Source organism: Pedobacter sp. CFBP9032, assembly GCF_034045265.1.
Classification (GTDB): domain Bacteria; phylum Bacteroidota; class Bacteroidia; order Sphingobacteriales; family Sphingobacteriaceae; genus Pedobacter.
Genome location: NZ_JAXCWE010000003.1, coordinates 57672 through 173014 on the forward strand (window position 1 = coordinate 57672; position 115343 = coordinate 173014).

Genomic DNA, 115343 nt, shown 5'->3' on the forward strand with positions numbered 1-115343 from the left:
TCCGCTTTGGTAAGGAGCTCAGGTTGACCAGGCAGGGTGAACAGGGAACATATATCTTAAAGCCAATTCCCAGGGACATTAAAATGCCTGAACAGGTGCCTGCGAATGAGCATTTGACCATGCAGATTGCAAAACAGGTCTATGGTATTGCCACCGCGGAGAACGCCCTTGTTTTCTTCAAAGGTGGTGAGCCGGCATACATTACCCTGCGGTTTGATGTAAGGCCGGATGGAACTAAATGGCGAATGGAGGATTTTGCAAGCCTTGCGGGAAAGGTGGGTAATGATGGAAATGCTGATTATAAGTATGACTATAATTATGAATCTTTAGCCGCGCTTATCCGTCAATTCGTTCCGGCATGGCGAGTAGAGATCGAAAAGTTCTTCCGGTTAGTAGTATTCAATTATCTTTTCTCCAACGGCGATGCCCATCTCAAGAATTTTTCGATTATTGAGACCCGTCAGGGTGATTTCATCTTGAGTCCTGCTTACGATCTGCTGAATACCAAAATCCATGTCAACGATTCGGATTTTGGCCTCAATGGCGGCCTGTTTGCTGACGGTTACAAATCAGCCTATCAAATGACACAAGGCCATGTGGCTGGGTCCGACTTTATTGAATTTGGAAGACGGATCGGTATTCAGGAAAAGCGTATTGAGAAATTACTAGCTCCTTTCAGGGAACGCAGTGAGCTAGTAGAAAGCCTGACTGATCGTTCTTTCCTTGAGAGCAGCCAGAAAAAAACGTATCTTTTTGATTATAATCGCAAGCGAAAGCTTTTGAACAAGTAAAAACAATTTAAGTGTATCCCGTTTTCCTAACCATTAAACAAACCATATAAGATGGATACTTATGGTGAAAGTCTCCTTTCAGCTGTCATCTTTGATATGGGGCATAAAATCCCTCAATAGTTCCCAAATTTACAGACCTGGATGGGATGCCTACGTTACTTTCGCTACCATACCGAAGTCTCTAGCTGACGCTGCAGTCTTTTTTTTAAGAATTCATTTCTATGTGAATTGTGGCCACAAAAACAGATTTTTGGCTAATTATCGAGATAAAAATTAAACAAAAATCTAGGGTGAAAAGCAGTAAAAAAAAGGTTTTCCAAATCGTAACCATAAAAAATATAATGCTTAAAGTCTTTCATATACAAGTGATTAGGAATGTGTTTCGCTTCCTGCCATCCCGACGATTAGCCCTCTAAAAGTCATCAAAACCCCCTAATTCGTATGATTTAAGAGGTTTTTGCTTTATTTCAATCCAATTTATTCAGACTACATCGAGGAAAAATCAATCGAGAGCATTTCACAGATGTTGGGGCATTCCGGTATCCGAACGACAAGATCTTTAAACCAACATTTACTGTTAGTTATTTATATTTCATGGAATACTTTTTTGGGTTAAGACCAACATGCTTTTTAAAAGCCCTACCGAAATAACTCATATTTGTATAGTTCAAACTGTACCCTACCTCGGATATTGACATCTTTTCATCTCTAATCAGCCTAGCTGCCTCTCTTATGCGTAGAGACTGATGATAATTATGTATTGTAGTTCCGAATACCTGTTTGAACAACCTTTGCATTTTTGATTCACTTATAAGAAAATACTTGGTGAGCTGATGTATACTAGGACTTGATTTGAGATCGGCAGAAATTTTTTCCCGGATCTGATAAATAGTTTTTACATCCGTTTTATTAATAGGATAAGTAGGAATATTACCCCTTTTTAAAAATAAGGCTAAAAAAAGGAAAATAAGTTCCTCTGCCATAACTCTGTAATGGAATGAAGCCAATTCAACTAATGGTCTGACATCACATAATAAAATTGCCTTACTTTGGATTTCGCTGGATATGATCTCTTCATATACAAAAGGTCTGTCACCTATAATAATGCTATTTAGCGGGTTGCCTTTGTCTTTGATATTTAAAAGATCGTTTAGAAGGCTTGAATGTATAGTTATGATTAAATTACTGGTAAATGAATTTGCCGGAGTAAAGATTTCAAGATCCATGTCAATTGAACTTACTATTACAGCAGGCGACTTTCTAAAGTTGCGAAAAGTGAAAGTGACATAATTTTCTCCCTCGGGTACATAATCCTTTGGCCTACTTAGTACAGTGTCATTTTTTAACTCATATTCAGAAATCATAATCTGCATTAACGAGCCAAGAACTATTCTCCGAATATTTCCAGTACCTATTTCTTCTTTCAATAAAAAATTTTGTCCATAACAATCATTTTCGGTTGGAACGGCAAGCAATTCAATTCTATTTAATAACTTTTCATCGCTATTCATGTATTGTTTAGGACTATTAATTAACGTAATATAGGTATTTTATACTTTTTCATGTAGCTAATTTTGTCGTTCAGAATTTATAAAAATATATGAATAAGAAAAAAGTATTGATTACCGGGGCAAGCATTGCTGGCAATACGGTAGCATTTTGGCTTTCACGTCAAAATTTTGATGTTACAGTTGTAGAGCGTGCTGAAAGTTTCCGTACTGGTGGACAGAACGTTGATATTCGTGGTGCTGGCCGAATAGTGTTACAAAGAATGGGACTCGAAAAGAAAGCAATTGAATTGACCACAGGAGAGCTTGGAACAGATTGGGTTGATGAAAAGGATAATGTTATTGCCAGATTTGCTGTGGACGATATCGGTGACGGTCCAACAGCAGAATTAGAAATCATGAGAGGCGACATTTCAGAAATCATCTTCGAGGAATCTAGAAAATATGCGAAATATCGTTTTGGAGAGCATATTATCGCAGTTAGTCAACATGCCGATGGTTCTTCAGTAACGTTTAATAACCACCAAAGCGAATACTATGATATTATTGTAGTTGCTGAAGGTGTTGGATCTTCCACGCGAAATCTATTATTTACTAATGAATATAGAATGCGCTACATGGATTTAACTATTGCTTACTTTGCAATACCTGGCAAAGAAAGCGATGGTAAGTTTTCACGTCAATACAATACTGTAGGTGGAAGAGGAGCGACATTAAAGCCAGGCAGTGATGGGAAATTAAGAGTCTATATGGGCATCCACAAGGTTTCAGAAAGTGAACAGAAATGGAGCGTTGAAAAACAAAAAGAATTCTTGAAAGAAAAATTTGCTAAAGACGGGTGGGAATTCCCACGTATTTTAACAGAACTTGACGGCATAGATGATTTTTATTTTGACGTTATGAGACAAGTTAAAATGGATAAATGGTCAAAGAAAAATTTGGTTCTTGCTGGCGATGCTGCATGGTGTGCAACCCCTTTATCTGGCATTGGAACAACGCTGGCAATTGTTGGAGGATATGTACTCGCAGGAGAAATAGCCAAAAATGATGATCCTGAAAAAGCTTTTCAAGCTTACGAGCAAATAATGCGCCCATTCGTTGATGAAGGTCAAGGGCTACCAAAAATTGTACCTCGTCTACTTTGGCCACATAGCCGCATGGGATTGTTGTTTTTGCGTTTTGTAATGCGAATAGCTGGAACGAAGCCAGTGAGAAAGGTTTTTTCAAAATTATACCTTCGAAATTCAGAAAAAATTGAATTACCATTATATAAGCTAGAAATATAGAAATGTAATCAAAGAGCGCTGGCAGAGTATTATGGGAAGTATAGAAAGAAATCCGATGCCGAAATGGCCGTTGTTTGCAAGCCTTAGATCAACCTGAATACATTCCAATCTATTTGGGGTAAGCGTGGTGCGCCTTTTGCCATCAGGATAGCTGATTTATCATTAACAGTGACTGGTGGAAAACTCATCAGGATATTACTTATGTCGTCCATGATTTTTGTATAGTTTAGTCAGATGATGAAACGCATCTCGACAAAAAAGAAATAAGTAAGGCAGAGCTTTTAAATCTTGATACAACAGTCTCAATGTTGACGTTCATGAAAAAACATAAAAATTTACAAACCAGTTTAATTAAAAGATCTTCTGAACGCTACTGGTGAACGCTTTGTTTTATTTTTAAATAGTTTACTAAATGATTGAACATGTTCGAAGCCTAACCCATATGCAATTTCACTGATAGTCATGTTAGTGGTTGATAATTTCTCCTTTGCCTTTTCAATGAGCTTATCATGAATATGTTGCTGAGCATTCTGTCCGGTTAAAATTTTTAGCGTACTACTTAGATATTTTGGAGATCTATTAACTACCCCTGCGAGATATTCGACAGAGGGTAGTCCCTTTGAAATTAAATTATGATCATCGAAATAACTTGATAGGCACTATTCTACCTGCTCTAGTATTAAATGATTTGCTTTTTCCCGTGTAATGAATTGACGATTATAAAAACGATTTCCATAATTAAGCAATGTCTCAATTTGTGAGATAATTATTAATTTACTGTATTTATCAATATTAGAATGGTATTCGCTGTTAATATTTTTAATGATTTCCTCAATTTGCATCTCCTCCTTTTCCGATAAAAATAGATTTTCGTGTAAAGAATAATCCCAATAGTCGTATTGCTTAATTGATTTGGCCAATGGCGTATTCCATATGAAATCTGGATGAATATAAATCACCCATCCAGATTTTTCAATTTTTTGATTTTTGTCATTCACTCCAATACTAAATACCTGATTAGGGGCCATGAAAGACATTGTGCCTTCATTAAAATCGAATGGATATTGTCCGTATTTGACCGTGACGTTTTTCATTTTCTTTACAGAAATCGAAAAGAAATCAAATATCATATTGATAGGTTCGTCATCGTAAGAATGTGAAATTGTCCCAACATCTAGGATGCTGATCAGGGGATGTAGCGGTTTAGGAAGATTTAGATATTGATGAAACTCACTTATTGTTTTAAAATGCTTCATGTGCTTTTATTGCGCTTAAAAATAGTCCTCATCACTTACCTTTTACCAAACAGAACAGTCGTTTCTTCGTCGACTTCATAAACAGCAATATAGCGCATTGGTTTTTATCGTACAGCGCTTATTGAATTTTCCCTTGTGATTGAATTCAGGTGGTCTGGATAGGTTTGAATGATGTACAAGCTTATAATCTCTTGCGTTAGTAAACTTATTTAGATAAAAGTTCTTCTTTTCGTATTTCCAATACGAGTTTTCCGCGAACATGCCAGCTCTCACTTTCCAGATGTGCTTGTGCAACATGTGTTAACGGAAATACTTTGTTAATGTAGGTGTTCACCTGTTTGCTGTCGATCAAATTGGCTATCTGAGTTAACCAATCCTGGCGTGGTTGGTTTGGTGACAATTCTGCTGTTAATTTTCTTTCACGAATTTCATTCAAGAATTCATCATCAAAGGCATAGTCTGTATTTACACTTACAAATATTCCATTATCTTTCAGCGTGTTCAAAGATTTTATTCTTTCTTTATTGTTTCGAATAGGTGAGGCTTCCAAGAAAAGATCCGCATGGCGTACTAAGTCCTGAAATTTTTGAGTGGTGTAATCAATCACCTCATCTGCACCAAGGTCTAACAGGTATTGAAGATTAGCAGTGGAGGCAATTCCGATTACGTATGCACCTTTCGCCTTCGCAAGCTGGACAGCAAAACCACCAACACCACCTGATGCGCCTTGAACAACTACACATTGTCCGGATTGTAATTTTCCATATTCAAATAATCCGGTCCATGCGGTGAGCGCTGCCAATGGTACACTTGCAGACTCATTATAATTAAGGCTTTTAGGTTTGAACGCAAATTGTGATGCCTTTGCAACACAGTATTCGGCGTAACTTCCATTACCAGGAAAGTTAGGTATGCCGTAAACTTCATCTCCTTTTTTTAACGAAGTGACCTCGCTTCCAGTTGATTCTACAATTCCTGCAGCGTCCCAACCTAAAGTTAAAGGCACAGTTAAGTAAGTTCTTAAATGCTCATCAACCCCGTTACGAATCACCCAATCTACAGGGTTTACACCGCTGGCATATATTTTTACTAATATTTCGTCAGGCGCGGGTACCGGGCATGCTATTTCTTCTATTTTGAGCACTTCAGGTCCACCAAATTCATTAATTATTACTGCTTTCATATGTTTCTTTTTGTATAAGACAAAAATGGCAATATGCTATTGAAGTAATTTAGCCATACTTCGTTCTTCGTTAGCCAAAATGCTGGTTTACAATGTTAATTTTCTTCTTTTTAGGTTGAGTGGTACAGCTGATGGGGGGAATTTCAGCAAAAAGAAAATGCGCAGTTAAACTCCATGAATGCAATTGTTTTTTGGTTATAGCTTCGTTTTTGAGACATGTTTTCTCTTTGCCGTAATTGGAGCATATAAACCGAAAGCTGAAAGAAAAATATAGAGTAGTGGATGGATCTTCGTTTTGTGAGACTGTAACTAAAAAAGAGATTCTAGTCCTATTGAAAATCCATCGTTTTTGGATAGCAAATTAGCATAGATTATAGTAAGTAGATATTTGATTGTAAATTGATTTCTGCTTAATTCATTGATAAATTTAGATTCCTATACTCATTCGGTGTCATACCTGTTTTTTGCTTAAAGATCCTGGTAAAATGCTGCTGATATTTAAAGCCGAGATCGCTAGCAATTTCATTGAAGGTTTTTGAGCGATCGAAAATATACGTTTTTGCCTGGTCTATCATTTTTGTCTGAATGTAATCCAGTGCGGTACTGCCGGTTTCCTTCTTGATCAGATCGCCAAAATAGTTCGGGGAAAGGTGCAACTGATCTGCACAATAGGCCACACTTGGCAGACCTAAAACCGAAGCCTTGCCAGAGTGGAAATAATCGATCAACAAGTTTTCGAAGCGAACTAAGATATCCTTGTTTGCATGGCTACGGGTGATGAACTGGCGATCATAGAAGCGCATACAATAGTTCAGGAACAGTTCGATGTTCGATACAATCAGTGTCTTGCTGTGCTTATCAATATTCTGTTCTATTTCTGCAGAAATCTTGTCCAGGGACTCCATTATCGTCATTTTCTCCTTTTTAGAGAGGTGAAGTGCCTCATTAACTTCATAAGAAAAAAAGCTATAGTCTCCTATGGTCTTCCCAAGATGTGTTCCCTTTAGCAGATCAGGATGAAATACCAGCCCATAACCTGACGGAATCACTGCTTCGCCATTGCTGTCTATTCCGTAGACCTGTCCGGGTTGAACAAATACCATGGTCCCATCCTCATAATCATAGGTTTGGCAGCCATAGGTCATGTTTCCACATTTAATATTCTTGAAAAATATGGCATAGATACCCATGTAATGCCGATAGTGGATAATGGTAGGCGTTTCATTGAAATTAACCACACTAACTAAGGGATGCAGTGTGTCTACCCCTACATAATCATTATACTGGCGGACAGTGTCCAATCTTTTTACCTCTTCCATAACATTGTTTACAGATCAAATTTAGCGAAAATGAACCTTCGTTGATCAAGTGTATTGGAGAATCCGTAAAAGTGGTAAACAAAACAGTATTCTGTATAAAACGTAAGCCAGGCCTGCTGCCGATATTTGTATTATAGATTTTGGGAAAGTCAATCACACCCAGAGCGGTATATGAAACTAATTAACAATGATGACTGTAGACGTTGAACAAGTAAATATTTTAGGCAGGTTAAGGAGTGGTGAACTCATTCGGTTAAAAGATCCTGAATATAATGAGATAAATGAAGTGGTGGAAAGAACCATCAAACTGTCTAGGCAGCTCAACACGGCGACCGACATCAATTCTATACGCGATCTCCTGAGCGAGATTATTGGTTGCAGAATCGATGAAAGCACGACAATTTTTGTCCCTTTTTATACCAACTTCGGAAAGTTTATCACTATAGGCAAGAACGTGTTTATCAACCACGCATGCTCATTTCTCGATATGGGCGGTATCACCATCGAAGATGATGTACTGATCGGGCCAAGGGTTAACCTTGTAACCGAGAACCATCCATTAGATCCGGTAGATAGAAGAGCTTTGCTTACAAGGCCAATTGTGATCAAAAGAAATGCTTGGATTGGTGCAGGCGCAACTGTACTTCCAGGGGTTACCGTAGGAGAAAATGCTGTCGTTGCCGCCGGAGCCGTTGTTTCAAAGGATGTGGCTCCAAACACTGTTGTCGGAGGGGTTCCGGCTAAATTTATTAAAAACATTTAAACATGAAAAAATCAATTCTTATTGCGCTCACTATGGTACTTTGTTATGGAATCGCAAGGGCACAATCAACATCAAGTTCAGTACAGATGAAAGAAATATCAGCAAAAAACTACACCACATTTAAAGTAAGTGATAAGGTAACCATTTATGCGGTGGCCTTGAAGAATCAATATCATCTAGAAGTTGCCGGGCATCTTTTTATCCCCAACAACATGGATAGAAAAACCAGGAACCCTGCAATTATCGTGGGTCACCCGATGGGAGCGGTAAAGGAACAAAGTGCCGATGTATATGCCTCGAATATGGCAGAGAGAGGGTTTATCACTTTGGCAATCGACCTATCTTTTTGGGGCGAAAGTGGGGGCAAACCCCGCAATGCGGTTTTGCCGGATATGTATGCGGAGGATTTTAGTGCGGCTGTCGACTTTTTGGGCACAAGATCGTTTGTAGACAGGAATAATATCGGGGTTATTGGCGTTTGCGGAAGTGGGAGTTTTGTGATCAGTGCTGCCAAAATTGATCCGAGGATGAAAGCAATAGCAACAGTAAGTATGTATGATATGGGTTCTGCCAGCCGCAATGCCTTGAACCATTCGCAGACCCTTGAACAACGCAAGAAAAATCAGTCAGAAGCTGCCGAGCAACGATATGTTGAATTTTCTGGTGGCGAGACCAAATATACAGGTGGAACCACTCACACACTAAATGAAAACACTGATCCGATACAGCGTGAATTCTATGAATTCTATCGTACCCCAAGGGGGGAATATACCCCTAAAGGCGGCTCATCAAAAACGACCACACACCCAACTTTGAGCAGTAACACAAAGTTCAACAACTTCTACCCGTTTAATGATATTGAAACCATTTCCCCCCGTCCGATGCTGTTCATCACAGGAGACAGGGCACACTCACGCGAATTTAGTGAAGATGCCTATAAACGTGCGGGCCAGCCAAAAGAACTGGTCATCATTCCGAATGCCGGACACGTAGATCTATATGATAAAACCGACCTGATCCCCTTTGATAAGCTAGAAACCTTCTTTGTAAAACATTTGAAAGAAAAAAGATAGTCATAACCTAAAACCTAAAAACATATGAAAACATTATCGATAAGCGCAATTGCTTTCTTAATGCTCTTGAGTATTAATAGTAGCGCACAGATCAGCAGCAAGACAGATCAGAACAATCGGAATTTTATATTTCCGAAAGGTGAACCTGGACCCGCTGATAATTTTACAGGAAAGGCCTGGAACATCGGTCTGGTAGAGAATGACTCGGTCTATAATACGGTTGTGGGAAACGTCTATTTTGAGCCTGGTGCGAGAAGCAATTGGCACACACATCCCTCGGGACAGATACTAATCATCACCGATGGTGTGGGTTACCACCAGATAAAAGGTCAGCCAAAACAGCCCCTGAAGAAAGGCGACATAGTGAAATGCCCGCCAAACGTAGAACATTGGCATGGTGCAAGCCGCCAAACCGGAATGCTACAAATGTACATCTTGCCAAAAACGGAAAAGGGCATTGTAACCTGGTTGCAGAAGGTAACAGACGAACAATATTTCAGTAAATAAATCATATTAATATGGAACGTAAAGGTCACTCCTCAAGGCGGAAATTTATTCAGCAATCGGCCGTCGTTGGTGCAGGATTAATGTTTGCAGGTCCAATAAAAAGTTTAGCACAAACAGATAATAAAGAAATTATGAGCAAAAATATAGCATAAAAGGGTTACCTGTGGCGGGCTTGATTTAAGAACAAGAGAATTGTTGACACTCAGCATGGTAAGCAGTCCCGGCGGCTCCGATGGCCAGGTGAAAGCACATGTTCAGGCAAATAAGAATGTTGGAAATGATAAAGCCACATTGATTGGCGTAATCACCCAATGTCTACCCTATATAGGATTTCCCAGAACACTTAATGCGCTGGGCCTTGTAAATGAAATATTTATCGAAAAACAATATACAATTAAATTTACCGCAATGGCAAAACATGAAGAAGTACAAAATGGAATTATTTTCCCAATAGGCGAAAAAAATAGTGCGTACGCTCAATATTTTATTGGACAGAGTTATTATAATGCTTTAGTATCTGATCCTGAAATTAGCATCATAGTAGGCAATGTTTCCTTTGAACCAGGCTGCAGAAATAACTGGCATTGCCATAATGGAGGATTTCAAATCTTGATGGTAACTGGTGGTGAAGGATGGTATCAGGAATTTGGAAAACCTGCACAACCACTCAGAGTTGGAGATGTGGTGGTTATCAACGATGGGGTAAAACACTGGCACGGTGCAACCAAAGACAGTTGGTTTGAGCATATTGCAATCACGGCGGGAACGCCTGAATGGTTGGAATCAGTAAATGATGACCATTACAACAATGTCTAACATTTACAGGCTTTGGTAAAATCAAGTTGTTGAATGATTACACCACTATTGTACAGACATCCGCTAAGCTGAAGTATACCAGACTCATATCATTATGAATAAATTTGCAGGGTTTTAAATAATGGGTTTTTGATTATTCGCCCCAAATAAAAACGAAATTATTCGTGTAACTCATCATAATTATTCCACCCTTTAATGATAAATATGTCTAAGCATCAGCTCTGATCCTTAATAAGGATTGCGATGTCTTTACCGATTAAGACGTCTTTTATACCTATAATTTCTCTTCCAAACCTTATACCAATGTTTGTTATTTGGGTATCGTCGATTTGGAGTTGCATTGTTAAATACAATCGCGACCAGAAGCAGAATCAATACCCCAGTTAATACGGGGCTAACCACATACATGAATCCAAGGGCATGAATCTTTTCAGAGCCAGTATTTGCAATCAACGCAGTGGCGCCACCTGGAGGGTGTAACGTTTTAGACATTTGCATCGCTACAATTGACAAAGAAACAGATAACGCGGAACTTAACCACAGTTCATCTGGTATAAGTTTATAAATACACACGCCCACAAATGCACTAACAAGGTGACCACCTATGATATTCCTGGGCTGTGCTAACGGGCTGTTTATTATGCCATATAGGAGTACTGAGCTCGCGCCAAATGAACCTATAATAAATAGGTTATCATAGGCTGTGAAATACTCACTATGCAGTAAGCCTATAAGTGCAATGCCTACAAAAGAGCCTAGGAAAGTAGAAAAATGCTCTCGAAAATCGATTAGTGTTTCTTTGTAAAGAATGTATTTGACAGTTCGATAACGGCGTCGAAATCGTTTTTGCATGAAAAGATTGTGCTTGAAAATAAGTTGAAAATTTATAGCGGTAATGATAAGCTAACTTGAGTCCTGCCAGTGTACGTCTAGCTGATTAAACTCAAGTATTTTTCATTTAAGATTAATTACCCCTATATGTGCTATAACCATATGGAGATAAGGTGATTGGAACATGATAGTGCTTGTTATCTTTGATTTGAAATACCACTTCGATGAACGGATAAAAACTTTCCGTTTTCTTGTTTTTAAAATAATCTGCTATCAAAAAAGTTAACCTGTAGATGCCTTTTTCGGTTTTAGTTTCTTCTAAAAAATTACCAATCCTGCCATTTTGGTCTGTCTCCTGCTGGTCTATTGATGTCCACATTTTATTGGTTTCATTTAATTTTTCCAGTTTAACTTTCACATTTTGTGCCGGAAGTCCGGTAGAAATATCCAGTATGTGGCTTGATAGACGATATTTGGGCGCCTGCGAATAAGCTAAGCTCACAGATAAGCTAAGTAACAAGCCTAAAATTAATTTTTTCATATGTTTATTTTATTAGTTGGTGATTCATCGATTTTACAATTATTATCTGGCAATAATGTCAGCTTGTGGAATACTGGCGGATCTCCCGATAAGATCGTCATTTTCCGGGCTTCCTCCGCCCGCAATACCGATGGCGCCAATCACTTTGCCATTATGATAAAGTGGAACTCCGCCGCCCAGCAGCAGGAGTTCTGGTAGACTAGCCAGGTTTTCTGTATCTGGATTAGACTTTGCATTTCTAGCTAAAGTTAGCGTTGCAGTTTTTGTTGATGCTGCTGTAAATGCTTTGCGTCTTGCAGCTTCGGTATTGTGGATTCCTACTCCGTCGCCACGGCTGAGAACAAGGGTTTGTCCGCCTGCATCCAATACAGCAACCGAAACATCTTTACCTAATACAGAAGCTTTTGTTCTGGCCAGATGAGTAAGCAGGAGTGCTGTCTGCAATGTTATTTGCTCAGTTTTTATAAGAGAGGACGAACCATCGCCTATCCTAATATGTTTTTCCGTTTGATGAGTCTGCCCATAGGAATTAAACACTATAAAGGAAAGGAAAACGATATACATACTTGATCTCATGCGATTTTTTTTACAAAGATAGCCTGATGTTGATCTTTAAAATGTTGATCCAAGTCAACGTTTTTAAAGCTTGGCCTTCATCCTGCTCAAAGTAGAAGGTGACATACCAAGATATGAAGCCGCCATTTTATTAGAAATTCTAAGTAGAAAGTTAGGTTGGTGGGTTTTTATCCAAATTACTTTTTCCATCGCACTAAACCCTTGAAAGCCATATATTCGTTTCTGTGCTATGATAAATCCCTTTTCCAGTATTTTTCGATATACCAAAGCAAATTCCGGAATTTGATCGACCAGGAAATAAAAGTCTGTTCTGCTGATTGTCAACAGTTCCGATTTTTCAATGGTTCTCAAATATTCAAATGCAGGTTTTTGGTCAATTAAGCTCGGCAAGGCAGTACCGAATTCACCCTCAAATGCAAAATAACGGATACTATCTAACCCCTCACTATTTATAGTATAAACCCTGATCCCTCCCTTGTTTACAAAGTAATGGTTTTTGCAAACTTCATCGTAATCTACCAGTATCTGGTTGCGACTGGTTTTAACCAAGCTGAACTTGCTAAAGATAATATTCAAGGTCAGCTGATCAATCTCCGTTATGCTTTTAATGTAGTGTTCTAAAAGTTTAAACATTTGGATGGTATAAAAAATTCAGATTAAATGTAAGGAAATATCTGTACACATCTTTTTGAAGATAGATAGGTTTTCCAGAACAGTTTAGCATCAGACTATTTATAAGTATAAAGTTTTCCTACTTAAGTAGGAGATTACCTACGTGGTAGGAAGTAACAAACCTGTTGCTGAAATAAGCTTAACGATGGCTTAATAATCGATTGGCTAGTTTTGCCGCAGTTATTATTATGGGCAACAAATCTGATATTGAACTTTTACAGGCCATCCGGTCTGGGGATGAGGGGGCATTTAAACATGTTTTCGATTCGTATTGGAAACGGCTTTACTCGGTAGTGATACACCTTGTTGGCGACGAGGATCAAACAAAAGATATTCTTCAGAATACGTTCATCATTTTTTGGAACAACCGGAACACAATCATCATCTCCGATTCGCTGTGGCCCTACCTCATCAAAATTGCACGCAACGACGTCATCGATCTGTTCAGGAAAAATAAGGTGCGGCTAGAAGGAGCGGAGAACCTAATCAACGACCTGCAGGCCTATCACACCGTAGAAGAAACAATCATCACACGCGAACTGCAGACCCTTATCGATGCTGAGGTTATAGAAATGCCCCGCAACATGAAATTATGTTTCGAGCTGAGCCGCAGGGAAGAAAAAACCATCCGCGAAATTGCCACAGAACTCCGTTTATCCGAGCAGACCGTGAAGAATAACATTTCAGAGGCGCTCAGGCGATTGCGTCATCGCATAAACTTAACATAAGTTTAATATCTTCTTAAAGTACTTTTGGAGCTTTCGAACGCTTTATGGGTGAATGAAATCCAAACAGCGAAAATTCCTTTCCAGACATTTATCCGAATATCAGTCTGATCGGCCCGGTACAGCGCGCAATACAATTATCGAAGACTGGTTTGCCGCTAAAGAAAGCGAAGCAGCAGAACAGGGGAGCCGTGTAAACACGGAATTGGGTGATGAAATATTTTCGCAGATAAAAGCAAAAGTTTCTAATCCGGTGCAGAAACAGCATTCAGCAAATGCACGTTTGGCCATCGCGGCTTCGATTGTGTTTTTGCTCGCTTTCGGTACCTTCTTGATACGGAAAAACCGAAGTCTTGTAAATTCTGCACCAGAAATGGTGTACGATTCCTTTACTACGGGTAATGGCGAAATCAAAAAAATCATGCTTCAGGATGGTACAGCCATTTACCTTAATGCAGCCACTACCGTTCGTGTACCCCGTAATTTTAAGTCGGCGGCTTTTCGCAGGGTGATGCTCGATGGTGGAGAGGCCTTTTTTGAAGTGAAACGTGATACTTTACGTCCATTTAGCATTGCAACTGGTACCTACCTCACTACCGTACTCGGAACCTCTTTCAATATCAATGCCTATCCCGAGCGTAAAGGCTATCAGGTGGCGGTACGGACCGGCAAGGTGAGGGTTGAGAAAATAGTGGGTAAACAAATCTTGCTATTAGCCGAAAAACTGGTCAAAAATCAGGTGCTTAGTGATAGAGTAGATGCTCAGGAACCGCAGTTGACCAATGAACCGACCGGGAAATTTGCCGATTGGAGAACAGATCATTCCAGCTATCTCGACCAGATGGATCTGGTGCAGATAGGTGAGGTGCTCTCCAGGCAGTACAGTATCAAGGTAGAAGTAAAAGCGAAAGGCCTATCACTGCCAAAATATAGCTTTTCGTTAAAATATACATCACTTCCGCAAGCCCTGGCATTCTTGGCCATAAAAACAGGAATGAACTATCAGTTAACAGATCATTCACTTATTATAAATCCAGCAAAATGATATAACCATATAAATAAAAAAAACCGGACTCCTACGGCCATAGGAACCCGGGTTAGATATTGCTGAAGCAGCACTATCCAGTTTTAATCAATTCTGAAAAATCAATTAAGCAAATAAATATGCGACATTATTACCATTTTATTAACATTTCGACAAGAAAAATTTTGTTTTTGGCACAATTGCCAATCTTCTGCCTGTTATTTTTATTTATCGGTGGCAAAGCTGCTGCCCAATCAACCGATGCCACCATCAGCGGTAAGGTAACCGATGAAAAAGGGATTGCGATCCCTGGCGCTTCAGTAGTGGTGCGTAACGAATCAACCGGTTTCAGGACAGTAACATCTACCAATAAGGAGGGTGGTTACGCCCTTATTCAACTGCCTTTGGGCAAGCCCTATACCATTACGGTAAGTTACATTGGCTATCCTAAACAGCTCAAATCAAACCTTGCTTTGAACCAGGGAGATAACATTGTGGCCGATTTCCGCATGACCGAATCGAATACCCAGTTGAGCGAGGTAAATGTAAGTGCAAATTCGCTTACCAAACGGATTGACAGGCTTGGATCGAGCACGGCGATTACGGCACAGAACATCCAGCAGCTACCCACACAGAACAGGAACTTTAACAACCTTTCTGCACTTGCACCAACCACCAACGGAACCAATATTTCGGGCCAAAGGGCATCTTCAACCAATTACCTGATTGATGGGGCCAGCGCAAGGAACAATTTAACCTCTGGTGCAATAGGCAGCGGACCTTATTCATTATCGCTTGAGGCGATCAGAGAATTTGAGGTGGCAGCCAATGTGTACGATGTAAGCCGTGGACGTGAAGGTGGCGGTACCGTTTCGGCGGTTACCAAATCCGGAACAAATACCCTTACCGGATCGGTATTCGATTATTACCGTTCTGATTTTTTGGCCAGTCCGTACGATATCCGTGGAAATAAACGCGTGCAAAAATTTACAACCAACCAGTACGGATTTAGCCTGGGTGGCGCCATTGTAAAAGATAAACTTCATTTTTTTACCGCACTCGATCGGCAGGACGAAACCATGCCATTTTTTATTGCCGATATCAGGGAAGATGCTGATGCGGTGAGCCTGGGTATCAGTAAAGGTGCTTTGGATAGTGTAGTCAATATCGGTAGGGCAAAATACGGTTTGGGCAGCGGTCCGCAGGTAGGTGAGTTTAAGCGTAAAACATTGGCCAATACTTTTTTTGCCAGGTTAGATTGGCAGATCAATGACAAGCACCGGTTAACCATCAGGAACAATTACAGCGATTGGTTAAATCCGATAAGTAACAGCGATAACTCGAATATCAGTCTTTTTGAGGTATGGGGCGATTTCAAATCAAAAGAAAACAGCACACTTGCTTCATTGCGTTCGCAGTTCAGTCCGTCCTTTCTGAATGAATTTAAAGTTCAGTTTCAAACGGCAAGCCGTAATTACGTACCCAATAGCGAACTTCCAGCGGCGAATATCCCGAGGGCAATTGTAACCGTACGTTCTACCTTGCCAAACGGTACCCTCGGCAATAGAACCGTACAGCTTGGTGGTCAGCGGTTCTTCCCAGAAAACAACCTTGAAAACCAGTTCCAGTTGATCAATACTTCGTATTATAACCTTGATAAGTACAAATTTACCTTCGGTACGGATAATACCCTTACTTATATGGATACCTATATTTCGAGCGAGCAAAACGGTAGGTTTATCTTCAACAGTCTTTCTGATTTTAATAACCTCAGCGCTTCAAGATATGCAAGGGAAGCTCCAATTAACGGCATTCCATCGGTACAACAGTATATTTTAAACCTGTCGCTTTTCGGACAGGTAGAATTCGACCTGGCAAAGGATATCAATGCCATGTTCGGTGTGCGTTATGATGTAACCAGTTTCCTCACCCAGGCCGATTACAACCCCGTGGTAGAAAAAACACTTGGCCTGCGCACCGATAGTAAAATTACCGATGCCGGTAAAATACAGCCCCGTTTTCAGTTAACCTGGGATATCAACAACGAGAAAAAAGACATTATCCGTTTGGGTGGTGGTTTATTCTCTTCGTACCCGGTAAACTATGCGCAGGTAAACAACATCCAGAACAGTGGTACAAAAGTAGCTTCTATTGATGTTTCCCGTCCGGCTTCTGGTACAAGTTTGGTGCCCACCCCTGATTTTCCTTTGTACCGCAGAGATCCTTCGGCAGCACCGGGCATTATTCCAGGCGTACCTTATGTATCAACAATCAACCTGAACGATCCAAACCTTAAAATGCCTTCGATATTCAAGGCCAACCTAAGTTATAACAAAATTATCGGCGACCGTTTAAGATTGGGCGTTAACCTATTGTACTCTTACACCAAAAACAACTATGTGTACCTGGATAAAAACCTGGCTGATAACCCCTATTTTACTCTGGCCAATGAAGAAAACAGGGGCGTATTTGTTCCTGCAGCCTCTATTACCGCTTCTGGGATTACCAATAACGTTTTGGGTAGAAAAACCAGCGAAGTGGGCAGGGTATTAATGTTAACCAACGGTGCGACATTGGAACAGAAAGCCATGATTTTGGATGCCAGTTTCCGTTACCTTAAAGATGGTTATATCAACGTAAGTTATACCTTGAATGATGCAAAAGACAATTCTTCATATAATGGTAACGTAGCCAATACGTCAACATTCAGACCAGTAAAATCAGATCCACGCGACCTTTCGCAGGTTTTTTATTCTGATAACCAGTTCCGCAATAAACTGGTGGTTTACGGAAGTACCCCAACGTGGAAAGGATTTTCGATGGCTGCAACTTTTAGGGGCATAGGCGGTACACGTTATTCACTAAGCGTTGATGCCGATATCAACGGCGATTTTGTGGGCGGTCCGGGTAACGATAATGATCTTGCCTTTGTTTTCGATCCCAGCAGTCCACTTACCAGTGCAGCCAATAAAGCTTCGATGGAAAAAATACTCAACAATCCCGATAACAGGGCAAAAGAATATATCCTGAAAAGCCTGGGCAAAATTGCCGATAGAAACGGCGGTATAAATCCATTTTCGGGCACTTTTGATATCCGTATGCAAAAGGATTTTAAAACCTACAAAACCCAAAAGCTGACCTTGAGTTTCGATGTTTTCAACTTTGCTAACCTCTTGAACAAGAAATGGGGCGTAAACTATAACCTTGGCGACCAAACCTTGCTCACGGTAACCAAATTCGATCAGGTAAAAAAACAATATGAGTACCGGGTGAACGAAAACGTAGGAGTAACCCAGGCGGCAGGTACACCTTACCAGATACAGCTTGGTGCCAGATATTCATTTTAACAAATTGTAGCTATAAATCAATGGATTCACGTAGAAATTTTATTAAAAAGGCAGCCCTCCTCTCCGGAGGCGCTGCCTTAACAGGCATGTTGCCACCGGCAATACAGAAGGCCCTGGCCATTAACCCTGCCCTGGGCAGTACATTTTACGATGCAGAACATGTGGTTTTCCTGATGCAGGAAAACCGTTCTTTTGATCATGTTTTTGGTTTAATGCAAGGCGTAAGGGGTTTCAACGATCCCCGGGCAATCGATCTGCCCAACAAGAATAAGGTATGGCTGCAGTCGAATAAAGAAGGCGAAACCTATGCGCCCTGGCACCTCAATATTAAGGATACGAAAATTGCCTGGATGGGTTCTACGCCACATAACTGGACCGACCAGACCGATGCGAGAAACGGAGGGAAGTACGATAAATGGCTGGATGTAAAAAAGGCCTACAAAGTTACTTATGCGCACATGCCATTAACCGTTGGTTACTGTAAAAGAGAAGACTTTCCTTTTTACTACTCGCTGGCCGATGCCTTTACCGTATGCGACCAGAATTTCTGCTCGGTTATTGCCGGTACACACCCCAACCGATATTACTGGATGACGGGAACAGTGAGGGAGAACAATACACCCGATGGTAGGGCAAATTTATGGAACATCAGCAATTACGATAAACCCACACTGAACTGGAAAACTTATCCCGAACGACTGGAAGAAAACGGGGTGTCGTGGAAAATTTACCAGAACGAACTCACCATGGGCTTTGGCCTGAATGGCGAATCCAGTGCCTGGTTGAGTAATTTCGGCACCAACGTAATCGAATATTTTGAGCAGTTCAACGTGCGTTTAAGTCCGGGTGCCATTGCCAATCTGAAAGAAAAAAAGGAATTTTTGCTCAAACAGATTGCCGATTCGACAAAAGAAAACCTAAGTGATGAGGAAAAAACCAAAGTAGAAGCATTGCGCAAACTGTTGCTCAAAACAGACAATGAAATGCAGCAGTACACCATGGAAAACCATGCTAAACTCTCAGAAACAGCAAAAAAACTTAACGCAAAGGCCTTTAGTATAAATACCAGCGACCCGGATTTTCACGAACTCACTGCGATGAAATATGATGAAAAAGGTACAGAACGCGAACTGAATATTCCAAAAGGGGATATTTTGCATCAGTTTAGAAAAGACGTGGATACCGGGCAGCTGCCAACGGTTTCGTGGTTGATGACACCTGCCAATTTCTCCGACCATCCTGGCGTGCCCTGGTTTGGTTCTTGGTTTGTAAGCGAGGTAATGGATATCCTTACTAAAAACCCTGAACAGTGGAAAAAAACTATTTTCATCATGACTTATGATGAAAATGACGGTTATTTCGACCACGTGCCGCCATTTGTACCGCCGCATCCATTTAAAGAAAATGCCGGAAAGGTATCAGAAGGATTAGATACACTGCTTGATTATGCTGCCAAAAACCAGCAAACTAACCCTTCAGCTAAAGAAAGCAATATTAGGGAGAGTCAGATTGGTTTAGGATATCGCGTACCGATGGTAATTGTATCACCTTGGACAAGAGGTGGATACGTGTGTTCGGAAGTGTTCGATCATACCTCTTCCTTACAGTTTTTGGAAACTTTTATTGAAAAGAAATACGGCAAAAAAGTAACTGAAGAAAATATATCGCCCTGGAGAAGAACGGTTTGTGGTGACCTTACTTCTGTTTTTAGACCTTACAATGGTGAAAATATTTCTTATCCAAAAGGCTTGGAGAAAAAGCCTTTTATGGAACAGATTTATTCGGCCAAATTTAAAGATCTGCCCGATAATTACCGGAAATTAAGTGCCGAAGAAATTCAAACCATCAACCAAGATCACAGTGCATCTCCATATTTCCCGCAACAGGAAAAAGGGATCAGGTCGTCATGTGCGCTTCCGTACGAACTTTATGTGGATGGAAAACTCGCAGACGGTAAATTCCACATCAGTTTTGCTGCGGGAAATACGGTTTTTGGCAAAAAAGCAAGTGGATCTCCATTTACGGTTTATGGTATCAATCCCTTTAAAAACGAAGCCCTTAGGGTGTGGGATTATACCGTTAAGGCGGGAGATACGATACAGGATGAATGGGCAATTGGTGATTTTGAAGGTGGTGAATATCATTTACGTGCCTATGGACCCAACGGCTTTTTCAGGGAGTTTAAAGGGAACAAAGATAACCCGGCCATAACCGTTAAATGTGCTTACGAAAATGGTTTCACCAAAGCATCACTAAAAGGAAATGTAGCCCTGCAATTGCGAAACGAAGGCAGTCAGCCCCTCGAAGTAAGCATCGACGATATGGCCTATAAAACCGGCAAACGTTTGTTAACAGTTGCTCCAAAAGGTAATGCATCTTTAATCCTTAATTTGGATAAAAGCCATAACTGGTACGATTTTCAGGTTAGTGTTAAGGGAAACAGCAGCTATTTTGAGCGTTTTGCCGGAAGGGTAGAAACAGGGAAAGAGACCAAAACAGATCCATTGATGGGGAAAATGGTTTAATATTTTGGATATGCGTACCCTCACCATCCTGTTTGTGCTATTATCGTCTACTGTTTTTGGGCAAAGTACCAGAACGGCGCTGTACGGTACGATAAAAGATGGGCAGAGTATGGCATTTTCTGGTGCAACCATTACCTTGACGCAAAAGGCCACCGCTGCGGTTTATGGCTGTGCCAGCAATGCTGCCGGTGGCTACCTGATTCCATCGGTACTGCCCGGCGGACCATACGAACTGGAAATAAGGGGCATCGGGCTCGAAAAATACCGCCGTTCCGATCTTTATTTCAAACTCGATGAACCGATGCTGATTGATGTCACATTGAAAGAAGAAATACTGCTCTTGAACGAGATTAAGGTAAAGGCTGTTGCAGTTGATACACTTCGTCTCCATACCAATAATTCTGTCGGTTTTAACATCAACTACCGCAAAATGAAACTGCTGCCCACCGTAAAACGGGGCATTGCCGATTACATCAGGTTAAGTCCGAATGCTTTTGGTGCAGCTATAGCCGGGGGTAATTTCCGACAGAATTTTATTACCATCGATGGATCAGAGTTCAACAATAATTTTGGTGTAGGTGATAATCTTCCCGGCAATGGCGCACAACCGGTTTCGCTTGAAGCCATTGCCGAAATTTCGCTCAACAATGCACCTTACAATGCCATTTGGGAATCGGGTTTTATCGGTAGTGCAGTAAATATTGTAAGCCGTTCGGGCGCTAACAGTACCGAAGGCGCTTTATACGCCTATTTTCGAGGCAGTAGTAGTTTTGGAAACAGGGTGGGCGGGCAGTTTATCGCAAGAAGGCCGAACCAATATCAGTTACAGGGTGCGAGGATAGGAGGTGCGGTAGTTAAAAACCGATTGTTCTATTTCCTCAGTTTTGAGAAGGAACGCGAGGTTTATCAGCCCCAGACCTTTAGGGCAGCAACACCAACTGCGCCTTATGGAAGTGCTACAGATGTTGCCCGGCCAACTGTTGCGGAGCTTGATGAGATCAGTGCCTACCTCAACAACCGTTATGGCTATAAAACAGGACCTTACCAGGATTACGATTTCCAGGCTGAAAGTTACCGGCTATTGATCCGTTTTGATTGGAACATTGCCAAAAACAATACGATCAGCCTGCGTTATAACCAATTAAACAGCAATAAACCCGAACTGGTAAACGGATCACGCAGTCCGCTTACACCCTTTGCAGCAGGGTCCGGACGCAGGGGCATTAATGCGCTTACTTTCGCCAATTCTAATTTTGATACCCGTTCTAACTTTTATTCGCTTGCTGCCGAATGGGATTGCCGCTTTTCTAATGTGCTTAGCCATACGTTAAGGGCATCATATACCAGGCAGTACGAATATCGCAATTCGAATAGTGTGCCTTTTCCTTTCGTAGATATTTTAAAGGATGGACAGCCTTTTGCCGCTTTTGGTTACGAACCTTTTTCGCTCAATAATAAAAGAGGGGTAAGACTGGCCGCTATAACCGAACTTTTCCATTGGAAATCCGGTAAAAACAGCTGGGATTTTGGTGTTCAGGCCGATTATATGGCTACTGATAACACCTATATGCCTTTTGGTACGGGTTATTATACCTTTGCCTCATGGGACGATTTTAAAAACGGAAAAAAACCGCTCGATTATGCCCTAACCTATACCGTTGATGGTGGCGATAAGGCGGTACATTATGCTTTCGATTACCTTAATTTTTCTGCTTTTCTACAACATTCCATCCGAATAACAAGTCATACAGAGCTGAATTTTGGCCTTCGGGGTGACGTGACGGTATATCCTAAAAAACTGCCCGATAACCAATTGCTTGGCCAGTTGAGTTTTGCTGAGGGTGAAAAAGTAAATACGGCCTTCCTGCCAAAACCGGCTTTGTTATTTTCGCCCAGGTTATCGTTCAAATATGATCTTTTTGGCAATGGCAACTATTTGCTTAAAGTAGGTACCGGCATTTTTACCGGACGCATCCCTTTTGTTTGGGTCATCAGTCAGGCCAGATATTCTGGGGTAGAGCAGATCAGTCAGACCTGGAAGGGTCCATCCAATACACCCATTATATTCGATCCCGATCCGCAACAGTCATCTGTGGCCAAAAATGCCAATGTACTTCCTTCCGTAAGCAGTGTTTTGGCGAAGGATTTTAAAATGCCGCAAAGTTGGAAATCGAGCATCTCTTTTGATATGCCATTACCGTTGGAGATTAAAGGTAAAGTTGAACTCCTTTACAACAAAGATATTAGGGGGATATCTTTTCGCGACCTGAATTTAGTAAATCCGGTTCAGTTGAATATTCCCGGTTATCCAGATCACCGTTTGGTTTATCCGAGGGAGAACAGAGAGAAATTTATCAATCCATTAAATAGCTCCGGACAGCGTGATCCGATGGGAAATACAGCGATGAATGTGGTTTCTATTTTCAATTCTTCGGGTGGTTATTATTTTTCCGCCATGGGCAATCTGACCAAAAAATTCGCCAATGGCCTCGATTTATCATTTTCGTACATCCGCAGTGCAACCAAAACCTACAATGATGGCGATGGCGATCAAACACTTTCCGCACTCAATGCCACAGCTTCGGTAAACGGGATCAACAATCAAACTTTGGGTTATGCAGGTTATGTGCCTCCCGGCCGTATCGTTGCTTCGATAGCTTTTCCTTTAAGGCTTTTCAAAACGGCTACACTAAACTTGGGTTTGGTTTATCAGGGCAGTTCGGAGGGAAGGTTTTCATATACCTATGGAAGCGATTTTATCGGTGATGGCACCAACAGATCCCTGATTTATATTCCCAGGGATCCTTCCGAAATTACTTTTTCGCCATTTAGCATTTCAACAGCAAACGGACGGATTGTTTATAGCGCAGAAGAGCAGAACAACGCTTTTTTCGCGTATATCGAGCAGGATCAATATTTAAAAACAAGGCGTGGCACCTATGCTGAACGCAACGGCGGAATTCTACCCTGGAGAAACCAGGTAGATTTGCGGCTAAGCACGGAACTAGGTTTGTATCAAAAGCATAAAAAACATGTACTCGAGCTGAGTGTAGATATTCTTAATTTGTGCAATTTGATTAATAGCAAATGGGGATTGCGTAAACTCCCCAATGCAAATGCCATACTTATGCCCACTAACCTGGATAAAGTACGGCCTGGTGGAACAACTATACCCTTGTTTCAGTTGGCCACTACCGGCGACAAGCTAATTACAGAAACCTATAAAAATGACAACAGTATCAATTCTACCTATTTAGTACAGATTGGCATACGGTATTCGTTTTTGTAAACACTTCAGCGTCCAGCGTATCGCAGTTGTTTGAGGTTTGGATTTCGGACCGCTTCGGTAACTAAAAAACAGTTTAACTTTCAGTTCAATAAGAGTAATTAGTTAAAATTTCATTCTTTTTATAACCTGTTTAAATAGCTATTTAATTATCCCAATTCAGCTAATTTCTGTATCAGTTTTTTGGCGTGTTGTTTCGCATTGGCTTTTATTTCTTCTTCAGTATAACCCGCAGCTAATGAAGTACCATAAAAATAAATCGGGTCAATGTAATTCATTTGCGTATGGTAAGCCGTCTGCTCTAATTGCTTACAAAATTCATATACCCGAAAATGCTGAAAGCCTAATGCTGTATAACTGCTTTGCGATGAACCCACCGTAAAACTCGGCACAAAATTTCTGCCTTTTAGTTTGTCCCCTTGTGAGCCATATGCAAATTGATGTTCAAAGACTACATCAAACCAATGCTTTAAAATTGCCGGCATGTTGTACCAATAAAACGGATATTGGAAAACGATTGTTTTGTGCCGCAACAAGGCTTCTTGTTCAGCTTTTTCATCAATTTTGTAATCAGGATATAACTCGTGGATATTCCTTAACTCCATATCAGTATTACTGTTCTTCAATTCTTCGATAATTGTTCTGCTCGCGATAGATTTATCAAAGGTGGGGTGTGCTAATATTATCAATGCCATACTATAAATATTTTAGTAGCAAAACTATTTATAGTATATTGCATATGCAATAACTATCAAAATGGATAGGCCTAAAAAAGTGTAAGATGAAAACAGAATGTCTTAGCGATTATGTGAAACTTAATGGAAAGACCTACCCTTGTACGGTAAGCCTTACCATGGATTTAATGGGCGGAAAATGGAAAGCAGTTATTCTTTATCATTTAAAGGACGAGCCAAAGAGATACAGCGAGCTTCGCAAAGAAATGCCAGCCATTACAGAAATGACGTTGAGCCTGCAGTTAAAGCAACTGGAGAAAGATGGCCTTGTAATGAGAAAAGTATTTGGTAAAAAACCTCCTGTTAAGGTTATTTATAGCTTATCAGATTTCGGAAAAAGTCTTATTCCGGTTTTGGAAGTTATTACTAAATGGGGAAATAAGACGGTGAGTGAAAACGGTGAGTTTATAAAAGCCACATAGCAAATTACTGTAAAGCAAAAGCATATTTATATTATTTCCATTAATCATGGGTATAATTATTCCACCATTAAAGGATAGAAAATGAAATGAGTATTTGATAAATGGAGTGTCTATGACGATGATACTGGTTCTTCTTCATCTTTGGTGAAACATATAAATTTTAATGACCCAAGATATGTTTTTACAGTTTTATGAGGCCTTTTTTTAAAAATTACATCAATTTAAACGACGAAATATTAATTCTGCACTAAAATAAAGCCATATTAGGAATAAAATAGGCGTTCTGTGCTAAAATAGTGGGGTCTTTCGTGCGGTAGAGAATAAATATACAAAACAACGCAACATTAGTTAAGGTTAATTTAGTAATATTGGATAATATTATTGTGTAATTTAATTGTGGCAAAGATACCCAACACTAATGCCTCTAAATCTTCAGATCAGGAATTGTCCATTTCTTTAGGAGCGGGCAGCAGAACTGCATTTGCTGAGATTTATGAGCGGTACTGGTCACTTCTTTTGTCTCATGCTATTAAGATGCTTAAAGATGAAGAGAAGGCACAAGACGCTGTTCAGGATGTGTTTCAAATGCTATGGGAAAAGAGCCCGACCTTAAACATCCATACCTCCCTATCGTCATTTCTATATACTTCATTAAGATACCGAATTCTAGACAAATTAAAACGTGATAAAATTGAAGATCGTTTTTTAACCACACTACAAACTGAGATTGAAAGTGGAGTTTCCAGCACAGACGATGCAATGGCAGAAAAGGAATTCGCAAGAAAAATTGAAGAAGGGTTAAACATGCTCCCCCCAAAAATGCGAACCGTCTTTGAATTGAGCAGAATGAATGATTATTCCTATCGCGAAATATCTAAAGAACTGAATTTATCAGAAAATACCGTAAAAAAACAGATCAGTAATTCTCTCAAAATCTTGCGTAAAAGCATACAAAAAGGATACTTGTTAATTTTTTAACAAATATTTCATCATTACATAACACAAAATCAGTTATCGATCTTCATAACTATATAGTTTACCTATAGTTTCAATTAGTTATGAATAACAAGCAAGCCAAACAATTATTTGATAAGTACTTAGCTGGTAATTGTACGCCCGAAGAATTGATGTTAATTAAGCGGGCCTATAATAAGGAGATCCCGGCTGATATGAAGGAGATCTCTGAGAAGCGCTACGATGAAATGAAACTAAACATTTGGCGTAAACTGAAGCAAACAGATAGCTCCAATGCCAAAAAATATAGTGTTTGGTCTAAGGTCGCCATAGCGGCTGTTTTGCTGATCGTGAGCGGAGTTGGGTTCCACTTTTTCGTCTTGAAAAAGCAGATAATTGATAAAAATAATATATCAGCTGATGTCAATAACGTGTCCGCTGAAAAAAATGCAGTTGTGCTCACACTGGCCAATGGCAAAAAGATCAACTTAAGTGATTCGAAATTCGGCGTAGTTATCAAAACATCAGAATTAACTTATAATGATGGCACAGTTATAGAAAATGTTAATTCAAAAGGGCATGAGATTACTGCCATAAGTACACCGCGAGGCAGTCAATATAACGTCGAATTGCCCGACGGCACAAAAGTAGTATTGAACGCAGCCAGTACGCTTAAATTTCCATTAAAATTTGTAGGATTAGAAAACAGAACTGTTGAGCTCAGCGGTGAAGGTTATTTTGAGGTTGCTAAGGATAAAAAGCATCCATTTATAGTTAAAAGCAATAATCAGGAAGTGAAAGTCCTTGGTACGCACTTCAATATCAATTCCTATACAGATGAATCCAGCATCAAAACTACACTGGTAGAAGGCAGTGTAGAGATTAGAACCTTGTCCGGTAAAATCAGTAGTAAAAAGCTGGAGCCGGGACAGCAGGCTGAATCGGGTAAAAGTGGTATCGAAGTATCCATGGTCGATACCGAATCTGCGCTGGCCTGGAAAGACGGGGATTTTATTTTCAACGATGATATCACCACCATCATGCGACAAATTTCCCGCTGGTACGATGTCGAAGTCATTTATAAAGGTCAGGTTTCTGCAAAGGAATTTGTTGGGACTTTTTCCAGATCAAAAAACATCAATGAAATTCTTAGTGCTCTTGAATTAACCAACCGCGTCCACTTTAAAATTGAAGGAAGGAGGGTAACAGTAATGCCTTAGTTTTTACAAAATGAAGCTTTTCTGAGAAAGAACCGGAGGCGTTGGAAGCGCCCCCGATAACATCTGGTTAAGCTAATACTTATGCGACTAAACACAACTTTTCAACTATTAACCACTAAACAAATGTATAAATTTTACTATACAATAGGGCATTTCCTAACAAGCTGTGTCCGGCGAACCATGCGAGGTAATTTTACCTGTCTGTTATTAATGCTTGCTTTGCTGCAATTGGGATTTACTGTCCATGCACAAGATATAAGCATGTCAAAAAAGAATGCGAAGCTTACAGAAGTTTTTAAAGAGATACGAAAACAAACCGGATATGATTTTGTCTTCCCAAAAGACTTACTAAAAGAAGCTAAAAACGTATCAATACAGGTCAAAAATGCCGACCTCACGGAGGTGCTTGAAATATGCTTTAAATCACAGCCATTTACTTATAAGATTAGTAATAAAGTGATCGTTGTTTTCAGTGAAAACCTAGTCGAAAGTCCTGTGAAAGGCATCCGAAAGCCGGAGCTGATCAACCTTCGCGGGCGGGTGGTGAATGATGAAGGAGAACCGCTGGAAAATGCAACAGTGAGGGCAAAGGGGAATCTCCGGGCAGCAACCACGAATCAGGAAGGGTTTTTTTATATTGAAGATATAGAAACAGGTACAGAACTGAGCATTTCATATGTTGGTTACCGGACAACTACCGTGAGCGTTGCGGTTGGACTTAAAGAGATCAGACTAAGCGCTAATAAATCTTCACTTGATGAGGTAAAAGTAATTGCCTATGGAACAACAACATCTCGTAAAAGTACAGGTGATGTGTCGACCATAACCGCCGAGGACATCGCACGGCAGCCGGTTTCGGATGCCCTACAGGCTTTACAAGGAAAGGTTCCGGGACTTGTAGTGAAATCTACAGGCGGCTTTTTTTCTGGAAATTACAATGTCAAAATAAGGGGTAATAATAGTCTTCCGCTTGATGGGCTGACGATAAGCGATCCACTTTATGTAATTGATGGCGTACCACTTACGGCAGGAAGTGGTGACGGGTCTGGCCGTGGTTTAAATCAAAATTTGATAGCAGGGCCTGCCGGAGGGCAAAATCCGCTACTTTATTTGAATCCATCAGATATTGAAAGCATTTCAGTGTTGAAGGATGCGGATGCTACCGCACTCTATGGTTCGAGAGGCGCAAACGGTGTTATTTTGATTACAACCAAAAAAGCTAAACCAGGTAAAACACAGGTAGACGTTAACGTATTTACCGGATACAGTCAGCAAAGTAAAAAGCTAAATCTGATGAATACGCAGCAATATTTGACCATGCGGCGCGAAGCTTTGAAAAATGACGGCCTTACAGCAGACCCGGGACTGGATTACGACTTGTCAGTTTGGGATAGCACACGAAACGTAAACTGGCAAAAGCAATTATTATCAACCGCCAAAACTACCGACGGACAGATCAGTTTCTCAGGAGGAGACGAAAAAACCACGTTCAGATTGAATACCGGTTATCACCGGGAAACGCCACCTTTTCCTAGCGATTTTTCTGAACAGCGGATTAGTACCCTTTTAAATATCGGGCATTCAGAATTTAATCAAAAACTTAAAACCAACCTGGTTTTGAATTATGCCAATACCTTAAGCAATTTACCATCATCAGATATTACCAGCGCTGTGCTTCTAGCACCAAATGCACCTGATATCTACAACGCTGCCGGTAGACTAAATTATGATGGATGGGCCCCTGCACAATACTTACGTACTTTCAGTTCACTGGCTAAACCATACAAAGCTGGCACAAATAATTTTTCGACTAGCCTGGTTGTTGATTACAGCATTCTGACAAATCTTCATTTCAGTGTGTCGGGCGGTTATAATTATATTGATCAGCATCAGACGCTGCTCAATCCAGGTTCAGCACAAGATCCAAGCGGAATTATAAGGCGGGAATCAACTTTTGGGCAGAATAAATTCAGTACATGGCTGCTGGAACCGACCCTGCGCTGGACAGTGCCTTTGAGAAACAGCAAACGTGAAACTTTGCTGGGTGCCACCTACCAGGAAAGTATAACAGATGGCAACAAGATTTCTTTAGGCGGATTTATTAACGACAGTCAGTTGGAAGACCGTGCAGCCGCATCAGAGTTCTTTCTCCCGGGAAGTAATTACAGTCAGACCAAAATCCAGTCACTTTACGCAAGAATTAATTATACTATAGCAGATAAATATATTGTCAATATTAATTTACGCCGTGACGGCTCAAGTCGTTTTGGTCCAGGTAACCAATTCGGTAATTTCGGTTCAATCGCAGCTGCCTACATTTTTAGTGAAGAAAAGGTTGTAAAAAACGCGCTTCCTTTTTTGAGCTTCGGTAAGTTAACAGCGTCATATGGCACAACAGGTAGTGATCAGATTGGCGATTACGCCTACTTGTCTACTTATTTACCTGGTTTCAACTCCTATAATGGCAACCCGGTATTGACGTTAAATAATGCTGATAACCCTGATTATAAATGGACGGTTAACAAAAAATTGAATCTCTCCCTTAACCTGGGTTTCTTTCAAGATCGTTTATTGTTGAGTTCAACCTATTACACGAATCGAACCGGCAACCAACTGGTTAATTACAGGTTGCCTAATTTAACGGGATTCCCTTACGTGATATTAAATTTGCCTGCCTTGGTGCAAAACAGAGGGCTTGAGTTTCAATTGACAACTAGAAATGTTCAGACAGCAAAATTCAACTGGAATACCTCCGCAAACTTGAGTTTAAACAGAAATAAGCTGCTTGCGTTCCCAGGCCTGGAGGGTTCTACGTATGCAAGTTATTATACCATCGGGCAGTCTATTTCCCGCACTGGTCTTTACCATTATACCGGTTTGGATAAACAAACAGGTGAATATACTTTCGAAGACAAAAATAAAAACGGCACATTAGATCCGGTTGACGACCAGTCTTTTTATAGTGATGATCCTTCTTTTACCGGAGGGATTGATAATAATCTTCAGTTTGGTAATTTCTCGTTTGGCTTCTTCTTTATTTTCACTAAGCAAAAAGGATTTGAAAATATTTATAACGATATCCCAGGAGCTGCCGGCGCCAACCAGTCAACTGCCCTGATCGATAATCATTGGCAAAAACCAGGGGATGATAAAAAATATGCCCGCTACACCAATTATGGTGTGGATATACTCAACTATGGTCAGTCAGACGCACTTTGGGTTGATGCTTCATACATCAGGTTGCAGAATGTTACCTTTTCTTATAACATCCCTTCGTCCTTCTGGAGAAATTCACACATGCCGAATATGCGGATTTCTTTTCAGGGGCAAAATCTGCTTACCATCACCGGGTATAAGGGTACAGACCCCGCTAGCCCGGGCTTACAGTTGAACCTTCCATCCAGGCGCTTTTTAACCGCCAGGGTACAGTTTACTTTTTAACTTCTAACGTAACTGACATGAACGCAAAATACGTAATAAACATCCTCGCTTTAACGCTGATCATACATTGCTTTGGCTGCACCAAGTTTGTTGATGTAGACCCACCCAAAACTTTACTGCTGACTTCTGAAGCATTTAAAACAAACGAAAGCGCCACCGCGGTGGTTACCGGTATTTATAGCCAGATGCTGTCACTTGACGCTTCTCCTGCTGGTTTCGGTGCCACACTTTACCCCGGATTATCAGCTGACGAGTTGGCAAATTTCAATTCTAGTGCAGATGTTAATCAATTTACTACCAATCAATTAAGTCCGCTTAATGCCGTAGTTTCCACCATCTGGATCAGTAGTTATAAAATGATCGGACAAGCAAATAGCGCAATAGCCGGGTTAACGAAATCGACCACCCTCAGCCCGGCAATTAAAGCCCAATTGCTTGGAGAAGCAAAGATATCCCGTGCACTAATTTATTTTTACCTGGTAAATTTATATGGTGATGTACCACTGGTATTAACTACGGACTGGACTGCAAATCAGGCCCTTGCCCGTACGCCTAAAGCGCAGGTCTACGCACAGATGATTCAGGATCTGAGAGAGGCTGCCACAGAAACCAATGAGACTTATCCAACAGGTGAAAAGGTGAGGCCTAATAAATATGCAGCGCTGGCATTACTTTCCCGGGTTTATCTCTATACAAATGATTATTCGAATGCAGAAACAACAGCGAGCCAAGTGATCGAATCGGGTAAGTATGGCCCTCTGCCGGATGTGGATGATGTTTTTTTACCAAACAGCGACGAAGCGATATGGCAACTGTCTCCAACCCCGGGTTTAGGTTATGTAACTTATGAAGGCTATACCTTTATACCATCTAGTACAACACGTCCGCCGGCTTATTACTTTACCGATAGTTTGCTTAATGCATTCGAGCCAGGTGATAAACGTAAAGATCAATGGATTGCAAACCGCGAATATCTCGGTACTACTTATTCTTACCCTTTTAAATACAAACTCGCCAATTCATCAGGCGGCTTAAATGAATATTATACCATATTACGCCTTTCGGAAACCTATTTGATACGTGCGGAAGCGAGGGCGCAGAATAATGATCTAACGGGTGCATTAGCAGATTTAAATATCATTCGCGACCGCTCCCGGGCTGATGTTACTGTGGACGTTCCAAATCCTTTACCTGCCTTATCATCTCTGTCAAAAGCCGATGTTCTTACTGCCATTGACCACGAGCGCAGAACAGAATTATTTGCCGAGTGGGGACATCGCTGGTTTGATTTAAAAAGAACTGCTAAAGCTGACGCTATTCTAGGTCCGCAAAAGTCAAACTGGAATGTCAATTCGCAACTATATCCTATTCCGCAAGCTGAAATACTATCGGATAACAAACTTACCCAAAACCCTGGTTATTAATACACCAGTTACATAAAAACAAAATATGAAAAATATACTTAAATATTCATTGCTAATATTATTATACATTACGTTTAGTTTATCCTCCGCCAACCTGCTCGCCCAAAATAAAAAAGGTGCTGGTGCTGACCGCAAAAAAGCTGAACAAGCTAAAATAACGCTGTTTGAAAAGACATTCAAAACAAAGAAACTGGATTCAATAGAAATCTATTTAAATCAATTTCTCAAACGTTATCCAGCAGAACCAGTTGGATCAAGATTCGGTTCCGACGTACTTTACGGCGATATCGGTCAGCGGATGGCTGAAGAAAAAAGGTGGGATAAATATGAATTTTACCTGTCTAAACTTAGTAATGCTGCAAGTACAGAGTTGGATTATGGTATTGCTGTAGATCTAACAAAAACCGGGAGTGACCTGAATGTGGCCGAACATCTTGCGTTAAGGGCTATTATGGGATATGAAAAAGATAATGCGGCCGACCTTCCTAAAGATGGTAAGCCGGACAGTACCTTTATTAAAAATGAAGAAGAACAGGCGAGAGGAATCTTTAGGAGAGTTTATATCAACGGTAAACCTGACAGTACGCTTTTAAATAACGAAAAGATCAGAAAGTATGGAAGTATGGCTGGTTTATATGCAGAAATAGCCTATCATAATAAACATTATACTTTAGGATTGCCTTATGCATTAAAAGCCAAAGACATTTTAGGTGATAAGGCTGAGGAATTATACCTCAAGTTACTGGCCCAGACAGCAGAACCAGCTGTTGCACTATCTGCAATTGCAGTGCGTTACAACAATGGACGTATAAATGATGATGAGTTTCCTCAAATTGTAGCTGAACTTTATAAAAAAGCTTATCCAGAAAGAAACGATTTCAAAGCCTATTATGAAGGATTGCGTAGTCAATTGATCGCTGCAAATAAAGCAAGGATAAGTAAAGAACGGTTATCTCTTCCTGCTTCAGACTTTAGTCTCTTGAACTTAAAGGGTGAAACAGTTAAACTCTCTGATCTAAAAGGTAAAACAGTAGTTATCGACTTCTGGGCGACCTGGTGCGTTTTTTGTAAAAAGGGTTTTCCTGCTATGCAAAAGGTTATTAATAGTTATAGTGATAATGACAAAGTAGTCTTCCTTTTTATTAATACCCAGGAATCACTTTCAGAAGAAGCCCGCAAAAAGCAAATCGCCGATTACATTGTGAATAGCAAGTTTAACTTCAACGTATTATTTGATACCAGGAAATCCCCGGAATACGATGTCGTAACGGCATATAAAGTGGACGGCCTGCCGACTAAATTTGTGATTAGCCCCGACGGTAAAGTTGCATTTAAGGATGTCGGCTATGCCGGAAGTGACGAAAAACTGATCAATGACCTTACGGCGATGATAGAACTAACACGTTAACCTACCTAACACTTATTTTTCATTACACTTCATTGGCATAACTGTGGCTTTGAAGTGCTTACCCTTGCATTTAATGATTACATATTCGAAATTACTTGTAGCAACAGTAATAGTTCTGCTGCTACAAAATGGTTTGGCGCACAGTCAGACAGGAAATTCCAAAAAAACTACAAGTACTACGCTGCTACCGCTTGATCCCGCTGTCCGCAAAGGAACATTAACTAACGGCTTTACTTATTACATCCGTCGGAATACGGAACCTAAAAACCGGGTTGTTTTTTACCTCGCCAACAAGGTTGGCTCTATCCTGGAAAATGATGACCAACGGGGCCTGGCACATTTTATGGAACATATGAGTTTTAACGGAACAAAACATTATCCAAAAAATGAATTGGTCAACTACCTGCAAAAGTCTGGTGTAAGGTTCGGTGCAGACTTAAATGCTTATACTAGTTTCGACGAAACCGTCTACCAACTGCCCTTACCATCTGATAATCCTGAATTACTTAAAAACGGTATCCAGATACTTAGGGACTGGGCGCAGGATGCTTTGTTGGAGCAAAAGGAAATTGACCAGGAACGAGGTATCGTTCTGGAGGAAAAGAGGCTGAGCAAGGGTGCTGGGGAACGTATGCAACAGCTGTCGCTACCTGTGCTTTACAACCAGTCTAGATATGCGAACCGATCACCGATAGGCACGGAGGAAGTGCTGAAAACTTTTGATCAGGAAACTTTAAAAAGATTTTATAAAGACTGGTATAGACCGAATTTGCAGGCACTAATTGTGGTAGGCGATGTCGATGTAAATGAAATGGAAAAGACCATTAAAAGCAAATTTTCAGACCTTAAAAATCCGAAAAATGAGAAAATTAGGCCGGATTACAAGATAAACCTGAACGGCAAGAATCAATACATTGCCATAACGGATCCAGAAATGACCGGTACCGTTGCACAAGTGATGATCAAACGTAAAAGCATCACTGTACATTCAGCCTCTGATTATCGTGAGTCGATGGTCCAGGATCTTTTCAATGCGATGCTGGCTGAGCGTTATGAAGAACTTGTTAAAGATGCTGAGCCGCCATTTATTCAGGGTAGTGCTGGCGTAAGGGGAATCATCAATGGTGTAGATGCCTTTAATGCTTCGGTAGTGGCTAAGCCCGGCGACCTCGAAAATGGGTTCAAAGCAGTTTGGCGTGAGGTTGAAAGGCTGAAACTTTATGGCTTTACAAAAACGGAACTTGAACGCGCGAAGGTAAATTTTAAAAGTAAGACAGATATAGCTTACCGACAAAGAAACCAAACCCGGTCCGATCGGTATGTTCAGGATTACCTGGATAATTTCCTTAATGGCACCGCTTCTCCAGGAGTTGTAAAAGAATATCAATTGATTAATTCCGTCTTACCAGCCATTACGCTCAAAGACGTAAATAGCCTGGCTGGCAATTTTACGAAGGATGTAAACCGTGATATTATCATTAAAGCTCCTGAGAAGGATAAAAACCAGTTACCGGGTGAAGCAATATTTTTAACCTGGATGGAAGCGGTAAGACAGGAGCAGTTGAAACCTTATGTCGATGATGCGCTGTCTCAGCCATTATTGGTGCACACACCTGTTGCTGGTAAAATTGTAAAACAATCCCCTCTGAATTCGTTGGGCGCAACTGAATTGACTTTGAGCAATGGAGTCAGGGTAATACTCAAGCCTACAACATTCAAAGAAAATGATATCAGGTTTACAGCTTATGCACCAGGTGGTACTTCATTATACAGTGATGCTGATTTTGAGTCGGCAGATAATGCCAGTAGCGTTGTTTCAGCAGGAGGGATAGGTCAGTTCAACATGAACCAGTTACAAAAGGTACTGGCCGGTAAACAGGTTAATGTCGCGCCTTTTATAGGTGAACTGAGCCAAGGCATGTATGGCTCGACGACGACTCAAGATCTGGAAACGGAAATGAAATTGATTTACCTTTATTTTACACAACCGCGTAAAGACGAAAAAGTATTTCAAAGTGAAATTGCCCGTGCAAAGGCAGGTCTGGCTTACCAAGGAAACGATCCAAACAGTATTTTCAACGATACAGTCAGCGCCGTAATAGGCAACTATAATATCCGAAAAACAGGGCCAAGCATTGAGAAACTGGATGCTGTTGATCTTGAAAAATGTTTACGAATTTATAAAGAACGCTTTGCCGATGCAGGGAATTTTACGTTCACCTTTGTGGGCAGCCTTGATATTGAAAAAATAAAGCCATTGCTGGAGACTTATCTTGGGGCTTTACCATCAACAAATATTCATGAAGAAGCTAGAAATCTGAATATTTTACCTCCATCAGGGAAGATATATAAGACGGTTTATAAAGGGAAGGAAGAGAAAGCTTCAGTTACTTTACTGCTGACCGGGCCATATGAATTTGAGGAGAAAAACAATAAAGTTGTGCAAGCCCTGGCAGAGGTACTGGAGATCAGGTTACTGGAAAGGCTAAGAGAAACGGAAGGTGGGGTATATGCACCATCCTGCAATGCGTCTTATGTAAAATACCCGACAGGGAGATGTGGATTGGAAATTTCTTTTGGCTGTAGTCCGGAAAACACGGAGAAATTGATCGCATCAGCTTTAGACGAACTAAATAAATTAAGGGAGCAGGGTCCAGATGAAGTAAATATTCTGAAGTTTAAGGCCGAAAATAAGCGGGCCATGGAGCCTTTGCTCAGAAGTAATGGGTTTTGGTTAAATTATATAAGCGGTCAGTTACAAAATAAGATGGATTTGAATGAAATCAATCGCTATGATGAGACCCTTGACGCAGTAACCAGGCAAAGTATACAATTGGCCGCCAGAAAATATTTTTCCGGAGATAACCTCTTGCAGTTCGTTTTAATGCCAGAAAAAAACTAATCTTTAATTAGCGTCACCGGTTATATTATTGACCGTAGAAATGTTCTATGTTTTTACGTTGGAGTTAATAGTTTAATTAAGGCCTCCCAAAATATTGGGAGGCCTTTTTTGGATCAACAACTAAAATATGATTTGACAACAAGTTCATCGGTGCTAACGATAGAACTTACGAGGCTGTTTATTTCAGGCCGTTCAATTTCAGGCCAGCCGATACATTGGGAAAATCACACGCTGTTCAGTACATGCCAATCCGAAATATGACTGGCCAGTATTGCGCGAGCGCTTTCCAGGAATGTATGAAAAGGCAATGCCGTCCGATATAGAACCAGATGAATGGTTCAATGTTAAGCTTGTGATAACAGCTGAGTCAGTAAGTGTATATCTTAATAGAAGTAAAGTTCCGGTTCTTAAGACCAAACTATTGGGTGAAACTCAGGGGAAAATGAGCGGATATTGGGTAGGGAATGGTTCCGGCGGGGAATGGAAAAATCTTGATATTAAAAGGTGGAAATAATACACTAGTTGTCCCCTCTTTCTGCACACAATTATACAATTCTTATTTGCCGTATTCGTTATCCACTTTCTCTTCGCTAAAGTCTTACAAAAAAGCCTTTTTTTTGATAAAATATCACGACTAAGTTGGATTTATCTTACGCTATCAATAACCGTGGTCTATTGTACATATAATTAGTTGTTAGTTAAAATATCAATAGCTTTCTCCAGTAATTCGTCTTTTCTTTCAATCATCCCTTTAATTGTTGGTTTTACAATAAAATCAATTTTCACTCCGGCACCCTGTGTAGGCGAATTATCCGGGTAAAATACGCCCTTACTTGATATCCTGGTGTAAATGCCACCTGGAAGGACAATAGTGGTTACCTCACCATCTGCGCCTGCTGTCTGGCTTCCAATTACGCTAACGTTTGGTGAACTCTGGAGTGCCATTGTTGTGAACTCTCCCTGGCTCTGCGTGTCGGAATTGACAATCACAACTACCTTCCCGTTATATGATTTGCCATTTTTTGCTGGTCCGTTATACTCAGAATCAGTGATGACGAATGTGCCTGGATTTGAATAGTCTACCGTAGACAACTTTAAAAACATACTTTTGAATGGTTTTATATAGCTTGCAAAGGTGTTAGGCATAAAGTCAGACGGATACTCCCTAAGGTCTACAATCATCCCCTTTGTTTTAGCAAACATTTTTTCTATCTGAGGCAACTCCGAATTTCGGTATTTACCTGCATTAACATAGCCAATCTGATCGTTTATTAAATAATAAGCTTCTTTTTCTTTTTGTTCGGGCGCCCTGTAATTTGATTTGCCCTTGAGCGTTTTGATGTTTAATTTGATTAGCCTTCCATTTCGCTTAACCACAAACTGCATTTCTTCCTCGTTAGTTCTCATTAGAAAGTTCCATGGCAAATCTCTCAATTGAGTGTCATAATTGGAAGCTGGTGTGATGGGCAAGTATTTCTTGACAAGTTTTTCAATTCGCTCACCATTGATCGAGATCATAATATCTCCGATTTTAACCTTCTCCTGAATATCTAAAGTATCGGTACGGTATCCGCTTACCACCAACTTTTTTTCGACAAAATCTGCTCTAAATGGAACGCGATATTTCCCTTTTATTGATTCTAGAGTTTGATAATTATTGAAGATGTTGGCATGAGTGTCCTTAATTGTTGCAATTAGTCTTAATGTTGCAAGTGTATACTCCTCTGCACTCTTGGCAACTAAAAATTGTGGAATGAAGTCCCTCAAAACTTGGTTCCAATGGTATTCTGTAATGTTTCTGTAGGGAGAATAGTAATTTATGATAGACCAATATCGAAATAACGAGAGTAGCCTGTACCCTGCATCTGGAAAGACCATCTCATCATAGCTTTTTTCATTGACGAATAGAGGGAAACCCAGGCCGGGTTCTTTTTTAACCCAATAATTCTGCTTTCCCGACCTGTTTTGCTGAATGTAACTAAGTTTGTTTGTTAAGCTTGCTGATAGCATTTTTCCTGTAAAAAGATCTCCATAATCCGGAGCCATTAACACTTCAGATGCAGATGGCATTTTACAGTTATCACACTTTTTTACTTTAGGAAGGGAATCTATATAAGCCTCAAGAGAATAACTTAAATCGCGAAGATTATTACACTTGAGTGTCTTGCCTAAGAGTTTAAATAATTCGCCATCCCAGTTCACATCGCCGCTACCAGCATATGGGTGGTGATACTTCAGAAATCCCCATACCTGTCCAACAATAGCCAGTTTAGTAATGTCATTGGCATTTGTCTGTACATGGGTTATACCTGAACCATGCAGATAAGAAGTATTTCCCTGAGCTTTTTTTGGAGGGATTCGCCTTAAGTTTTGCATCGGCTTCCCATCCTTAAAAAGCTGAAACTTATCGAACCAGACTTTGCCAACCCCATTTAGAAATCCTCCGTAAGCTATTTCCTTTACTTTTTTGGTATATGGGAGTTTGATACTATATTCTGCCCAATTATGGGTACCTGCCTGCTTTGTATCAATAAATGCTAATTGGCCATTTTCTCCTTCCAGCTTCAACCATAATCCAGCATAGTGATTTCCAACTTCGTCCATTTTCACAAAGCCTTTCAACTCGATCAAACCTTCTTCCTTGCCCGACGTATCATCTGCCTCTATTTGGAAATAATTCCCGACTTCTTGTGGAGTATTGAAATCAATGGTATTTTCAATAGATAAGCTGTATTTTCCCTCATACTTTGTAATGGAATCCAATTTGATAGTATTGTAATTTGGTGCCTGAAATGACCATCCGATAGGAAGCGAGTTAGCTCCGTCTATAGACTCGAATCCGTTGTTATGGTCCGTTGCTTTATTAAATCCGAACCATAAAATAAGGAAAGAAAGTAAATAATATTTTGCCATCTAATACTAATCTTGACTGAACCAATACGATTATTGCCGAACCTAATAATTATATTCCTTAATACAAAGTATCGGTTCCTAACAGCTTGCTACAAAAACAAATTATACGCGATTATATAGAAAAAACAGATTTGAAAAGTTAATAGACTTCTAACCATGATATTTACCTTATTAATACTAAGTTCTAATGATCGTCTAATAAACATTCCGCGGAATGTTTAAGTCGCTAACAATTTTAAAATACTTATTCTTTTATCTTCTTCAAAACTCTTTCTTTTTTTACTTATCCATGTATTGCAGCAAATTATATTTTAATAAATAGCGATAAGTTAAGAAGAAAAACACCTTCAGCACTACTCGTCATTATTTACTAGATTTTAAAGGAAGTTGGCAGATCACTTTTCGGGTTTAAATAGGCAATTATACTTTCAAGACCAGATTAGAAATAGTTGTTAGCACGTCTTTCAGTTTTGGTCTCATATTTTTTTTCATGATGTTTATTTGTTAGTTTTGATTTAAGGAAACCACTACGCTTCTCAGACCTGTCTACCCTGAATATCGGGATATAGCTATGACGTTATGATACCTAATCAAGTGGCGGTAATTTTCCAATGCCTGCTTACAAAACAAACAGACAGACAAAAGAATAAAGTGACAACAACATCAAGCTTAGACATTCATAAGAAATTATACGGACTTGACCATTTAAGAGCATTAGCGATTATAGTAGTTTTCTTTTATCATTATTTTATAGTTACCCATGGCCAACCGAAATGGTTGCCAGATGTAGCTTCGTTCGGTTGGACAGGCGTTGACTTGTTTTTTGTGTTGTGTGGATTTTTAATCTCTTCTCAAATCTTCTATCAAATTAAACAGGAACAACCCATTTCATTTAAAATTTTTTTTATTAAACGATTCTTTAGGATAGTTCCCGCGTTTTTGGTAACAGTTGGACTTTATTTTTGCTTTCCATTTTTCAGAGAAAGAGAAGCATTGCCACCACTCTGGAAGGTTTTAACTTTTACTCAAAATCTTGGGCTTGATGTAAAGGATTTTGGAACCTTTTCTCACGCCTGGTCTCTATGTGTAGAAGAACATTTTTATTTGTTGTTTCCTATAGTTCTAATTTTCTTACAAAGATCCAAGCTATTTGCTAAATCATATTGGCTATTAATAGTGCTGTTTTTATTTGGTTTTGGAATTAGACTTTATTGTTATCACTATTTGTATCTGCCTAAAATTGAAGATGATTACAGTTGGATGTATTGGCACAAATATATTTATTACCCGACGTATAGTCGTCTAGACGGACTTTTAGTTGGCGTTTCCCTTGCGGGCATTTATGTTTTCTTGCCAAAATTTTATGCTAAGATTTCACAATATGGAAACCATTTTATTCTACTGAGTTTATGTATTTTGACAAGTGCCTATCTCTTTTGTGAAGACCAACAAACCTTTAACGCTTCAATTTTTGGTTTTCCATTCATCGCACTTGGTTTTGGATTTATAGTTTTAGGCGCTATTAGTCCGACAAGCCTTTTGTATAAGTGGAATTCAAAAACTACTACGTTTATTGCAAATCTTTCGTTTGCAATCTATTTGACACATAAAGGTATAATTCACGTAACACACAAATTATTAGATCAATTTAAAATAGAAAGTAATATAATGCTCATGATTTGTATAATAACCTGCATACTAGCCGCATATTTACTACACTTGATAATAGAGAAACCATTTATGAAATTACGAAGTATAATTATAAAAGGGAAACTAAAGCCTACCGCCGACATTGGTACTGCTCATATACAAACCGTTAATTGAGCTATCGCTCCACATTATCATAATTCCTTGGTTAGTTAAGATATTTCGAAGGGCCTCCTGAATAAATTTGTTAGGTTATTAACTTATCTGCTACAAATTAAATTCATTTGTTCGATAGTGTTACATATATAGGTATAAAGCATTCACGAAAATGATCATCATAGATAAAGAAGTAAAAGCTGCTTATTTTCATATCTTATCATAGTATTCATCTGTCTGATTGAAGTCTAAATCTAATGTTTTAGTTATGTCTTTATCGAAGGTGGTCAAACCATTCTTGGGCAACAACCATGAACGGCCTTTTTTCCGATGTAAAGGGAAGGAATCAGATCCTGAAAAATGTTTTTGGAAGAGTTTTTTCGACTGTATGAAAGTGATTGGTTCTGTCAAGGAGTAAGTTGAGGTAAAGGCTGGTTGAATCGGATGATATGACAATCCCTTTAATGTAATCCATGAGCGAATTAGGATGTTCCCAGGACGCCGCGGATAAATTATTGCTGTAGGCCAGCCACTGTTTTTCAATGATGTTCAACTTCATGTCTCCAAGAAGATAAAACTCCTTGTCGATGGGAAAGGTATCATCATCATAAAATTTGAAATATTGCGTGTAATTTTAAGCTTGTCTAGCATGGCGTAAAATTTTGTTTGTTTTGTGAAGAGCTATTTGCTGGTAACGGTTATTCTGGCTTTGGTATTAATGTATGAAGATGGAGCTTAGTTATAGGCACTAGTTGATCGTCCGGTTTCCGACTTCCTCCCAGTCGGTCGATTGGATGGAAGTGACCTGTGATTTGCTGAGTAGTTTGATAGACCCATCCATGTATTGAACTTTAATGGCATCGAGCGAGAGGTATTGTGCTGAACTGGAAAAAAAGGTGTTCTCGAAATTGTAGCTTCCGGAATCATTAGGTTTAATGGGGCCTATAGCTCTCACCGTTTTTGTTCCAATTCTGTCGTGCACCGGGTTGGTTGCGGTAACCGTGATATAAAAGTACTTAATGGTCTTTTTGCTCATGTTCAAAAAGGAGATATCAAAGCCAATCGAGTAGCTTTCCCCAGTGATCGAATAGTCAAATATAGCAAGTTGATGTAGATCGTAAGCCCGATAGTTGATCACATCGGCTTTTTTCGGGGAATCATTTTCAAATTCTACCCGTAAATTGTGACGCTTAAAGATCCAGTAGGGTATGCCATCTTCATCGCTAGTAGCTTCGATACTCGGCTGACCGAACGCCTCTAATAGGTAGGCTTTCGTCAACGTACTATCTTCTATCATTGATTTAAGGTCGTAATAGTAGTCATAGGAATATAGGTATTTGTTATAGTTATAATGTTTGAGCATTATGGGAATCTTGCTTAGATCTTCTTTTTTAGAAAAGATGAGGAAAACTGGCTTATTGGTTAGTTTTTTATAATAGACTTCGCCATAAGGGGTGAAGGTCCCTTCGAGTATTCCAAGTTTTAACGAATCTCGAAGAGAATTTATGCTGAAATGTTTATAAGGTAGTTTTTTGCCAGACGGTAGATAGGCGCTGTACTGGCAAATCGCAGCGGTTGGAATAAGTGTTAGAAAGGCAATGATGAACTGTCTCATAAGCGTTGGATAGTTTGTGGTGAAAAAAGGTTTTTGAGACTGGGGGATAATTCGGATTTATTTCCAGCCTTTCCCGTCCAGCTCATTGGCAAGCCATTTAGAATCGAATGATTTTGGGAATTTTTCGATATGCTGTTTTAGGATAAAATGTCTTGGTCCCATGATACCGTAGCTTGATTTCTTTTCAAAGTAAGTGTGATGGAGCTCGTCGAAAAGGTGAAACTTGACCTCACTCTTATTTCCCCAGCCCTGTTCAAGGAAAAATCGTTCCAGTCTTTCCTGGAGTACAGGGGTGAGGGTTCCCTTTAGAACGTTATAGTCCACCAATCCATGGCTGTTGGTCTGAGCTATGACAATGCACTTTGTCTCTCCGATGTACCTTATGGCTTTGTTCTTGTATAGGCCAATGAACCTGTGCGGGGTTTCATTGGTATAGGTTCGGTTATAGTAAAGGTTGTATTTTAGGTTATCGGATTCCGAATTAGTGATTGCTGGGACGTGCATCCTGAAATCCGTATCGTCTAATAGGCCTGCATTGCTGATAAATCCCTGATAATCATTTATCAGGTCTTCGATCTCCAGTTTGTGGCGTGTATTGGTGTCAATGATTACTTCACTTGCCTTTTCTATTAGGCTATGAAAAGAAAGGTCAGCATGAAGTGTGCGCCCAGGCGCTTTTACTTCTGCATCGTACTGTGCAAGTTTTATTGCGAATTCCTGTTTTCGCTGGGCTTTGATTCCGTTTCTTGAAAGGGTTAGCAATATCCTGATCTGTTCATTCTGAAAATGGCTAACATAATCTTCCTTACCCCAAAAGTTGCCGTCCCATAGTTTTGTTTCGATAACGATCTTGAAACTTTGCTGCTGGATCATTCCATCAGGAATGCCCTTACCGCCGCTTGCGCGCTGTTGTGAAAAGGATGGGCCGACAAAAAAGTCGGTTGATCCAGTTAGGTGGTTAAGCAGGGTTTCGAAAAAGCGCCTGTCGATTAAATTGATTCGGCTGAGGAGCAACAAGGTGTTGTTGGTGGCAAAGTTCTCCTGAGAAGAATATCTGGAGAAAAAGTGTATGTTTTCCATTTTTGAGAGGTTAAAGCGATAAAGTTAGAAAATTTTAGCGGTTCGAAGTTATCCCTGAAAGGAAAATCTCAAATTGATCAATATTTAGCTTTGGTTCGGTCTAGAATTCTACTTTTAAATGGTCTAAATTTGGGAAGTGCACAATGGTAGTTTTATGAAAAATAACAAAAGTATGAAACATAAACCTAAACTAATCAAGAGAACAGCTTTTTCTCCAAGTCAATCTTGGATCGTCGGCATTCTCTGTCTGCTCCGACATCATCCAGTCTCACCATCATCGCTACTGAAACGGTTCGAACAAAAACAAGTGATCACTGATCAAGATATCCGGATGGGTCTTAAAAGTCTAACTGTAGCATAATCCAAGATTTTTGCTTTATAATCTTCACCCATAGGCATAATATGATTTCCTCTGAGGTTGATTACATTTTCTATAACCACGTTAATCTTATCTAGCTTGATAATGTAGTTACGATGCACACGTTAAAAAGAATTTTTACGTTGGTATATATATCATTATAAGTTACGCCCTTTCTAAAATACGGGTTTGATCATTTACTCTGCCTAGTGCCGAAGGTTTCATAATAACTTTATTAACCTGAAAATATAAGGACTTGTACTCGTCAAAAAATCTTCGTTTTCCAAACTGGTTAATGAAAATTCTATACTTTGGAGGAAATTTAAGGGTTAATTTTGTAGAATTTTAAACTTTTTTGATGGATACTCCTTAAAGTTTAGCAAATACCTGGGTATAGAAAGTCAATTTCGCGAAATTCATGCGCTTAATTTGTAGCTTTGCAAAAATGCCACCTGATAATCTGATTGATAGCGAAGAATTAAGACACCTTGAAGACCTAAGAGGCGGAAGGAGGGAAGCTTTTGACTTCATATACGCTAAATATAGTAAAATGCTTCTTCCTAAGATGCATAGGATGATCAAAATTCCTGAAATTGTTGAAGAGTTATTGCAGGATGTTTTTTTAAAGGTTTGGCTCAATAGAGCAGAGATCGATCTCAACAAATCATTTAAAAGCTGGATTTTTACCATTGCACAGAATACCATCTATGCCTACTACCGCAAACTGGCACTTGATGTGAAAATGCAAAAGCATCTGCTGGAAACCTTTGCTGAGTTCTACGAGCAAACCGAAGATTATATTTTTAGTAAAGAACGCCTGTCATTGCTAAATGAAGCTATAGAAAAGCTTCCCGCACAACGTAAAGAAATTTTTAGACTTTGTAGAATAGAGGGAAAGAGCTATCAGGAAGCTGCAGAAATTCTGTCGCTGAGTCCATCAACGGTGAGTAATCAGCTGGTAAGTGCAACAAAATACATCAGGCGATACGTCTTTTTCCACGCTCAGGAATTTATTCTTCTTTGTATCGCGGCTTACCTGAAAAGATAAAAATAAAAAAAAAGTTTAAGCATGAATAGTGTGTTCCTCCAGCTCGTGCATATTAGATAGTGACAACGATGGAAAAAAACACTTTAAAACCAGAATTATTCGAACAATTTATTGCAGGAAAAAGCAATGCTGCCGAACTGAAGCAACTTTTTGAATATTTCGGGAATGCTGATCAGCTAGAACTGGAAAGTCTAATTGATGCTGAATTTGAAAAGGAGGCCGGAGCTTTTAGTTCAAGTGATCAGCCTAGACTGGATGCCATTCATTCAAAACTTACTAAACAGCTATTCACCAAGCCAGAAAGTAAAGTGATTAGAATGATCCGGTCAACTGGTGTTATAAAAATTGCTGCTACTGTTTTAGTGGTTTTTTCAATTGGCTTGATGCTGTTCAGGTTTTTAAATCCACCTCATGCTGTGATTCCAGGTTCTGCTATTGCAACATTAAGTTTGTATGGAAAAAAAGCTAAACTTGGATCAACGAAAAAGGGAGTGATTTATGCCCAACATGGCATTCAGATCATTAGCAAGGCAGATGGTTCAATTGTTTACATGGCTGTAAACGCTGATTCTGCAACGGCTGCCCAGCTGAACACGCTGGAAACACCAAAAGGTGGTGAGTATAAAATTACATTGGGCGACGGCTCTATTGTGATGTTAAATGCTGGCTCAAAGTTAACTTTCCCGATGGATTTTCGCGGCCCGGAGCGGAAAGTTTTTGTAGAAGGAGAGGCCTTCTTTAATGTGGTAAAAAATCCTGAGAAACCATTTATTGTTGCCGTTGGTGGCAGTGAAATTAAAGTTTTAGGTACACAGTTTAATGTGAACAGCTATCCTGAAACAAAAGGAATAGAAGCAACATTATTGGAGGGCAGTATTCAGTTCTCCAATACAAGTGGCAAAGTTGTACTAAAGCCCAATCAACAGGTTTTGGCAGGCTTCAGCAAATTTGATTTAAGAAACGTTGCAGCTGAAGATTTTAACGCATGGACCAAAGGTGAGTTTTTGTTTAACGATACGCCTTTGGCGGTGGTGATGCAGAAATTAGCCAGATGGTATAATGTTGAAGTAGATTTGGCAGCTTTGCCGAACAAAAATCTCTACCTTAAATTATCTCGGAAGTCGGATATTGATAAAGTTTTGGAACACATTTCAAAAGCCACCGGCCACAAATTTGATTTAAAAGCGAATAAAATTGTATTAGAAGAGTAAGATTTCCCGTCCTCGTCAACTAACAACCAACCAAACTAAATTTTATGACAAACTACTACCTTCGCTTCGTCCGATCGGGATGGGGTTATTTATTAAACTGTTCGGCATTTCTATGGATATTGATGTTTATATCCTTTGATGCAATTGCACAAAACAACCAGTATAAGTTTACTCAGGCTCCGCTAAACTCGGTTATATCGCAAATTTCGCAGCGAACATCTTTTGAATTTGTTTATGATGCTGAATTGGTGAAAAGAGCAAAGCCAATTAATTTAACCATTACAACTTCGGACATTAAAGTGCTAATGGATGCAGTGGTTAAGGGACAGGATTTTACATACGAAATTAGCAGCAACCGAACAATTGTTTTAAAGACTGGTTTTGAAAACCCGGAACAATATATTGTACATGGTATGGTCACAGACAGTGTAGGTGGACCGCTTCCGGGAGCTATGGTTAAAATTAAAGGAACCAACAAGTATGTAAGCACTGATGGAAACGGGCACTTTAATCTAAATTTAACTGATAATGAAAATACTTTAGAGATCAATTATATCGGATATCTTTCAATCACTCAAAAGTTTGATAGAAATACTGCTTTAAAAGTAGTAACAGTAAGATTGAAAGCCAATTCATCATTATTGGCAGATGTTGTCGTGAATGGTTTTCAATCTATCAGCAGAGAACGCTCAACCGGATCAGCAACTATATTAGATAATAAAAAGCTAAACGAAAATATCAATATCGACATACTCACTGCACTGGAAGGAAGGGTTGCGGGATTAGTTTACAATAAGAATCCAAACGGAATTGGTGCTGATCAGCCAGTGTTAAGAGGTAAGGCCACGTTTTCTACAGTGCCTGGAACAAGCGCTCCATTGGTTGTAATTGATGGTTTGCCAACTGAAACGGCGCTGGAAGATATAAATCCTTATGATATAGAATCCATTACTGTATTAAAAGATGGAGCAGCAGCATCTATTTATGGTTCACGATCTGCGAATGGCGTGATCGTGTTGACCACTAAAAAAGGGAATACGCCTTTAACAATATCATTAAATACTGATTTCTTTATTGATACTAAGCCAACCTTCGAAAGCATGCACTATGCTTCCTCCGCTGATGTAGTTGATTTTGAAACTGATGTGTATAATAGAGAACGTGCCCGCTATGCCAATACCGAAACCATGTTTGCTGCTTACGGAACTGTGGCAAACGGCAGCATAAAATATTACAGCCCGCTTTACCAGTTGTTTCGCGATCGGGATGCGGGTAAAGTGACCACTGAACAACTCAATGACCAACTGAATAATTTCAAGAATACAGATTATTACGAACAGTACCGTGATCATGTTTGGCAAAATGCCTTTCGCCAGCGGTACAATTTGTCGTTAAGTTCAGCAAGCTCAAAATCAAATACTTTTACCTCCATTAATTACGACCGTTCCGCTGATCGGGTAATTGGGAATAATAGTCAAAGGATTGCACTATATTTCAAAAATTCCTACAATATTAAGAAATGGTTAACCACCAACATCGGTTTCAATGGTGCTTATTCTTCCGCTACATCAACCGATGTAAGTTATGATTCTTACAATACTATCTCTCCTCGGTATGCTTCTATAGTGAATCCTGATGGAAGTTTGGCTTACGCTAATTATGTAAATCTTCCCGACGGAATTGCGGGTTCGCCCATTAATGGTGCGGTTGCAGGCGGATTAGTAAATGTGCCCCAATATAAATCATATCGGTTTAATATTTTAGAATCATTAAACGAGGGACTAACTGATGCAAATACAGTTTCTTTAAGAGCGTTTGCTGATATCCAGGCTAAAATTATGGATGGCTTAAATTTCTCCAGTCAAATACAATATGAATTAGGTACAACAAAAACGGAACAAATTTATGATGTAAATTCCTATAAAATGAGGGCAGCATACAATGCTTTAATAAGTTATACCCCAGCTACAAATGCATATAGCTATGGATTACCGACTGGTGGTAGAATCAGTCAGAATATGCAACAGAAAAATTCATATACCTTCAGAAATCAGCTAAGTTACGACAAGTCGTTCGGTGGTGGTAAACATGCTGTTGCAGCTATTCTGGGAACAGAGATGCGTCAGACTTTTTTGCCTATTGGAATGAGTGATATCAGGTATGGATATGATCCGGTAACGTTAACAACAACCATCATCAATAATCAAACAGTGAGTCAAACAGGTTTGCCGAGTTATATCTTCGGGCGTAACCTTACTCTAGGAATTGCTGGCCGCTCGTTTCAAGAAATAAAACACAGAAACCTTTCGTATTTCTCAAATGCCAGTTACACCTATCTAAATCGATATAACGTAACCGGAAGTTTCAGGATAGATCAGGCCGACTTTTTTGGAGCGGACCCTGAGTATAAAAACAAACCATTATGGTCTGTCGGTTTAGGATGGAACGCCAGTAACGAGCAATTCTTGGAGTCGCTTGGATGGATCAATTTATTGAAAGTTCGTGCAACTTACGGAGTTAATGGGAACCAAAATACAGAAACTACAAAGTTCTTGACTGCCAGAAGAGTAAATGATAACCTAATTACATCACTGCAATATTTAAATATCCTTGGTCTGCCAAATCCTAAACTAAGATGGGAAAAAACAGAGACTTATAACCTTGGTTTAGATATGGCTTTCCTGGGTAATCGATTACGGGGTACAATTGATTTTTACGATAGAAAAAGCACTGATCTGATGGTTACTACCGATTTAGATCCAACTGTAGGAGCGGCTTCGTTAGTGATCAATAACGGTATTTTAAGAAATAGAGGAATAGAATTTACGGTAAATGGCAACTGGTTTGAATCTGGAGATTTGAAATTAAGCTCGACATTTGTGATAGGATTTAACAGAAGTAAAATAGGAAAAGTGAACAGGGCCCTTGCTACTGCAGCTTCTTATGTGAGTTCACCGCAAAATTATTATACTGAAGGAACAGATTACAATACTTTATATGCTTACCGCTATGGCGGGATGACAAATGGTTATCCTTATTTTCTAGATGAAAACGGAAGATCAACCCTGGACTTCGATGCAAGTGGAAACCCGGTTGTAGCAAGCAGTCGTGATATTAATAATTATGCTGCACTGAAAAGTATGGGCTCCTTAATACCAACCTATAATGGTTCATTTTCTCAACGTATTTCTTACAGGAATTTTGATTTGAGCGCATTATTGGTTTTTTCCGGCGGTAACGTGATGAGGAAGGATGTGACGCCATTAGGCGCTAACGATATCTCGGATTTGGATATTACACAACGATATAAAAACGGGATTGTACCAGAACTACCAAGGCTGTATGTAGATTATTCAGAGGCAATGTTACAGCGGGCATCTTCGATATCAACCATGTGGCAGAAGGCTGATGTAAATGTGGTAGATGCTGATTATGTTAAGCTCAGAAGCATTTCTTTGGGGTATCATTTACCCAAACAATTTGTTAAAAAATTTAATATTCCTTCCGCCAAATTTACCGCGCAAGTTAACAATTTATGGTATGCGAGTGCTGCTGGCGATGATATAGATCCAGAATCATATTCGCTTAATAGTGGCACCAGAACATTACAAAATCCTAAATCTTTTGTATTAGGAATCAACTTAACTTTTTAACATCATGAAAATAAATATAGTATTCATAGCATCATTATTAATCGTTTTGACGATTTCTGGATGTAAAAAATATACCGATATCACTCCTCGTGGCATTCAAGTGGTAGAAACCGCCCAGGATTATTACGAACTGGTTTCTTTTCCAAACAGAGCCTACCTGATTGGCAACTTTCAATATCTGGTAGATGATATGTGGCTGAAGGAATCTAATTTTATTGGGATCACACCAAACATCAATACCGTACACTTTAGTTTTAATGAAAATATTGATCGGGTATCGATGATTAATTCATCTAACTTTTACGACCGTGCCTATTTATATATCAATCGATGGAATACCATTATTTCTTCGGTAGATGCCAGTAAGGGGGAGCAAAATGTTAAAGATTTAGCCAAAGCGGAAGCTAAAGCCTTTAGGGCTTTTGATCATTTTCTGCTGGTGAATGTTTATGCAAAAGCATATAACCCGGCAACTGCTGCTACAGATGGTGGTATCTGCATCATGGATAAATACGATCTGGAAGCACAACCTACCAAGTCTACTGTAGCCCAGGTTTATGATTTTATCCAAAAAGACATTGATGACGCGATTCCCTATTTGCAGGCACAGCCAAGTGATCCCTATCATCCATCCTTAGCTTTTGCCTGGGCATTGAAGGCAAAAATCCATTTATTTAAAAGAGAGTTAACCCAGGCCAAAGCGGCTTGCGAAAAGTCCCTTTCTTACAATAACCAGGTTATTGATTTGGTTAAATACACTACGCAAGGCGGACCAACAGCAACACCAATTATCGCACCCAATAATCCTGAAGTATTAAGCTACCAATACATTCAGGGATACAATGAGACTAATTTTGGTTACACTTGGTTAATCAGCCCTGAGTTGAGAGCGTTATTTGGAACTAATGATGCCCGTTTCAATACGTTTTTCAACACCACTAACGCAACTTTTCTGGATATTGGATCAGGTGCTGCATATTACAACGTAGCTTACACCCGCTTTTTTTATCCAACGGTTGGATTAAAAACTACTGAAGTTTATTTAATGCAGGCAGAATGTTTGGCTCGTGAGAATGATTTAGCAGGAGCAATGGCAATCGTTAATAAGTTTCGTGAAAAGCGTATTCTTTCCGGAACAATTAAGCTACCTGTTCCGGCTACGAGGAAAGAAACAATGGAAATCATCATTAATGAACGCCGTAAAGAAATGGTACTTGGCTTTAACAGATTTTTTGATTTAAAGAGATTAAATACCGAAGCAGAATATGCCAAAACACTTGTTCGAACTTATCCTTTGGTAAATAAGACTGTTCCGCAACAAACTTATACGCTGTTGCCATCTTCAAGGTTATATGTGATTCCATTCCCGCTTAGCATTTTGAAGAAAAATCCAAACCTTACTTTAAATACCGACGAAAAACTTCCTTTTTAAAATGAATTTTAGACAAATTTTATTTCCGATTTCATTTGCGCTCTCCCTTACCGCATTTGGTCAGAAACCAGTCGCAAAACCTGATAGTGCTGCTAAAAAAGCACCAATGGACTATTCCAAGGTAATTCCTGCAACGGCAATTGGACAAGATGGACTTTTTAACGTCCGTCAGGTAGATCAAAAATGGTTTTTTGAGGTGCCTGATAGTTTGTTGGGACGTTATCTGTTAGCGGTTACCCGTTATATTACCACACCACAGGGTTTTGGTAGTTTTGGAGGTGAAAAAGTAAATGAACAGACACTTTACTTTCAAAAAGGAAATAATAACAACCTCTTTTTAAAAGGGGTTGTTTACCGCCAGGAAACGAAAAATACTGATGGTCCGATTTATCAGGCCGTGATGCAATCACAGGAGAATCCTATTGTAGCGAGTTTTGACGTCAAAGCAAAAAATCCAATCACGGGAAATTATGTAATTGATGTTACTGACTTTTTTAAAAAGGATGTTCCAGTTGTTTCGATCCCGGCGGATGAAAAATCATCCAAGAAGTTGAACGGTTTAGCTGATGATCGCTCATTTATTGAACGTATCGCTTGTTATCCCATCAATACAGAAATTAAAACAACAAAAACCTACGCCAGTGCTGGTCTTGGTATTCCGGCAGGTGCATTAACCGGAGCTGTTACGCTAAGATTGAACACTTCCATCATTTTATTGCCTAAGGTGCCAATGCGAAAAAGAATTTCTGATGAGCGCGTTGGCTATTTTAACAATAAATATATTCTCTTTGATGAGGATTATCAGCGTACACAAACCAAATACCTGATTCAGCGTTATCGCCTTGAACCTAAAAAAGAAGACTTAGCGAAATATAAGCGGGGAATATTAGTAGAACCAAAAAAGCAAATCGTTTATTACATCGACCCGGCTACACCAAAAAAATGGCGACCTTATTTGATTCAGGGAATAAATGACTGGCAGAAAGCTTTTGAACAGGCTGGTTTTAAAAACGCAATAGTTGGAAAAGAGTGGCCGGTAGCAGACACCACGATGAGTTTGGAAGATGCCCGTTTTTCGGTGATTAGATATTATGCTTCTGAAACACCTAATGCTTACGGACCCAGAATAAGCGATCCACGCAGCGGAGAAATTATGGAAAGCCACGTGGGTTGGTACCACAATGTGATGAAACTGGTGCACAACTGGTATATGGTTCAGGCGGGGCCATTGGATAAAAGAGCTCAAAAAATGCAATTTGATGATGAGCTGATGGGGCAGTTGATTCGCTTCGTTTCCTCTCATGAAGTCGGGCATACGCTCGGTTTAAGGCATAATATGGGCGCAAGTAGCCAAACACCTGTGGAGAAACTTCGCGATAAAGCCTGGGTTGAAAAAAACGGCCATACGGTTTCTATTATGGATTATGCTCGATTTAACTACGTGGCGCAACCAGAAGATAACATCTCCCCTAAAGGCATTTATGCCAGAATCGGTGCTTATGATAAATGGGCTATTAACTGGGGTTACCGGTATTTTGATGGTGAGAAAGATGAATATGCTGAAGAGCAGCTATTGAGTAAGATCACAACCGATACGCTGACCAAAAATCCGAAATTGTGGTTTGGTGGCGAGGGTAAGGATGAAGATCCGAGAAGTCAATCAGAAGATTTAGGCGACGATGCAGTTGCTGCAAGTGACTATGGAATCAAAAACCTGAAAAGGGTAGTGGCTAATTTAGCTCAGTGGACTTATGAGCCTGGAGATCAATATAATAATCTGGAAGAATTGCATAAGGAAGTTGTGAAACAATATAGCCGCTATCTGTATCATGTGATGAAAAATATCGGTAGTCGTTATGTTACCAAAAGAAGTGTAGATGAGAAGGGTGTCGTCTATGCCGAAGTTCCAAAAAAGAAAGTAAAAAGTGTAGTGAATTATGTGGGGCGTCAGGTTTTCGAAGCACCACTTTGGATGTATCCGGCAAAAATTGCAAACTACATCGATTTGAAACCGATGGAACAGATTTCTGATCAGCAATCGCAGATGCTGAACATTTTCCTGAGTGCTGGTATGCTTTATAATTTAAGTCAAAAAGCATTAACATCCGCTGATCCATATCCCGTTAGTGAGTTCCTGGACGATCTACTACCTATGGTTTGGAAAAAACCTTCTCTTGATATACAGCAGAATACTTATCTGAGAAGTTTACAGCGGTCTTATCTGGAGAAAGTAGGCATGTTGATCAATCCAAAAGATGTTGCGGAGGGAAAGATGATGAGTAATGCCCAGCGTAGTGATGTAAGGTTGGAAGCCATTGCCCATATCAAAGCCATTAGAAAAAAGATAGAGGAGCTAATTCCACTAACCTCAGGAATAGATCAACTACATCTGAATGATCTCCGCACAGAAATTGATAAAATTTTAAAGAAAACAACCTTAAATTCTTAAAAATGAAGAATTATATAATCGCTACAATATTTTCAATAGCAGCTTTTAGTATTAATACACGTGCTCAGGTTAAAATAGCTGTGCCAGAGGTGGCTACACCAGAATTGGCTCAACTAAGGGAGGAGCAAAAGAAGACTATAATTGCTGGTTATTTAGCAATGAAAAATAGTCTCGTTATTTCTGATTCAAAAAAAACAGCCACATCTGCATCAGAATTTTCTGCCGCCATTGGTAAGTTTAAATTTAAAAAGTTGACTTTAGATAACATGAATGCTGCTACGGCTGCCCGTAAAAGCATTAAGGAGTTGGCAGACAGTATTGCAGTTGCCCCATCAATTAATGTGCAAAGGAAGTTAATGGAAAAGTTATCTGTTCAATTTTGGTTGATTATCGATAAAGTAAAACCTGCAGATATGAGGCTTTATCAGCAAAAGTGTCCAATGATGGGGGTCACTTGGATTAGTAATGATAAGAAAATTGAAAATCCATATTATCCAAAAAACATGCTTTCCTGTGGGGAAGTAATTGAGGAAAAATAGAATTTAAATAAAAGTTAATGATTGACGGCTGCGGAATAACGGATGTTTTTCGCAGCTTTTTTTGTTTGGGCAATAGTTAAATCTTGAGCTAATATTCCTGTTTTTTCCAAGCGCATCAACCTGGTTTTCCATTCGCTCTTTTCTTGCCACTGTAATGATTGGAAGATGGTCCTCCTACTGGAAATAGTCAGGGAAATGGATCAGGAATTGCAGAAATAGCTAAGCTTTGGTCATGCTGATACTTCTAGCAATTCTTGCCTGGTCTCAGCAGTCGGTGTTTCTGTCTGAAGGCCATCAAGTGCGTTTTATAAGATAGAGCGCGGGTAATTAAGCCTTGTTGATGCTGATGAGAGAAAGGTGTTGCCATATTGGGGTCGATCTGGCGAACTGTATTTTTTAGATCTTGCATAATCCGCAGGGATTCCAGTATGAATTCACTTTCCAATTCTGCAAGTCTTGTTTCCTCGTTCATTCTTTTAGTCAGAATGGCTTCAAACATAATTGAACAGGATGATTACAAGTTATTCTCGTCGGCTTTCAACTGTGTAAATAAAGCTGTCCGCTTTATAATAACCTAAATTATACTCGATGGGTCGTTCGTTATTGTCGTAAACAAATCTTTTACGAAAAAGAATAGGCGCACCAACTGGTGTTTCTAGTTTTTCGGCAATAAATTCATCTGCCAGTAAGGCACTAATTTCTTCTTTCGAAACCATGGCAATGATGCCGTGAGCTTTTTCCAGCATTTCATATAAGGGGGCCTTATAGTCTTCCTCTCCAGTGAGGCCAACCAAAGGATGAAAATAAGATTCGAAATAAACGAAAGGGCCTTCTGGTCGCCCTCTTAGTCGTACCAGCTTCAGTATTTTTTTGTCTTCTTTTATTCCAAAAAAGCTGGCGATTCGCTTGTTTGGCAGGACCCAGCTAACATGTAATTCAAAATTTTTGATGGGGATTCCCCTGGCGCTCATTTCCTGCGAAAAGCTCATCCAGTTTTTAGATTTGGAACTTAAAGATTTAGATTCTACTACTCTGGTGCCAACACCTTTTTTTCGCGTAAGCAAACCATCATAAACCAATTTATTGATAGACTGGCGAAGCGTGGTGCGGGAGATGCTGAGAATTTTGGAAAGTTCTACTTCATTGGGTAATAATTTTCCATCAATATACTCAGGAGATTCTATCAACCTCCTCAGCAGTTCTTCTGCCTGAATGTGTAAAGGAATTTGACTTTTATGATCGATTTTAAGTTTCATAATCATCACAATGATAAAAAAAAAATAGCTTATAAGCGCATGTCTGTACATAATACTTATCTGTAAGTAAAGCAGGCGAAGGCCTAATATCAAAAGTAATAGCCATTTAAAATTAACCTATAAAATATTTGTAAACTAATTTATAAATAATACATTTGTATATACATACTATTGAATGTGTGTTCTAGCCAAATTTATAATTTCAAATTTAACTGAAAGATGATCATCCCTAATTTTATACTTATAGAAGCCTTTATTTTATCCATGAGCAATAATATGGTTTTTCAGAGGCTAGGTTTGGAAATAAAGCTTATCCATTACTTGCCTTTATCTTTTAGCAAATAAAAAACATAACGTTGAACGTAGCTTTTATGTACATACAAAATTTCGCATGAAAGACAATCTAATTAATTCATACCACATTTCCAATCTAGTGATGTCTGTAGAAGAACCAATAAGAAAAACAGGGCAGAAGATTATGCCCCGCCACATCAGCAAAATCAATCAGCCGCAGGGTTATAATATTTATCCCTATTATTCACTTGGCGATCAAAAAATATTCGATGGCTATTCATCGCTTTGCGATTACATTATTGAACAAAAAACGGTTGTGATTGATGGTTATGTGGGTGTATTATGGAATCGCCTGATCACATCATTGACTGAGGAACTCACCTCGAGACAACTTTCTGTAAACATTATAGATACGTCTTCATTTTTTAAAAGCGAAGTAGCTTTAGATGCCATGATAGCTCCTTTTCTTGGCGCAGCAGATTCGGTTTGGGGCAGGAAAACAACATTAACGCTTTCCGATTATTTTGATACTGCGGCTTTAAATGAAGTAAAAAAGGATTCAACTGCTGATATTAATATGGTGATCGGCTGTGGTGCTTCGTTAGCAAATTGGAATGCCAGTTTAATCTATGTAGATCTGCCAAAAAATGAACTTCAGCATAGAATGAGCGCAGGTTCCATCTGTAATTTGGGCATGAGTCAGCCTGGCGGGCAAATGGAAATGTACAAACGTTTTTATTTTGTGGATTGGGAGGTGTTAAATCAGCATAAAAAGGAATTGATCAATACCATTGATGTTTTTGTAGATGCACAGTGGGAAGAGGAAGTGAATTGGGCTTACGGAAAAGATATTCGTGATGGACTGACTAAAATGTCATCGGGTGTTTTTCGGACCCGTCCGTGGTTTGCGCCAGGTGCCTGGGGTGGGCAATGGATGAAAGACCACATGCCTCAGCTTGATCGGAATGAGGTGAATTACGCCTGGTCGTTTGAGCTGATTGTGCCAGAAAATGGAATTGTTTTTGAAAGTGATGGCTGGCTTTTAGAAGTTTCTTTTGATGTACTGATGTTTACGCATTTTGAAAATGTTTTAGGCAGGCATGCAGTACAGTTTGGCCATGAGTTTCCAATACGATTCGACTTCCTTGATACTTTTAATGGTGGAAATCTTTCCATTCAATGCCATCCAAACCTAAAATATATCCAACAAGAATTCGGTGAGCGCCTCACGCAGGATGAAACCTATTACATTTTGGATTGCAAAGAGAATGCTACGGTTTACCTGGGTTTCCAGGAAGATATTGATGCGACTGAATTCAGAGAAGCGCTAGAAAACAGCAATCTGAATAATGAAGAAATTGATATCGAAAAGTATGTTCAGGTTCACCAAGCCAAAAAGCATGATTTGTTTTTAATTCCCAATGAAACTGTTCATAGTGCCGGAGCACAAAATTTAGTGCTCGAAATCAGTGCTACACCTTACATTTTTACCTTTAAGATGTATGATTGGGTGAGGCTGGATTTAAATAGAAAACCTCGTCCGATTAACATTGATCACGCTTTTAAAAATCTAAATTTCGATAGAAAAGGAGACAAGGTACAGCAAGAATTAATATCAAAACCTTCGGTGCTTTTCCAACAGGAGGATCTGGTTTGTTATCATTTGCCAACCCATCAGGATCATTTTTATGATGTTCACCGATTAGAATTTGACAAAGAAATTGAAGTCCAAACAGAAAATGTTTGCCATGTATTGATGCTGGTAGAAGGAACGGCCATTACCGTTGAATCTGCTGATGGTACCCTAATAACCTTTCCTTTTGCGGAAACATTCGTGATTCCGGCGGGCGCAGGAAGTTATAAAATGATCAACCAGGGCACAGAAAGGGCAAAAGTGATTAAAGCATTCTTAAAATAAGCCTCATGAACAACACTAACCAACATATTGCTGTTAAAAACAGCAAAACTTATTTATACCTCGTTTGCCTGGTTGCCGCCCTTGGTGGGTTTCTCTTCGGTTTTGATACCGCGGTAATTTCGGGAACCATCAGTTTGGTGAAGGGTGATTTTGGACTCAACGCCGTAAGCGAAGGATGGTTTGTGAGTTGTGCCCTTTTGGGTTGCATCATTGGCGTAAGTATCTCAGGGAAACTCAGTGATCACTACGGCAGAAAAATCGTATTGATTTTATCTGCATTTCTATTCCTCGTCTCAGCCCTGGGCTGTATGTATGCCGGCAGTTTTTCTATGCTGATTATTTTCAGGCTCGTTGGTGGGGTAGGGATTGGTGTGGCCTCGATGGTTTCTCCGCTTTACATCTCGGAATTTGCACCATCCCGACTTCGTGGAACCATGGTTTCGCTCTATCAGCTCGCCCTAACCATTGGGATAGTGGCTGCATATTTCAGCAACGCATTTCTGGCCAGTCATACAGGTGATCATTTTACAGGAGAACAAGCTGAAAAAATATTTTCTGCAGAAGTATGGCGAGCCATGTTAGGCTTAGGAGGCGTACCAGCCTTAATATTCTTATTATCGTTGTTTTTGGTTCCAGAGTCGCCAAGATGGTTACTCACCAAAGGCCAAACGGTACGGGCTAAAAGTATTCTCATCAAAATAGATGGCGAACAAGCCGCGAATAGAGAAGTAGATGCCTTTTTATCTCAAAATGAAACGGAAGAAGATGCCTCGCTCAAAACACTCTTTAAACCGGTATACCGCAAAGCCTTATGGATCGGACTTTTATTACCTTTTCTATCACAGGTTTGTGGAATTAATGCCGTGATTTATTATGGTCCGAGGATTTTAGAACAGGCTGGATTTACCTTAAACAATGCCTTGGGCGGACAGGTCACCATTGGTCTGATCAACGTGATCTTTACTTTCGTGGCCATTTTCACCGTTGACAAGTGGGGGAGAAAACCCTTGCTTTACGTTGGCATTGGTGGCGCAGTTTTATCACTGGTCATTATTGGTATTCTTTTTCAGGCAGGAATAATTTCAGGTCCATGGATCTTGATTTTCATCTTGGCTTTCATTGCCTGTTTTGCCTTTTCTTTTGGCCCGGTTTGCTGGGTGGTGATTGGGGAGATCTTTCCGAACGGCATCAGGGGCAAGGCGATGTCTCTGGCAACACTTACCCTCTGGATCGGAAATTTCTTTGTGGGACAGCTCACGCCTTTAATGTTGGAAGGGCTCGGCTCTGCCTGGACCTTCTGGATTTTCGCCATCTGTTGTTCTCCGGCACTATACCTCACCTGGAAACTGATCCCTGAAACCAAAGGCCGATCGCTCGAAGAAATAGATGCGCATTGGCAGGCCGATCATGCAAAAACCTTAAACTGACCAATACCCATCCATAAAAAACTAACCAAATTATCCTGATGCATAAAAGCATCTTAACCTATCCAAATGTTATGAGACTTAAACTTTACCAACTTAAAAACCATAAACGATTGAGGCTTTGGCGACTTATACCAGCAGCAGTTGTTATAATGGCATCTTTCCCTCATTTACTGCTAGCGGTAACAACACCTGTTTCCACCCATCGCCTGGTGATGGTTAATATTACCGTGAAAGGGAAAGTTGTTGATGAAAAGGGAATCGGCCTTCCTGGTGTAAGTGTGCAAATTAAAGGAACTACAGTAGGCGCCGTAACCGATGGCAACGGGCTTTACAGCCTTTCCGTTCCAGATAACCTGACCAACAGCAATCTTACCTTTTCTTATTTAGGCTATGTAAGTCAGGATGTTGCGATTGGTGGGCGTACCACGATCAATGTTCAACTTAAAGCCGATGCAAACAATTCATTAGATGATGTAGTAGTTGTGGGTTATGGCGTTCAGAAAAGGGTTTCAGTAACTGGAGCGATCAATACAATTGATGCTAAAAATATTGAAAATAAACCTGTTCTGAATGTTTACCAGGCCCTTCAGGGAGAGTCGCCAAATTTAATTATTCAGCAAAGTTCCTTAAATCCGGGAAGTAACGTAACGGTAAATATCCGTGGTGTAGGTACTTTGGGTGATAATACCCCGCTGGTAGTGGTGGATGGAATTGTAGGTGGTAATTTAAATACCCTTAATCCAAATGACATTGCCAGTGTAACCGTGTTAAAAGATGCCGGTTCAGCAGCTATTTATGGGTCAAGAGCGGCAAATGGTGTAATCTTGGTGACGACAAAAGGTGGAAAACTTAATCAAAAAACAGCTGTTTCCTACAATGGAAGTTATGGAATCCAGGATGCGAATGTGCTGGTAAAGAAAGTTCCGGCGTGGGAAAACGCTTACTATAAAAATGAATCCCTGGTTAATTCAGGCTTAAGCCCGGCTTATACACCAGATCAGATTCAGCAGCTGAAAGACCAGGGAAATGGTACCTGGGATATTGATCACCTTTTACGCACCGCACCACAACAATCCCATAATTTCAGTATTGTTGGCGGTGGCGAGAAAAGTTCCTTTTATGTTTCTGCAGGCTACCAGGATCAGGGAAGTAATTTTATTGGAAATGGTGGAGATGGTCCTGATTTTGGTTATCAGAAGTATAATTTACGCCTGAACCAAAGCAATGTGATAGGGAAATTTAAAACCAATTTTATTCTTCTTTATACCAAAACCCGGAACAAAACCAATAGCGTGGGTGACAATAATATTTTTGCCGATGCCAACCGCGTTCCATTAAATTATAACTGGCAGGATGAAAACGGTAATTATTTAACCAACCCGGTAGCTTCTCAATATAATGAATATGGCGTATTAGAAAGGGGCGGTTATAACCAGGCAGATAATGATGAGATTTTTGGTGCATTTAATGGCCAGTTCAGCATTACCAATGACCTGAAACTTACAGGCGAATTTGGCGGAACCCTACAGAATAACGGAACATTTTTCCGCCGCACACAGGTAAGTTTCTTACCTTCAGGTGTATATGGCGATGACCGCGCCGTATTAGATGGAAATAGCAAATCGCAGCTTTTTAATACGAAGTTATACCTGGAGTATGGTAAAAAAATAGCCGCACATGATTTTAAAGTGCAATTGGGCGCATCCAGTGAAAACTTCTCTCAACGTGGCTTCCAATTACAAAAAACATTAACCGATCAGTTGCTGGGTACACCAACCACCGGAACACTGGTTGATCCGATCAATTCAAGCAACAGTCTGGCCATCAACTCCAACAGTTTACTCTCTTTATTTGGAAGATTAAATTATGCCTACCAGGATAAATACCTGTTCGAAGCTACAGCGAGGTATGATGCTTCTTCAAAATTTGCTAAAGGCAACCGAGGTAGTTTCTTCCCATCGATGAGTGCAGGCTGGATCATCACGCAGGAATCCTTTATGGAGTCTCTTAAAAATACCGTGAGTAACCTGAAACTTCGTGCATCATACGGGGTGTTGGGGAACCAGAATGTGGGTAATTTCCAATATCAGACTACCTATTTCAATTACGCCAGTGCTTATGGATTTAATAATGTGCCCGTTGGTGGTGCAGGTACGTTGCTCTCGAATAGAGATTTAACCTGGGAAAAAGCTTCAACCTTAAATATTGGTATAGATGCAGGCTTTTTTGATAATCGCCTAACTGCGTCTTTTGATTATTTCAATAAGGTGACTAGGGATATTTTACAACCCAGACAGGATATTCCGGCCATTTTCGGTGCAGCAACACCAGATTTTAACGTGGCCAAAGTAAGAAGTAAAGGATGGGAAGCTTCCTTAACCTATAACCTCCGTGGCGAAAAAGTAACACAAAGTTTTAGCCTGAATGTTGCAGATAACCAGAATAAATTACTTCAGTTATCAGGTGGAGCAACTGAGCAAATCATCAATCAGGATGTATTTCAATTATTGAGAAGAATTGGGCAGCCCATCACCCAGTATTACGGATACGAAACCAATGGTTTTTTTCAAAATCAAACAGACATTAACAACTCCCCAAAAATTGCGGGGAACCCGGTTGTGCCTGGCGATGTTAAATTCAAAGACCTGAATAACGATGGCATTATAGATGCCAATGATAAAACCGTTCTAGGCAATCCTTTTCCAAGATATACTTTCGGGTTTACTTATAGATTGGCTGTTAAAGGATTTGATTTTCAGTTGTTTATACAAGGTGTGGGTAAACGCGAAACCTTCTTGAGGGGTGAATTGGTTGAGCCTTTTCATTATGGATACGGCGCAACGGTATATGAACACATGACCGATCATTGGACACCCAGCAATCCGGATGCCCGTTACCCGATTTTCGCCAATATTGGTTCGCCCTCCAATACCAATAACTGGCGTACAGGATCAGATCTGTATAAATATGATGCCGCTTATGCCCGCTTAAAAAATGTAAATATTGGTTATACCTTACCTCAAACGGTAACCAAGAAATTTGGTATCGAACGCTTCAGGGTTTCGCTGATCGGACAAAATTTATTCACGCTCAGCAAACTAAAATTCATCGACCCGGAAACATCCGAATTTGGAAACAATGTAAGTCTGGGTTCTGGCTCCAATAGTGCCCGCTCATATCCGCTTCCGATCTTTTATGGTGCCGGATTGGATATAACTTTTTAATGATCATGGTTAGCATAATTAAAATGAAACACGTAAATAAAATCTTCCTTATAGCCATCGCAGTCTTTGCATTTGCGGGTTGTAAAAAACTGGATATAGCGCCAACCGACCGGTTTTCAGATTTAACCTTCTGGACGGTTGATGTAAATGTCAATAACGCCTTAAACAATAATTATAGTCTGCTTTATAATAGTTCATTGTTCTTTGAGCCAGAAGCACTTTCCGATAATGCGTATTCACCCTCTGGAGACCTGAATTTAATTGCCAGCGGTAATGCCACATCGCTTACCGGGAAATTCCAGGGCGATTGGGCCAGTTATTACCGCACGATTAAATCAGTCAATATTTTTCTTGAAAATGTAGATCAGAATAAAACACTTCCGGCAGCTACCATTGCCAGGATGAAAGCAGAAAACCAGTTTATGAGGGCCTTCGCATTGTTTAACTTAACCAAATGGTATGGCGATGTGCCGCTTCCGGATCATGACCTGAGCCCTGAAGAAGCACAGGTGATTCCGCGTACATCAAAAGCTGCGGTAAATGCTTTTATCATTAGTCAGTTAGAAAGTGCGATACCTAATCTTCCAAGTAAAGACCAGCTCCCAGAAAGTGAAAATGGCAGAATTACCAAAGGGGCTGCACTAGCTTTGCAAATGAGAACTTTATTATATGAAGGGAATAAAACGGCAGAAGTAATCGCGGTCTGTGAGAAATTAATCAACAACCAGGCAACTTATGGAAGCTATTCGCTCACACCAAGCTATAGTGCACTGTTTAGCGATCCGGTTACAAATAAAACAAATAATGAAAGTATATTATCATTGCAATATGTGCCCACCATCAGAACATGGCAGAATTTCTGGGATTTTGCGCCGAGATCAGTAGGCGGCCGGGTGAGCAACATGGCACCAACACAAGAGTTGGTAGACGACTATGTGATGCTTAACGGAAAAGGTATTAAGGAAGCAGGATCTGGCTATGTGGAAAGTAACCCCTACATCAACCGTGATCCCCGACTTACGGCAACTGTTGTTTATGATCGATATAATTGGGTAAATCCGAATAACAGCACCAAAACCATTTACATCAAACCTGGTACCGATCCTGTTCAGCCAGGGCTAGATGAATATTCGCCGGGTTCGCAAAGTGCATCCGCAACCGCATATTACTGGAGAAAATATTTTGATCCAAGTGCCTTATCAAGTTTCGTTTCGGGCAATAACCTGCATTTATTCAGATATGCTGAAGTGTTGCTTACCTATGCAGAAGCCAAAAATAGCTTAGGACAGATGGATGCCGCCATTTGGGCAAAAACAATTGGTGCGCTCCGCTCTAGAGCAGGCTTTACGGATGCTGCCGCATTGAATTATCCTGGTGGCGATTTAACCAATGTGATCCGCAGGGAACGCCGGGCAGAAATGGCCATGGAAGGATTAAGGGTAGATGATTTAAGGCGATGGAAACTGGCTGAAACCACGATGAATGGTTTTGCTCACGGTGCCAAATTTGCTGCCGATCAAAACATCGACAATGGCTATATCCGCACACAGCAGCGCAAGTTTAATCCACAGAGAGATTACTTATGGGCAATTCCTTCGAGCGAGATTGGCCTGAACAGAAACTTAACTCAAAATCCTGGTTATTAAAATACTAAGCAATATGAAAAATCTAAAAACAACATTCGTTTTGCTGGCGCTATCGTTTATCGCCCTCAGCTCCTGCAAAAAGGAGGAGAAGGATTTAAATGAAAATCTGAGTCCTATCGGGAGTTTAACCTTGCCTCAAAATCAACAAAGCATCAAATTAACGCCTGCCAATACCCAGGCTACCCAGCAATTTAAATGGACAGTGGCCAGCGCTGAAGATGGTGGACTCATTTTATACGAAGTAGCTTTCGATAAGGAAAGTGGCGATTTCTCCAAACCGGTGTATAAGGTGCTGTCGGATGCTGCAGGGGTGCAACCTCAGGTAACCATTACGCATAAAGACCTGACCAAAATTGCCGCCTTATGCGGAATCAATTCTTCCAGTACCGGAAATATTAAATGGACGGTAATTGCATCCAAAGCTACCAATAAAATGCCCGGGCAGGAAAGTAGAATGCTGCAAGTGGAGCGCCCGGCCGGCTTCGCCGAGGTACCCGCAAATCTGTATCTCACAGGTTCTGCAACTGAAGCAGGCGACGACCTGAGCAAGGCTATTAAAATGAAAAAGCTGGACGAGGGGATTTTTGAAATTTATACCACGCTTAAACCAGGTACTTATCAATTGGTTGATCAAACCACCTCATCAGCCAGGAAATTCTTCACCGAAGGCACTTTAGTAAAGGAAGGTACAAATACCATTACTGTTACCGGAGCTGCTAAAGTATATTATTTAAAATACGATTTTAATGTGGCTACCGTAGCTGATGCTGTTGAGGTACAGGGTTTGGGCTTATACATGTCGGCTTACGGCAATGAAATAGGTCAGCTTTCTTATATCTCAAACGGTACCTGGCAGTCTGGAAATATTCCTGTAGCGTTTTATCAGTTTTCCTGGGGAAAAGATGAACGCTATAAATTTGCCATGCACACTTCAGCAGGTATTCGTTATCTGGGCAGCAGTAATGTTAATAATGTAAGTCCGGTGGGGCAGGGTGCTGCTTATTTTTACCTCAATGCAGTAAGCAATGATCAGTGGAATAATACCTATAAGTTTAATCCATCGGCTGACAATAAGAATGTTAAGGTAGTGCTAAGCCTTAATGCCGACGGACCTTATACCCATACGGTGACCACGCAATAACCTACATTAAATCTCCATCGGTTTAGGCCGGTGGATTAAAAATCTACTTATGAAAAAGATATTTTTAAATACCCTGCTGATTCTGTCCATCTTTTTTTGGACCGCCTGTAAAAAGGATTCGGTAGTTGGCCCGGTAACACCACCGCCGGTTGTACCACCCACAACAGGCCCTGGTGCATCGGTTGATTACCTGAAACTGGCGCAGGAAACACATACTTTTACCACGAATAATTTATTGACGGCCAGTTACGGCTACCGTGCAAATACCACTACCCATGCCAATAATTGTTATGAATGGTATAATGTTTGCCAGATTTATGCCGATGCCGCAATGGTGGCGATTGGCCAGACCAAACACCTGGCCTACATGAATAATACTTTCAAATTCATGGAGAACATGTGGGATAAAAAAGATTTGCGGGGTGGTTATTTTGCTTCTGTTAATCTGGATGGTAGCGGGGCTGGTGGCGATAAATATGTAGATGATAATGCCCTGAGCGGAATGGTTTACCTGGAAGCTTATGAGGTAACGACAGGCACAGATAAACAGGCTTATCTAGCCAAAGCCAAAGCCTGCGGTGATTGGTTAATCAGTTCTGGCTTGTGGGATAATGTGTATGGTGGCGGATTTTACTGGAATACTTTAAGGCCAGAGAAACCTACCCAAACCAATGGGCTAACACTGCAGTTATTTTTAAAACTTTATAGTTTAACAGGCGAAAGCATTTACCGCGATTGGGCAATAAAGGTAAATGAATGGCTGAATGCGAAAATGTATGATCCGATCAGCGGTTTATACATCTGGAAAATTGATGGTGCCGGGGAAGGCAAAAGACACACGGATAAGTTCACTTATGACAATGCCATCATGGTAGAGGCCTTTATTTTGTATAGCAAAATCATGAATGATCCGGCTTATCTTACCCGGGCACAAAACATAGGGAAAGCCATGAACATTACCTTATGGAATGCTGCCTGGAAAGGTTATATTTTCAATACCAATGAAACCCGAATCAACCCGGCATGGTGTGCCTGGGGATCGCAGGCCATGATTCGCCTGTATGAAGCCGATAAAAATGAAAGCTGGCTGGTGTATGCAAAAGAAAATATCAACAGGTTAAACATCGCCAACCGGAATCAAACTACCTTCGGATATTATTTTTTCGCAGGCTTTGACGGGCAAAACCGTTCGCCTGAAATTGAAACCGTAGATCAGGCCTGGATGCAGCGGATTCAGGCACTCCTTTCTAAATATTAATTCATTATATGCTAGTTAACCTTATGAAAACGGCCAATAAAACATTTCTTATTTTGATGCTCTCGCTCTTCGTGGTGCCGTGTGCTTTTGCGCAGGATCTCTTAAAGTTTGTCAACCCGAATATAGGCACTGCGCACAGCAGGTGGTTTTTTTATACCCCTGCCGCCGTGCCTTACGGGATGGCTAAACTGGCACCATCCACCAATGGAAGTTACGGAAACCGGCAGGGCTGGGAAGCAGTAGGTTACGATACAAGGCATAACTCTATTGAAGGTTTTGTGCATTTCCACGAATGGCAGGTAGGCGGCGTAAGTTTTATGCCAACAGCAGGTGACCTCAAAACAGTACCAGGTTTGCTAGACAAAGCTGGAAGTGGTTATCGGTCTGCTTTCGATCGTAAAAATGAAATTGCCCAGCCCGGCTATTATGCGGTATTGCTAGATGATTATAACATAAAGGCAGAACTTACCGCCACCAAAAGGGTAGGTTTCCACAGGTACACTTTTCCTAAAAATGATCACTCCAGAATTATGCTGTCCATTGGAAATGTTCAGGGAGAAAGCGGCCCGGTAACAGATGCCTCCATCAAAATGACAGATGATACGCATTTTGAAGGCTTTGTGATCACCTATCCAAAATATGTAAAAACTTATGATGAAGGCGGACGGGTAGCCATGTATTTTTATGGTGAGCTTAATAAAAAGCCAGCCAGCGTAGGTGCTTTCAATCGGGAAAAAACGAATGGCAATACGAAAGTAGCTTCAGGTATTGGAGCGGGATTATTCTTGGGTTATCAAACCAAAGAAAATGAAAGTGTAGAGATAAAAATAGGCTTATCCTATACTTCTGCGCAAAATGCCAAACTCAATTTACAGGCCGAAGCTACTGATTTAGATTTTGATGGTGCTAAAAAAGCTGCCCAACTGGAATGGCAGAACGAGCTGGGTAAAATGAAAGTTTCGGGTAAAAATCAGGCCGATCTGGTGAAATTTTACACCGGATTGTATCATGCCTTATTGGGTCGTGGAATTGCCAGCGACATCAATGGAAACTTTCCCAGGCATGATGGCACTATCGGACAACTGCCCAAAGATCAACATGGTAAATTCAGCTATAATTTTATGAATACCGATGCCATTTGGGGTGGTTTCTGGAACCTTACGCAACTATGGGCCTTGTCTTATCCTTCGCACTATAATGATTTCGTACACACACAACTGGAGATTTATAAAGAACGCGGTTGGTTTGGAGACGGAATAGCCAATAGCAATTTCGTGTCGGGAGTAGGAACCAATTTTGTAGGTCTTGCTATTGCCGGTGCCTATCAGGCTGGAATCAGGGATTATGATTTAAATTTAGCCTACAAAGCGGTACTGGGCAATGAATTGAATTATAAAAACAGGTTGGTAGGATCAGGAAAAACCGATACCAAAAGTTTTGTGCAGTACGGTTTTGTACCTTATTTGGATGTTGATAAAACGGATTCCACTGGTTCGCATTTTTCTGGCTCGCATACCATGGAATACAGTTACAGTGCTTTTGCAGCCGCTCAGCTCGCTAAACAAATGGGTAAAGCAGCAGATTATAAAAGGCTGATGGGTTTATCGAACGGTTGGCGGTCATTATTTGATGAGGAACTAAAACTGATCAGACCAAAAAACCAGAATGGAAAGTTTATCGAAAATTTTAACCCATTAGAAGCCTGGAGAGGTTTTCAGGAAGGCAATGCCACACAATATACCTTTTATGTTCCTCAGAATCCAAAAGGTTTAATTGCTGAAATAGGAACAAAAACTTTCAATGAACGGCTAAATAATATTTTCGAAACCTCGCAGAAAAATGCTTTCGGCGGAGGCAAAACGATCGATGCTTTTGCAGGGATTCAATCGCTTTACAACCATGGAAATCAGCCCAATCTGCACATCAGTTGGCTTTTTAACTATTCCTCTTCCCCGTGGTTAACACAAAAATGGACCAGGGCGATCTGTGATGAGTTTTATGGAACCGAAAGCATTCATGGTTACGGCTACGGTCAGGATGAAGACCAGGGCCAGTTAGGTTCCTGGTATGTAATGGCTTCCGTTGGCTTGTTTGATGTGAAAGGATTAACGGATGCCCGTCCAACTCTTCAAATTGGAAGTCCGGTTTTTGATCAGTCAGAAATTCGCCTGGGCAATGGGAAGAAACTCCTGATCAAAACCAGCAACAATTCAAAGCAAAACGTTTATGTACAATCTGCAACGTGGAACGGTAAGGTGCTGAATAATGCGTGGCTTTATCGGGATGAGTTGATGAAGGGTGGAACATTGACCTTAAAAATGGGTAATCAACCCAACCAAAACTGGGGCGTAAAATTGCCGCCGCCATCAGCACAATAAATAGATTCATTATGAAATATTTCTTTTTTATCATCTGCTTACTCTTCTGTTTTAATGGGCTCTGCCAGGAAGTAAAGTACAATGAACTGTATAAAGATAGGGCCGGTGCCATGTTCCAAAAAATATGGCTGCATTACCAGGTGCAAAAATACCCTGGCCTGTTTAGTGAGAATTATCCTTCGGGAAATAAGGTCTCACTGGATTACTTTCAGGGTGTTAATGTAGATGCCAAAGCGGTTAGTTTTCTGTGGCCGTTTTCGGGGATGTTCTCCGCGGCGAATGTATTGGTGCGATTTCCGGATTTAAAGGCTAAGTACAATCAATACCTCGATACACTAACCACCGGCGTTTGGGCATACCGCGACACAACCCGGACACCAGTTGGTTACCAGGCTTATCCGGCAATGCTAGAGAAATCAGACCGTTATTATGATGATAACGCGCTGGTTTGCATTGATTATCTGGAAGCTTATTTAAATACGAAAGATCAAAAATATATCAGCAAAGCAAAGGAGGTTTTTGATTTTATATTAAGTGGTTGGGATGAGCAGTTGGGCGGTGGGGTATATTGGCTGGAAGGTCACAAAGACCAAAAGCCAGCATGCAGCAATGGAATGTCTACGCTGGCTGCATTGAAACTGTATCAATGTACAAAGGATACCCTTTACCTTGACTGGGGCAAAAAGTTCTATAACTGGATGCACAATACGCTTCGAAATCCTGATGGAATCTATTACAATGACGTTAAAATGAATGGGAAGCCCAATGAGGTTTATTATACTTACAATACAGGGTCGATGCTGGAAGCTTCCGTACTGCTTTATCAATTCACTAAAGAATCAAAGTATTTAAAGGAAGCCGAACTCGTGGCTGCAAATTCATATCGTTTCTTCTCCAATAAAAATAAAAGCCAGGACAGGTACCTCAATATTGATCTTCCCTGGTTTGTTACGGTTTTATTCCGAGGTTATGAGGCACTTTATCACCTTAATCAAAATCCTGTTTACATCAATGCCGTAGCAGCAGATTTAGATAAGGCATGGGGAAAATCAGCTGATCAGTATGGCTTTTTAACTGCAAAATGGGCAACCGATGAAGCGTCAAAAAAGAAACCCAAATGGCTGCTCGATCAGGCTTGTATCGCAGAGCTGTACGCCAGAATGAGTTTGTTAAATATCAAGAGTAAATAGTATACTTTTAGCAGTTTATATTGAAATATTATAAGGGAACTATTGAAGAAGGGGTATGGTTATAAGACATAAGTGATTTTCAAGGAAATGTGAATGAAGCTGTTGAAGCATGAAGCAGTGTCATGAAAAATGCCTTCAATTTACTACTTCGTTGAAAAAAGTAGCTGTTGCTTTCTCAGAAGCATTTGGTTGTAGGAGAGGTGTAAGTTTCATATCACTATACACTGCTAAATGCGTAGGAATGCTATTGAAAATATCCAATAGAAAATCTCCTTCGTGGTATTATGATTAGCTTAACAATCGCCTCTTAAATAGTTGGTAAAGCGCTAATAAGCTTTTAATTTAAAAATTGGTCTCTGAAATAATGGGGCGAAACTCCGGCTTCCTTTTTAAATAGCCTGGAAAAATAACTTGGATGCTCGAATCCCAGTGAATGAGATATCTCCGAAATATTCATGTGCCCCTCTTTTAATAAGTGTTTTGCCTCATTCACAATATAGAGGTGTATCAATTCCAGAGCCGTTTTTCCTGTTTCCTGTTTAAGTACATCACTCAAGTAGCGGGACGAAAAATTAAATTTTTCTGCCATAAAAGTTACTGTAGGAAGACCGGATTCCTGGGCCTTTTTCGTCTTGAAATAAGATTGGAGCAGCTCATTAAACTTAGTCGCGGAAGAACCTGTTAGTTCTATACGGTTATTAAATTGCCGTCGGTAAAAACGTTGTGCATACTTAAGTAGCGTATCCAAATGACTAATCAAAATCGTTCTTGTTAAATCATCAGTATTATTGCGGTATTCCTTATTCATTACCGTAACCAGGTTCCAGATCATCTCTTCCTCACTGGGTGATAAGTGTAAGGCCTCATTGGTCTCGTAGTCGAAATAACCATACTTTTTAATTTCATGATGTAGCGCAGCACCCGCCAGGAAATCTTCATGGATTAATATTAGAAAGCATTCATCCTTTAACTTGATATTTTTGAAAGTAATGGTCTGCCGTGGTTTAATGAACAATAACTTACCCTGATCATGGTCAAACTTTGTTTTCCCATGCTTAATATTTCCTGATTCCAGATTCTGGAAAGAAACAATATAAAAGTTAGACGAGAATTCTATGTCGTCACCTCCGCACTCTTCTTTGTTACCAAAAGAAATGCTGAACAGCGGGTGTTCCGGTGCTTTGATACTGATGGCCTTGCAGAAATCGCTTATTTTATCGAAGTGGATCATACTTTGAGTTAAAAAAACAGTATCCGTATAAACAGATACTGCTAATATACAATCTTAATTCCCTTGGGCAGCAACAGAAACCTCTTGCCATTCTTCCCAGGTTTTCATGCGCTGGTCATAAACATTTTTGATCCAATGGATACCAACTCTGCCCAGGATAAGCCTTAACGGCGGATTTTCGGCATCTACCAGTTTCAGTACGGCCTGCGCAGTTGCCTCGGGCACTCCCCAGTCTTCTGCTTTATTACCAGCAGCAAGTTGATCTCTTACGTTATCATAAAAAGCTAAAGGTTTGCTTTGCATTCCAGAGTTTGTAGCAAATTCAGTCATGAAACCATTGGGTTCCAAAATACTAACCTTAATACCAAAGCCCCCAACTTCTGCGGCCAAGGCTTCGCTAATACCTTCAACAGCAAACTTAGAAGCACTGTATAACCCCAAAGTAGGGAAGGCCAGTAAGCCTAATGCGCTCGACACCTGAATGATATGCCCTGATTTCTGCAAGCGCATCAATGGGATAACTGCCTGGGTTATCCATAATAGACCATAAACATTGGTTTCAAATTGTGTACGTATTTCCTGCTCATCTAACTCTTCTATTGCACCAGTATGCCCATAGCCTGCATTATTAATTAATACATCGATAGCACCAAAATGCTCATTAGCTTTTGCAACAGCCTCAAAGCAGGCAGCCTTATCGGTAACATCTAGTTTTAAGGCTAGCAGTGTTGAGGCGTATTGATTTGAAAGTTCTTTTAAAGCATCCGGGTTTCTTACTGCAACCACTACCTGGTCGCCACGCTTAAGAAATGCTTCTGCCCATATACGGCCTAAACCGCGGGATGCCCCTGTAATAAAAATTGTTTTTGCCATTGTTATCTGTTTATATGATGTGAAAACTTAGGTCAAATTTCAGCTAATAAACTGGTCACAAGTAATACAAAAGTGGGGAATGATAGAACGATTTTACGGATCTTGAAGCAAATCTTCAACTTATTAAATTGTCCATGATAATTGTTTAATAATCAAAAAAGCGCCATTGCCGTATAAAGAATCACAATTTGGCCATCATCTTCCAGTTCATCAAGCAAAGCTTTTGTAAACAGCATGGTTCCGGTTGTATTTGTTGCAAGCGTAGCCTTCAGCAAACTTGCTTCTGGAATTTGAAGCTTAAAGCTATAGCCAATTGAATGTTGAACAGCAAAACAGGAATAAAGAAAAGGGGCGACGATCACTTCGCCCCAGTCCTAGACACAATAAACAATTACCCTCCAACTGACCGGTAAAGTCCGATCAGGCTATTGTAGGAGGATTTCTTCAAGTCGACCTGTTCCATTTCGGCCTGCAGTACGCTGGCCTGGGCAATGATGACTTCGAGATAGCTGGCGTAACCGGCCAGATAAAGTTCGTTTGCGGTGGATACTGCATTTTGCAATTCCGCTACCTCGGTAGATTTTACCTGATAGGCTTTTTTGAAATTCTCAATCGCCATTAATTGGCCTGATACTTCCTGGTAGCCTTTGATGATTGCTTTTTGATACTGATTAAAGGAAGTAAGTTGTGCAGCATTTGCAACCTTATTGGATGTTTTTAATGCAGCCCTGTTCAATACTGGTGCGGTTAGTCCGCCCAGAAAACCTGCTGCCAGAGATCCCGGAGAGAAAATCAGTGGCAGTTTGAACGCGTTGTATCCAGCATAGGCATCCAGGGTAAGCGATGGAAGGAAAGCGCGACGGGCGGCTGATACATCTGCCTTTGCTGCAATGAGTTCCAGTTCTGCTTGTCTGATATCAGGTCGGGCCAAAATCACAGTGGATGGGATTCCGGCGTAAATGCTATCTGGAAGCGATTTGACGATCAACGTACTGTCTCTGTTAATTTTGCCCCGAAACCGGCCAAGCAGCATGTTAAGCTGGTTCTCGATATCATAAATGGATTGTTTAATCTGGTACTGGCTGCCTTTGGTAGCCAGTAACTGCGCTTTGAATTGACTCACTGCCAGGGCAGTGGCTCTTCCGCCTGCCATTTGTGCCTCCACTACTTCCAGCCCCTTATTTTGCAGGGAGATGTTGCGCTTCAATATTTCTGACTTCTTATCTAAAGCGGCAAGTTCATAATAGAGTGATGCTACTTGAGAAACCAGCTGCGTCTGGTACCATTTCAGTCCTTCGCTGCTGGCCAGGTATCGGTTATAAGCTGCGGCTTTTCTTTTTGATAGTTTTCCCCAGATGTCAATTTCCCAGGAACTGCGAAAGCCAGCAAAATAATCCGGAGTTGGGCTGGGTATCAATTGATCTTTATCCAGGTTTCCAGAAAAATTGGTATCATAGTTTCCAACGCCATTCATCGTATACTTCCCGAACCGATCCAGACCTGCTGACACGTTTGCATTAAGAGTAGGCAACAGTCTGGCTTTAGCGAGCTTGAGATTTGCCCCGGCCACAATGACCCGTTGTACGCCTGAGCGCAGGTCATAGTTATTTTTTAATGCAGAATCGATTAACGCCGATAAATCTTTTCCTGTAAATATCGCTTTCCAGCTGAGTGCTTCCACTGGCGTTGTGGTTACGCTGTTAAAAGTGTCTGGAATTTTCTTTAATGGATTTACGCTGCTTTCCTTCATAGAACGGCATGAACTTACGGAAAGCAGAAAAATACAAACGCCTGTTAGCAGATATATGGTTTTGATTTTTTTCATGATTTTAAGTCTTGCTGATATTGATTACTTTTCTTTTATTTTTACCCATGCTGGCGAATATGGCGTATAGGCCTGGAATGAGGATGACACCAAATAGCGTCCCGATGAGCATGCCGCCAACTGCAGTCATTCCGATGGACCGGTTACCTATCGCGCCTGCCCCGGATGCAATGCACAGCGGAATCAGTCCGGCTACGAAGGCAAACGAGGTCATTAGTATAGGTCTTAACCTGGAGATAGCGCCAGCTTTTGCTGCCCTTCTAACCGTCAAGCCGGATTTTCTTTTCTGCTCTGCGAATTCGATGATGAGGATGGCATTTTTTCCCAGTAAGCCGATGAGCATAACCAGGGCTACCTGAGCGTAAATGTTATTTTCCAAACCTGCAAACTTCAACGTGAAAAATGCACCGGCAATTCCGGCGGGTAGCGACAGCAATACAGGTAGGGGCAGTAAAAAACTTTCATACTGCGCTGCAAGCAGCAGGTATACAAATACCAGACAGATGGCGAAGATATATAAGGCCTGATTACCCGAAAGAATCTGTTCTCTGGTCATACCTGACCATTCGATGCTGAAGCCTCTGGGTAACTTTTCTTTAGCCGTCTGCTCTACCGCTGCGATGGCATCGCTGCTGCTAAATGCTTTGGATGCATCGCCATTAATCATTGCCGACGGGTACATATTGTATCGATTGATTTGTTCGGGGCCATAAACACGTTCCAGGGACACAAAAGCCGAATAGGGAATCATCTCTCCGCGGTTGTTTTTAACGTAGAGTTTTAGCAAGTCGTCCGGTTTTCCCCTGTATTCGGGGTAGGCCTGCAACATCACCTTATACATCTGCCCGAACCTGATGAAATTGGTTGCATAATAACTTCCAATTAAAGTTTGCAGGTTGCTCAAGGCATTATCAATTGTAATTCCCTTCTGGGCAGCAATATCCTGGTCCACATGGATGAGGTATTGCGGGAAGTTAGGGTCGAAACTGGTAAACGCACCAGCAATGGTTTCATTTCTCCTGAGTTCAGATAGGAACTCATTGGTCACATTGGCCGTTTTTTGCAAATCTTCACTTTTGTTTTTGTCGAGCAGACGCAATTCAAAACCACTCGCATTTCCAAACCCTGGAACGGTAGGTGGGGAGAAAAATTCGATGGAAGCATCACTTATGCCTCTGGTTTGCGCCTTCAACTGCTGAATAATTTCATCTACACTTTGCTCCCGGTTATCCCACGAAGCCAGATTAATCATGCCCATTCCATAGGATGCGCCGGTGATATCACTCATCAAGCTATAACCTGCCAGCATGCTGACGTTTTCTACAGATTTGAAATTTCGGGTTACCTGCTCCACGGCATCGAGTACTTTTTCAGTCCTTTCTACTGTTGATCCTGGTGGGGTGGTAACGTTAACGTAAATCATTCCCTGGTCTTCCGTTGGAATAAATCCCGAAGGCAATACTACACTTCCCATCCAGGTGAGTAGAATAAAGCCGAGTAATATTGCCAGGGTTACTGGCTTGCGCCGGATGACGAAACCAGCAATCTTTCCGAATTTTCTTTCTGTTGCATCATAGCGCTTATTGAATCCTCCAAAAAATCTGTTCAATAACCCTGTCTTCTTCGTGTCGGAATGTTTTAACATCAGCGCACAAAGTGCCGGGGTGAGCGTTAGCGCATTAATTCCTGAGATGACAATTGATATTGCTAAAGTAAGAGAGAATTGCCTGTAGAATACACCCACGGGCCCGGAAAGGAAGGCAACAGGAACAAATACTGCAGACATTACCAGTGTAATGGCGATGATTGCGCCGCTGATTTCTTTCATGGCCGCAATGGTAGCTTCCATTGGGGGCAAATGGGTTTCCGCCATTTTTACGTGAACGGCTTCCACTACAACGATCGCATTATCAACCACTATCCCAATCGCCAGAACTAAGGCGAAAAGGGTGAGGATATTGATGGAAAAACCCATAATCAGTAAAAATGCGAGCGTGCTGATCAAGGCAACGGGCACCGCCAGTGCGGGGATAAGTGTACTTCTGAAATCCTGAAGAAATAGAAACACGACAATAAAAACCAGGATAAAGGCCTCAACAAGGGTTCGCAATACTTCGTGGATACTCGCATCCAGGAAACGGGAAACATCGTATGCATAATTGTAGTCCATTCCTGGGGGAAAGGAGGAGGCCTTTAGTTCCTTCATTTTTGATTTGATGTTGTCAATAACATCACTCGCATTTGATCCCGGGCGTTGCTTGATCATGATGGAAGCAGAGGGTTTACCGTCTGTCTTGGAAACCATATCGTAGCTTACGGTGCCAAATTCAATATCAGCAATGTCTTTCAGCCTGATGAGTGCACCGTTTCGATCGGCTTTCAATACCAGGTTTTCGTATTCAGACTTGCTGTTAAACTTGCCGGTATATTTTAAAACATACTGCTTAACCTCATTTCCTTTTCCTGAATTTTCTCCTGCCACACCTGGGGCAGCTTCTATATTTTGTTTCCTCATGGCTTCGATCAGCTCTTCTGTCGAGATATCATAAGACAACATCCTGTCTGGCTTTAGCCAGACCCGCATGGAATAGTCTCTAGCGCCCATGATTTCCACAAATCCAACGCCGTCGATGCGCTTAAGTTCCTGAAGCACATTGATGTCGGCAAAATTATAGATGAATTCTTCATTCATCTCTTTATCTGTGCTGGTAACATTGAGATAAAGCAACATGCTGTTCACTTCTTTCTCGGTAGTAACGCCGGCTTTGATCACCTCTTCGGGAAGTTCATCCAATACCGTTGTTACCCTGTTTTGCACATTAACTGCAGCCTGGTCGGGGTCGGTTCCAACATTGAAGAATACCTGTACAAGCGTAACGCCATTGTTGCTGCTCACCGAGTTCATGTAAGTCATTCCGGGTACGCCATTAATTGCCCGCTCTAAAGGGGTGGCTACTGCCTTTGCGCAGACTTCTGCATTGGCACCATTGTAACTCGCGGTAACCACTACCGAAGGAGGTACGATATCAGGAAACTGGGTTATCGGGAGCCGGAAAAGTGCGAGCACCCCAAGTAAGATCAATATAAGGGAGATAACCAGTGATAGCACTGGCCTTCTGATAAATGTTTCTACCATTATTAAAAAATGCGATAGCACACCTGTTCGTAAACACGCGGCTTCTGGTAAACGAATAAGATTTATTTTTTAGCCAATTGTGCTTTTTGGGTGTAGACTGGTTTGATCACCACGCCATCCCGGATGTTCTGAATGCCTTCGTATACGATGGTCTCTCCACTTGACAATCCAGCGCCTAAAACATAGTAAGTATTTAAGGACATGGTCGGCGTAAAGCTTTTCATCCTGACGGTATTATTTTGATTAACCACAAATACATAGCTTTTATCCTGAATTTCGAATACTGCCTTCTGTGGGATTAATATGCTGTTCAGGAGTTCAGAACGCAGCCTTACTTTGCCTGAAGCGCCATGTTTCAAAATTTGGTTACTATTTGGGAAAATGGCCCTGAATGCAATAGATCCTGTATTGTCTGAAAATGCACTTTCGTGCGTTTCGATTTTTCCTGCAGCAGGATAGATGGTGCCGTCGGATAAGATCAGTTTGACCTGTGCATTCTGTTCGAATTTGCCTTTTTTACTGCGGGCAAACTGCAGGTACTCGTTCTCCGAAATATCAAAGTATGCATACATTTGACTGTTATTGGAAATATTAGTCAACAGGCTGCCTTCGTTTACCAGACTTCCGGCTTTAAAAGGAATGCGATCAATTACGCCATTAAAAGGAGCTCTGATCTGCGTATAGGAAAGTTTCTGGTTGGCCTCTGCAATCATGGCTTTGGCCAGCTTAATCTTGGCCTGGCTATCAGAAAGCCTGGCTTCTCCAAGAGACTGTTCCGAGGCGGAGATTACTTTTTTTCCGACAAGTGTCTTGATGCGTTCCAGTTCAACTTCGGCAATACTCGCACTTGATTGTGCACTTGCCAGCGATGCCTTACCCTTATCAATGGCAATTTTATATTCCTGGCTGCTTAATACAAATAGTACTTGCCCTTTTTTTACTATTTGGCCTTCATCCACTAGTATCCGGTCAATAAATCCATTTACACGGGAGCGTATTTCCACGTTTTTAATTGCCTGTAGGTCTGCTACGTAATCAGAGGTGATAGAGGTATCCTGAGCTGATAATTTAATAACAGGTATTTCAGCAATATCATTGTCTTTTGTGTTGGTTTTACCACTCGTACAAGCATGCAATGCTGCAGCAAGGATTGGTATGGCCATCCATTTCTTTTTCATTTAAAAACTTTTTATTTACAAACTTTGGGTTTGACTGGATCTATCATCCGGTCAGGGAAATCTTAAAAAAGAGTCGCCAGCAACATGATTTTTAATGCGTTGCGCTGGTAACTAGCTGGCTCAAGAAGTTAGAAATAAGTAAGTCTGTGAAGAAAAGAATGTTGCTGGGAATAAAAATATGGAGACTGATAGGATATCTGCAGGTCATTAAATGAATAACGACTTTGCACAATATGCGCTTCAACGGGTTCGATATTAATGGTTGAATCTACAATCCTTTGAAATTTCTTACGATATTTAGGTTGTTTGATGTCAAACTCCGAAAAGCTCAGGCTTTGTTCACCACCTAATAATAATGTCAGTTTTTTCTGACTGGTTTTAATATTTTCTAGGGGTGCTAAACCAATTTGCTGAGGAATATCACGATGGTTTTCGGTATTTAAGGAAAGGTAGATTAATAATAACCCAAATAACACACTCACTAAGCAGTGAATAGCATATCTTATTGGATAATTTTTAGTTTCTTTCATTCAGTAATATCGGGATAATTGCAAATATATCGCCTTAGTAGTTTTTTCTGGCATTTTTGATGTAACAGAATTGAAACAGCGGCTGTCGATCTGATTTTTTCGAGGGAATATCATACTTCATAAGGCTGTAAAAGACGGTATTTCTGGTTTAGAATGCTGAAAGATTGTTGGTTTTGCTAGTGCCGCTGGTCAGGTCAATTTTTCGGGACGTAGAAAGTGCTGTGTTTTTGTTGCTATTCCAACACGGGTTGTGGCCGGGTTGGGGGGTCACTAGTATTTGAGCGTTCAGGTGAGGTCATTCCATACTTAGCAGTAGTGCACGCCCATAAAGATGATGCGGCTACAACTAAAGTGGATTGAGCTACAAACCGGGCTTGATTTATTTTGAAATTTGAAACCTAAGAAAATAATGATAGAAATGAATAAGACAATAACAATAGGCGCACAAACGGATCATCCACTTACAGTAAGCAGGCTTGGTTACGGTACCATGCGTTTACCCGGAGATCAGGTGTGGGGTGAACCTAAAAACAGGGAAGAAGCTTTAGAAATTCTTAGAACTGCTATAGCAAATGGTGTTAATTTTTTGGATACCGCAGACTTTTATGGCGATGATATAACCAACAAGCTTATTGCTGATGCATTGCTTCCTTATCATGAGCATCTGGTCATTTGCACCAAGGTAGGAGTAGGTCGGAATCCTGATAAAAGCTGGAAAGTATTTGATGCTCCTGAAGATTTGAGAACAAGTATCAACAGGAACTTGAAAACGCTAAAGCTGGAGCAAATTCAATTGGTCCATTTCAGGGTGATGCCAAATAGTAACACCCCGTTTGAGGAGGCGTTGGAAACTATGTTTGAAATGCAAAAGGAAGGAAAAATTTTGCATATCGGATTAAGTAACGTAAATCCAGAGGAATTAACGAAAGGACTTTCTATGGGGGCTATTGCCAGTGTAGAAAATCCTTTTGGGTATGGCCAGCGCAGCAGCTTTGAATTTCATGGTCAGCAAAATCGTGGACTGGAAGAAGTAATGCCATTGTGCATTGCTAACAATATCACGATGATTCCATTTTGGTCTTTGCAAAATTCTTTGCCCAAAAATGATGATAAGATTGCAGCTGTGGCAAAAAAATATGGCGTTAGTTCTGCTCAGATAAATATTGCGTGGCTGCTTCATTTCCACGAATCTTTATTACCTATTCCTGGTACTTCCCAACTCACACATCTAAAAGAGAATATGGCAGCTATAGATATTCGTTTAAGTGATGAAGATATGAGCTTTTTAGGTTAAATTTTTTAAAATACCAGCTGGTGAAGTGGCCTTAAAAAGTTAATGACTGATTAAGGCCACTTCTTTACGTAAGGTATTTAAAAACGTTGATTTCGACTCGCATTTCTTATGTCTCTAGTATTCTGGATGCTTAATAAGAGTACTATAATTTGCTTAGGGAGCAAAACTTCATATTTGCCCGAACAATACAGGTAAGTTTTAACCTAATAGGTGATTACCGCATATCTTGAAAGACCTATTTAATTAAATGAAACGCGGAACTCAAGAGGCGACACTTTGGTTTTTGTTTTGAAAAATTTATTGAACGACTGTGAGTGTTCAAATCCCAATGCGTAAGCAATCTCTGAAACAGAATGGTTTGTGGTAGAAAGCTTTGCTTTGGCTATCTCTATAATTTTGTTTTGGATATGTTGCTGTGCACTCTGACCTGTCAGGGTTTTTAGCATACTGCTCATATAGCCCGGGGAAATATTTAAACGTTCTGCTATTGAAGCTACTGATGGCAGACCTTTGCCTGCTACCTCGTTAGTAAAATAAGCGTCTAGTAGCACTTCTAAGCTTTCGAGAATTTTGTGGTTGGTAATCCTCCTGGTGATGAATTGTCTTTGATAAAATCTCTCTGCATAATTAAGCAGTGTTTCGGTTTGTGAAATGATGATGTTCTGGCTGTATTTATCAATATTGGCATGATATTCTTGTTGGATGTTCCCAATCAGGTTGATAATCGTGACTTCTTCTTTTTCGGATAGGAACAATGCTTCATGCATCGCATAATTAAAATATTCATATTTCTTTATGGTTTTGGCAAGGGGGGTATTCCATAAAAAATCAGGATGGATCAATAAAATCCATCCATCATGATCTATTCTGTTGCGTTCTTCTTTCTCGACCCTTAAAACCTGATTAGGTGCCATGAAAAACATTAAACCTTCATCAAAATCAAATGACTCTTGCCCATAAATTAATTTTACACCTAAATCCCGTTTAATGGCAATTGAATAGTAGTCCAGAATGATGCTTTGGCCACTATCTACCAGGCTATGATTGATAAGTTTATAATCAATCACACTAATTAAAGGGTGTTCCGGCTTTGGTAAACACCAAAGTTTATGAAAGTCATTTATCGTCTTTAAACGGATGGGTGTTTTTTTTTCCATGGTGAAGTATTATCTTGTTCTCACAAAAGTCATCCGGATGATGTCTGCTCATTCAACAAATGAAGATAGTCATTCAAAATCCGGAAGACCTACTTTTCGGCTTGAAATTTTTTACCTGGCTTGCTTAATTTGAAAAGGCGGTCGCAAATTCCTTTGCAAAGTCTTCAATTTTTTGCTTTCCAAAGGTAATTTCTTCTTTGTGTTTAATCAGGTCCTGATACAATGTACCAGTCATCTTTGCCTCATTTAATTGCACAAAACCACTGGCAGCTTGTGGACTGAATCCCATACTTTTAAAGGCCTCCTCTAAAGTTTCGTGTGAAATGGTCACCCATTTAATCTCCTGTCCGATAGCTTTTCCTAAAACAGCTAGAAGTTTATCACTGCTCACTTCATCACTGATGATATAACGTACCTTTCTGCCATTGTAAACTGCACAAAGTTCTTCCGCAGCCGCTTCGGCAATATCGAGTGGAGAAGCCCAGGGTTCTGGCTCGTTGGCGTAATAGCTGGTAATAATCGCATTTTGCTGTTTTATCGAAGGAATAAAGGCTAAAAGGTTACTGTAGAACGACATCGGGCGGAGGGTAGTTATTGCCACGGATTCCGGAAGTTTTTTAAGCGCCTGCTCTGCATAATAATGGAAGGCCAGCATGCCCGTTCCCTCATCAGAATGACCGCCAATGCTACTCAAATGCACAATTTTTTCTACACCTGAGTTTATAACCGCAAGAGCATATTTTTCGCAGATTTTTTCATAATGCTTCAAAAAGTCAATATTAGGATCAAACATATCAACTGTAGGTTCCATCAAATAAACCGCATCCGCTCCAGTGAAAGTGGATATTAAAAAGTTGATACTTTCAATACTACCAATAGCCGCGGTTGCGCCTAATTGCTCAATTTCTGCTTTTTTATCTGTATTCCTGCTAATTACGGTTACATCGTGTCCTTTATCAATTAAATTAATTACCAAAGGCTTGCTTATCGGACCAAGTGATCCTGTTAAGATTATTTTCATTTTTTTAAGATTTGATACAAAGTAAAGGAACACTAAACGCTGCATTGTAGTCTAATCAACTTTTGTTGTAGCCCAATGATAGATTGGTATTTTTAGATATAGGAACACAAGTCAATTCGTAATAGGATGGTCCCTGAAGCTGATCAATACACTTGGTAATTTGATGTGGTAAGGCCAGTTTATGCTTCTATTGAAATAGCGCATTCACATCTTTTAAACTCATTTATTGCGTTATGGGGCCTTTACTTAATCGGGGGCAAACCAAAAGGCAGGAGATGGCATTAATAATGAGGCCAAGCTTATGCAGCGTAACGATTAAATGGCGTTACGTTACACAACCTATGGCAATGAAACTTATGGCTGGATCAGCACCACCAATCTTTTTCCTTTTGCTTCAGGCCTTTGCCATGCCGTTTCTATTTGAGCCAATTCTACAGTTTGTATGGGCATAATAATTTTGCCTTCCTCAGCCCATTTATAAACCCCTGGTAATTCTGTAGCCAAGTATTGTTTAATTTCAGTAAAAGAAATACTTCCAATGCCAGATCCCAATAAGACAATCTTCCGGCTCCTTAATAACGCAGAAGGAAGGTTAATGGTTGCCCCAGCCATTTCGCCTACGGTAACAAATCTGATTTCTTTTTTCATCACCTCATTCAGTGCCTTCAGGAGCAGCTCGGCTGGGCGGCTCCATAAATAATCTATAACCAGATCAGGCTGATGCTTGCTGAGGTAACCGGAAAGTTCGTTTAGGTAAGCCGCTTCGGTTTGTTCTGTGTTGATGACAATATCAGCGCCCAGATTAGTGAGTTCAGAAAGACCTGATGATATTCTTCCGATAGCAATTACACAATTTGCGCCACGGTTTTTCGCCATCTGCACGGCTATTCTGCCGGTACCACCAGTAGCGCCATTAATTACCACGGTATGGCCCTCCTGGAACTTGCCACGATAAAGCATTGCCGCATCTGAACCCATGAGCGCGTTTGGCAATGCCGCAGCCAATGGGGTCGGTAAATTTTGGGGAACGCTGACCCAATTATTTGGAACTACCAGTGCCATCTCTGCCATTGTACCACTTATCCCCGATACATATACATAGCTGCCATTTGATAAGCGGGCAATACCATCCATCCCCACTACAGCCGGTAGATTTGGGTATTTGGTATAATGTTTTCCTGCGGCCTTTAACTTATCTACCTGTTTTATAGAGGAGGCTACCATTTCTACTATTACCTCATCTGCATTGGGAACTGGCGCTGTTAGGTCAACATATTTAGGGCTTTCGCCATATTGATTTAAAATTGCTGCTTTCATGTTTCTAAAAATTTAGTCAAATGTAGGGCAGTACCTATTTGTGGTAAGATAACAATTGTTAAGAAATAAGTTACTTACGGCTCCTGATCCGGCTCAACGAAACTGCTGTAATCCCCAGATAGGAGGCTATATAATGTTGAGGGATTCGCTGGAGAATTTCAGGGTGTTTTTGAAGTAAATCCAGATAACGCTGCTGTGGTTTTGTACGAAGATAGCTGACTAAATGCTTCGAATAGTAATAGAACCGCTCTAAAATAAGCTCGTCTAACCAAATTTTAAATGCAGGGTTTGTTTTCTTAAGAATAATAAAATCCTGTTTCGTCATCACAAAAAGTGAACAGGGTTCGATGGTTTCGATCGAATAATCGCTTGGTTCATCCTTTAAAAAACTCGCCAGACTGGCTATCGCACTTCCCTCAAAAAAGAATTGCGTGGTAATATCTTTCCCATCATTATTTAACCACATGCGCAAGCAGCCTTCCTTTACGAAATAGAAGAATTTAGCCTTATTGCCCTCCAGAAGTAGCGTAGTTTTTGCAGGGTAGGTTATTTCCTGCAGTTGTAACGTGGAAATAAAGTTAATTAAACTCATGTCGTTTTTAAAATCAAAAATACACCAAATAATGGCTTGATTTAAGTTAATTCTTAAAGATACCTGGCAATTTTAGTTAAAAAGGTTGCCGTATTTTCTATCAAATACTTGTTTATACTACTGATTTTCAGGATTAAATACGCGATCGTACAAAAAATAGCGTTTATAGGTAAACCATTTGGTGCTTTCATTTGTATTGTACCTACTATCAGATTTATTAATTCGCTATTTTCCTATGAAGCTACCTTTACAAAGGCAACTTATTTTCCTAGCCTTGTCCATTCTGGCCGCTAGTGTCCAGGCCCAAACCATTCCAGATACGCTGAAGCGGAAAATGGACAGTACCTCCAGGCCAGTTAATCCGCCAGATCCGGTTCCAAAAACCCCATCAGTACCAAATCCACCAGTTCAGGTTCCTCCAAATCCTCTTCCTGTAAAGTCAGCCACTCCGGCACCCGCAGGTCAAAATACTTTAACCAAAACTTCCGCGTCTACTGCTTCAGACACTACTTCGATAGTGAAAGGTATTGTGAAAGATGAAAAAGGACTCCCGGTTCCGGGTGCTGTAGTGCAGGTTGTAGGAAAGCCTATTAAAGCAAATACAGATCCAAACGGACGATTTACGATCAGTCTGCCAGATAAAAACAGTTCAATCCAGGTAATATTTGTTGGCTATGCCACCAGAACACTAAAACCAGGGAACCAGCGGGAGCTATCTATTACTTTAGTTCCTTCCAGTCAAAAATTGGATGACGTTGTCATTACGGGCTACTCCAGTCAGCAAAAAAAGGACCTTACCGGAGCTGTTTCTCAAATCAGATCTTCTGATATAGATAATATGCCGGTTGGAGGAGTTGATCAGGTACTTCAAGGGAAGGCTGCCGGTGTTTCTGTAACCCAGGGCACAGGTGCTCCTGGCGAGGGAATTGCAGTCCGCATCCGCGGGATTGGTACAATCAATAATAACAATCCGCTCTACGTAATAGATGGTGTTCCAAGTACTTCGGGGATCAATCAAATTTCGCCAACCGATATAGAAAGCATCAGCATTCTGAAAGATGCATCTTCTGCATCCATTTATGGTGCAAGGGCATCAAATGGGGTGGTTGTAGTCACTACCAAAAAAGGACGATCAGGTAAATCACATTTCAGTCTTTCCCAATATACCGGGGTTCAGGTTCATGGAGATTTGATCAAAATGGCCAATACTCCACAATATGTAGCTGCTTTTAATGCGGCGGCAACTGCCGACGGCCGAGCAACAATTCCCTCATCTTTAGCCGCTGGCTTACCAGATGTAAACTGGCAAAAAGAAGTGTTGAAGCCTGCTTTAATTAACAATACCAACTTTTCGATAGATGGCGGCAATGAAACCGGAAATTACCTGGTTGCAGCCAATTACTATAAACAGGATGGACTAATCAATAACAGCGCATACGATCGTTTCAACTTGCGTACGGCAGTGAATAGCACCTTGTCAAAAATATTTTCAACGGGGTTAAATCTCAATCTTTCCTATGCCAGAACAAAGCAGGTCGGTGCCTCTGGTGATGGTTTTGGAAGCGGCAACCAGGGAGCAAGTGTAATGCGTTACGCACTTTTCCGTACACCGGCTACACCAGTTTTCAAACCTAACGGTGATTATGTAGACCTTCCTGAAAATGCAGCTTTTTTTGGTGATGGACTTAATCCGGTAGGATATGCAGATAACTTCGATCGGAATAACAATGCTTACAGCATGCTGGGGAATGTTTTTGTAGAAGCTAAAATTCTGGAAGGTTTGAAATTTCGCACCAGCCTTGGCGGAACTTTAGTGATTACCGATTTTAAGCAGTTTTTTAAAATCTGGGGCGATCGTGCACAAAATTCACCAGGTAGTTTGGCCCGCTCAAACGCAAATCAATTGGATTACAACTGGACCAATACCCTTACTTATAATTTGAAGCTGGGCGAAGACCATACCTTTAACTTTCTTGCAGGAACAGAAAATATTAAAAGCCGTACCAATGGCCTTTCCGCCTCCAGGTCGATTTTCCCTAATCAGTCACCAGATTTTCAATATCTTGATAATGGGATAGGGATACAACAGAATGGAGAAAATGAATCGCGCTGGGCACTTTTCTCGCTGTTTGGTCGTGCAGATTACCAATATGCAGAAAAATACCTGGCCAGTTTTACCGTAAGGCGAGATGGTTCTTCACGATTAAACCCTGCTAACCGATATGGTAATTTCTATGCCGGATCAATAGGCTGGAGATTGGATCAGGAAGAATTCTTTAAGGGCTTTAAAGATCTTTCCATGTTGAAATTGCGGGCAAGTATCGGGCAAACCGGTAACCAGGAAATCAGTAATTATGCCTATACTTCATTAAATTCATTCGTTGGTTTTTATCCATTCGGAGGAACGCCGGTAATTGGCAATTCACTTACCTCCAGAGGAAACAGCAATATTACCTGGGAAACCAGCACACAGACCAACTTTGGATTAGACATCGGATTTTTTGACAATAAAGTACAGTTAAATGCTGATTATTTCATCAGAGATAATGCCGACATACTTTTTGCTAATCCATTGCCGCCAAGTGCAGGCGGTGGAGGAAGCCCGTATGTAAATGCCGGAAAAGTAAGGAACCAGGGTATTGAACTGCAGGTTTCCTACCGGGATAAAATTTCTGAAGACTGGAGTTTTGATGTATCTGGAAACCTGGCAACCTTAAAAAATAAAGTGATTTCATTAGCAGGTTCACCTATTGTTGGCGGCCGCATAGATAATGAATATTATGCTACATTAACCACTGTCGGACAACCTATTGGTGCATTTTACCTGCTCCCAATGGAAGGCGTTTTTCAGAATAACCTCGATGTCTTTACCCATGCTTATCAGGGCGCAGGGATTCAGCCTGGCGATGTGAAATATAAAGACACCAATGGCGATGGGCTGATTGATGAAAATGATCGCCAATTTGCCGGGAGTCCGATTCCAAAATTAACTTATGGATTTACAGGTAATCTGAAATTTAAGCAATTTGACCTGAGCGTATTCTTTCAGGGAGCTTATGGCAACAAGTTGTATAATCAGGTTGCTACAGATATTGAAGGTTTTTACCGTGCATTTAATGTTACGGAAAGAATTGCAACAGGAAGCTGGACAGGAGAGGGAACAACCAATCAGTTTCCACGCCTTACCTGGAGCTCTGCCTCGTCAACGAATAATAAAAGGCCATCAACAAGATTTCTGGAAGATGGATCTTATTTAAGGTTGAAAAATCTGCAGGTGGGTTATACCCTAAGTCCTAAGGTGCTTTCTGCATTAAAAATTGCTTCCATGCGCATTTATGCCAGTGGGCAAAACCTGCTTACTTTTACAAAGTACACCGGTCTGGATCCCGAAATCTATACCAGTAGTAACGGCCAGGGCGATGGTGTAAGAGCAGTTGGAATTGACTGGGGTACTTATCCTTCGGCCAGAATTTATACACTTGGTCTTAATCTTAACTTCTAATCTGATGAAAAAACTATATATCTTTTCCCTTGCGGCAAGCCTGTTTTGTATGGCTGGATGCCAGAAATTTTTAGATCAGCCTGCTTTGGGCTATTATGCTGATGCAGATTTATTCGGTAATGATGCTACGGCAAGAACAGCTGTAAACGCCGCATATATACCACTTACGTTTACCGATGCTGCTGCCAATCCACTTTGGGTGTTGGGGGATGTAGCGTCTGATGATGCGGTAATTGGCGGCAATGCAGGTGAACAGGCAGATTATACTGCGATTGATTTGTTTAATGTTCTGCCGGGAAATGCTGCGGTTCAATCATTATGGGGTCGCTATTATGATGGCATTAACCGTTGTAATGTAGTAACCGATGGGCTTACGGCAGAAAATACCAATGTATCAGAAGCTGCAAAAACACAGATTTTGGCACAAGCTAAGTTTCTTCGGGCTTATTACTATTTTGTGTTAACCAATTTTTATGGCAATATTCCCTTGCGTTTAAAAGTGAGCACGCTGGAAGATGCAGCATTGGCGGCATCACCGCAGGTGCAGATTTATGCTCAGATCGAAAAAGACCTGACTGAAGCTGCTGCCGGGCTTCCTGCAAAATGGGAATCTAATACTGATCAAGGGAGAGCAACCAAAGGTGCTGCATTGGCCTTGCTCGCAAAGGCTTCACTTTTTCAGAATAAGTTTACCCAGGCGATACAGTTTAGTGAGCAAGTGGAGGCTTTAGGTTATACTTTAACTGATAATTTTAGTGACAATTTCAATTCTTCTGCCAAGACCAACAATGAAGCAATATTTTCAGTTTGGCATACCAGGGGCGCGCAGCCATTACAGGGCAATTCGCTAAATTACTGGTTTGCACCAAGATCATTAAATGGTGCAGGTACCTTTTTTCCAACACAAAGTTTAGTTGATAATTTCGAAGCCAATGATCCCAGACTTGATCTTACCTTGGCAAGAGCTGGAAAGCCATATTTTGATAGTACTTTCGACCCATCCTGGTCTACAACAGGTTATCTTTCTAAAAAGCATGTTCAGCCGATAAGCGAGGTACCTACCACCACTAAAAATGATGGCAACTTAAACTACGAAGCCATCCGCTTTGCAGATGTTTTATTGATTAAAGCCGAAGCATTAAATGAATCCGGACAATCTTCTGCGGCACTTACGCCACTTAACCGTGTTAGAGAACGTGCAAGAAAGAATTTTACTGGCACTCCGCCTGCTGACTTGCTTGCTGCCATAACGGTAGTGAACCAGGCGCAGTTGAGAGAACTTATTCGCCGGGAGCGACGTTCAGAACTGGCGCTTGAATTTCAACGCTTTTTTGATGTGATCCGTTACGGTCAGACTTATGCAGAAGCTGCCATTAAACCTGGTGCTCCAAATTTTAACTATACAAACAACCGATTCTTTCCTATCCCGCAAACTGAAAGAAATGCCAACGGGAAACTTTAAAGCAATATGAAGATGAATTTTAATAAAAACAGCCGATCCTTTATATACCTCTTTTACCTGTGCCTTGGCATTTTTGCCATCTCATCTTGTAAAGACGACGCCAGTCTACCTGATTATGCTTCCAATAAAACGGGCTTGAGTCAGTTTGCAGATTCCGTAAACCGGGTTTACAGTGAAAGTGTAGAAGGGAATGATATCGGGCAATATCCAAAGCAGGCACGTACAGAACTTAAATCTGCAATGGATCTGGCTGCATCCGTAACTGCTGGTGCTTTTACCCAGGAGGAAGTAAATAATGCACTCGCCAGTTTACGCAGAGCTGCAACCGCCTTTAATGCAAGAAAAATTGAAGAGGTAGCGCCTGCAAATTTGGTTGCCAAGTGGCTTTTTAACGGAAATGCATTAGATGCAACCGCCAACGGGCATAATGGAACGTTAATGTCTGGAATAATTGGTACAGCAGCAAGCTATCGCGATGGAGGCATCTTGCCAGTCGCCACTGCCGATCGTTTTGGCAGAGCCGGAAATGCTTACGCTTTTGATAACGGTGCCTATGTAGAAGTGCCTTATAGCGAAGCATTAAATCCCGCTATCATTAGCATTAGCTTATGGGTAAATGTGAAAGAATCATCAGCAGATAATTATATGCTTTCGCTAAATAAATGGAATGGTTTCAAATTTCAGCTGCAAACAGATAACTTCCTTTTCATGACATTGAAAACCACTTCAGCTACTTATGACAGGGATAGTAATCCTGGTAAGATGGCGGTTGGCAAATGGCATCATGCAGTAGTCACCGCCGGGAATGGCGCCATTACGTTTTATGTTGATGGCATTCAAACCAGAACTGAAAGTGCAACAGGGGCAGCTTTTAAATTGACTACACCAGTTAACCTGGCCATTGGTCAGATTCTTCCAAAAGGGATCCTCAATTTCACAGATCCTTCAAGCCCTTTCTATTTTTCGAGTGCAGCTTATTTCAGGGGCGCTCTTGATGATATCAGGTATTACAATAAGGCATTAACTGCCGACGAAGTGTTGCGAATTTATAATAACGAAAAACCAGATTAACTTCAGTTTTGCTTAGGGAACAGGAATGGGTGCATGTTATGCAGCTGTTCCTGTTTTTGGTTTTAGGCACTTCTTGGAACAGCTATGTTGTTGTTGCCATTAATTTCTAAAGATCTTTTATTTGTTCCTTAATACCGAAGAACGGTATCCTTGGCGCGCGCAGGATTTAGGAACTTTATAAGTTGATTAAATTAATTTTAAACATTTTCTAAGACAGGCATCCGTTGTTTCTTTTATCACCAGAAACGATCCAGATACAAGCCATCCAACTTAAAAAAGCAGTCGAGATACCAAGTTCGGGATCAGCCAGGGTGAAAGAAGATGAAATGGCGATGATTGAAATGGCAGTGGCGAACAAAAATGGAAGAAGCTTTTTCATATTGATAAATTTTAATGTATCTAAAAAGTCAGTTTCAAAAATCAAACCAGTTTGCCTGCAAGGATATATATCATTATCAATATTTCTTTTTCCTGACATTTCTACTAAAAAAGTCAGGTTTTCAGTTTTGAAGTCAGTTGCTTTTCAGTTAACCTGCCAGGATATAATGGTATTTTTAATAGGTTGAACTAAAAATAATGCAGTATGGTGTATGGTTGAAATTTGTTGTTTGTTACGCTAAGATGATTGGTGACCAAAGGATGAAGTTTCTTTTTGCAGGATATCAACTGGTATTTTTTTTAAGCGTAACATACGAAATCACCTCATTCTTCCTGTTTAAAGAGATCAATATTCGTTGCAACAAGAGATTCGTTTCGGAAATCAATTTCGAATGATATCAATTCTCCCCGCAATGGTATGGATTCGGCATCTGCTTCAAAAAACTTGATCCGCTCGTTATTGGTATCCTGGATTAAGCCAATGCCAGCTTTTTTATTTAATGAAAGTATAATTCCGGTTCTCGTTAATTTTTTATGGTTCTGCATGTCTCGATAAATAGAACTTGAAGATATTGAAGGTTTAATATAATTTTGACGTAGCGAAAATGTGCTTAAATATGTTTTTTACCAGCCATAGAGATAAAAGTGCTTTGGTGTAATTTAACAACGTTCAGATTACCAATAGCAACTTTAATGAATTAATTCGCGTACTTTTCTGCTAAGAACTCGATAGTCAAAAGGCTTAAACATCAACGCATCTGCCAGGTTTATCATTTCATTTGCTTTTGATTCCAGCATTGCCGTGATCAGTAAAATGGGAATATCCATGGTTTGAATATTGCTTTTTAATGAATTGCAAAGTATCCTACCATCATGGTTGTAGAGGAGAATATCCATTACGATCAAATCTGGCTTAAAACTTTTTATCGCAGCATTTAACTTATCTGCCTGGCAAATACTTTCCACTTCAAAATTCTGATCTTCCAATATCATCTGAATCACTTCAGCGTTGCTTAGATCATCTTCTACTACAAGAATTTTCGACATATGCGCTTCTTTTAAAGTATAAATTTAAAGGGTATTTTTAACCGGAGAATCTGCTTTGTTAAGGTTGGGTACTTTTCAGGCCAAAATTGGGTATTTATCCTTTTTGTTTCCCGTAGAAGTCCTGTTAGCTATCATTTATGAATGATAATAGCTTACGAAGTTTGATGACCTTTGTTGCAGGAAATACTCGGGCGCTTTACGGTATTTCAATCAGAAATTTCGAAATATTTCATCGTAATGGCTTTTGAAATTTTGTAAGTCTAATACATAAAATTTCAACACAGTATCATGGTTTTATTTATTAATGATGGTAGGAAAGATTGCTTTTTTACTTTATTTCATCCATAAAACCTTAACTACAACGTTACTCCAGAATTAATGCTTATTTTTCCTGAGAGAATAGTTCTATGCGTACGAATAGCAAATCAGTTACCACCATCACCAATCCGGCAAAGGCTGGTTGTCAATTCCACTGGTTAAATAAGTTTGGAAGGAATAGACGGATGGTTTTTGGTCGGTTGATGCTGTTTACTTTGCTTTTTTCGCATCAGTTTACCTTTGCTCAGGTGGTAGATTCTCTGGCTAATGCACAACCAATTAATGCTTCGAACTGGTATCGCGGTGAGCAAATACCTAAAGTAAAATTTAAGCCTCAATCGTTTATCATTCCGGCGGTGTTGATTGGTTATGGTTTTGCGGCTGTTTACGATCATGGTGCCCTGGCGAAACTGGATCTGAGTACAAGGGCAGAATTACAAGAAGATCATCCGCTCTTTGCAGCACGTATTGATGATTATTTGCACTTGGCTCCGGCAGCGGCTGTTTATGCCCTGAATCTTGCTGGGATAAAGGGGAAACACAATCTTTTTGATGCCACGATGTTGTACGCAACTTCAGCGGCAATTATGGGCGTATCTACACATTTTGTGAAACAGGGGGTTGGGAGATTGCGGCCAAATAATGATGGTTATAATTCTTTCCCATCCGGACATACCGCTTCCGCTTTTATGGCTGCAGAATTTTTAAATCAGGAATATAGAGGGGTTAATCCATGGATTGGTTATGCAGGCTATTTCGTGGCCACTGCAACCGGTGCACTTCGCGTTTATAATAACAAACATTGGTTTAGTGATGTGGTTGCAGGAGCTGGTTTCGGTTTGGCTTCGACAAAAATTTCTTATCTGATATACCCCTATATCAAAAGTATTTTCAATACCAAAGGGCAACGTCAGGTATCCATTATGCCCTTTTATGGGTCTGGCGTTCAGGGAATTTCTTATTCAAAAACCTTTTAGTTCTGGTTAAGTAGGTGAAATATCAATGTTATTAATTTAAGGAATTTTTAACCACAGATGTACACGGATTTATACCTGTGTTTACCCTTTTTTATCTGTGGTTAATCGACACATTTCCATAAAGAAGTAATCAACTTAAATCCTATTTGTACTGCATTTTAAAGTAGAGTTAAACATGAGGGCAAACTTCCTTAGGTTAGAAATTCTGATCCGCTCTGCCATGACTTGTTTTGCATTTTTATTTTTAATTTTATCGAAGAGTTTTTGATAGTAAACGTAGGCCAGGTAAACACCTCTTCTCGAAGTTTCCGGTAAACTACGGATACCGATAAGTGCGGCATTGAATTCCTTTTGGATGTCGGTTTCAATCTGCTTTTTTTCCAAATCAGAAAATGTAGACAAATCCACATCCGGAAAATAGGTTCTGCTGAGAATATAGTAATCCGCATTAATATCCCTTAAAAAATTTACTTTTTGAAAGGCAGAACCTAACATCATCGCCGAATCTTTTAAGCGTTCGTAGGCTGTTTTATCTCCGTTGGTAAAAACATGCAGACACATCAAACCAACCACCTGTGCAGATCCCAGTATATATCTTTCATATTTCTCTGGCGTATAAGTTTCCCGCTTCAAATCCATTTCCATACTTTCCAGGAATAGTATAATCAGCTCGCGCTCAATTTGAAATTGGTTTACTACCTGTTGAAAAGTGTGTAAAATAGGGTTGAGGCTAATTCCTTCGTCTATCGCTTCGAAACAATCTCTTCGAAACTTTGCTAAAAGTGCAACCTTATCGTAATCATGGAAACTATCCACAATTTCATCGGCAAGTCGTACAAATCCATAAATGGCATAAATCGGCGCACGAAGTTCTCGCCCCAAAAAATTAATACCTAAAGCAAAACTGGTGCTATAGCGTTTAGTTACTATTTTACTGCATTCTGCAGATACGTTATCAAAAATTACCTTCATTTTTTATGCTATAGGAGATCAGTTAAAACACTAATTACTCCTTATTATAATGGCAAATGCTTAGTATGCCTGTTTAATATTTCATCCTGCTTCACCGAAATTCCGATGGGGATTTTAATGAAACTTCACTAATTTTGCTTTTAAAACTTTCCTTCAGATTTTGCCCAATGGAAATCTTCGAGTTTAAGCAACAGCGAAATTAACGTCATCTTTTCTGCTTCCGAGAGTGGCTCGGTTACATTTGCAGACGCAGTTCTGATGCGATCAAAGCTGGCATTTAATTCTGCTTTGCCTTGTTCTGTAATTACGATTATTCTGCTTCGCTTGTCGCTATCAATTGATTGTTGTTCTACAAAGCCTTTTTTGATTAACCTATTAATAATCAATGTTCCTGCTGCCTTTTCGTGCACGTTTTGTTTAATTAATGCCGTTTTGCTCATGCTTCCGGAATTTGCAAGGCTGATTAAGTAGATAAACTCATCGGAAGTAGAAAACGTAGTACCTGCAATTGCCATTTTTGCCTGCATTTTAGCATATCGGTAGAGGTGTACCAAAGAGGTATTAATCACACTATCAGCCGACCGGCCATTCTCTTTACCATTCCAATCGGGCTCAGCTATTGGAGATTTGGCTGCAGGCGCTTTATCTAACCATTTGTAAAAAGCAGCCAGATCATCAGCAGGGTTTTTAGCGCTGGTTTCATAATGCTGTACCAAGCCTAACAATTCATTAATCAGGTTATATAACATCTTTTTATATTATTGTTGTTTGGTGTTTAAAATTTCGTCGACTACCGTGATGGCACTTTTCATTGCGCCATTTAATAAATGATCACCGCATGCGTAACAATTTTCTGCCAGGCGAATGAAGTTTAAGTTGTTTTCATTTCGGACAGTTTTATTATCCGGGAGCGCAAAAGGAATAGGATAACTGGCCAACAGAGTCCAGTGCTGCACATCATTAAACCACTGCGCAAGTTCTTCCCTTACCTTTTCTTCCATAGCAATTGCTTGTACCACCTTGCTGGTTTTAATAGATACTGATATTAAAGATTTTCCTGCCGGAGCATAAAAGGGAGATACCTGCTCCATAAAGGCAATATTATTAATGAGTTGATCTGAATGGCTGTTCAGGATGATTCTTTTTTCAGCATCTGGTCTGTAGTCAGAAGAAAAATACATGGTCAAAGCTGATTTTAGTAACGGATTATTTAAACTATTTTCCTGAAGATCTAAATTTGCAGAGACAGTAGCAAGAATAATGTAACTTGGCTTATAACTCCTCCCGGAAGCAGTGATCACCATCCCGTTTTTAATGCTTGTTACTTTTTCATTTAAGATCAATTCTTCATTCGTTAATTGCGCTGCAAGTTGTTCAGTAATGCTACTCATTCCTTTTGCCGGAACGGCTGCATCACCTTCGCTTAACATTTTAAACACAAATTCAAACATCCTGCTGGAAGTTTCCAGTTGATCTTCCAGAAAAATTCCAGTGAAAAAAGGCCTGAAGAATTTTTCTATAAATTTATTGCTAAAGCCAAGGCGGTGTAAATAAGATAAAGTATCAGTTTCTGGTCTGAGGAAAATTTCATCTACTGAACTCAAACGTAGTTTTACCTTCAATTTTAACAGGCGAAGCTTATCCCCAATATTTCCAACAGGCGAAAAAAGTGTTTTAAAAAGCAACAAGGGTTCCCGTATAGGATCGCCAATTTTATGACTTCCGTTTTCGTCTAGAATCATTGCGCCAGGGAGAAAACTCCTCAGGTCTAATCGGTTATAATCCAGTAGTTTTTTAGCTTCGGGATAGGCAGTAAGTAATATCTGGAAACCCCGATCCAGGATATAGCCATCTTTTGAATCGCTTCTTACCCGACCACCAACTCCATCGGAAGCCTCAATAACCAAGATTTTTTTTCCTTTTTCCTTTAAAAGCTTTGCCGCAGACAATCCGGCAATTCCGGCACCTACTATTACAACATCATAATCTTCTTTTTTTGTAGATGGTGTCATGATTATAATTCTTGAACAGATTGATTAGCCTTTGCATATTTAAATCTGGCAACGGGGCGGGGAGCAAAATAGCTGTCGAGGCCGGCCACCGTTAGTGTTCCTGCTTTAAAATGATCAACGTAACCATCTTTAGCCACCAGATTATCTGGTAAGTGAACATTTGTTATCTTCCCGATTACCAGCGTTGTGCCGTTAATCTTCATTGGTAAAACTTCCTGAAGCGTTAAAGCAATTTTGATTGTGGATTCTGCCACAAATGGGGCTTCAAAACCGCCGAGAAAAGTTTCCGTAAAACCGCATTCTACAAATTCAGAAAACCCTGCTGGGTATCTTGCACTGGTTTGATGTGCTTGGGCTATGAAACCTTCCAGTACATTATTAAAGGTGTAAAATCCTGTTCTTTCGATGTTGCTCAAAGTGGCATGGTCGGTAGATTTCGGGCGAAAAATCATTCCTAAGAGCGCAAGGTCAGATCCTAAATGGAAGATAGAATTAAATAATCCGAGATTGCTATGGCCGTTTTCACTCATGGTGCCCACCATTTGCAGGCATTTCAGACCAGGCAACGAATTAATTAGTGTATTCCGGTAAGGTTTCTCCATTTCGAGGAGGTTTGGGTGGCTAATATCCATCACTAAAGATTTGTTTTTAATTTGCCCATGCCACCATCAACAGCAATCACCTGACCCGTAATCCAACTGCTTTCATCTGATAATAGGAATGAAATCGCAGCGCTGATGTCAGTTGGTTCACCATATTTCCCAAGGGGATGTCTTTTTGCTGATGCCTCCATTTTTTCAGGCGTATTTAATAATTTGGAAGCCAGTGGTGTATTGGTTAACGATGGCGCAACCACATTTACGCGGATATGACTGCTACTCAATTCAGCAGCAAGCGATACCGCCAATCCTTCAAGCGCAGCTTTGGAAGCAGAAATACTGGAGTGAAAACCCATTCCAGTTGTTGCAGCAACTGAACTGATCAGTACAACTGATGCATTGCCCGCATTTTTTAATGATTTAAGCGATTTTTGAATGGACAGGGCAGCACCAACAACATTTAACCTGAAATCATCAATAAAGTCAGTTTCGCTCACCCTTGCAAATGGTTTCAAATTGATATTTCCAACACTATAGACCAATCCATGCAATTGTTCAGGAACGAAGGAAGCAATGGGTTCCAGGTTTTCCAGAACATCAATAGCCTGATAGTTTACGCCATTAGGCCAGTCTTCGCTTTTCGTTCTGGATGCAGCATAAATGTTTGCGCCCTCATGATGAAGTGCATCTAAAAGTGCCAACCCAATCCCGGAACTGCCGCCAATAACTAATATATTTTTATCCTTAAATCTCATGAGTTGAAATGTTTTTACTTTTTTTCCAGGATCAGCATGCCTAAACGCTAAAGTCAGCTGAAATGAATTTGCTTAAATCTAATTTAGTATATTAATTTACTAAATTATGTATATAAAATAAATAAATATACTTTTTGTTTGAGTTTTTATCATTTAATTGAAATCGTGCAATGGCTACTTTCACACAATTTTTTTTCTGACTATCAGATATGGCAAATTGTAGGGTAGTTCTTTTTTAGAAACAGCGAAGTTTTTCTGTGGGTGAGCGATATCTAATCTAAGCGGTGTATTAAATGATCGGCCGGTAGTCAGAGATCGGGGTGTGAATTCTATTTCATTGAATTCATCTACTTTAGTAGGTTGTAGATGCGCTTGAGGATGCTGCATCTACCTCAATTGATGGATCGAGAGGAAGTGGGAGGGATCGGCTAGGTCTTACAACAAATTACCTAAGGTTACCCGGGAGCGAGATGGCTAAATTACGTAAGCAGTAGAACATAGCTACAGCTGTAAGTAGTGCAACGCTTGATGAGGACGGAGTGAGTCTTTTTTAATTAGTTTGGGTCGCTAATTTGAAGAAGGGAAATTTAACCTGCGAATAAGAAGCTCATTGTGTTTTTCCAGCAGTTGAATATACTTTAACTTCCAGTGATCCCGATCTTTTATCAGTTCATCATAATTAAAATCTTCTGTTTCCATTTCTTCCTGAGTGACTAAATTGGCGGCCATTTCAGGGAAATCTATAGAAAAGTCGTAATTTAAAACATCACCATACGCAGATAATAATTTAAAATCGAGGGTTTCCATTTCTATATGGTGATGAATGGCATCGATCGAATATTCCAACGTTTTTGATAATTCAAAAATTGATATGTTGCTTTTATGAATGATAGATTTAAGCAGTTTCCCCCTATGTATTTCCATTTGTATTAAGTTAATAAATTCTCACAGCAGAACGACAATTTTCTAAAATTGTTTTCTATAAAACCAAAAAGATTTAACTGAAAAATTTAAATGCGCTTTTGGATAACGTTCGTTTATTAAGAATATGAATTGTTTATTTGATTAGTAATCAATGAGATAGATGAAGAAGAAAAAATGTTTGAATTAAATAAGGCCACTAAAAAGATAGTGGCCTTATTTTTTTGATCGGTCAACTAACCAAAGTATACGATCAGTTTTTTAGATAGATGTATTGTAGTAACCGGATTAGTTGTGTTTTGTTTTACTTTTTTTTCGCCATGTAGTTTTTGTCTTTTAACAACAAAAAACGATTAACCAAAACAATCAATATCCACATTAATCAAAAGGCAACTACTGGTCTGATTATTCCGGTTTAGCTTCTTTTGATTTTTTGTTGCGATCGAAAGAGAATCTTCTGGAAATGCTGAACCCCCAACGGTATTGGCCCTTTAGCCACGAACTTGTGGTTTCGGGAATAAATTGCATTTCCTGAATGGCTGTAGCATTCGTAAAGTTGATGTGGAACACGTGACCACCAGTTTCCATTTCCAAACCTACACCTAACGGGTTATAGAATTTTGTTGCCCTTTGTGCTTCAACATACTGTTTGTCTTCCTTGTTTCGGAAAGGCAAAAAATAATCTACTACCAGCGCCATGCGTTTGGTAAATTTGAATCTTCCGCCAGCACCAAGTGCAAACATGTCATTTGCATCTCTAAAAACAGTAAGGTTTCGGTGTACATAACTCGGTGTTAAGCTAAAAGAAAAATTAGAATTAAACTTTCTCGCTAAAATAATTTGCGACACCCAGTTCATACGTTCTCCAAAATTCCGGTAAGAAGTAGCAGAACTTGGATCGTCAGTATTGGCCTTCACTGCTGCGATGGTATTACTTCCAAAAAGTGTAATTGCTAGTGGCACCTTATCATCTACAGTTTGTTCCAATAAACGATATTTGATGCTTCCTTCATAAAGTTGCTGTACCGAAGTTGCGCCTTTGGAGCGGGCCAGGCCGATGGTAAGTTTGTCGCTTACACCGTATTCAAACCCAATTCTCACGTCAGTAGAATTATCCAGTCCAAAGAACTGTTTTAATCCACCGTTACTGCCTGCGATATCTCCAAAGCGGTGATCTACTTTGAAATCAAGTTCGTGTTTATAAAGTGTTTCATTGGTGTGGCCATTAATCAGCTTTGTTGCTTTAAATGTGGCAATCACCTTTTCGCTTTTACCACCCGGGGCGGCCATTGCTTTTTCGAGTTCATCCTGCCCATATCCCTTAAATGATATCGTAATGGCTAGTAGCGATAAACATAGTGTTAGTTTGCTTGTGTATTTTTTCATTAGTTCTTCTTTGTATAGGTTGCCTGGATACGTACATCGATGTTTTCTGCAATATTTTTGAAAACAAGTGTTGGGATCTCAATTTTGTGATCCGCGATAACGATTTTAAATGTAGATGTTGCAGATACTGTTCCCTTCGAAACGAGAATATCTACCTTTGCTTTACATGGCTTAGTTACCCCATGCACATTAAGTGTTCCATCAACATCCATTTTAGTTAAACCATCTTTTTCTAAGTTGATGGGTGTAGAAAGTGTTCCTTTAAATTCTGAAACCGGATATTTTTCTGACTCCATATAATTTTCATTGAAATGTTCCTGCATTAGTTTTTTAGGAAACTGGAAAGAACGGTTACTTACGCGGAAAATGATCTTACCAGATATAACGTCGATCACTGAATTGCCGACTACACTTTTTGCTTCAATATCCTCCAGTGGAGTTTTCGAAAAAAAAGATACCTGAGCTTTGTTTGTTGTGATTATTTGCGAAGAGGCTGGGAAATAAAAGACCCCCAGTACCAATAAAAGAAGTATATTTTTCATAATTAATTAGGCATATTATTGTCAAACCATTCTCTTAAAGAGCTAAGTTCTGTAGCGGTTAAAGAATTTCCAATTGGCATTGATCTGGTTTCCAGCACTACCCGTCTGATTCGGGCTTCGTTACTGGTAATGGATGCTAAACCATTGAAATTCCAGATGCCGGCAGCCGATCTTCCTGTACCGTGGCATCCGGCACATTTTGTCTGGATTAGCGCTTCAGTAAAATTGGTGTAGGTTACTGTAGATGCGCCTACCCCAGGGGTTTGAGGTACGACTTCGTCAGCCTGTCGCTTAGAGCAGCTGATGCTTAACAGCACATAGAATAAAACCAGTGCGATGTAGATGAATCTTTGATTTGTTTTCATAGTTATGGATTTAAGGGAGTTGTATTCAGGGTTAAAATTGGCCAAACACCAGGGCTGGGAACACTTACCCCTTTGGTTTCGCCACGTTTAGCATCAGGACCGAAATAATACAAGGGGCGGCCTCTATAAGTTAACTGAGTTCTTCCGGCTACGGTAATTTGAGCAAACATGGTTTTTGCCAGTACAGAAGGGACATTAAGCACAGCAGATTCGTAAATTGGCCAGATCGCGTTGTTACTCAAGTCTGCCCGGGTATAGGTATTTACGTTAAATCTGTCTGGAGCAAAACCGTAAAGTGTACGTCCTGATGCATCAGTTAGGTATTGCGTTACGCCAGTACCCACACTATTGTTTTCCAGATAATTGTTTCCGTCATTTCCAACCAATTGTGTGCTGGCCAGCATAACAGAATAGTCTGGTTTAGCTACAAACCACGTTCCGCCAGAAGCATCACCTTTAATATCTAACGGAGCAGTATCGCCTGCAAAATAATATAAAGGCCAGCCTTTATAAGTGGTTTGTCTTTTGCCATCAGCCCTGGTGATGGTAGCAAGATCTGCCGCGGCCAGGCCCGGTACATTTGTTACATCATCAGCCAAAAATACAGGCCATGCAGTTTCACAGCCACCGGTACATCCAGAGCTGCCGTTAGCATCAATAGAAAAGAAATACAAGGTTCTGCCATCACCATCAGTAATAACTGTTCCGAAAGTGGCATTAGTAACTGTTTTTAAAGTTTTTTTACCTGTTGTGGTAGTGGGATCAGGTGTTACTTCGTCCTTTTTAGAACAAGAAGAGAACACGGTAACGAAAAGGAGCGAAAATACTAACCAGATGTTTAGTTTAAATTTCATAAGATGATTTTATTTTAAATTTTTGTTTTGAATTATTAGGATTACGGCCGCTGTTATTAAAAGGTTGCCTGAAAATTGAGGATATTTTTATTTATTAAGTAATCAATTGTCTATCAATGGATTAAAATTGTTACAAAAATTTTTCATAGCTTAGACAACCTTTTCAGGATTTGTTCCGTATATCGTGTATAAAGAAGATCATAGCAGTAACTTAAATTTGTTAACAAAAGAAATTATTGATGGATGTATCAGGAAGGATAGAGCCAGCCAACATTTGCTATACAAAGAATTTTATAGTTATAGTTTGGGGATATGCAAACGATACTCCATAAGTGAATTTGAAGCCTCGGATGTGTTAAATAAAGGATTTTTAAAAATTTTCAATAATATAGGCCTATATGATGCCACTAAGCCTATTAAGGCCTGGATAGGTAAGATCATGGTAAATACCGCCATAGATCACTATCGTGCAAATCTTCGCTTTACAGGGCATGATGACATCAGTGAGTATGAACATAACGGTACTGAAGCTGTTGTTTATGGGCAAATGGCATATAAAGAACTTTTATTGCTTGTGCAAAGCCTTTCGCCCAGTTATAGAGTTGTTTTCAATATGTATGCTATTGATGGTTATTCGCACGATGAAATTGCAAAAAAGCTAAATATTTCCGTTGGAAGTTCTAAATCTAATCTTTTTAAAGCCAGGCAAAAGCTGCAGGATATGATCAGGGATATGGAAACCAACACCATTAAATTGAAGGTTGTCTCTGACAATGAACAAGAAAGGAAAAATGAAAGACGAGCATAATCTTGACAGATTGTTTAGAGAGGGGATGGAAGAGGTTGACATTCCCTTTCGTGAGGAAGATTGGATGGCTATGTCCGAAAAACTCGATCAACAAGATAAAAAAAGTACGTTTCCTATCTGGTGGAGCGTGCTAACAGCTGCAGCTGCATCGATATTAATTTTCTTTGTTTTTTTTAATGCGCCGAAGAAAGTTGATACTGTAAAAAGGATAGAAAAAAGCCAGAAACCAGTGGTTACACTAAAGAATCTGCCTGTTGAAATGCCTGTTGATCCGAAAATAGATAAACAACCGGTAGGAGAGCAGCAATTAGCAATTAAACAGCCAGTCATCACTAAAGGAGAAGCGTCGCCTCTTAAGAAAAATGCTGAAATCAGGATTTTACAGCCAGTTCATACCGCTATCACCCTGAGAAAAGAATATCCTGGTGATGCGGCCTTAGTAGAAGCTAAAATAAATCAGACTGCTCTGGCGGGCCTTAGTTTTGGAAAATTTAAACCTACAGAAAAGGAACTTCAAAAATTAGTTGAACCGCAAAGGCTTTCCTTTACGGTAATGGCAGCGCCTGATATTTCTTCTACAAGCTCTAGCATTAATAATAAGGTGAGTACCGATGTTGGATTGCTGGTTAATTACGCAATGACTAAAAGAATAGGTTTATCTACCGGAATAATTTATGCCAAAAAGCTTTACGATTATAACAGTAATGGCAGGTTGGTAAATGGTTATGTAGGTACCGACTGGAGCGTGCAGGCAGATTGCAAGGTATTGGATTTACCGATCAATATTAACTATAGGGTTTTTAATAAGCGAAATATAGCATTTAATGCCAGCGCAGGTATATCCAGTTACCTGATGCTGAACGAGAAATACCAGCTAACCTCTGGGCCTACGTCTGCTGTTAGCAACGAAACGGTTACCGGAAATAAACATTTTTTTGGTGTTGCCAATCTTTCTGTTAGTGTAGAACGTAAAGTGAATGCTAATTTTAGTATCGGCTTGCAGCCATTTATTAAGTTGCCATTAACAGGTATTGGCAAGTATGAAGGTAACCTAAGCTCTGTTGGATTATCCGTTCTATTAAATGTTAAAGGCTTTGACAGAATTAATCATCTATAAATAAACGTTGTATATTAAAGGGTAAGCAAATACATAACGCTATCAATATAACTCCTTGATTTTCTTATTTTAAGCTTATTGATAGTAAACTAAATGTTAAGTGCGAAGACTTAGTATTAATGCGCCGCCTATTCAAAATATTGATTTCCAAAGATCCGGATTTTACTTTTTTATCCATACTTCTTCTTCTTAATTGAACCTGCTGATTTGGGTATCTTTTATAGATGCCGATTCATGCCAGACTGGTCTATTGCCAGACAATGATGATATTCTAAAACTATATCTGCGTTATTTCATGAATAAGGTTGTAAACTGTTGGTAATGTATCCAAACTTTGATCAGAAACAATTGTTGAGATACTAAATACAAAAAATAAAACAACGATGATAAACAACGAAGAAAAGCCGGTAGGCAACGAGCAAGAGAATACTAACGGCACCAACCAAAACCCTACAGGATCAAATGCAATTAAAGATCCTGATGAGTGGACTACTGGAGATGAACCAATGACTGGCGCGCAGGAATCTTATCTGAAAACACTTTCGGATGAAGCAGGTGAGGAGTTTGATCATACCTTAACTAAATCTGCAGCCTCTAAACGCATAGATGAATTGCAACATAAAACAGGCAGAGGTTTAGAAGAATAAAATTGATCGTGTACATGAAGGATACAATCCTTAAAGTAATTTATTAAATAATGTGGATTTTATGGGCAGCATTGGCTGCTATTTCAGCGGCACTAGTAATTGTTTTAACTAAGGCAGGATTAAAGAATGTAGATTCGAGTTTAGCATTTGCCATCCAGGCTATATTAATATTGTTAATTACCTGGGGAGTGGTTTTTTATCAGGGTAATTTCGGCGATTTGAAAGGAATTGAAAAAAATGCATGGATGTTTCTACTAGCCGCTGGAATTTTCACCTCGCTTTCTACTTTGTTTTCTTATAAAGCATTATCTATGGGGCCGGCATCTTATGTGTCTACAATAGAACGATCATCGCTCGTATTTGCCATCTTACTCTCAATCATTTTTTTGAAGGAAAAAATTACCTGGCAAATCGTGGTTGGTGGTATTGCTATTATTAGTGGCGCAATGTTAATTGCTTTGTCAGATTCAGCAGAATAACCTCAGCAGAAAGAATATTTTTTTATACCTATAGATTAGACAATTTTAAAAGAGGCCATATTGGGAATTCGAAATATCGTCAACCGAGATAATTATTTCATCAATATCAATACGGCTGGCTTTTAAAAAGATTTATTAAAATCTCCACTTTTATCGCGTTTAGATCAATTTAAAGTGATAAATAGGATGTAATTCGTACTCCTTTAAACTATAATTTCATTTCACTAAAACCATCTTGCTAATTGTCTGTTAAATATCGAATTGAGCGATTATTTACATGGAACTGCGAAAAAAAGTTTGCGTTTTGGAAGATGATGATGATATCAGAGAGATCATCAGTTTTTTGTTGGAATCAGAACATTATGAAGTATTTTCCTATCCAACAGTTAAAGATTTTACTAATGGTGTAACAACCATAACACCAGATATATTTATACTGGATATCATGCTTCCTGATGGAAACGGAATAGATGTTTGCAAAGGAATCAAATCAAATGATAGTTATGCTGCCATACCTGTAATTATGATGAGTGCCAATTATACGGAGAACGACGTGCAAAATAATTGTAAACCAGAAGATTTTATCAGGAAGCCATTCGATATCGGAGATTTTGTTGATCGCGTTGCACTACAATTGCGACATTGATTAACATCATTAATTGAAATACTAACCAAACCATTACCCCACCATATATTTTTGATTGATCAACAGTTTTATTAGCCGATCCTTTCTGTAAAACATATACTCCTAAAATTATAAACTTGACAACACCACAAAAAGCCGCTAGCGGAACGAAATCGTTCGTGCCCAAAATTCTGCTGATCCTTTTTCTTGCCGTTCTTCTTTGTATAGAAGGCTTTTTTGCCTATAGATTGCATGTACTTTCCAGTCAGCAGGAAGACCTGAAAAAGGATTATTCTGAGATTAACAACATCACTTATGGTCTGTTTTCTGTTGCGCAATGGCATGATAAAGTTGCTGCAATTGTTAATCACCAGGTGCGCAATTTTACTATGACTCCCAAGCAGAAGAAAGCACTTCAAACGGAAGTAGAGGGTGTAATTATTGCTTTAATTGATAAAGCGCAGGCGATTGTAAATAAACCTAAAAAAACAGTAGATGGGAAAATCAAAAAGTTTGTTATTAACAATTTTGTAGACATAGATAAAATTAAAGCACAGGCTCCTGGATTTGCCAAAACCATTATTGCCCAGGTTGATAACCGAGCCAATAAGAAAAAGTTGAGTAAAATGGCAATGGGAAAGTTTGTGGAAATGGAGCAAACAGGTACGATGGATAGTACCTTAACCGCAATAGAAACCACTACAAAAGGGATGTATAAAAAATACCAGGTTTCTTCAACAGCGCAATTGAATAATAAATTTAATACCTCATTGGCCAGCATCAAGAAATCTACCTATACTTATTCTTTCGGTATGCTTGGTTGTATTGTGGTGGTGTTATCGCTCTGGTGGGCATTTAGAAAACGTGTAGAATTACACACCACACTTTTTATTATGTCGTTGCTTTTTGCATTCATTTTATTGGCAGTTGGCTTAACGGCTTCCATGATTGAGGTAGATGCAAGAATTAAATCACTTGATTTTATGCTTCTGGGTGAACATGTGGTTTTTAAAGACCAGGTGCTTTTTTTCCAGAGCAAAAGTATTATGGATGTGGTGCGGGTTTTAATTGGCCAATCGGCCATAGATTCAGTTTTGGTTGGTGTTTTGATCCTGGTTTTTAGTGTGTTGTTTCCAATTATGAAATTAAGTTCTACCGGAATTCATCTGTTAGGCAACAGGCGCCTTGCCGAAAACAAGTTTATCAAGTACTTTGCTTTCCAGTCTGGTAAGTGGAGCATGGCTGATGTTATTGTAATTGCCATCCTGATGACTTACATAGGCCTGAATGGTTTGTTAGAATCTCAATTGGAAAGCTTGCACATTAACAGCGATTTCCTCACCATCATTACCACAAACAATACGGCACTCCAGCCTGGTTATATCATCTTCATCAGTTTCGTGTTGTTTGGACTCACATTGTCTACCATCCTGAAGTTCATCACTCCTCACGATTCACACTAGATCGTTCAGGTATTTATCCATCATATAAAGCTATTAGCATTGACAAATCATATTCAACAACCAGCCCAAAGAAAAACTACGGTGGCCAATATTCTGCTTATCGTTGGTTTGGGTATTCTGCTTTGTGGGGAAAGCTATTTTGGCTATCGCCTGTATACCATTTCAGCAGAGCAGGAGCAAATAAAGGAAGATTACAGCGTGGTCAATAGCATCACCTTTGGCATTTTTTCTGTAGACCAATGGAGAGAGAAGATTTCTGATGTGGTAGGTCGCCAGGTAAACGACTTCAGCATGACTGCCAAGCAGAAAGCCGCACTACAAGAACAAGTAGAAAACCAGTTAAACGGTTTAATTAATAAAACGGTTGCGCAAATTAATAAGCCGCAGAAAGGTTTAGGTGCCAAGCTTAAAAAACTAGCTTTTAATAGTTTTGTAGATGAAGATGAACTGCACGCAATGGTACCTACATTTTCTAAAACAATTATTACAAAAATCAATAGCCCGGCGAGTAGAAAAAGGCTGAAAGGAATTGCGTCCAGTAAAATGGACCAGTTGGAAGATCAAACTTACGATAAAACAGAAATAGCAAAAAATGCCATGACCCAGCAAATGTTTGCCAGGTATAATGTTTCTAATATTGCCGATTTCGATCAAACAGTTAAAAATAAGGTTGCAGCAATTAAAAAGCTAACATATAATTATGCCTATGCCATGTTGGGTTGTGTACTTCTGGCGCTTGTGCTTTGGTTACTTTTGAGAAAAAAAGCACAATTGCAAACCACTCTTTTCATTATGTCACTCCTTTTTGCCTTTGTGCTTTTGGCTTCGAGCATAACCACCACCATTATTGAAGTAGATGCACGGATCCAGACACTGAATTTTAAGCTGTTAGATGAAAATATTGCTTTTAGCAATCAGGTGTTGTTTTTTCAGAGTAAAAGCATCATGGGGATTATTGAAACATTAATTAAACAACCTAAACCCGATTCGATTATGGTTGGCGCGTTAATGATGATTTTCGTTATTATTTTACCTGCACTAAGACTTTTAGGTAAAGGCTTACATGTATGGGGAAATGACCGTTTGGCAGAAAATAAGGTAGTACGCTATCTGGCTTTCGAATCTGGTAAGTGGGATATGGCTGATGTGATGGTAGTAGGCGTTGCCATGACTTATATCGGATTGAATGGTATTTTGAAAAGTCAGCTATCTAACCTGAATATGGACACTGGTCCGTTAAAGACGGTTACTGAAAATAACAGTAGCCTGCAACCCGGCTATTTAATTTTTGTGGCTTACGTCATCTTCGCCATGGTTTTATCGTATATATTGAAACGCATTACCAAACCTCACGAAAAAGAACCACAGGTGCTAGATGAAGAAAATGTGCCTACTTAAATATTATAACTTAGAAAATCGATATCAAGTAAACCCCTTCCCAAAATACGAACTATAATTATGGATATTCAATTTTCACAACGCCCGTTTTATGTTAAAACGATGTGCGTGTTGGTCAGCCTGATTGCATTTGGTTACCTGGTTATCATTGCAAAGGAAATTCTTTCTCCACTGATTTTCTCCAGCCTTTTTTCGATCCTCTTGCTGCCAATGGCCTCTTTTTTTGAAAAGAAATTTAAACTGCCAAGAAGTGCGGCTTCTATGCTCTCTGTGATTTTGATGCTTAGTACCGTTTGCCTGGTACTTTATATTATCGGTTCACAATTAAGTAACCTGGCTAGCGATTGGCCACAATTTAAGGAGCAGTTAGGAATAACCATATCAAATTTGCAAAAGTGGATCGATACCCGCTTTAATATTGATGCGGCGAAGCAATTAAATTATGTACATACAGCTACTACAAAAGCATTGGCATCGAGCACAACCGTAGTGAGCGCAACGGTGTTATCATTATCATCAATTTTACTATTTCTGGTTTTCACCTTCATTTACACATTCTTTTTTTTGCTATACCGCAGTTTAATTATGAAATTTCTGGTTTCTGTATTTTTAGAAGAAAACAATAAATTGGTGTATGATATTATCGAACAGGTACAATATATCATCAGGAAATACATTATTGGCTTACTCATAGAAATGGCAATTGTAGCAGCTGCAGTAAGTATTGTATTTTGGGCTCTTGGCATTAAGTATGCTTTTCTACTTGGATTAATTACCGGGATATTAAACATTATTCCATATATCGGAATTTTTGTAGCGCTTTTATTGAGCACACTGATAACGTTCGCTACGGCAACAGCAGTTACAAAGGTAATTTTAGTCGTGGTAACCTTAGTGGTTATCCATCTCATAGATAGTAATGTTTTGCTTCCAATTGTAGTGGGTTCAAAAGTTAGAATCAATGCATTGATTACAGTATTGGGCGTAATTGTTGGTGAAATGCTCTGGGGAATATCAGGAATGTTCCTTTCCATTCCCGTAATAGCAGTATTGAAAATTATTTTCGATAGGGTAGAGAGCTTAAAACCCTGGGGTATTATTCTTGGGGATGAAGAGAAGAAGCAGAACAAACTGGCTAAACGCATGAAAGTTAGCCGAAGTGATCCTTAATTTGTATTCGCTCGGATAGTTAACAGCCGCCATCAAGATTTTTTTATTAATTATGCAAAAGTATAAGCCATGGGTTGGTTTAACGCTTCTGCAAAGAATTGAAATTTAGAATCTTAACCCATTGTGGAATATACTGAACTTTTGTAAAAAGATAGTGTTCTAATTTAAATGTTAAATGGAAAACTATGTCAAACGAACCAATTATTATAACGCAACGTTTTGCGGCGAGCAAAACAACCTTATTTAAAGCATGGACTGATGAGTCGGCGTTGAAAGTGTGGTGGCAGCCAGCCGGAAAAAAATTATCCAGTGTAGAAAATAGTCTTGAAGAAGGAGGAAAAGTAACCTATACTTTCGAGCCTGATGGGGAAGATGATACCAGATTAGTAATTGAAGGAGAATATCAGGAAGTGAAACCAGAAGAAAAATTGGTGTATACCTGGAACTGGATTCTCGATGGAACTGCATTGGAAAATGGCAACTATCTACTTACTGTAGAATTTAATGAAATAGATGGCGAAGCAGAATTAACTATCCATCAGGAAAGCGAAAGTGAAGTAGAAGGTGTTCACCCGCACAAAGAAGGATGGGAAGATGCGTTGAAATCATTAGAAAGTTATTTAACAAAGCAATAAAATAATATTACCATCACTTCATAGGAGAGCCCTATTCCCAAATCACATTCTAATAAGAAATTTGATGAAGGATAGGGTTTTTGTTGTGATAAAATTTGCTGTTTTTAAGAAGCATTATTTTAGATTGACACAGTTTATTTTACATACCCGCGGTAGCGTTTTTGAGATCTAGTTAAAGATTATTTTTAGTCTATAGCTTTTGCTTTCAGCTTTGGTCTTTCAGCTTTAGTCTTTCAGCTTTGGTCTTTAAGCTTTAGTCTTTAGTCTTTAAGCTTTGCTCTTTCAACTTAACCTTAACTTAACACTCAAGCCCGTTCTTTGCCAAAAACTATTTTTAGGCATGTTAAAATATTGGTATATCTGCTTGTTGTTGAGTCTTTCGTTATCAAAAGGTTATGCGCAGGAGGGAGAGGCCTTTCCGCTCTTGGATTATGAAACTAAGAAACCAATCGAATCCCTTATCGAGTTGAAGAAAATCTACGCTCAATCGATAGAGAATGGTAATATAATTTTAGAGGGACAGTGTTTGCAACAGATGGGGAAAGTGTGTTATCGGCAGGGGCATTTCAGGCAATCTCTGGATTTCTTTTTAAAAGCAGATAAAATTTTCTCCGGATTTGATAAGCCTACATTACTTGCGGCAAACCTGACGGATATGGGCGTGCTTTATTACTACGTAAAGCAACCAGACAAAGCCTTAAAGCATTACACTTCCGCTTTGAAGATCTATCAGCGCCTGCGAGATCTTCCTGGTCAATCTATTGTTTACGGACATATAGGTCAGTTATATGAAAAACGCAGCAACTATGAACGGGCATTTTATTATCAAAAAATCGCTTTAAAAATGAGCGAAAAAACAAATGACAAAAGTGGTGCAGCTAAAATTTATGAAAATATTGGCAGCATTTACGAAGATCTCGAAAAGTATGACCTGGCTCAACTGAATTTCAGAAAGTCGCTCACCTTATATCAGGCAGATAAAAATCAGATTGGCAGCATCGAAGTGATTAATAACCTTGGCGATGTGCTACGCAAAACAGGCAAGTACAGGGAAAGTATTAAGCAAACAGAAACGGCGATGAATCTGGCAAACAAAACGGGTAATATCTACCAGTTGGCCTCATGCTGCAGAGATTTAGGTAAAGCATATGAACTGTTGAAGCAGATGGATAGTGCCTATCATTACGTGCAGCTTGGGTACAAACATACCATAGATTTATACTCTGAAGATGGCGCCAGACAAGTAGCATTTTTGCAGGTACTTTATGATATTAACAAAAAAACAGACGAGATTAATAAACTACAAAATGATAAAAAAATTAACAGGATCATTACGTTTTCGGCTACCATAGTAGTTGTGTTGCTAATTATTTTGGGTTTTGTCATCTTTAGCCGGCAACGGTTTAAATTGAAAGATCAGCAGATGCTGGCAAAACAAAAAGAAATTGAACATAATCTAACCAGTCTGGAACTCAAGAACCTCCAGTTAGAAGAACAGCACCTAAAGCAGCAACTGGAGGTTAAAAGTAAGGAACTCTCTAACCACACCTTAAACCTGATCAAGCACAATCAATTTCTCGAAAACCTCAGAAACACCTTACAACTGATGGTGAAAGATGATAAGCGTGACCAGAAAAAGCAAATGAATCAAATTCTAACGGAGATTAACCAAAGTTTTAATCACGAACGCAACTGGAAAGAATTTACACAAGCCTTTGAACAGGTCCATCACCAGTTTCTGGAAAACCTAAAAAAGTTTAGTAATGCACTAACTTCTGCAGATATGAGGCTGATTGCATTGCTTAAAATGAACCTTGATTCTGCAGACATTGCCACCTTGCTCGGCATATCAACCGATAGCCTGAGGGTTTCCAGATACCGGCTTCGCAGAAAGCTAAATCTGGCGCAAGGCGATAATTTATCAGCATTTATTCAGGCGCTTTAAACGTTACATCATTCGGGTTTACAAACGTTTTTCTGGCCTTTTTTTGGGCTTAACAATTTGTTAATGTAACGGTAATAAAAGCATAACGGCGCTTTTTAATTGTGTTAAGTATCTGGTAATGATAATTTTATGGTTATGTGTTGCTTTTTCGTTGATGGCTTAAGTAACGGTGTTGCCTTTATGTAACCCCGGTAATTTCCGAGTATCGGTTTCGTAATACACCTTTGTGCCGTCGATAATAAAAGACATACCAAACACAATGAATAAACTGTTACAAATTTTATTTTTCGTTCTCATTTGTGCGGGCACAGCAAATGCCACAAAAATTAAAGGACATGTTTACGATAAGCAAACCGGAGAGGCGATAGTAGGCGCAACGGTAGTGATGGAAAATCCCCGGCGGGTAACAAACACCGGTCTCGATGGTACGTTTGAATTTAAAGCCGCTGCGATGGGTAGTACCAAAATCAGCGTAAGCTACATTACCTATAAAACCATTACCAAAACCATTATTGTGGTAAAAGAGGATAACGAACACCTGAAGTTTTATATGGAAAGTGATGCTAAAAGCCTGGACGATGTAATTATTAAATCAAATCCGGTAAGTTCAACTGATCAGGGGGCCAGAAGATTAGAGAAAAACGCCACACAGATCATGAATATTGTATCTGGTAAATCCATCGAGATTTCTCCGGATTTAACCGTAGCCAATGTAATGCAAAGGGTTTCCGGCGTATCCATTGAGCGAAATAGCAATGGCGACGGGCAATATGCCATTTTGAGGGGAATGGATAAGCGGTACAATTACACCCTGGTAAACGGGGTCAAAATTCCAAGTCCGGATAATAAGTATCGCTACGTTCCGCTGGATCTTTTTCCATCAGATCTGCTTGATCGTTTAGAAGTTTATAAAACACTTACCCCTAATCTGGAGGGCGATGCCATTGGTGGTGCAATTAACATGGTGATGAAAAATGCGCCAGGTAAGTTTCAGGTAAACGCGAATCTTTCTTCCGGGTATAGCCAGTTATTTTTAGATCGCAAATTTGCCAGTTTTAACGCTTCAGATATTCAGTCTAAATCGCCTTCAGAACTCAACGGGAAAAGCTATAACGCTACCCAAAATGATTTCACAAAAGGAACGCTTGATTATAAATATAAAAATCCATTGCCTAATCTCATTGGTAGCCTGTCTTTAAGTCAGCGGTTTTTAGATAATAAATTGGGTGTGGTTTTAGCCGGAAGTTATCAGAACACTTATCGCGGCAGCAACAGCACATTCTACAACACTGCTGTTAACGGAACAGATACTTATGCGGTGATTATTAACAAGAGTTACCGTGAATTTTCTGAGCAGCAACAGCGCACAGGTTTGCATGGTAAGGTAGATTATGCTTTTAATAAAAACCACCAGCTAACCTTGTATAATGTGTATGTTAATCTTAAAAACCAACAACTTAGGGATGCCATAACTACCACTTATAATGGCGTATATAATCCGGTTGCTGGAAATGCAGAACTGGTTTATAATACCAGAAGCCGCTTAACAGAACAACAGATTTATAACAGCACCTTACATGGAGATCATAAGTTTTTTGATGAGAAATTTTTGGTACAATGGTCTGCTGTTTATTCTTCTGCAAAGAATGATGTACCTGAAAATACCAGCATTAGCCTGAATGGTTTAGAGCAGAATTTTCAGCGCAGGAGAACCAGTTTGGTTAACACTTCACCCGTAAACCGCAGATGGGAAAGAAACACAGATGAAGATTTAGCGGGCTACCTGGACCTAACTTATCGTTTCGATCTTGGAAGTAATAAACTGGATGTGATGGCAGGTGGTTTATACCGCGATAAACAACGGAGCAGTTTCTTTAATAATTATACCCTTGCACCAGGTGCAGCAGATGCTGGTCGCCTGTATGGCGTGGATTTTCAGAACTATACTGATCTGAATTTAATTGTTACCAATCCAACAGGTGCAGTAGCTAACCCATTAACTTACGATGCCTCCGAAAAAATCAGCGCAGGTTATGCCATGTTTAAATATGTTTCTGCAAAGCTAGAATTAATTGGCGGAGCAAGGGTAGAGCATACCAATCAGGGATATAATTTGCTTTTCCCGGCCGGGGAAACCTTTCCAAAAGGTGCGCAAATTTATACCGATATCTTACCAAGTTTAACAGCGAAATATTTTTTAAACAATAAAGCACAATTGCATGCATCATATTACAAGGCACTTAATCGCCCTGGCTTTTATGAAATTGTACCTGGTAGAGTGGTAAATGAAGAGTTTCAGGAACGTGGAAACCCGAACTTAAAACGTGCCCTGGCCGATAACTTCGATCTGCGTTATGAGCTTTTTCCCGGTGCATCTGAGCAATTAATGATTGGCACATTCTATAAGAAAATTAAAGACCCAATTGAATATACATTTCAGGCAGATGCCGTTCGCGGGCAGGATATTTATTACACTCCCGGAAACTTTGGTACTGCCAATAACTTTGGTGCAGAGGTAGACTACATTAAATATTTCAGCAAGATTGGTGTGAAGGCAAATTACACTTACACCCATTCTCGCATTACCACGCCAAAAACCATCAGAACGATTAACACTACCACTGGTGATATTCAAGCGCTTTCTATTGATCAGGAACGCCCTTTATATGGCCAGTCTGAACATATTGGAAACCTTTCCTTATTGTTTAAGGACACTAAAAAAGGTTGGGATGCCCAGGTAGCTGGCGCTTACACAGGTCCGAGGATCAATACAGTTTCACAATTCCTAAACAACGATTTATGGCAGGAAGGCTTTGTTCAGATGGATGCATCCGCAGAGAAACGCTTTAAAGGCGGGATCAGTGTTTTTGTAAAAGCAAACAACATCTTAAACACTCCTACTAAATTATTCATCAAAGGAACCAACCCGGAGAATGATAAAATTAACGAAGAGCTGGTTAAAGATGGACGAACACTCATCAGAAGTGATTATTATGGTCAGAGTTATTTACTAGGCTTTAGGTATAAGTTTAACTAATTGAAATTTAAATCAAGAAATATGAAATCGAATCAGATTTTTAAATTATTCATCCTTTTGGTACTGGCCCTTACGGGATGTGAAAAAGCCAATATTGATGTAGATACTTCCATTGTTGAGGGCTCAGCCATAGGAGAAGTTTCAGGTGTTTGGACAAAAGGAAGTACGCAGGTAATAAAGGGTGATATCATTATTCCAGAAGGTAAATCCCTCACTATTGAAGAAGGGGTAACCATATTAATGGATACGGTTGCTAAACCGGAAATTGTAGTGAAAGGCAATTTGTACGCTTTGGGTACAGCAGAAAACCCGATTAAATTTACGGTAAATGAATTCT

90 protein-coding genes and 1 pseudogene (2 of these 91 cut by a window edge) are annotated in these 115343 nt (G+C 39.9%); 52 read left to right on the forward strand and 39 right to left on the reverse strand.

The features are described from left to right. Window positions 1-791, forward strand: the 3' portion of a protein-coding gene (locus tag SOM16_RS06940) for a HipA domain-containing protein (protein WP_320463265.1). 205 nt of this gene lie to the left of the window's left edge; the window shows 791 of its 996 coding nt (coding positions 206-996); its start codon lies beyond the left edge, outside the window; the stop codon is at window positions 789-791. Between the two features lie 581 nt (window positions 792-1372). Here the strand turns inward: SOM16_RS06940 and SOM16_RS06945 are convergent. After that, complete coding sequence (locus SOM16_RS06945) at window positions 1373-2302, reverse strand: AraC family transcriptional regulator (RefSeq protein WP_320463266.1); 930 nt, start codon at window positions 2300-2302, stop codon at window positions 1373-1375. Window positions 2303-2391: 89 nt separating this feature from the next. Here SOM16_RS06945 and SOM16_RS06950 point away from each other — a divergent pair, with 89 nt between their 5' ends. Next, window positions 2392-3585 (forward strand): FAD-dependent monooxygenase, encoded by a 1194-nt coding sequence (locus SOM16_RS06950; RefSeq protein WP_320463267.1) that lies wholly within the window; start codon window positions 2392-2394, stop codon window positions 3583-3585. Between the two features lie 83 nt (window positions 3586-3668). Here the strand turns inward: SOM16_RS06950 and SOM16_RS06955 are convergent, their stop codons facing one another. The 5 genes from SOM16_RS06955 to SOM16_RS06975 all read right to left on the reverse strand — a co-directional run bounded on the left by SOM16_RS06955 (window position 3669) and on the right by SOM16_RS06975 (window position 7343). Continuing rightward, on the reverse strand, window positions 3669-3797 hold the full coding sequence (locus SOM16_RS06955) for a hypothetical protein (RefSeq protein WP_320463268.1): 129 nt from the start codon (window positions 3795-3797) through the stop codon (window positions 3669-3671). 135 nt (window positions 3798-3932) lie between these two features. Further along, window positions 3933-4211: an AraC family transcriptional regulator gene (locus SOM16_RS06960; RefSeq protein ID WP_320463620.1), complete on the reverse strand. Its 279-nt coding sequence runs from the start codon at window positions 4209-4211 to the stop codon at window positions 3933-3935. Between the two features lie 33 nt (window positions 4212-4244). After that, window positions 4245-4841, reverse strand: a complete 597-nt coding sequence (locus SOM16_RS06965) for a hypothetical protein (RefSeq protein ID WP_320463269.1) — start codon at window positions 4839-4841, stop codon at window positions 4245-4247. Window positions 4842-5046: 205 nt separating this feature from the next. After that, window positions 5047-6024, reverse strand: coding sequence for an NADP-dependent oxidoreductase (locus SOM16_RS06970; RefSeq protein ID WP_320463270.1), 978 nt, complete (start codon window positions 6022-6024; stop codon window positions 5047-5049). Between the two features lie 410 nt (window positions 6025-6434). Further along, window positions 6435-7343, reverse strand: coding sequence for a helix-turn-helix transcriptional regulator (locus SOM16_RS06975; RefSeq protein WP_320463271.1), 909 nt, complete (start codon window positions 7341-7343; stop codon window positions 6435-6437). Window positions 7344-7530: 187 nt separating this feature from the next. Between SOM16_RS06975 and SOM16_RS06980 the strand changes: the two genes are divergently transcribed. The 6 genes and pseudogenes from SOM16_RS06980 to SOM16_RS07005 all read left to right on the forward strand — a co-directional run bounded on the left by SOM16_RS06980 (window position 7531) and on the right by SOM16_RS07005 (window position 10502). Beyond that, entirely contained in the window at window positions 7531-8106 is a 576-nt protein-coding gene (locus SOM16_RS06980; RefSeq protein ID WP_320463272.1) for a DapH/DapD/GlmU-related protein, read from the forward strand. Between the two features lie 2 nt (window positions 8107-8108). Further along, entirely contained in the window at window positions 8109-9179 is a 1071-nt protein-coding gene (locus SOM16_RS06985) for an alpha/beta hydrolase (RefSeq protein WP_320463273.1), read from the forward strand. Window positions 9180-9203: 24 nt separating this feature from the next. After that, a complete protein-coding gene (locus SOM16_RS06990) occupies window positions 9204-9686 on the forward strand; it encodes a cupin domain-containing protein (protein ID WP_320463274.1) in 483 nt (160 codons plus the stop codon). 11 nt (window positions 9687-9697) lie between these two features. Beyond that, complete coding sequence (locus SOM16_RS06995; protein WP_320463275.1) at window positions 9698-9838, forward strand: twin-arginine translocation signal domain-containing protein; 141 nt, start codon at window positions 9698-9700, stop codon at window positions 9836-9838. A gap of 25 nt (window positions 9839-9863) precedes the next feature. Then, a pseudogene (locus SOM16_RS07000) lies at window positions 9864-10040 on the forward strand (carboxymuconolactone decarboxylase family protein); the annotation flags it as partial. Between the two features lie 54 nt (window positions 10041-10094). Further along, window positions 10095-10502: a cupin domain-containing protein gene (locus tag SOM16_RS07005; protein WP_320463621.1), complete on the forward strand. Its 408-nt coding sequence runs from the start codon at window positions 10095-10097 to the stop codon at window positions 10500-10502. Between the two features lie 249 nt (window positions 10503-10751). Here SOM16_RS07005 and SOM16_RS07010 read toward each other — a convergent pair whose 3' ends face one another. The 4 genes from SOM16_RS07010 to SOM16_RS07025 form a co-directional block, all read right to left on the reverse strand. After that, the gene (locus SOM16_RS07010; RefSeq protein ID WP_320463276.1) at window positions 10752-11354 is read right to left on the reverse strand and encodes an HPP family protein; all 603 of its coding nucleotides are present in this window, start codon (window positions 11352-11354) and stop codon (window positions 10752-10754) included. A 112-nt stretch (window positions 11355-11466) separates the two neighbouring features. Next, a complete protein-coding gene (uraH, locus tag SOM16_RS07015; RefSeq protein ID WP_320463277.1) occupies window positions 11467-11874 on the reverse strand; it encodes a hydroxyisourate hydrolase in 408 nt (135 codons plus the stop codon). 42 nt (window positions 11875-11916) lie between these two features. Beyond that, window positions 11917-12318 (reverse strand): heme-binding protein, encoded by a 402-nt coding sequence (locus tag SOM16_RS07020; protein WP_320463278.1) that lies wholly within the window; start codon window positions 12316-12318, stop codon window positions 11917-11919. A 195-nt stretch (window positions 12319-12513) separates the two neighbouring features. Beyond that, window positions 12514-13083, reverse strand: coding sequence for a Crp/Fnr family transcriptional regulator (locus SOM16_RS07025; RefSeq protein WP_320463279.1), 570 nt, complete (start codon window positions 13081-13083; stop codon window positions 12514-12516). A 227-nt stretch (window positions 13084-13310) separates the two neighbouring features. On the opposite strand from SOM16_RS07025, the gene SOM16_RS07030 reads away from it, so the two are divergent. The 5 genes from SOM16_RS07030 to SOM16_RS07050 all read left to right on the forward strand — a co-directional run bounded on the left by SOM16_RS07030 (window position 13311) and on the right by SOM16_RS07050 (window position 24032). Further along, complete coding sequence (locus SOM16_RS07030; RefSeq protein ID WP_320463280.1) at window positions 13311-13850, forward strand: RNA polymerase sigma-70 factor; 540 nt, start codon at window positions 13311-13313, stop codon at window positions 13848-13850. 52 nt (window positions 13851-13902) lie between these two features. Next, a complete protein-coding gene (locus SOM16_RS07035; RefSeq protein ID WP_320463281.1) occupies window positions 13903-14892 on the forward strand; it encodes a FecR family protein in 990 nt (329 codons plus the stop codon). Window positions 14893-15062: 170 nt separating this feature from the next. Next, the gene (locus tag SOM16_RS07040) at window positions 15063-18218 is read left to right on the forward strand and encodes a TonB-dependent receptor (protein WP_320463282.1); all 3156 of its coding nucleotides are present in this window, start codon (window positions 15063-15065) and stop codon (window positions 18216-18218) included. Between the two features lie 20 nt (window positions 18219-18238). Next, the gene (locus SOM16_RS07045) at window positions 18239-20743 is read left to right on the forward strand and encodes a phosphocholine-specific phospholipase C (RefSeq protein ID WP_320463283.1); all 2505 of its coding nucleotides are present in this window, start codon (window positions 18239-18241) and stop codon (window positions 20741-20743) included. Between the two features lie 10 nt (window positions 20744-20753). Continuing rightward, window positions 20754-24032, forward strand: a complete 3279-nt coding sequence (locus tag SOM16_RS07050; RefSeq protein ID WP_320463284.1) for a TonB-dependent receptor — start codon at window positions 20754-20756, stop codon at window positions 24030-24032. A 146-nt stretch (window positions 24033-24178) separates the two neighbouring features. On the opposite strand, the gene SOM16_RS07055 is transcribed toward SOM16_RS07050, so the two are convergent. Then, window positions 24179-24724: an NAD(P)H-dependent oxidoreductase gene (locus SOM16_RS07055; protein WP_320463285.1), complete on the reverse strand. Its 546-nt coding sequence runs from the start codon at window positions 24722-24724 to the stop codon at window positions 24179-24181. Between the two features lie 86 nt (window positions 24725-24810). Between SOM16_RS07055 and SOM16_RS07060 the strand changes: the two genes are divergently transcribed. The 7 genes from SOM16_RS07060 (at window position 24811) to SOM16_RS07090 (ending at window position 36534) form a co-directional block, all read left to right on the forward strand. Beyond that, complete coding sequence (locus SOM16_RS07060) at window positions 24811-25185, forward strand: helix-turn-helix domain-containing protein (protein WP_320463286.1); 375 nt, start codon at window positions 24811-24813, stop codon at window positions 25183-25185. Window positions 25186-25581: 396 nt separating this feature from the next. After that, window positions 25582-26163, forward strand: coding sequence for an RNA polymerase sigma-70 factor (locus tag SOM16_RS07065; protein WP_320463287.1), 582 nt, complete (start codon window positions 25582-25584; stop codon window positions 26161-26163). Window positions 26164-26243: 80 nt separating this feature from the next. Beyond that, complete coding sequence (locus SOM16_RS07070; protein WP_320463288.1) at window positions 26244-27359, forward strand: FecR family protein; 1116 nt, start codon at window positions 26244-26246, stop codon at window positions 27357-27359. Window positions 27360-27620: 261 nt separating this feature from the next. Next, a complete protein-coding gene (locus tag SOM16_RS07075; protein ID WP_320463289.1) occupies window positions 27621-30800 on the forward strand; it encodes a SusC/RagA family TonB-linked outer membrane protein in 3180 nt (1059 codons plus the stop codon). 17 nt (window positions 30801-30817) lie between these two features. Then, window positions 30818-32224, forward strand: a complete 1407-nt coding sequence (locus SOM16_RS07080) for a RagB/SusD family nutrient uptake outer membrane protein (RefSeq protein WP_320463290.1) — start codon at window positions 30818-30820, stop codon at window positions 32222-32224. A 25-nt stretch (window positions 32225-32249) separates the two neighbouring features. Beyond that, window positions 32250-33632, forward strand: a complete 1383-nt coding sequence (locus SOM16_RS07085; protein ID WP_320463291.1) for a TlpA disulfide reductase family protein — start codon at window positions 32250-32252, stop codon at window positions 33630-33632. Between the two features lie 73 nt (window positions 33633-33705). Continuing rightward, complete coding sequence (locus tag SOM16_RS07090) at window positions 33706-36534, forward strand: M16 family metallopeptidase (RefSeq protein ID WP_320463292.1); 2829 nt, start codon at window positions 33706-33708, stop codon at window positions 36532-36534. Window positions 36535-37221: 687 nt separating this feature from the next. On the opposite strand, the gene SOM16_RS07095 is transcribed toward SOM16_RS07090, so the two are convergent. After that, complete coding sequence (locus SOM16_RS07095; protein WP_320463293.1) at window positions 37222-39447, reverse strand: S41 family peptidase; 2226 nt, start codon at window positions 39445-39447, stop codon at window positions 37222-37224. A 579-nt stretch (window positions 39448-40026) separates the two neighbouring features. Here SOM16_RS07095 and SOM16_RS07100 point away from each other — a divergent pair. Beyond that, on the forward strand, window positions 40027-41271 hold the full coding sequence (locus SOM16_RS07100) for an acyltransferase (protein WP_320463294.1): 1245 nt from the start codon (window positions 40027-40029) through the stop codon (window positions 41269-41271). Between the two features lie 727 nt (window positions 41272-41998). Here the strand turns inward: SOM16_RS07100 and SOM16_RS07105 are convergent. Together SOM16_RS07105 and SOM16_RS07110 are read right to left on the reverse strand one after the other, a co-directional pair. Further along, window positions 41999-42865 (reverse strand): hypothetical protein, encoded by an 867-nt coding sequence (locus SOM16_RS07105; protein WP_320463295.1) that lies wholly within the window; start codon window positions 42863-42865, stop codon window positions 41999-42001. 57 nt (window positions 42866-42922) lie between these two features. Beyond that, window positions 42923-43945, reverse strand: a complete 1023-nt coding sequence (locus SOM16_RS07110) for a hypothetical protein (protein ID WP_320463296.1) — start codon at window positions 43943-43945, stop codon at window positions 42923-42925. Window positions 43946-44748: 803 nt separating this feature from the next. Between SOM16_RS07110 and SOM16_RS07115 the strand changes: the two genes are divergently transcribed. From SOM16_RS07115 to SOM16_RS07140, 6 genes are all read left to right on the forward strand, one after another. Then, window positions 44749-45351 (forward strand): RNA polymerase sigma factor, encoded by a 603-nt coding sequence (locus SOM16_RS07115; protein WP_320463297.1) that lies wholly within the window; start codon window positions 44749-44751, stop codon window positions 45349-45351. Between the two features lie 68 nt (window positions 45352-45419). Then, window positions 45420-46562, forward strand: coding sequence for a FecR family protein (locus SOM16_RS07120; protein WP_320463298.1), 1143 nt, complete (start codon window positions 45420-45422; stop codon window positions 46560-46562). A gap of 44 nt (window positions 46563-46606) precedes the next feature. Next, window positions 46607-50215, forward strand: coding sequence for a SusC/RagA family TonB-linked outer membrane protein (locus tag SOM16_RS07125; protein WP_320463299.1), 3609 nt, complete (start codon window positions 46607-46609; stop codon window positions 50213-50215). Between the two features lie 4 nt (window positions 50216-50219). After that, window positions 50220-51647: a RagB/SusD family nutrient uptake outer membrane protein gene (locus SOM16_RS07130; protein ID WP_320463300.1), complete on the forward strand. Its 1428-nt coding sequence runs from the start codon at window positions 50220-50222 to the stop codon at window positions 51645-51647. A 1-nt stretch (window position 51648) separates the two neighbouring features. Further along, window positions 51649-54096: a zinc-dependent metalloprotease gene (locus SOM16_RS07135; RefSeq protein ID WP_320463301.1), complete on the forward strand. Its 2448-nt coding sequence runs from the start codon at window positions 51649-51651 to the stop codon at window positions 54094-54096. 2 nt (window positions 54097-54098) lie between these two features. After that, window positions 54099-54635, forward strand: a complete 537-nt coding sequence (locus tag SOM16_RS07140; protein WP_320463302.1) for a DUF3347 domain-containing protein — start codon at window positions 54099-54101, stop codon at window positions 54633-54635. Window positions 54636-55156: 521 nt separating this feature from the next. Here the strand turns inward: SOM16_RS07140 and SOM16_RS07145 are convergent. Continuing rightward, window positions 55157-55891: a GntR family transcriptional regulator gene (locus tag SOM16_RS07145; protein ID WP_320463303.1), complete on the reverse strand. Its 735-nt coding sequence runs from the start codon at window positions 55889-55891 to the stop codon at window positions 55157-55159. Between the two features lie 391 nt (window positions 55892-56282). On the opposite strand from SOM16_RS07145, the gene SOM16_RS07150 reads away from it, so the two are divergent. The 8 genes from SOM16_RS07150 (at window position 56283) to SOM16_RS07185 (ending at window position 70367) form a co-directional block, all read left to right on the forward strand. Continuing rightward, entirely contained in the window at window positions 56283-58103 is a 1821-nt protein-coding gene (locus tag SOM16_RS07150; RefSeq protein ID WP_320463304.1) for a class I mannose-6-phosphate isomerase, read from the forward strand. Window positions 58104-58108: 5 nt separating this feature from the next. Continuing rightward, entirely contained in the window at window positions 58109-59530 is a 1422-nt protein-coding gene (locus tag SOM16_RS07155) for a sugar porter family MFS transporter (RefSeq protein ID WP_320463305.1), read from the forward strand. A gap of 71 nt (window positions 59531-59601) precedes the next feature. Continuing rightward, a complete protein-coding gene (locus SOM16_RS07160; protein WP_320463306.1) occupies window positions 59602-62754 on the forward strand; it encodes a TonB-dependent receptor in 3153 nt (1050 codons plus the stop codon). A gap of 23 nt (window positions 62755-62777) precedes the next feature. Next, on the forward strand, window positions 62778-64400 hold the full coding sequence (locus SOM16_RS07165) for a RagB/SusD family nutrient uptake outer membrane protein (protein WP_320463307.1): 1623 nt from the start codon (window positions 62778-62780) through the stop codon (window positions 64398-64400). A 13-nt stretch (window positions 64401-64413) separates the two neighbouring features. Continuing rightward, the gene (locus tag SOM16_RS07170; protein WP_320463308.1) at window positions 64414-65541 is read left to right on the forward strand and encodes a SusE domain-containing protein; all 1128 of its coding nucleotides are present in this window, start codon (window positions 64414-64416) and stop codon (window positions 65539-65541) included. A gap of 49 nt (window positions 65542-65590) precedes the next feature. Continuing rightward, complete coding sequence (locus SOM16_RS07175; RefSeq protein WP_320463309.1) at window positions 65591-66799, forward strand: glycoside hydrolase family 76 protein; 1209 nt, start codon at window positions 65591-65593, stop codon at window positions 66797-66799. 8 nt (window positions 66800-66807) lie between these two features. Continuing rightward, window positions 66808-69177 (forward strand): GH92 family glycosyl hydrolase, encoded by a 2370-nt coding sequence (locus SOM16_RS07180; RefSeq protein ID WP_320463310.1) that lies wholly within the window; start codon window positions 66808-66810, stop codon window positions 69175-69177. A gap of 11 nt (window positions 69178-69188) precedes the next feature. After that, window positions 69189-70367, forward strand: coding sequence for a glycoside hydrolase family 76 protein (locus SOM16_RS07185; protein WP_320463311.1), 1179 nt, complete (start codon window positions 69189-69191; stop codon window positions 70365-70367). Window positions 70368-70704: 337 nt separating this feature from the next. Here SOM16_RS07185 and SOM16_RS07190 read toward each other — a convergent pair whose 3' ends face one another. From SOM16_RS07190 to SOM16_RS07220, 7 genes are all read right to left on the reverse strand, one after another. After that, window positions 70705-71598: a helix-turn-helix transcriptional regulator gene (locus SOM16_RS07190; RefSeq protein WP_320463312.1), complete on the reverse strand. Its 894-nt coding sequence runs from the start codon at window positions 71596-71598 to the stop codon at window positions 70705-70707. A gap of 54 nt (window positions 71599-71652) precedes the next feature. Further along, the gene (locus tag SOM16_RS07195; RefSeq protein WP_320463313.1) at window positions 71653-72471 is read right to left on the reverse strand and encodes an SDR family NAD(P)-dependent oxidoreductase; all 819 of its coding nucleotides are present in this window, start codon (window positions 72469-72471) and stop codon (window positions 71653-71655) included. 152 nt (window positions 72472-72623) lie between these two features. Beyond that, window positions 72624-72833 (reverse strand): hypothetical protein, encoded by a 210-nt coding sequence (locus tag SOM16_RS07200; RefSeq protein WP_320463314.1) that lies wholly within the window; start codon window positions 72831-72833, stop codon window positions 72624-72626. A gap of 29 nt (window positions 72834-72862) precedes the next feature. Continuing rightward, window positions 72863-74296, reverse strand: a complete 1434-nt coding sequence (locus SOM16_RS07205) for a TolC family protein (RefSeq protein ID WP_320463315.1) — start codon at window positions 74294-74296, stop codon at window positions 72863-72865. A 4-nt stretch (window positions 74297-74300) separates the two neighbouring features. Further along, on the reverse strand, window positions 74301-77432 hold the full coding sequence (locus SOM16_RS07210; protein WP_320463316.1) for an efflux RND transporter permease subunit: 3132 nt from the start codon (window positions 77430-77432) through the stop codon (window positions 74301-74303). Between the two features lie 62 nt (window positions 77433-77494). Beyond that, window positions 77495-78610 (reverse strand): efflux RND transporter periplasmic adaptor subunit, encoded by a 1116-nt coding sequence (locus SOM16_RS07215; RefSeq protein WP_320463317.1) that lies wholly within the window; start codon window positions 78608-78610, stop codon window positions 77495-77497. Between the two features lie 128 nt (window positions 78611-78738). Beyond that, window positions 78739-79140: a hypothetical protein gene (locus SOM16_RS07220; protein WP_320463318.1), complete on the reverse strand. Its 402-nt coding sequence runs from the start codon at window positions 79138-79140 to the stop codon at window positions 78739-78741. A 391-nt stretch (window positions 79141-79531) separates the two neighbouring features. Between SOM16_RS07220 and SOM16_RS07225 the strand changes: the two genes are divergently transcribed. Beyond that, window positions 79532-80434 carry an aldo/keto reductase gene (locus tag SOM16_RS07225; protein WP_320463319.1) on the forward strand — a complete coding sequence of 301 codons (903 nt, stop codon included), beginning with the start codon at window positions 79532-79534 and terminating at the stop codon, window positions 80432-80434. A gap of 239 nt (window positions 80435-80673) precedes the next feature. Here the strand turns inward: SOM16_RS07225 and SOM16_RS07230 are convergent, their stop codons facing one another. The 4 genes from SOM16_RS07230 to SOM16_RS07245 all read right to left on the reverse strand — a co-directional run bounded on the left by SOM16_RS07230 (window position 80674) and on the right by SOM16_RS07245 (window position 84521). Next, window positions 80674-81591 (reverse strand): helix-turn-helix transcriptional regulator, encoded by a 918-nt coding sequence (locus SOM16_RS07230; RefSeq protein WP_320463320.1) that lies wholly within the window; start codon window positions 81589-81591, stop codon window positions 80674-80676. Window positions 81592-81715: 124 nt separating this feature from the next. Next, window positions 81716-82612 (reverse strand): NAD(P)H-binding protein, encoded by an 897-nt coding sequence (locus SOM16_RS07235; RefSeq protein WP_320463321.1) that lies wholly within the window; start codon window positions 82610-82612, stop codon window positions 81716-81718. A 354-nt stretch (window positions 82613-82966) separates the two neighbouring features. Next, on the reverse strand, window positions 82967-83929 hold the full coding sequence (locus SOM16_RS07240; RefSeq protein ID WP_320463322.1) for a zinc-binding alcohol dehydrogenase family protein: 963 nt from the start codon (window positions 83927-83929) through the stop codon (window positions 82967-82969). A 70-nt stretch (window positions 83930-83999) separates the two neighbouring features. After that, complete coding sequence (locus tag SOM16_RS07245) at window positions 84000-84521, reverse strand: Crp/Fnr family transcriptional regulator (protein ID WP_320463323.1); 522 nt, start codon at window positions 84519-84521, stop codon at window positions 84000-84002. A 235-nt stretch (window positions 84522-84756) separates the two neighbouring features. On the opposite strand from SOM16_RS07245, the gene SOM16_RS07250 reads away from it, so the two are divergent. Genes SOM16_RS07250 through SOM16_RS07260 form a run of 3 tightly spaced genes read left to right on the forward strand, consistent with a single transcriptional unit; the run spans window position 84757 to window position 90556 of the window. Next, window positions 84757-88023, forward strand: a complete 3267-nt coding sequence (locus tag SOM16_RS07250; RefSeq protein WP_320463324.1) for a TonB-dependent receptor — start codon at window positions 84757-84759, stop codon at window positions 88021-88023. Window positions 88024-88027: 4 nt separating this feature from the next. Beyond that, a complete protein-coding gene (locus tag SOM16_RS07255) occupies window positions 88028-89485 on the forward strand; it encodes a RagB/SusD family nutrient uptake outer membrane protein (RefSeq protein ID WP_320463325.1) in 1458 nt (485 codons plus the stop codon). A 12-nt stretch (window positions 89486-89497) separates the two neighbouring features. After that, a complete protein-coding gene (locus tag SOM16_RS07260) occupies window positions 89498-90556 on the forward strand; it encodes a LamG domain-containing protein (RefSeq protein WP_320463326.1) in 1059 nt (352 codons plus the stop codon). 208 nt (window positions 90557-90764) lie between these two features. On the opposite strand, the gene SOM16_RS07265 is transcribed toward SOM16_RS07260, so the two are convergent. From SOM16_RS07265 to SOM16_RS07275, 3 genes are all read right to left on the reverse strand, one after another. Then, on the reverse strand, window positions 90765-90935 hold the full coding sequence (locus SOM16_RS07265; protein ID WP_320463327.1) for a hypothetical protein: 171 nt from the start codon (window positions 90933-90935) through the stop codon (window positions 90765-90767). Window positions 90936-91258: 323 nt separating this feature from the next. After that, complete coding sequence (locus SOM16_RS07270; protein ID WP_320463328.1) at window positions 91259-91480, reverse strand: hypothetical protein; 222 nt, start codon at window positions 91478-91480, stop codon at window positions 91259-91261. 144 nt (window positions 91481-91624) lie between these two features. Further along, entirely contained in the window at window positions 91625-91981 is a 357-nt protein-coding gene (locus SOM16_RS07275; protein WP_320463329.1) for a response regulator, read from the reverse strand. A 407-nt stretch (window positions 91982-92388) separates the two neighbouring features. Here SOM16_RS07275 and SOM16_RS07280 point away from each other — a divergent pair, with 407 nt between their 5' ends. Further along, window positions 92389-93276 carry a phosphatase PAP2 family protein gene (locus tag SOM16_RS07280; protein WP_320463330.1) on the forward strand — a complete coding sequence of 296 codons (888 nt, stop codon included), beginning with the start codon at window positions 92389-92391 and terminating at the stop codon, window positions 93274-93276. Between the two features lie 135 nt (window positions 93277-93411). Here SOM16_RS07280 and SOM16_RS07285 read toward each other — a convergent pair whose 3' ends face one another. From SOM16_RS07285 to SOM16_RS07330, 10 genes are all read right to left on the reverse strand, one after another. After that, window positions 93412-94248 carry a phytoene/squalene synthase family protein gene (locus SOM16_RS07285; protein ID WP_320463331.1) on the reverse strand — a complete coding sequence of 279 codons (837 nt, stop codon included), beginning with the start codon at window positions 94246-94248 and terminating at the stop codon, window positions 93412-93414. 140 nt (window positions 94249-94388) lie between these two features. Then, on the reverse strand, window positions 94389-94997 hold the full coding sequence (locus SOM16_RS07290) for a MarR family winged helix-turn-helix transcriptional regulator (RefSeq protein ID WP_320463332.1): 609 nt from the start codon (window positions 94995-94997) through the stop codon (window positions 94389-94391). 9 nt (window positions 94998-95006) lie between these two features. Beyond that, the gene (locus tag SOM16_RS07295) at window positions 95007-96260 is read right to left on the reverse strand and encodes an NAD(P)/FAD-dependent oxidoreductase (protein WP_320463333.1); all 1254 of its coding nucleotides are present in this window, start codon (window positions 96258-96260) and stop codon (window positions 95007-95009) included. A gap of 2 nt (window positions 96261-96262) precedes the next feature. After that, the gene (locus SOM16_RS07300; RefSeq protein WP_320463334.1) at window positions 96263-96892 is read right to left on the reverse strand and encodes a flavin reductase family protein; all 630 of its coding nucleotides are present in this window, start codon (window positions 96890-96892) and stop codon (window positions 96263-96265) included. Between the two features lie 2 nt (window positions 96893-96894). Continuing rightward, window positions 96895-97614 carry an SDR family oxidoreductase gene (locus tag SOM16_RS07305; RefSeq protein ID WP_320463335.1) on the reverse strand — a complete coding sequence of 240 codons (720 nt, stop codon included), beginning with the start codon at window positions 97612-97614 and terminating at the stop codon, window positions 96895-96897. Between the two features lie 567 nt (window positions 97615-98181). After that, the gene (locus SOM16_RS07310) at window positions 98182-98538 is read right to left on the reverse strand and encodes a hypothetical protein (RefSeq protein ID WP_320463336.1); all 357 of its coding nucleotides are present in this window, start codon (window positions 98536-98538) and stop codon (window positions 98182-98184) included. A gap of 402 nt (window positions 98539-98940) precedes the next feature. Continuing rightward, the gene (locus tag SOM16_RS07315; protein WP_320463337.1) at window positions 98941-99921 is read right to left on the reverse strand and encodes a DUF5777 family beta-barrel protein; all 981 of its coding nucleotides are present in this window, start codon (window positions 99919-99921) and stop codon (window positions 98941-98943) included. Then, the gene (locus SOM16_RS07320; RefSeq protein WP_320463338.1) at window positions 99921-100463 is read right to left on the reverse strand and encodes a YceI family protein; all 543 of its coding nucleotides are present in this window, start codon (window positions 100461-100463) and stop codon (window positions 99921-99923) included. Before SOM16_RS07320 ends, SOM16_RS07315 begins: the two co-directional genes overlap by 1 nt. Before the next feature lie 2 nt (window positions 100464-100465). Further along, on the reverse strand, window positions 100466-100828 hold the full coding sequence (locus SOM16_RS07325) for a cytochrome c (protein ID WP_320463339.1): 363 nt from the start codon (window positions 100826-100828) through the stop codon (window positions 100466-100468). 2 nt (window positions 100829-100830) lie between these two features. Next, on the reverse strand, window positions 100831-101682 hold the full coding sequence (locus SOM16_RS07330) for a hypothetical protein (protein ID WP_320463340.1): 852 nt from the start codon (window positions 101680-101682) through the stop codon (window positions 100831-100833). 217 nt (window positions 101683-101899) lie between these two features. On the opposite strand from SOM16_RS07330, the gene SOM16_RS07335 reads away from it, so the two are divergent. From SOM16_RS07335 to SOM16_RS07390, 12 genes are all read left to right on the forward strand, one after another. After that, on the forward strand, window positions 101900-102490 hold the full coding sequence (locus SOM16_RS07335; RefSeq protein WP_320463341.1) for a sigma-70 family RNA polymerase sigma factor: 591 nt from the start codon (window positions 101900-101902) through the stop codon (window positions 102488-102490). Then, the gene (locus tag SOM16_RS07340) at window positions 102456-103607 is read left to right on the forward strand and encodes an outer membrane beta-barrel protein (protein WP_320463342.1); all 1152 of its coding nucleotides are present in this window, start codon (window positions 102456-102458) and stop codon (window positions 103605-103607) included. Before SOM16_RS07335 ends, SOM16_RS07340 begins: the two co-directional genes overlap by 35 nt. Window positions 103608-103990: 383 nt before the next feature. Continuing rightward, a complete protein-coding gene (locus SOM16_RS07345; protein ID WP_320463343.1) occupies window positions 103991-104254 on the forward strand; it encodes a DUF3072 domain-containing protein in 264 nt (87 codons plus the stop codon). Between the two features lie 50 nt (window positions 104255-104304). Beyond that, window positions 104305-104733: an EamA family transporter gene (locus SOM16_RS07350; protein WP_320463344.1), complete on the forward strand. Its 429-nt coding sequence runs from the start codon at window positions 104305-104307 to the stop codon at window positions 104731-104733. A 277-nt stretch (window positions 104734-105010) separates the two neighbouring features. Further along, complete coding sequence (locus SOM16_RS07355; RefSeq protein ID WP_320463345.1) at window positions 105011-105379, forward strand: response regulator transcription factor; 369 nt, start codon at window positions 105011-105013, stop codon at window positions 105377-105379. Window positions 105380-105495: 116 nt separating this feature from the next. Next, the gene (locus SOM16_RS07360; RefSeq protein ID WP_320463346.1) at window positions 105496-106821 is read left to right on the forward strand and encodes a paraquat-inducible protein A; all 1326 of its coding nucleotides are present in this window, start codon (window positions 105496-105498) and stop codon (window positions 106819-106821) included. A gap of 39 nt (window positions 106822-106860) precedes the next feature. Next, entirely contained in the window at window positions 106861-108219 is a 1359-nt protein-coding gene (locus SOM16_RS07365) for a paraquat-inducible protein A (RefSeq protein ID WP_320463347.1), read from the forward strand. 60 nt (window positions 108220-108279) lie between these two features. After that, window positions 108280-109389, forward strand: coding sequence for an AI-2E family transporter (locus tag SOM16_RS07370; protein WP_320463348.1), 1110 nt, complete (start codon window positions 108280-108282; stop codon window positions 109387-109389). 185 nt (window positions 109390-109574) lie between these two features. Then, the gene (locus SOM16_RS07375) at window positions 109575-110024 is read left to right on the forward strand and encodes an SRPBCC domain-containing protein (protein WP_320463349.1); all 450 of its coding nucleotides are present in this window, start codon (window positions 109575-109577) and stop codon (window positions 110022-110024) included. 340 nt (window positions 110025-110364) lie between these two features. Further along, window positions 110365-111969, forward strand: coding sequence for a tetratricopeptide repeat protein (locus tag SOM16_RS07380; RefSeq protein WP_320463350.1), 1605 nt, complete (start codon window positions 110365-110367; stop codon window positions 111967-111969). 259 nt (window positions 111970-112228) lie between these two features. Beyond that, complete coding sequence (locus SOM16_RS07385) at window positions 112229-115006, forward strand: TonB-dependent receptor (protein WP_320463351.1); 2778 nt, start codon at window positions 112229-112231, stop codon at window positions 115004-115006. A 21-nt stretch (window positions 115007-115027) separates the two neighbouring features. Beyond that, window positions 115028-115343, forward strand: the beginning of a protein-coding gene (locus SOM16_RS07390) for a right-handed parallel beta-helix repeat-containing protein (RefSeq protein WP_320463352.1). 944 nt of this gene lie beyond the right edge of the window; the window shows 316 of its 1260 coding nt (coding positions 1-316); it begins with the start codon at window positions 115028-115030; its stop codon lies off the right edge, out of view.

What these genes read in the sequence shown, in the direction of transcription:
- SOM16_RS06945 (WP_320463266.1), bottom strand. Translation starts at nt 2,302, where the DNA reads ATGAATAGCGATGAAAAGTTATTAAATAGAATTGAATTGCTTGCCGTT.
- SOM16_RS06950 (WP_320463267.1), top strand. Translation starts at nt 2,392, where the DNA reads ATGAATAAGAAAAAAGTATTGATTACCGGGGCAAGCATTGCTGGCAAT.
- SOM16_RS06955 (WP_320463268.1), bottom strand. Translation starts at nt 3,797, where the DNA reads ATGGACGACATAAGTAATATCCTGATGAGTTTTCCACCAGTCACTGTT.
- SOM16_RS06965 (WP_320463269.1), bottom strand. Translation starts at nt 4,841, where the DNA reads ATGAAGCATTTTAAAACAATAAGTGAGTTTCATCAATATCTAAATCTT.
- SOM16_RS06970 (WP_320463270.1), bottom strand. Translation starts at nt 6,024, where the DNA reads ATGAAAGCAGTAATAATTAATGAATTTGGTGGACCTGAAGTGCTCAAA.
- SOM16_RS06975 (WP_320463271.1), bottom strand. Translation starts at nt 7,343, where the DNA reads ATGGAAGAGGTAAAAAGATTGGACACTGTCCGCCAGTATAATGATTAT.
- SOM16_RS06980 (WP_320463272.1), top strand. Translation starts at nt 7,531, where the DNA reads ATGATGACTGTAGACGTTGAACAAGTAAATATTTTAGGCAGGTTAAGG.
- SOM16_RS06985 (WP_320463273.1), top strand. Translation starts at nt 8,109, where the DNA reads ATGAAAAAATCAATTCTTATTGCGCTCACTATGGTACTTTGTTATGGA.
- SOM16_RS06990 (WP_320463274.1), top strand. Translation starts at nt 9,204, where the DNA reads ATGAAAACATTATCGATAAGCGCAATTGCTTTCTTAATGCTCTTGAGT.
- SOM16_RS06995 (WP_320463275.1), top strand. Translation starts at nt 9,698, where the DNA reads ATGGAACGTAAAGGTCACTCCTCAAGGCGGAAATTTATTCAGCAATCG.
- SOM16_RS07005 (WP_320463621.1), top strand. Translation starts at nt 10,095, where the DNA reads ATGGCAAAACATGAAGAAGTACAAAATGGAATTATTTTCCCAATAGGC.
- SOM16_RS07010 (WP_320463276.1), bottom strand. Translation starts at nt 11,354, where the DNA reads ATGCAAAAACGATTTCGACGCCGTTATCGAACTGTCAAATACATTCTT.
- uraH (WP_320463277.1), bottom strand. Translation starts at nt 11,874, where the DNA reads ATGAAAAAATTAATTTTAGGCTTGTTACTTAGCTTATCTGTGAGCTTA.
- SOM16_RS07025 (WP_320463279.1), bottom strand. Translation starts at nt 13,083, where the DNA reads ATGTTTAAACTTTTAGAACACTACATTAAAAGCATAACGGAGATTGAT.
- SOM16_RS07030 (WP_320463280.1), top strand. Translation starts at nt 13,311, where the DNA reads ATGGGCAACAAATCTGATATTGAACTTTTACAGGCCATCCGGTCTGGG.
- SOM16_RS07035 (WP_320463281.1), top strand. Translation starts at nt 13,903, where the DNA reads ATGAAATCCAAACAGCGAAAATTCCTTTCCAGACATTTATCCGAATAT.
- SOM16_RS07045 (WP_320463283.1), top strand. Translation starts at nt 18,239, where the DNA reads ATGGATTCACGTAGAAATTTTATTAAAAAGGCAGCCCTCCTCTCCGGA.
- SOM16_RS07050 (WP_320463284.1), top strand. Translation starts at nt 20,754, where the DNA reads ATGCGTACCCTCACCATCCTGTTTGTGCTATTATCGTCTACTGTTTTT.
- SOM16_RS07055 (WP_320463285.1), bottom strand. Translation starts at nt 24,724, where the DNA reads ATGGCATTGATAATATTAGCACACCCCACCTTTGATAAATCTATCGCG.
- SOM16_RS07060 (WP_320463286.1), top strand. Translation starts at nt 24,811, where the DNA reads ATGAAAACAGAATGTCTTAGCGATTATGTGAAACTTAATGGAAAGACC.
- SOM16_RS07070 (WP_320463288.1), top strand. Translation starts at nt 26,244, where the DNA reads ATGAATAACAAGCAAGCCAAACAATTATTTGATAAGTACTTAGCTGGT.
- SOM16_RS07075 (WP_320463289.1), top strand. Translation starts at nt 27,621, where the DNA reads ATGTCAAAAAAGAATGCGAAGCTTACAGAAGTTTTTAAAGAGATACGA.
- SOM16_RS07080 (WP_320463290.1), top strand. Translation starts at nt 30,818, where the DNA reads ATGAACGCAAAATACGTAATAAACATCCTCGCTTTAACGCTGATCATA.
- SOM16_RS07085 (WP_320463291.1), top strand. Translation starts at nt 32,250, where the DNA reads ATGAAAAATATACTTAAATATTCATTGCTAATATTATTATACATTACG.
- SOM16_RS07090 (WP_320463292.1), top strand. Translation starts at nt 33,706, where the DNA reads ATGATTACATATTCGAAATTACTTGTAGCAACAGTAATAGTTCTGCTG.
- SOM16_RS07095 (WP_320463293.1), bottom strand. Translation starts at nt 39,447, where the DNA reads ATGGCAAAATATTATTTACTTTCTTTCCTTATTTTATGGTTCGGATTT.
- SOM16_RS07100 (WP_320463294.1), top strand. Translation starts at nt 40,027, where the DNA reads ATGATACCTAATCAAGTGGCGGTAATTTTCCAATGCCTGCTTACAAAA.
- SOM16_RS07105 (WP_320463295.1), bottom strand. Translation starts at nt 42,865, where the DNA reads ATGAGACAGTTCATCATTGCCTTTCTAACACTTATTCCAACCGCTGCG.
- SOM16_RS07110 (WP_320463296.1), bottom strand. Translation starts at nt 43,945, where the DNA reads ATGGAAAACATACACTTTTTCTCCAGATATTCTTCTCAGGAGAACTTT.
- SOM16_RS07115 (WP_320463297.1), top strand. Translation starts at nt 44,749, where the DNA reads ATGCCACCTGATAATCTGATTGATAGCGAAGAATTAAGACACCTTGAA.
- SOM16_RS07120 (WP_320463298.1), top strand. Translation starts at nt 45,420, where the DNA reads ATGGAAAAAAACACTTTAAAACCAGAATTATTCGAACAATTTATTGCA.
- SOM16_RS07125 (WP_320463299.1), top strand. Translation starts at nt 46,607, where the DNA reads ATGACAAACTACTACCTTCGCTTCGTCCGATCGGGATGGGGTTATTTA.
- SOM16_RS07130 (WP_320463300.1), top strand. Translation starts at nt 50,220, where the DNA reads ATGAAAATAAATATAGTATTCATAGCATCATTATTAATCGTTTTGACG.
- SOM16_RS07135 (WP_320463301.1), top strand. Translation starts at nt 51,649, where the DNA reads ATGAATTTTAGACAAATTTTATTTCCGATTTCATTTGCGCTCTCCCTT.
- SOM16_RS07140 (WP_320463302.1), top strand. Translation starts at nt 54,099, where the DNA reads ATGAAGAATTATATAATCGCTACAATATTTTCAATAGCAGCTTTTAGT.
- SOM16_RS07145 (WP_320463303.1), bottom strand. Translation starts at nt 55,891, where the DNA reads ATGAAACTTAAAATCGATCATAAAAGTCAAATTCCTTTACACATTCAG.
- SOM16_RS07150 (WP_320463304.1), top strand. Translation starts at nt 56,283, where the DNA reads ATGAAAGACAATCTAATTAATTCATACCACATTTCCAATCTAGTGATG.
- SOM16_RS07155 (WP_320463305.1), top strand. Translation starts at nt 58,109, where the DNA reads ATGAACAACACTAACCAACATATTGCTGTTAAAAACAGCAAAACTTAT.
- SOM16_RS07160 (WP_320463306.1), top strand. Translation starts at nt 59,602, where the DNA reads ATGAGACTTAAACTTTACCAACTTAAAAACCATAAACGATTGAGGCTT.
- SOM16_RS07165 (WP_320463307.1), top strand. Translation starts at nt 62,778, where the DNA reads ATGAAACACGTAAATAAAATCTTCCTTATAGCCATCGCAGTCTTTGCA.
- SOM16_RS07170 (WP_320463308.1), top strand. Translation starts at nt 64,414, where the DNA reads ATGAAAAATCTAAAAACAACATTCGTTTTGCTGGCGCTATCGTTTATC.
- SOM16_RS07175 (WP_320463309.1), top strand. Translation starts at nt 65,591, where the DNA reads ATGAAAAAGATATTTTTAAATACCCTGCTGATTCTGTCCATCTTTTTT.
- SOM16_RS07180 (WP_320463310.1), top strand. Translation starts at nt 66,808, where the DNA reads ATGCTAGTTAACCTTATGAAAACGGCCAATAAAACATTTCTTATTTTG.
- SOM16_RS07185 (WP_320463311.1), top strand. Translation starts at nt 69,189, where the DNA reads ATGAAATATTTCTTTTTTATCATCTGCTTACTCTTCTGTTTTAATGGG.
- SOM16_RS07190 (WP_320463312.1), bottom strand. Translation starts at nt 71,598, where the DNA reads ATGATCCACTTCGATAAAATAAGCGATTTCTGCAAGGCCATCAGTATC.
- SOM16_RS07195 (WP_320463313.1), bottom strand. Translation starts at nt 72,471, where the DNA reads ATGGCAAAAACAATTTTTATTACAGGGGCATCCCGCGGTTTAGGCCGT.
- SOM16_RS07205 (WP_320463315.1), bottom strand. Translation starts at nt 74,296, where the DNA reads ATGAAAAAAATCAAAACCATATATCTGCTAACAGGCGTTTGTATTTTT.
- SOM16_RS07210 (WP_320463316.1), bottom strand. Translation starts at nt 77,432, where the DNA reads ATGGTAGAAACATTTATCAGAAGGCCAGTGCTATCACTGGTTATCTCC.
- SOM16_RS07215 (WP_320463317.1), bottom strand. Translation starts at nt 78,610, where the DNA reads ATGAAAAAGAAATGGATGGCCATACCAATCCTTGCTGCAGCATTGCAT.
- SOM16_RS07220 (WP_320463318.1), bottom strand. Translation starts at nt 79,140, where the DNA reads ATGAAAGAAACTAAAAATTATCCAATAAGATATGCTATTCACTGCTTA.
- SOM16_RS07230 (WP_320463320.1), bottom strand. Translation starts at nt 81,591, where the DNA reads ATGGAAAAAAAAACACCCATCCGTTTAAAGACGATAAATGACTTTCAT.
- SOM16_RS07235 (WP_320463321.1), bottom strand. Translation starts at nt 82,612, where the DNA reads ATGAAAATAATCTTAACAGGATCACTTGGTCCGATAAGCAAGCCTTTG.
- SOM16_RS07240 (WP_320463322.1), bottom strand. Translation starts at nt 83,929, where the DNA reads ATGAAAGCAGCAATTTTAAATCAATATGGCGAAAGCCCTAAATATGTT.
- SOM16_RS07245 (WP_320463323.1), bottom strand. Translation starts at nt 84,521, where the DNA reads ATGAGTTTAATTAACTTTATTTCCACGTTACAACTGCAGGAAATAACC.
- SOM16_RS07250 (WP_320463324.1), top strand. Translation starts at nt 84,757, where the DNA reads ATGAAGCTACCTTTACAAAGGCAACTTATTTTCCTAGCCTTGTCCATT.
- SOM16_RS07255 (WP_320463325.1), top strand. Translation starts at nt 88,028, where the DNA reads ATGAAAAAACTATATATCTTTTCCCTTGCGGCAAGCCTGTTTTGTATG.
- SOM16_RS07260 (WP_320463326.1), top strand. Translation starts at nt 89,498, where the DNA reads ATGAATTTTAATAAAAACAGCCGATCCTTTATATACCTCTTTTACCTG.
- SOM16_RS07265 (WP_320463327.1), bottom strand. Translation starts at nt 90,935, where the DNA reads ATGAAAAAGCTTCTTCCATTTTTGTTCGCCACTGCCATTTCAATCATC.
- SOM16_RS07270 (WP_320463328.1), bottom strand. Translation starts at nt 91,480, where the DNA reads ATGCAGAACCATAAAAAATTAACGAGAACCGGAATTATACTTTCATTA.
- SOM16_RS07275 (WP_320463329.1), bottom strand. Translation starts at nt 91,981, where the DNA reads ATGTCGAAAATTCTTGTAGTAGAAGATGATCTAAGCAACGCTGAAGTG.
- SOM16_RS07280 (WP_320463330.1), top strand. Translation starts at nt 92,389, where the DNA reads ATGCGTACGAATAGCAAATCAGTTACCACCATCACCAATCCGGCAAAG.
- SOM16_RS07285 (WP_320463331.1), bottom strand. Translation starts at nt 94,248, where the DNA reads ATGAAGGTAATTTTTGATAACGTATCTGCAGAATGCAGTAAAATAGTA.
- SOM16_RS07290 (WP_320463332.1), bottom strand. Translation starts at nt 94,997, where the DNA reads ATGTTATATAACCTGATTAATGAATTGTTAGGCTTGGTACAGCATTAT.
- SOM16_RS07295 (WP_320463333.1), bottom strand. Translation starts at nt 96,260, where the DNA reads ATGACACCATCTACAAAAAAAGAAGATTATGATGTTGTAATAGTAGGT.
- SOM16_RS07300 (WP_320463334.1), bottom strand. Translation starts at nt 96,892, where the DNA reads ATGGATATTAGCCACCCAAACCTCCTCGAAATGGAGAAACCTTACCGG.
- SOM16_RS07305 (WP_320463335.1), bottom strand. Translation starts at nt 97,614, where the DNA reads ATGAGATTTAAGGATAAAAATATATTAGTTATTGGCGGCAGTTCCGGG.
- SOM16_RS07310 (WP_320463336.1), bottom strand. Translation starts at nt 98,538, where the DNA reads ATGGAAATACATAGGGGGAAACTGCTTAAATCTATCATTCATAAAAGC.
- SOM16_RS07315 (WP_320463337.1), bottom strand. Translation starts at nt 99,921, where the DNA reads ATGAAAAAATACACAAGCAAACTAACACTATGTTTATCGCTACTAGCC.
- SOM16_RS07320 (WP_320463338.1), bottom strand. Translation starts at nt 100,463, where the DNA reads ATGAAAAATATACTTCTTTTATTGGTACTGGGGGTCTTTTATTTCCCA.
- SOM16_RS07325 (WP_320463339.1), bottom strand. Translation starts at nt 100,828, where the DNA reads ATGAAAACAAATCAAAGATTCATCTACATCGCACTGGTTTTATTCTAT.
- SOM16_RS07330 (WP_320463340.1), bottom strand. Translation starts at nt 101,682, where the DNA reads ATGAAATTTAAACTAAACATCTGGTTAGTATTTTCGCTCCTTTTCGTT.
- SOM16_RS07340 (WP_320463342.1), top strand. Translation starts at nt 102,456, where the DNA reads ATGAACAAGAAAGGAAAAATGAAAGACGAGCATAATCTTGACAGATTG.
- SOM16_RS07345 (WP_320463343.1), top strand. Translation starts at nt 103,991, where the DNA reads ATGATAAACAACGAAGAAAAGCCGGTAGGCAACGAGCAAGAGAATACT.
- SOM16_RS07350 (WP_320463344.1), top strand. Translation starts at nt 104,305, where the DNA reads ATGTGGATTTTATGGGCAGCATTGGCTGCTATTTCAGCGGCACTAGTA.
- SOM16_RS07355 (WP_320463345.1), top strand. Translation starts at nt 105,011, where the DNA reads ATGGAACTGCGAAAAAAAGTTTGCGTTTTGGAAGATGATGATGATATC.
- SOM16_RS07370 (WP_320463348.1), top strand. Translation starts at nt 108,280, where the DNA reads ATGGATATTCAATTTTCACAACGCCCGTTTTATGTTAAAACGATGTGC.
- SOM16_RS07375 (WP_320463349.1), top strand. Translation starts at nt 109,575, where the DNA reads ATGTCAAACGAACCAATTATTATAACGCAACGTTTTGCGGCGAGCAAA.
- SOM16_RS07380 (WP_320463350.1), top strand. Translation starts at nt 110,365, where the DNA reads ATGTTAAAATATTGGTATATCTGCTTGTTGTTGAGTCTTTCGTTATCA.
- SOM16_RS07385 (WP_320463351.1), top strand. Translation starts at nt 112,229, where the DNA reads ATGAATAAACTGTTACAAATTTTATTTTTCGTTCTCATTTGTGCGGGC.